This window comes from Xanthomonas sp. DAR33341 (assembly GCF_003992815.1).
In the GTDB taxonomy this organism is placed as follows: Bacteria; Pseudomonadota; Gammaproteobacteria; order Xanthomonadales; family Xanthomonadaceae; genus Xanthomonas; species Xanthomonas cissicola.
This window is the reverse complement of sequence record NZ_QEYV01000034.1, coordinates 230,685-346,027: the sequence shown is the minus strand read 5'-3', so window position 1 is coordinate 346,027 and position 115,343 is coordinate 230,685. Positions and strand designations below refer to the sequence as shown.

Here is a 115,343-nt window from a genome sequence, read left to right as displayed (position 1 = left end):
GTCGCCAAGCAGCTCACGCGCGCTTTGCAGTTCTTCGCTGGCAAGCTCGGCCACATCGAAGTTTTCGCTCTGCGGGTCGATCTCGGCTTCGCGTGCCAGGATCAGGAACGCATCGATCACCGCCTCCATATCGTGGCCGGCGCGCTGGATACGGCGCAGGCTGCGCTGCGTGCGCGCGGACAATTCGTCGTCGGCCAAGGCCATGTCGCTGGCCACGCGGATCACCGTGAGCGGAGTGCGCAATTCATGGCTGGCATCGCGGGTGAAGTTGCGTTCGCGCGCGACATGCTCGCTGACGCGCAACCCCAGCGCATGCAGCGCGGCGGCCAGCTGGCGCGTTTCGCCCTGCAGTTCGGCAGGCAGCCGCTCCGGAGCCAGTTCGTCCACATCCGGGTTGCGCGGGTCCCAATGCGACACGCGCCGGGCCAGCCAGCTGATCGGCGAGACCAGCCGCTTGGAAACCCGGTAGGTGAACCACGACACGCCGTAGATTGCCACCAACACCACAATCGCCGGCACCACACCGAACCACCAGGTCAGATGCGCCGCGCGCGAGCGCGGAAACACCAGATACAGCCGCCCCTCCGGACGTTGATCGACATACACCAGCGCATCGGCGGCAGCCACTTCGCTGAAACCCGGAGACAGGTGGCGCAGCGCGGCCGGAGCCGCCTCGGCGGCGGTACCGGCGGGCGAAAAATAGCCCTGGATGTTGCGCGTATTCGGCGGCCGGTTGTCCGGCACGCTCTTTTGCATCTGCCAGAAATGCACGGCCTCGTCGGCGAGCACGGTGCGCACCAGGCTGTATTTGATGACGAACGACACCAGATACCCGGCCAGCACAAGCGCCAAGCTCGCCAGCGCGACCTGCAGCAGGAAGGCCAGACGTATTTTTCTCGGGAGCCCGTGTGGCATTGCTGCATCCAGGAAAGAGCGCCCGAGTATAGGCAGCACTTCCGTGAGTCCTTCGTGCAACCAGCCGGCAGCACAGGAGATCGATCGGCGCGTGAGCGCCTGCACAGCGGCCGGCCGCCAGAACGGCGGCCGGCGCGCAGGACATCACGCCATCGGTTGGGCGATGTCGGCGATGCGATAGCCGGCGCTCTGCACGGTGTGCAGCAGCGGACGGTCGAACGGCTTGTCGATGATCTTGCGCAGGTTGTACAGATGGCTGCGCAGGGTGTCCGAATCGGGCAAGCCGTTGCCCCAGATTTCGCGCTCGATTTCCTGGCGGGTGACCACACGCGGCGATTCGCGCATCAGGATGGTCAAAAGGCGCAGGCCGATCGGCGAAAGCTGCAGCTCGGTGCCGGCACGGGTGGCGCGCATGCTCACCGGGTCAAGCACCAGGTCGGCGACCTTGAGCACTTCCGAGCCCACCTGGCGACGCTCGCGACGGATCAGGGCACGCAGGCGCGCTTCCAGTTCCTGGATCGCGAACGGCTTGGTCAGGTAATCGTCGGCGCCAAAGCCCAGGCCGGTGAGCTTGTCGTCCAGCGTGTCGCGGGCCGTCAGCATCAACACCGGGGTGGACTTGCGTGCGTCGTTGCGCAGGCGGCGACACACTTCGATGCCGTCCAGGCGTGGCAGCATGAGATCCAGCACGACCACGTCGTAGCTGTTCTCCGCGGCAAGACGATAGCCGTCCAGGCCGTCCTGCGCGTAGTCGACCTCGAAGCCACGGCCTTCCAGGTACTCGCCGATCATTTCGGAGATATTGCGGTTGTCTTCGACGACCAGCACGAGGCCGGACGTTTCCTTGGTCTGACGCATGGACTTTCCTCGGTCTTCAGCTTTGTGAAACATGCCGGATCGACGGTGGAAAGGGCGTGAAGACTGGATACCGTGTTGCGTTGTCCGGCATTTAGCGGCCGAGCAGCGGGCGCAACGCCGGCCACACCGTCTCCAGCACCTTCGGTTGCGCAGCGGCGGTGGGGTGCAGACCGTCCGCCTGCATCAGGCCGGGCTGCAGCGCGACCTTTTCCAGAAAGAACGGCACCAGCGCGGTCTTGTACTGTTTGGAAAGGTCCGCATAGGTCGCCTTGAGCCGCTCGCGGTAGGCTGGGCCGTAATTGGGCGGCACGTCGATCCCGAGCAGCAGTACCTTCGCGCCGGCTTGCTGGCTGAGCTGAATCATCTTTTCCAGATTGCCCTTGAGCTGGGCCGGAGTCAGCCCTCGCAGCGCGTCGTTGCCGCCGAGTTCGATGACCACCACGCCGGGGCGGTGCTTTTCCAGCAGGCCCGGCAGCCGGGTCAGCGCGCCGGATGTGGTTTCGCCGCTGATGCTGGCATTGACGACTGCCGGTGGCGTCGCCATGTCACGCTTCAGGCGTTGGTCCAATAAAGTCACCCAACCGGACTGCACCGGGATGTTGTGCGCAGCGCTCAGGCTGTCGCCGACGACCAGGATCGGCGCGGTGGCGACCGGACTTTTGGCAGAGGCGATCCCCGGCGCAAGCAGGGAGAGTGTCAGCAGCCACAGGACCAGCACGCCATATCGCAGTGTTCTTTCACGCATTCGGAGATTCCTCATCGACAGTCTGGCCCCCCGCTCCAGCACCCGCACCGCCATCGACGTTCGCGAGGTCGGCAAGTCCGTCAGTGGCCCGGAGGGAACGCTCCACATCCTCGACAACGTGAGCTTGACGGTCAGTGAAGGCGACAGCATCGCCATCGTCGGTGCGTCCGGTTCGGGCAAGACCACCCTGCTCGGCTTGCTGGCCGGGCTGGACCTGCCCAGCCGCGGCAGCATCGTGCTGGCGGGCCAGGACCTGGGCCAGCTCGACGAAGAGGCGCGCGCCGCGCTGCGCGCCCGCGACGTCGGCTTCGTGTTCCAGAGCTTTCACCTGCTGCCGGCGCTGACTGCCGAAGAAAACATCGCACTGCCGCTGGAACTGGCCGGGCGCGAGGATCCGGCACGGGTGCGCGAAGTGCTGGAGGCCGTGGGCCTGAGCGCACGTGCGCGGCATTATCCGCGCCAGCTGTCCGGCGGCGAGCAGCAGCGCGTGGCGTTGGCGCGCGCATTCGTGGCGCGCCCGCGCATCCTGTTCGCCGATGAGCCCACCGGCAGCCTCGACCAGGCCACAGGCGCGCAGATCAGCGACCTGTTGTTCGCGCTCAATGCCACCAGCGACACCACGCTGGTCCTGGTCACGCATGACATGACGCTGGCGCAGCGTTGTCGCCACATCTACCGCATCGACAGCGGCCGCCTGCACGCACAGACCGGTCCGGCCGCATGAACGTCGTGCGACAAGCCGCGCGCGCAGTACGCCGCGAATTCCTGGCCGGGGACCTGCTGACCGTGTTCGCCGCGCTGGTGCTGGGCGTGGCGGTGATGACCGCGGTGGGCACCCTGGTCGACCGGGTGACGCTCGCGCTGACCTCCAGCGCGGCCGAAGTGCTCGGCGGCGATCTGGGCGTGACCGGGCGGCAGGAAATCCCGGCCGACTTCGCCGAAGAAGCCAGACGACGCGGCCTGCAGAGTACGCGCATGGTCAGCTTCCCCAGCGTGTTGTTCCATGGCGATGCCAGCCAGATGGCCAATATCCGCGGCGTCGGCGCCGGCTACCCGCTGCGTGGGCAGTTGCTGGTGTCCAAGAACGGCACCGGGACGGAAGGCAGCGTCGCCAGCGCACCGCCGCCGGGCCAGGCCTATGCCGATCCGCGCCTGCTCGAAGCGCTGAGCCTGCACATAGGCGAGCAACTGGAATTCGGCGCCGGCCATCTGACCATCACCGGCGTGTTGCGCGCCGAACCCGATGCCTCCGGTGAGCTGATGCAACTCTCGCCGCCGCTGCTGGTCAATCGCGCCGATATCGAAGGCGCCGGCCTGCTCGGCCCCGGCAGCCGCGCCTCCTATCGGTTGATGTTCGCCGGCGCACCGGATGCCATCGCCGATTTGCGCGCTTGGTTGAAACCACGCGCCAGCGAGTATCGCCTGGTCGGCATCGAAGACACCCAGCGCGGCATGCGTGCAGCGTTTGATCGCGCCGGCCGCTTCCTGGCCTTGTCGGCGTTGCTGGCGGTGCTGTTGTCCGGTGTGGCCACGGCCCTGGCAGCGAACCGGTTTGCGATGCGACGCATCGACACCGTGGCGGTCCTGCGCTGCCTGGGTGCCCGCCAGCGCGACATCCTGGCGATGCTGTCGCTGCAATTGTTGCTGACGGCGATACCGGCCTGCCTGGTCGGTATCGGGCTTGGCATGCTCGCGCAGGAAGGCCTGGTGCAGGCGCTGGGCAGTCTGATCCCGAACCGGTTGCCGCTGCCACAGGCCACCCCTGCTCTGGCCGGTGCAGGCATCGGCCTGGTGCTGTTGCTGGGCTTCGGCCTGCCGCCGCTGCTGCGGCTGCGCAACGTGCCGCCGATGCGCGTGCTCAACCGCAGCTTTGCTGCAGTGCCGCCCAGCTCGCTGCTGGTGTATGGCGCAGCCCTGGCCGCCACGCTGGCGCTCACCGTCTATGCCACCGGCAATCTGGTGTTGGCCGGCTGGGTGCTGGGCGGCCTGGCCGCGCTGGCACTGGTGGCGATGTTGCTGGGGCTGGGCCTGCTCGCGTTGCTGCGACCGATCCAGCACCGCCTGCGCGGTGCCTGGAAACTTGGCCTGGCCTCGCTGACCCGGCGCCGCGGCTTGAGCGTGGTGCAGCTGGTCGGGCTGTCGCTGTCGTTGTGCGCGCTGTTGCTGCTGGCGGTGGTCGGCCCGGGCCTGCTCGGTCAATGGCGCGACCGCCTGCCGGCGGACACGCCCAACTACTTCCTGATGAACATCCAGCCCGAACAAACCCAGCCGGTGCTGCAGACGCTGCGCGGTCTGGGGGTGAACGATGCGGCCGTGGAGCCGTTTTCCACCGGGCGCCTGGTCGCCATCAACGACAAACCGCCGGTGCGCGGCGAGCGTGACCCGGCCGACGATGGCGACGGCGACAACCGGCCAGTGAATTTTTCCTGGCGCCATGCGTTCCCGCCCGCAAATACGCTGCTGCAGGGCAAGTTCTGGGCGGCCGACAGCACCGCGGCGGAAGCCTCGGTGGAAGAAGGCTGGGCGCAACGCTACCAGCTCAAACTGGGCGATCGCATCACCTTGCTGCTGGGCGAACAGCAACGCACGTTCACCGTGACCAGCATCCGCAAGGCCGATTGGGATTCGTTCCGGGTCAACTTCTTCCTGCTGCTCAATCAAGGGTCGGTCGGCGATGCGCCGTACAACCTGATTTCCGCCTTCCACCTGCCGCCGGGCAATGCGTCCAAGCTGGCGGCGCTGAGCCGCGCCTATCCGAACATTTCGTTGCTAGATATCGACGCAATCCTTGGGCGCGTGCGCGAGGTCATCGACCAGGTGGCACAGGCGGTGCAATTGGTGATGGGCTTCAGCCTGCTGGCCGGCGTGCTGGTGTTGCTGGCCGCGTTGCAGGCCACCGCGGGCGAACGCCGTTACGACAGCGCGGTATTGCGCACCCTGGGCGCACGCCGTGGCCAGCTACGCGGTGCGGTGCTGGTGGAATTCGGCGCGCTTGGCTTGCTGGCGGCGACGCTGGCAGTGTCCGCTGCGGCCGTGATCGGCGCGGTCGTGGGGAAGCAGGCGTTCGAGATTGCGTTGACGCCGGATTGGCCGCGCCTGCTGCTCGGCGGCGCATTCGGGCTGGCGTTGAGTCTGTTGGCGGGTTGGTCGGGCACCCGGCGCATCTTGTCCACGCCGCCGGCGTTGGCATTGCGGAGCGAGTAAGCGCGGGTAACACGCGTCGCATGCGGGCAACGGCGTGCGACACGCGGCCTGGTGGCTGTGCTGCATGCCAGGCGACGGACGCCGTGGCGCGCCGCGTGAGACGCCTCGCCGTCGGTGAGTGCTGCATATGTCTGCAGCGCATAAGCACCTTGCAAATCGTACGTTCGCAGCGGTGGCACGACGGCCTAGAGTGGTGTGTCCGGCCGCCGGCCCAGGCGGCCTTTCGTTGCCGTCGAGGTGCCACGCCATGGCCAGCATCACTTCCGCAGCGCGTGTGCACACGCCGCGCGATGCGTCTCCCCCCGTGCAGACCTCCAGCGTCCGGATCGTGCCCTTCGACGCTCCGCTGGGTGCCGAGGTGATCGGCCTGGACCTTGCGCAACCGCTGGATGCCGCCACCTTCGCGCGTATCCATCGCGCGCATCTGGATCATCACGTGCTGGTGTTTCGCGATCAACGCATCACACCGGCGCAGCAGGTGGAATTCAGCCGTCGCTTCGGGCCGCTGCAGATCCATGTGCTGCGCAACTTTCAACTGCGCGGGCAGCCGGAAGTGCTGGTGGTATCCAACATCAAGGAGAACGGCGAGCCGATCGGCCTGGGCGACGCCGGGCATTACTGGCACTCGGATCTGTCGTACAAGCAAACCCCGAGCCTGGGGTCGCTGCTGCATGCGCAGGAGCTGCCCAGCGAAGGCGGCGACACGCTGTTCGCCAACCAGCACCTGGCATGGCAGACGCTGCCCGAATCGCTCAAGCGCACGGTGCAGGATCTGCGTGCCGAACACAGTTATCTGGCCAAGTACGAAGAGCTGCGCGCCCGCAATCCGTGGCGCCCGGCACTGACGCCGGAGCAGATTGCCGAAGTGACACCGGTGCAGCACCCGGTGGTGCGCACGCATCCGGAAACCGGCCGCAAGGCGCTGTTCGTCAGCGAGCATTTCACTACTCGCATCGTCGGCCTGCCCGAGGACGAAAGCCGCGCGCTGTTGCAGACGCTGTTCGAACACTCCACGCAGGCTGCGCTGGTGTATCGGCATCGCTGGCAGCCGCACGACATGGTGTTCTGGGACAACCGCTCGGTGATGCATCTGGCCGCCGGCACGCCGGATCATCTGCGCCGTCGGCTCAACCGCACCACCATCGAAGGCGATGCGCCGTTCTGAGCATCACCTGTTCCCTTCCCCTTCTCGACTGGAGCGCCGCATGCGTTTGACCGTCTCTTCCCACGCTCCTTTGCCGCACCGGCGTTTTTCGCGGCGCATCGCGCTGCTGGTGTTGGCCGCGTTGCCGCTGTTGCATAGCGCGCATGCGCAAGCCGAAGGCAAGCTGCGGATCGCCAAGCAATTCGGCATCGTTTACCTGCTGCTGGACGTGGCGCAGGACCAGAAGTTGATCGAACAGCGGGGCAAGGCCGCCGGCGTGGACATCGACGTGCAGTTCCTGCAGCTCTCCGGCGGGGCGGCGGTCAACGACGCGTTGTTGACCGGTTCGATCGATATCGCCGGTGCCGGCGTCGGTCCGCTGTTCACCATCTGGGACCGCACGCGCGGCCGCCAGAATGTCCGCGGCGTCGCCTCGCTGGGCAATTTCCCGTACTACCTGATCAGCAACAATCCGCGCATCAAATCCATCGGCGATTTCACGCCAAAGGACCGCATTGCGGTACCGGCGACAGGTGTCTCGGTGCAGTCGCGGTTTCTGCAGCATGCCTCGCAACAACGCTGGGGCGACAAGGGCACCCATCAGCTCGATGCGCTGCAGGTCGCGTTGCCGCATCCGGATGCCGCCGCGGCGATCATCCGTGGGCGCAGCGAAATCACCGCGCATTTTGCCAGCCCGCCGTTTCAGGAGCAGGAACTGGCGCGTAACCCGGCCGCGCATATCGTCACCAGTTCGTACGAGATCGAAGGCGGCCCGTCGTCGGCAACGGTGTTGTACGCCACGGAAAAATTCCGCCAGGACAACCCCAAGACCTATCGCGCATTTGTCGCCGCCCTGGACCAGGCAGCAAAGTTCGTCACTGCCCATCCGGAGCAGGCGGCCGATATCTTCCTGCGCCGTAATGGCTCGGGCATCGATCGCGCGTTGGTGCTGCAGATCCTCAAGGACCCCAAGGTGCAGTTCACCGTGGCACCGCAGAACACGCTGGGGCTGGGCAAGTTCATGCAGCACAGCGGGGCGATCAAGCAGGCGCCGGGCAAGGTGGGCGATTACTTTTTCGACGACCCGCTGATTGCGGGCGGGAGCTGAGCGATGTCGACGCCCCTGCTGCAGGTCGATCATGTCAGCCTGGAATATGCCTCCGCCCAGCGCGTGGTGCGCGCGACCCATCGCGTGCGCTTCGATGTGCACGAAGCCGACCGTTTCGTGCTGCTCGGGCCATCGGGCTGCGGTAAATCCACATTGCTCAAGGCGGTTGCCGGTTTCGTTGCGCCGCGCGAAGGGCAGATCCGTCTGGAGGGGCATGCGGTCACCGGCCCCGGGCCGGACCGGGTGGTGGTATTCCAGGAATTCGACCAGTTGGCGCCTTGGAAAAGCGTACGCGAGAACGTGGTGTTCGGGCTGCGCGCGGCGCGCAAGCTCGGCCGCGCCGAAGCGCGCGAGCGGGCAGACGAAAGTCTGGCCCAGGTCGGGCTGAGCGGATTTGCAGATGCCTACCCGCACACCTTGTCCGGCGGCATGAAGCAGCGCGTGGCCATCGCACGCGCCCTGGCGATGCGCCCGCGTGTCCTGCTGATGGACGAACCGTTCGCGGCACTGGATGCGCTGACGCGTTCGCGCATGCAGGAGCAGGTGCTGGAATTGTGGGAACAATTGCGCTTCACGCTGCTGTTCGTCACCCATTCCATCGAAGAAGCGTTGGTGGTCGGCAACCGGGTCTTGCTGTTGTCGCCGCACCCGGGCCAAGTGCGCGCCGAACTCAACGCGCATGCCTTCGGCCCGCACAGTGCCGGCAGCGTGGCGTTCCAGCAGACCGCGCAACGCATTCACCGGTTGCTGTTCGATCTGCCCGATGAAACTTTGGATGACGACAAGGTGGCACCGCTGCGTCGCCCGTCCCTGCGCCAACGCGAGGCGCTGACATGAGCCGCAGCACTGCAAGCGCATTGCCGCCGATTCCACCGGTGCGGCCCGAGTACGAAGTGGCGCTGACGCCGCTGGACCCCGCCCTGGTTGCCGCGACCACGCCCACGCGTTGGCGGGCACCGCCGTGGCTGCGCAAGGCACTGGTGCTGGCGGTCTTGGTCGCGGCATGGGAAATCGCCGCGCGGCTGGTCGGCGACGATCTGATGCTGCCCGGCGCAGGGCAGACCGCGCGCGCGTTCTACGACGGGCTGCTGTCCGGCGAACTGCTGCGCCGGGTCGGTGCCTCATTGCGGGTGCTGGCGCAGGGCTATGCGCTGGGCGTGCTGCTGGCGTTCGTGCTGACCGCACTGGCCGCTTCCACACGCTGGGGCCGAGATGTGCTCGGCACGCTGACCGCCATGTTCAACCCGCTGCCGGCCATTGCGCTGTTGCCGCTGGCCTTGCTGTGGTTCGGGCTGGGCACCGGCAGCCTGGTGTTCGTGCTGGTGCACTCGGTGCTGTGGCCGCTGGCGCTGACCACCTACGCCGGCTTCCAGGCAGTGCCGGACACGCTGCGCATGGCCGGGCGCAACTATGGCCTGCGCGGCCCGCGCTACGTGGCGCAACTGCTGATTCCGGCGGCGCTGCCGGCGATCCTGTCTGGGCTGAAGATCGGCTGGGCGTTCGCCTGGCGCACCCTGATCGCCGCCGAACTGGTCTTCGGCGCCACCTCCGGCCAGGGCGGCCTGGGCTGGTACATCTTCCAGAACCGCAACGAGCTTTATACCGACAAGGTGTTCGCGGGGCTGGCGATGGTGATCGTGCTGGGGCTGCTGGTGGAGGGCGTGGTGTTCCAGGCGGTCGAGCGGCTGACGGTGCGCCGCTGGGGCATGCAGCGCTAGAGCGGCCTCGGCGGTGCGGTCGCGTGCGCTTAACGAGGTTGGCTTATGCTTCGGCCCCCATTCTCTGCCGCTCGCCGCCATGCCCACCGCCCCCTTCACCGCCTACCTGTACCCGGTCCTGCTGCTGATCGCCAGCAACGTGTTCATGACCTTCGCTTGGTACGGACACCTGAAGTACAAGACCACGCCGCTGATGATCGCCATCCTGGTCAGCTGGGGCATCGCGTTCTTCGAATACTGCCTGCAGGTGCCTGGCAACCGTCTGGGCAGCGCGGTGTATTCGGCGCCGCAGCTCAAGGGCATGCAGGAAGTGATCACGCTGCTGGTCTTTGCCGGTTTCTCCACCTTCTACCTGGGGCAGTCGCTGAAGTGGAACCATTGGGCTGCGTTCGGCCTGATCCTGGTGGCAGCGTTTTTGATGTTCAAGGAATAAAGGCAAAGCGCCGTCTCGCTCGTAGGAGCGCAGCCGGGCGCGACCTCGCAAAGCCTCCCGCGGCGCGATGGGCCTTATCGGGAATGCCATGTCGCGACCGGGCGCGCTCCTACGGCATCCGGGTGCCTAGTTCGCCGGTTCGACCCACTGCGCGAACACCGCATCGATTTGCGCGTCCTTGACCCGCTTGCCCTTCTGCACTGACTCGGCCTGCTCGAACATCGGCACGATCATCGCCATGCCATCCGGCTTGGTTTTCAGATGCAGGCCCGGTGGTGCATGCAGGAATGAGGCCCAGCGCGTGCGCACCCGGGCCCAATAGGCTTGGGTGCCCTTCCAGTACGCATAGGCCGGGGCGAAATCCACCTCGGTGGTCTTGCGGTAATCGTTGAAGCCGAACTCGCGCGCAATCGCTTCCTGGGTGCCGTCGGGCTTGCGCAACACCTTGGTATTGAATTGTTCGTGGGTCCAGCCGTTCGGCGTCAGCGTATGCCGGTTGATCACCGATAGCGCGTTGTAGTCGCTGCGCTTGGTGTACTCGCGCCGCGGCAACGGGCGCCAGCTTGGATCGCTGGTCCAGGTGGGGTGGCCATCGGCGTAGTCCCAGCGGCCGGTCCCGCAATAACGTGGCGCGTCGCTGACTTCATATACGCATTGGGTCCAGGCACCGGCGCTGACGGCCGGCGGCAGCGCGTGCACCGTCCAGGTCTGCTCGGCGGTGAATTCAAACCGTTGCGGTGCCTCGAAGGTCCAGTCCTGCCGCCAGTGCTTGGTCACATGCCCGGTCTTCTCGTCGACCAGCAGATGCTGCAGCACCAGCTTGCGCGGCGAATCCTCCACCACGATCACCACTTCGCTGGCACCGCTGCGCATCGCCGAGGCGCGCTCGTAGCCGGGCTTGAGCAACACCGTCTCGTCGAAGGCAAAGTCCACCGCGTATTCGCCCTGCATCGCCAGGATGCTTTGCCGATCGCGCTGGGCGTCGGCGGCGGCAATCAACGGCAACAGGCTCAGCGTCAGTGCGATACAACGGGGAAACGTTCGGCTCATCGGAACTCTCGGGAGTGGTTGGAGACGTCAGCGGCGCAGGCGCACCAGCGACGTCGTCATGTCGGATGGGTTGTTGTTGCTGGATGTGGTGGAGGCCGTGCGCAAGGCGGCAGCGCGCGCGCAGCAGCAATCGTCCACCGCCACGCGGCCGTCGATGCCCTCTTCGCGCGCCAGGCGTGCGGCAACCTCCGCACCCAGCGCCGACACGGTCGCCAGGCTGGCGACAAACGGTTGCTCGCGGGCGGCGGCCGCCTGCAGGCGCAGCGCGCTCAATCGCCATGCCTCCCCACGCATGCGCCCGGCCAGACGACGCCACAGCCGCTCGCCGACGCCCAGCTCATGGGTTTCCATCGGCAATGGCGGCAGCCGCGCGACCAGGCGATCCCAGATCAAGAAATCGCTGTCAGGCAGCAGGCAGATGCGCCAGCAGCACTGCCCCTCGGCATCGAAGAACCAGATGCTCTCACGCACGCCATCGCTGTCGACCTGCCGGCACGCCGCCGCATCCACCGCGTGCTGCCAGCCATCCAGTTCGTTGCCCAATGCGGGCCGGTACAGGCACAGCACCGTGCCCAACGCCGCCAACTGCTGCGGACGCGGCAGCGCAGCGCGGGTGGCACGTGCATGCGACAACGACGGCAGCGGGCGGGCGATGGGCATGGCCGCTACCAGCTCACCGCCAGGCTGACCGAGGCGGTGCGCCCGGCGCCGGTGAAGCGATCGAGCACCGTGCTGCTGGCCAGCGTGCCATTGGGCAGCGCATTCCAGTCCACGTAGCGGCGGTCGGCCAGATTGAAGATGCCGGCAGTGACCTTGGCGCCAGGCGCGAATTCCCAGTGGCCCATCAGATCCAGCGTGGCGTAGCCGGCCGGGGTGTAATAGCTGTCCAGCTGCGGGCGACGCTTGCGCGCGACGAAGGTGCCGATCAGCTCCGCGCCCCAGGCATCGCTGTCGAAGGCCACGCCGAGCGTTCCGCGCAGCGGGTCGACCGAGTTGAGCGGGGTGTCGTCGGTGAGATTGTCGCCTTCCGCATACGCCAGGGCGCTGTTGAGCGACCAACCCTGCCAGCCGGCCAGGGCGCCCAGATCGATTCCGCCGCGCGCTTCGGCCCCCTTGATCACCACATCGTCCACGTTGCGCGACTGGAACAGCATCAGCCCTTCGGCATTGAAGCCGGCCGGCGCATACGATTCGATGAAGTTGCGGTAGTCGGTGTAGTACACGCTGACGCCCAGATAGCCGACTGCATCGTTGAAACGCAGGCCCAGTTCGCCACCGCGGCTGGTCTCCGATTTCAGATCCGGATTGGCGATGGCGGTATAGCGCGCCTGCAGATTGGTGAAGCCGATATTGACGTCGTTGTACGGCGGCGCGCGGAAGCCATGCACATAGTTGGCGTACGCCGACCATGCATCGGAGAACCGCCACACCACGCCGAACTTGGGCGAGACCTGGGTTTGATCGATGGTCTCGGCAGCCACGCCCGGATTGTCTTCGCGGAAGATGGCGTCCACCTGCGGCGACAGCCGGAAGTAATCCACGCGCACCCCGGGCGTCAGCGACAGCTGGCCATCGAACAGGCGGATCTCGTCCTGCGCATACAGCCCGAGCTTGGTGGTCTCGCTCTTGGGAAAATCGCGCACCGGGAACACGTCCTGACCGACGCGATTGGTGATCGCGCCATTGGCCAGATTGACCGAGTAACCATCGCGCTTGGCGCGGGTGTCGGTCCAGGTGCCGTCCAGGCCATAGGTGATGTCGTGGCTGAGCGTGCCGGTGTCGATGGCCCTGTGCGCGTTGACCAGCACGCCGTACACGCGCTGATCGAAGGTGTGTTCGTTATGACGGCCGGTGTTGTTGCCGCGCAGCTCGTCGGTACGCTGTAGGCTTTCGCTGTCCTGGCGATACAGCTGCCACTGCAGATCGTCGGCAAGCGCCCAATCCAGCGCATCCAGTTCGTGGCGTAGCGAAACGCGCGCGCGGGTCTGATGGTCGCGTCCGTCCTGCGACAGGATGCGCAGCGATGGCGTGGTCACACGCGGGTCGATGCCGGTCAACGCCTCGATGCTGCCATAGTCTTCGTTGCCTTCCACGGTGAGCTTGAAGCGCTGCTGCGCGCTCGGCGCGTACACCAGTTTGGCGAGCACACTGCGGCCATCGATGCGCTGCGGATTGGCGGCGGTGCGGGCGAAATCGCGGCTGCGGTGATCACCTTGGTTTTGCGTTTCCTGGCCCTGGCGATGACTCACCGCCACCATGCCGCTCCAGCGTTCGCCACCGAACGCGCCGGTGGCACCGGCGAACAGACCGTTCCAGTCGCCTTCGTAGCCGAACTTCAGGCCGACGTAGCTGTGCTTGTCGGCGCTCAGATAATCCGAAGGATCCTTGGTGACGAAGGCGACCACGCCGCCCAATGCATCCGAGCCATACAACGAGCTGGCCGGCCCGCGTACCACTTCCACGCGCTTGAGCGTTTCCAGATCGACGAAGTTACGGTTGGCATTGAGATAGCTGCCGAAACTGAAGGTGTCCGACACCGGCACGTTATCCACCAGGATCGCCACGCGGTTGCCATCCAGCCCGCGGATGCGGATGCCGTTGGCACCGGTGAAGCGGCCGCTGGTGCTGGTGACCGACACGCCCGGCGTGTAGCGGAACAGATCCTTGAGCTCGCGCACCAGTTGGTTGTCGAGCTGTTCGCGATCGATCACATCCACCGTGCTGGGCACATCCACCAGTGCGCGTTGGGTGCGTGTGGCGGTGACCTGTAGCCGGTCGAAGTCGTGCACCTCACGCGCACCCTCCGCTCCGGCATCGCGTTCGGCAGCATGGGCACACAAGGAAATAGCAGGCAGCGCCAGCGACAGCGCGACCACCAGCGGATGCAGGCGGATCATCAGGAACCCTTGAGCGTCCCCCGGCAGCGCGCATTGCGGCATAAGCCGCGCGCGGCAGGGAAGATAGAGTTGAGTGACGGGCGGCGGCGGCAGCGCCCGCTGCGATCTTTCCGCACACGCGTTGAGCGAGTGCGGCGAATGGATGTGATGGCGATCGAGCGTTGCGCGGAGAAAGATCGCGTCATCGGCACTGATGGCGCACGGCGATCGTTGCGGCAGCGGCTGCGCACAGTGGCTGTGCGCAGCCGCAGCTCGTGGCTGGAATTACTTGGTCAGGATCAGCTTGTCGTTGCTGGTGTGGCGCAGGCGATAGACGCGGTCGCCGTGCTGGATCAGCACTTCACGCCGGCCCTTGAGCAGCGCCTCGCTGCTGATGAGGTCTTCGGCGGGCACGGCGCGCGGCGTGGCGCGGTCGCGCAGATTGACCGGTTCGGAGCGAAGCAGCACGGGGTGAGCGGTCATGATCTGGTTCTCCAGTCGGTTGGCCAGACAAATAATAACCATTCTCATTTAATGATCAAGAGCCATTCTCATTTGAATGACCTGATGTTTAAATCGAACTCTGAATTTCGATTCATCACGCCAATCGAATCGATACGGTGTCGCTGTTCTCGGCTGCGGTGACCGCACAAGACGTCCACCGCAGCACCCGTCCGACTCAATGACTCAGCGCGTGCTCGACTCCACCCGCGCCCAGCCGGCGTCATCGACCTGATCCAGGGTGTTCAAGGCACCAAGGTTTTCTCCCAACTGTGTGACCCGGCTCGCGCCCAGGATCACGCTGGACACATGTGGATTGCGCAGGCACCAGGCGATGGCCAACTGCGCGGGCGACTGGCCAAGCTCGGCCGCTACCGCGCAGAACGCGCGGGCGCGCTCCAGCCGGCGCGCTTCCGGCGCGCCCAGCACTTCGTCCTGCAACCATTGGTTGCCCGGCTGGCCCAGACGGCTGTCGGCCTCCACGCCCGCGTTGTACTTGCCGGTCAGCAGGCCCGAGGCCAGCGGCGACCAGATCGTGGTGCCCAGCCCGTCCTCGCACAGCGACGCGTACTCGCGCTCCAGCCGCTCGCGGTGCAGCAGGTTGTATTGCGGCTGTTCCATCGCCGGCGCATGCAGATGTTCGCGTTCGGCAATGGCGATGGCTTCGCGCAACTGCGCGGCGCTCCATTCGGACGTGCCCCAGTACAGCACCTTGCCCTGGCGGATCAGCGCATCCATGGCGCGTACGGTTTCCTGGATCGGAGTGTCCGGATCGGGCCGATGGCAGTAATAGAGATCCAGGTACTCCACGCGCAGGCGCTTGAGCGCGGCGTGGCAGGCATCGGTGACATGCTTGCGCGAGAGTCCGCGCTGGGTCGGCCGCGGGCTGTCCACCGCACCGAAGAACACCTTGCTCGACACGCAAAAACCATCGCGCGGCAAACGCAGATCGGCGATCACATCGCCCATCACTTGCTCGGCGCGGCCGCGCGCGTAGACCTCGGCGTTATCGAAAAAGTTGATGCCGTTGTCCCAGGCGGCGGCGATCAGATTGCGGGCTTCGCTGCGCCCGATCTGCTTGCCGAAGGTGACCCAGGCCCCGAACGACAAGGCCGACAGCTGCAGCCCGGTGGAACCCAGACGACGGTAAAGCATGGCGAACTCCCGCAACCTCCAGGACACCTGCCCCGGACCGGCGTGCGCAGTGTAGGCCGTGGCGTCGGGCGCCGCACAGCGCGTGGCATGTGCGGCGCCTTGCATCGACCTCTCCTCGGCGCGACTGTCTGTTCGCAGCACCGCCTGCACTGCGCATGCATCGTGATCGGCGCTTTCGTCGGTATCGGTCTGCGGTTGGTTGTGATCTGCGTGGAATGCTTCGGCTTGCATGGGCGTTTGCATGCATACCGGCGCGGGACACGCCACACGTGCATCCACGAAGTTTCTGACGCGCCTCCATGCCCCCTCAGATCCCACGCTGATGCGCGTGTCATCACCACCGTTCGTTGTCGGCGGCCAGGGGAAAGCGGCATCCAGGTGGATCATCGTCGTTCTGGATCTGCTTCCCGGTGGCCGTCGCTGGTGAGCATGCGCGATGCGTCACCACCAATCCACAAGCAACAGACGCGCCGCCTTGCTGCAGCGACCGCTTGCCGATCAGCTAGCAAAATCGCTGGCGTGCGGAGCCGCATCCGGGATGAGGCCATTGGTGGCATGAAGGCCTCCAGCGAGCTTGCCTGGATGGATTCACGCCGTGCCCGGACGCCGGATGCGGCACCGTGCCTCGATAGACCAGCGGATGGCGTCGGCGGACGCATGCGTCAATCACCAGCACTCGAAGACACAAACGACAACCGTCCAAGCCATCTGCGCCGGAAACCCACATCCCAATGAAGCTGATGCAGCAACGACAGCCGTAGCAGTCGCAGCCGCAGATCGGCGCCACGCGCTCCAGCCACGCCTGGCTGCCCGGCACGTCCCCTCAACGCTGACGCATGACGTGAACACGTCATCCGGGGGCGGCACGACCGCCACCCGCCGCGCCGCCACGATGCGAAACGCCGTCCACCTCGCCCATGCGAACTCCCGACTTTGCGCAAGCGCGGTCCCACAGCGCGCCGGCGCGGGCCTGCCCGTGCCCGCCACCTCTCGCCTGTGGGCCAACCGGGAGCATCTGAATGCCGCTCGCCTTGCCCCCTGTCACCCCCTGCTCTAGGCTTCCCGTTTTGCCGTCAGCAGCCCGGGGATTGGAATGGTCGAAGGTTTGGGAAGGATCGGTTTCGGCCTGTTCGGTCTGGCGGTGCTCATCGGCATCACCTGGCTGTTTTCGAGCAACCGCCGCGCGATCGACTGGAAGCTGGTCGCCACCGGTCTGGCCCTGCAGATCTCGTTCGCCGCACTGGTGTTGCTGGTGCCGGGCGGGCGCGACGTCTTCGACGCGCTGGGCAAGGGCTTTGTCAAGGTGCTGAGTTTCGTCAATGAAGGGTCCACCTTCATCTTCGGCAACCTGATGAACATCGACAGCTACGGCTTCATCTTTGCGTTTCAGGTGCTGCCCACCATCATCTTCTTCTCGGCGCTGATGGGCGTGCTTTACCACCTGGGCGTGATGCAGATGGTGGTGCGTGCGATGGCGTGGGCGATCACCAAGGTGATGCGCGTTTCCGGTGCGGAAACCACCAGCGTGTGCGCCAGCGTCTTCATCGGCCAGACCGAAGCGCCGCTGACGGTGCGCCCGTACATCCCCAAGATGACCCAGTCCGAGCTGCTGACGATGATGATCGGCGGCATGGCGCATATCGCCGGCGGCGTGCTGGCTGCATACGTCGGCATGCTCGGCGGCAGCGATCCGGCGCAACAGGCGTTTTATGCCAAGCATCTGTTGGCCGCCAGCATCATGGCCGCGCCCGCCACGCTGGTGGTCGCCAAGCTGCTGGTGCCGGAAACCGGCACCCCGCTGACCCGCGGCACGGTCAAGATGGAAGTGGAAAAAACCACCAGCAATGTCATCGATGCGGCTGCGGCCGGTGCCGGCGACGGCTTGCGCCTGGCACTGAACATCGGCGCGATGCTGCTGGCCTTCATCGCGCTGATTGCGCTGATCAACGCACCGCTGACCTGGCTGGGCGAGGTCACCGGCGCCACCGCGCTGCTGGGCCGCCCGACCAACCTGTCGACGATCTTCGGCTACGTGCTGGCGCCGATCGCCTGGGTGATCGGCACCCCGTGGGTGGATGCGACAACGGTCGGTTCGTTGATCGGCCAGAAGGTGGTGATCAACGAGTTCGTCGCCTACAGCGAGTTGTCGCGCATCGTCAAGGGCGAAGTGCCGGGCGTGGGCCTGAGCGCAGAAGGCCGCCTGATCGCCACCTACGCGCTGTGCGGCTTCGCCAATTTCAGCTCGATCGCGATCCAGATCGGCGGGATCGGCGGGCTGGCGCCGGAACGTCGTCACGATCTGGCCAAGTTCGGCCTGCGTGCGGTGCTCGGCGGTTCGATCGCCACCTTCATGACCGCTACCATTGCCGGCGTGCTGTCGCATTTCGGTTGAGGTGGTGCGGGTTCATCGGCGTGACGGTCTAATCACTGCACGCCGCGTTTCATCCAGTCTTTCAAGTCAGTCATTCAAGGCAAGGTATTTATGAGTTCGGTCGTCGTTGTCGGGTCCTTCAATGTCGATCACGTGTGGCGCTGCGATGCCTTGCCGGTGCCGGGTGCGACCATCGCCGGGCGCTACAGCACCGGCCCGGGCGGCAAGGGCTTCAATCAGGCGATTGCGGCCGCACGTGCTGGCGCCAGGACGCATTTCTTGTGCGCGCTGGGCGACGATGCCGGTGGTGCGTTGGCCCGTTCGCTGGCCGCGCACGACGGCTTTGCGCTGATCGCCGAGCCCAGCAATGAACCGACCGGCACTGGCGGCATCTACGTCGACGGGCACGGCCGCAACACCATCGTGATCGGCGCCGGCGCCAACGCCGTGTTGAGCCCGGCCTTCATCGAGAACCAGCGCCCGCTGGTGGCTGCAGCAAAAGTGCTGCTGGCGCAGCTGGAATCTCCGGCCGAGACGGTCGAGTCTGCACTGGCGCTGGCGCACGAATGCGGCGTGCTGACGGTACTCAATGCCGCCCCGGCCAATGCGCCGACATCGATCGGCCTGCTCAAGCTCTCGGATGTGCTGACGCCCAACGAAACCGAATTCGCCGCGCTGCTCGGTCGCCATGTCGGCGAGCGCATCAATGCCGACGACGTCGCCGCGCTGGACGGCAATACGCTGCATTCGCTGTGCCGCAAGCTGCTGCCGGGCGGTACCGTGGTGGTGACGCTGGGCGCGGTGGGCGCCTTCATTTCGCACGCCGAAGAACAACTGCGCGGCGATACCCAGGCGCATTACCGCGTGGGCGCGGAAAGCGCGCAGACCATCGATACCACCGGTGCCGGCGACGCCTTCAACGGTGCGCTGGTTGCCTCGCTGGCGCAGCTGCCGGCTGCCAGCTTCGCAACCCACGTGCGCTTCGCCACCCGTTACGCGGCGCGCTCCACCGAGGTGGAAGGTGCGGCGGTGTCGATGCCGCGGCTGCGCGCGGACGACTGAGACCACGGTTCACTGCGATCGGCGTGCGCCACACGCGCATGCCCTGGATGCCGCACCCTGATTGGCGTGCCCAGGTTTTTGCAGGAATGCGCGCGCATGTCTCGCGCTCCATGACGCTTGCGACAAGCGCTAGTCGCGTCGCACCGCGCCGGGCGATGTGGCGCTGCAACGAGCGCATGTGTGTGCTCGCCGCGCTGCGCACACTCTGCTGCTAACGTCACGCCACCGGCTGCGCCATCGCGACGCCATGTGACCCAGCGCTGCTTTGGGTGCTCGAAAAACGAAAGCGCATCGCATAAAGCGTGCTGATCGGCTGCACGCGCTAGCGCGTTATCTGCGCTTGCCTACTGCGGCTTGCCGACATGCGCCTGCATCGTCGACTGGCGCACTGCCGCGTCACGCAATGGCAGTCACGCGTGTGCCTGGCCTTGCCTCCCCAAGCTCAACGGAACAACCGATGATCCTGCGTCGATCGCGCACGCCTCTCCTGCTGCCCTGCGTCTTACTTTCCTGCCTGCTCAGCTCCTGTGGCGGCGAGGATGCCGCCGATGCCGGCACCGCTGCGACCCTATCGCAGGCGGCGACGGTCGCCGTGAGTGCCCCCCGCGCCATGGCGCCAACCGCTACGCAGGCGTCCACGGCAACGGCGAGCGCCAGTACCGATCCAGCGTTTCGGCGCAGCCTCGCGCCCGATAAGCCGATGTTCGTGATCCATGCCGACACCTGGAACGCCGCCGATCCGCAGAAGATCATCGACCTGATTCCTGCAGACCTGCGCCCCTATACGGTACTGCTGATCTCGCTCTCGATCAGCCACAAAGGCGCCACCAACAATCAGTGCAACTGGAACCAGGTGGCGAACGGGATCGAGACGGCACGCTCGTGGATCAAGACAGCAGCGGCCAACGGTGTCTGGGCGATGGTCCAACCGTCCAGCGGCGGCTTCAGCCACTTCCCGGACTATCCCAACGGCACCGATCTGGAATCGACGGTCTACGGTGAGTTCTTCCGCGACTACCCGAACTTCCTCGGTTTCAACTATGCCGAGCAGTTCTGGGGATTCGACAAAGCCTGCTCGGTCTCGGCAGCGCAGCGCTGGGACCATTGGGCCAACCTGCTCAAGCTGACCAACAAGTACGGCGGCTATCTGGCGGTGAGCTTCACCGGCGGCTTCTGGGGCGCGAACATCAACCCGCTGGCGATGGTCAAGCGCAATGAGGCCTTGCGCACCGCCCTCGGCAGCTATGCCAAGAATTTCATCATCCAAGAAAAGTTCACGATGAACTACGGCTACCACGACATCGAAAGCGTCAGCCTGGGCATGTTCCTGTCGGGATTTGCGGGCCATTACGGCATCCGTCCTGACAGCAGCGGCTGGTACGCCGCCGATGGCAGCGCCTATCCTCTGGCGGCGGGCGCGCCGCATCTGATCGAACACCTGACGCTGACCGGCGAAACCTACTTCGACGGCCCGGAACTGATCTGGACCGATACCGTCCAAAGCCTGCCAAACGCGACCACCGCCGACGGCTACACCACGCGGCGCTGGCAGTTCTTCCCACAGTTCAAGAACATCCACATGGATGTCTACCGCAAGATCCTCGACGGCACCTTGCACATCCTCGATCGCCAGCAGGTGATCGACCGGACCAAGCTGGTGGTGGTCGACGACACCACCAGCGGCAACGATCAAAGCCTGTATTCATCCCCGGAAACGCTGTTTTCCGGCCTGTATCTGATGGACGACGACGGCATCTATCTGAACCAGCACAGCTGGTACAAGAAGACCGGGCGCTACCCCGCCAACCCGACCGTGTGGCAGTTGACCGACGACCTTGCCAAGTCCTTCCCCGTACAAGTCAAGCGCAGCGAGTACGCCACCCGCTGGCCGTCCATCGCCGCCAAGACCCAGGAACTGAATGCCTTGTTCCCGCAGGAATCCACCGGCGATCTCTATGTGGCACGTCAGGACAACACCTGGGTCACCTACAACCCCTACAAGACCAACAAGACCGCCAGCGGCGCGTTCAACCTCAAGTACAACAGTTGCGCCGCGCTCAACATGACCTACGGCCCCTACACGACGGGCGTGGTCAAGGAGTTCGCCGACGCGCTGTCGATCTACCTGACCAATTTCGATTCCGAAACCGGCCCGCTCAAGACCGACACCATCACCATCAGCGGCGCCAGCACGACGCCGACGTACACCTTCGCCGATCGCGGCGAGCACCAGGCCAGTACCGTGACCGCCACGCCCAACGGCGACGGCCTGACCTTGAACGTCGCCCACAACGGGCCGCTGGACATCACCATCCAGTGCTCCGGCTCGGCCACCGGACGCGCAAGCGCCGCGGCGGTCACGGCACTGCAGGCACCGGCCGCGCCGCCCGCCTATACCGGTGTGCGGCAATACGAAGCGGAGAACTTCGATTTCCAGCGCATCGGCAGTCTTGTCGCCAATGGCGTCTCCGGCGCGGTGCACAACTACCAGGGGCTGGGCTATGTCGACTTCGGCGGCAACCCCGGCGCGCGTCTGCGGACCACCATCAACGTGCCGCAGGCAGGAACCTACACGCTGGCCACGCGCTATTCCGCACCGGGCGCAAGCGTCGGTACCGTAGACTTGTACGTCAACGGCGTGCGTGCAGGCACCCCGGCCTTCGCCCAGACCAGCTCGGCCAGCGACTGGGCCAGCAGTCTGCTGACGGCGACCTTGAGTGCCGGCGATAACGTGGTCGAGTACCGCGCCAGTGCAGGCACCCAGGCCAAGCTGTACCTGGATAACCTGGCCGTTTCGCAGTAAGCGATACCACAGCGGCGGTGCCGGCCCGGCCGCCGCAGGGTTGGCAGCACCAAGTGCTGTCACCGCTGAAGTTACACTAGCGGCATGCAGATCGGCCCCTACTCCATCGCTCCCAAGGTGATCCTCGCGCCCATGGCGGGCGTCACCGACAAGCCGTTCCGGCTGCTGTGCAAGCGGCTGGGCGCGGGCCTGGCGGTGTCGGAAATGACCATTTCCGACCCGCGCTTCTGGGGCACGCGCAAATCGCTGCACCGCATGGACCATGCCGGCGAGCCGGACCCGATCAGCGTGCAGATCGCCGGCACCGAGCCGCAGCAACTGGCCGAGGCGGCGCGCTACAACGTCGACCACGGTGCGCAGTTGATCGACATCAACATGGGCTGCCCGGCCAAGAAAGTGTGCAATGCCTGGGCCGGCTCGGCACTGATGCGCGATGAAGAGCTGGTGGCACGCATCCTGACCGCGGTGGTGCAGGCAGTGAACGTGCCGGTGACGTTGAAGATCCGCACCGGTTGGGATTGCGACCACCGCAACGGCCCGACGATCGCGCGGATCGCGCAGGACTGCGGTATCGCCGCGCTCGCCGTACACGGGCGCACACGCGACCAGCACTACACCGGCAGCGCCGAGTACGCGACGATTGCGCAGATCAAGGCCGCGCTGCAGATCCCGGTGGTTGCCAATGGCGATATCGACTCGCCGCAGAAAGCCGCCCAGGTGCTGCGCGAAACCGGCGCCGATGCCGTGATGATCGGCCGCGCCGCGCAAGGCCGCCCGTGGATCTTCGGCGAGGTGGCGCATTTTTTGACCACAGGCGAGGTATTGCCGCCGCCGTCGCTGGCGTTCGTGCGCGACACCTTGCTCGGCCACCTGGAGGCGCTGCACGCGTTTTATGGCCAACCGCAAGGCGTGCGCATCGCACGCAAGCATCTGGGTTGGTACGCCAAGGACCACCCGCAAAGCACCGACTTCCGGGCGGTGGTCAATCGCGCCGAAACCGCCGACGCGCAGTTGGCCCTGACGCGCGATTACTTCGATGCATTGATCGCCGGCGTGCCGCCCGCACTATCGGACGCTGCCTGAGGTTTTCTGTCCTGCTGGAGCTGATGCATGAGCGCACCGAGCGACACCCCGACCTATCTGCACGGCTTTTCCGCCACCGAACAGGCGCGTCTGCTCAAACAGGCGCGCTTGCTGGAAACCACACTGTTCAATCAGATCGACTACAGCGGCGCGCGGCGCCTGCTGGAAGTGGGCAGCGGCGTCGGCGCGCAGACTGAAATCCTGCTGCGCCGTTTTCCCGAGCTGCATGTCACCGGCGTGGACTTGAGCGAGACGCAACTGGATGCGGCGCGCGCAAATCTTGAACGGCTGGCATGGTGCCGCGCGCGTTACACCCTGCAACAGGCCGATGCGAGCGACCTGCCGTTCGAGGCGCGCCAGTTCGACGCGGCATTCCTGTGCTGGGTGCTCGAACACGTGCCCTCGCCTGCGCGTGTGCTCAACGAAGTGCGGCGCGTGCTGCTGCCCGGCTCGCCGGTCTACGTGACCGAGGTGATGAATGCCTCGTTCCTGCTGCATCCGTATTCGCCCAGCCTGTGGCGCTACTGGATGGCATTCAACGATTTCCAGCACGACCAGGGCGGCGACCCGTTCGTCGGTGCCAAGCTGGGCAACCTGTTGCTGGCTGGGGGCTTTCGCGATGTGCACACGCAGATCAAGACGCTGCATCTGGACAACCGCGAACCGGGCCGGCGCAAGACCATGATCGGGTTCTGGGAAGAAGTGCTGCTATCGGCGGCCGACCAATTGCTGCAGGCCGGCGCGGTCGAGGCCGCCACCGTGGATGGCATGCGCCGTGAGCTGGCGCAGGTCCAAAGCGACCCGGACGCAGTGTTTTTCTACTCGTTCGTGCAGGCGCGCGCCACGGTCTATTGAGTTGCCGATGGGGGCGCGACGACCGGAGCGCCGACAGGCTCCAGGTCGCCGGTCAGCACGGTGCTGCGGGGCTCGTGCCAGATGCGATGCCACATCTGGCCCAGCACCGCGCCGATCTGATCGCGGGCCACCGGCGCACGGTACGCCGCCTGCACCTGCCGCGGCACGATCGGCTGCCACGTCCCGTTGTCGCGATGGGCCACCACGAAGTTGAAGTTGTAGTCCGGCTCCAGGCCCATGCGCAGGTCGCTGAGCATCAGGTCATCGTCGACCAGACGCGCGCGCATGAAGCCGCGATTGAACCAGGTCAGCCGACGCACCGAATCGAACCTGGCCACTTCGCCCAATGCCTGGGTGTTGCTGGAAAACCCGCGGAAGTGCATCGGGCCGGTGTCGGCCACCAGCGAACGCTCGCCGATGACATAGCCGTTGGGCGTCATCGCCACCACGCGCCATAACAAGGTGTTGAGCGGCATCGGTACCGAGAACCGCGGCGCATCGGCCAGGCCCATCGCCGCCAGCGCACGATCGGCCTGGCGGTCGACCAGTTGCTTGGCAATCAACGACCAGCCCAGATACGCGGTGCTCGCCACCAACCCGATCACCAGCGCGTGCTGCGCAAACGGGCGCGCGCGCGCAAACCAGGCCACCGCGCAGGCCAGCAACAGCCACAGCGTGTACGCCGGGTCGATGATGAACACGCTCGACCACATCGTCGGATGCGGCTGCAACGGCCACCACAGCTGGGTGCCGTAGACGGTGAACGCGTCCAGCAGCGGGTGGGTGATCAAGGCCAGCTGGATCGCCCAGAACCAGCGCGTGGGTGCGCTGGCCACGCGTCCATTGCCGTAGCGGCGGAACAGCCACCAGATCAACCAGCCCACCAGCGGCAGCACGAACAACGAATGGCTGACGCTGCGGTGCACGGTCATCAGGGTGACCGGGTCGTCGGTCAGCGGCAGCAATGCCAGCGAGTCGAGGTCGGGCAAGGTGCCCAGTGCCGCGCCGGCCAACAAGGCGGCACGCCGCTGTCCGGGCGGCGCGATGGCGGCAGCGATGGCGCCGCCAAGAACGATCTGGGTCAATGAATCCATCGGCCGATGCTAGCAGGCCGGACATGCACGGATCGGCATGTTCGACGCGGCGTACGGCCGGCCGGTACCGCTGCGTCACCGGGCAGTTAATCGTCACCGCAACGCACAGGCCCGTGCTTCCGGCCGGGGGACCGACGTCGGCTTAACCCCAAAGCGATCCATTCAGGCGCACAATGCAACCGACACACGGGGCGTGTATCATCCGCACCCATCTTTTCATCCGAATTAAGGGATATAAGCCTGATGTCCAGCTACCTGTTCACCTCCGAATCGGTCTCCGAAGGCCATCCGGACAAGATCGCCGACCAGATCTCCGACGCAGTGCTGGACGCCATCCTGGCCCAGGACAAGCGCGCCCGCGTGGCCTGCGAGACGATGGTCAAGACCGGCGTTGCGATCGTGGCCGGCGAAGTGACCACCAGTGCCTGGATCGATCTGGAAGCGCTGACCCGCAAGGTCATTCTGGACATCGGCTACAACAGCTCCGACGTCGGCTTCGACGGCGAGACCTGTGGCGTGCTCAACCTGATCGGCAAGCAGTCGCCGGACATCAACCAGGGCGTGGATCGCAAGAACCCCGAGCAGCAGGGTGCGGGCGACCAGGGCCTGATGTTCGGCTATGCCACCAACGAAACCGACAGCTTCATGCCGGCGGCGATCCACCTCTCGCACCGCCTGGTCGAGCAGCAGGCCAAGATCCGCAAGAAGAAGAACTCGGCGCTGTCCTGGCTGCGTCCGGACGCCAAGTCGCAGGTCACCCTGCGCTATGAAGACGGCGTGGCGACGGCGATCGATGCGGTGGTGCTGTCGACCCAGCACGACCCGGGCGTGAAGCAGAAGGACCTGATCGAAGCGGTGCGCGAGGAAATCCTCAAGCCGGTGCTGCCGGCCAAGTGGCTGCACAAGGGCACCAAGTTCCACATCAACCCGACCGGCAAGTTCGTGATCGGCGGCCCGGTGGGCGATTGCGGCCTGACCGGTCGCAAGATCATCGTCGACACCTACGGCGGCTGGGCGCGTCACGGTGGTGGCGCGTTCTCCGGTAAGGATCCGTCCAAGGTCGACCGTTCGGCTGCCTATGCCGCGCGCTACGTGGCCAAGAACGTGGTGGCCGCCGGCCTGGCCGACCGTTGCGAAGTGCAGGTCTCCTACGCCATCGGCGTGGCCGAGCCGACCTCGATTTCGGTCACCACCTTCGGCACCGGCAAGATCGCCGACGAGCAGATCGAAAAGCTGATCCGCAAGCACTTCGACCTGCGTCCGTTCGGCATCATCCAGATGCTCGACCTGATCCACCCGATGTATCAGCAGACCGCGTCTTACGGCCACTTCGGCCGCAAGCCGAAGGACTTCACCTACACCGACGGCACCGGCGCGCAGCACAGCGCGACCTCGTTCTCGTGGGAAAAGACCGACCGCGCCGACGCACTGCGTGCCGCCGCCAAGCTGAAGTAAGCCAACTGCTCCTGCGGGAGTGAAACTGGCAAGAAGTGAGATGGGCCGCACATGCGGCCCATCTGCGTTTTGGCGGAATGCGTACAGTCATCGAGGCTAGCGTGGGAAGTATCGCCTGCCGATCAGCAGTGGCAATGTTGGAAGCGCGGCGCCGCGTCCGGGGGCGGGACCGTGTGGCGGCATGGACGCCGCCACCGAGCCGCCAGGGACGGATTCACGGCGTGTCCCGACACCGGATGCGGCGCCGCGCCGCCGACCAACTCCGTACTCCGATCGATCTTGCGCACGACATCCGGCATTTTCATGCGATTGCTTTGGTTTGCTGCGGGCGCTTGCACGCGTACCAGCGTGGGACACGCCGCAAGTACGTCCGTCTAGGCTCTGGCGCGGCATCCATGCCGCTCAAGGTCCCACACCGGTACGCGCGCAAGCACCACCGATCATTGTCGACAACTGGAAGAAAAGCGGCCTTCGGTTAACTGGTCATGGCCTGCATCTTGTTCAATCGGTTCCATGCGGATGCTTCGATGAGCTGAAGGCGCCTGCACATCGCAGCCCCAGCGTTGCGTTCAAGGCTCGCGTTGCAACTGTTCCTCCAACGCCTGGGCGAACGCCTTCAACGGGCACGCCATGCGTTGCTCTGCTGTGCAAACGCCAAGCGCCAACTTCTGCCGCAACGGAGGATGCTCCAAATTTAGCGGCGCCAGCGTCCGCAGTTGATCCAGCGATTGCGCAAGATACTGCGCACGCACCACTTGCTGCCCATTCGGTTGGCGCCATAGCTCCAGCAGCAAGGCGCCGCCCGGCGGTGGATCGTCGGCGCCGTAGCCGGGGAGATGAAAGTGCACGCCCAGCAAACTGCTCAACGCGGCGATATGGGTGTCACTGCCAACGAACACCGAGACCTTCGGCGCCTGCGCGTCGCCGAAACGTTGCAAGACCTCGCGTGCCAGCGGTGCGCCCGAACGCGAGGCCATGTAGTGCGGCCGTGCGTAAATGTCGAACAGCAATGCGTGCAAGCGTGAGACCTGGGCCAGGCGCTCGGGCGTCGCACGTCCCCAACCGACCTGCGCAAGCGGCAGGCCCTCTGCGTATTGCAGCAGCAACACCTCGCCGGTGCCGGAGGTCAGGTCGATTGGCCCGCCTAACTTAAGCCCACGCCCGTTGGCCGACGGCGCCAGCGTGGAAGGCATCTGCGCGAAATCGCAGGGCGTCCGCGTGCAGCCCAGAATCTGCTGCAGTGCCTGCAGCTCGGCGGCGTGGCCTTGCAGCAGGGCGGCAGGGCCTCCGGTCTGTTGCTGGATCGATGCGACCGCTGCCGCCGCATCGAACGGCAACGTGCCGGCTTCGATCGGTCGAAACAGCGGGTCGTTGCTGCCAGCCTCCCGATGCCCGGCGACGATGCCGCAGCCAGGTGCGAGCGCGTCGGCCAGCAGGGCGCCACTCTCGATGGTGCGTTGATCGGTATTGGCCCACACCGACATGCTGCCGGTTGCCGGACACCCACTGCGCGGCAACAGCGCCTGCTGCACCAACCACTGGCGCAGGTACTCGCCACTCAAGCGCACGCCTTGGCGACCATGCGGAGTGAGCAGGCTGGCAGGCGTGGACCACTGCGGCCAGGGTTGGTCGGCATAGTGCGCGGCGGCGGCCTCGCCTTGCAGCGGTGCGCGCACGCCATGCCGGAACACCACCACGACGCGCTCCAGTTGCGCGCTCTGCGCGGATGCTGGCGCTCCGGTGCCCACCTGTTTGCCGGCGGTGACGGTCGATTGATCGCCACTGTGTGTGGTGGATGCGCGCGCTGTGGACACGCTCTGGACCGATGCGGTGCAGCCGCCCAACGCCAACGCAGCCGCCAATACCAGGCACAGCACGCTGCCGGTTGCCACCGGCGTGGCACGGGGCGCGCCAGACCTCGGTGCGATGCCGACGCACTGCCTGCGTCTTGCCTGCCGCGTAGGTGCCGCGATCCCCATCGCGGCACCTACGCTCGCGACAACGCGGGCGGCCCATCGCGGCTCCCCACCGCTGGCCAGCAACGCGCGTTGCAATGCCCACTGCCCCGTTCCACCGCAGGCGCGTGCACGGCCTGCGCTATGCCGCGCGTCCGTCATGACATCTGCATCTTGCTGCGCGCCTGGCAGGTCGTCGCATGCGAATCGTGCGGGATCAGAACGCATACTTGGCGGTCAACAGGCTGGTCATGCCGGAATCGACGATGTCGGAAATCGCATCGGTCTCGTGGCCGACGTGCGCCCAGTAGCTGTGCTGCTTGGTGAGGTTGGCCACCGACAGATCCACGCGCAGGTGATCGTTCGGTGCATAGCCCAGATGCAGGTCCACGCGGGTGATCGGCTTGATCCACAGGTTGTCCCAGTTTGCGCCCTGGTTGAGATAGTCGTACACCGACACGTATTCGCCGGAGTAGTGATAGCTCAGGTTGACCGACCACGGTCCCTTTTCGTAGAACAGCTCCGCATTGGCGAGCAGGTTCGGCGCGTTCTGGATACGTTCGTGTGCGAAGCCTTCTTCTCCCAGGTCCACGCGCGTGGTCTGGCGGGTGATGTTGGCACCGATGCCGAAGCCATCCAGCGGTGCGGGCAGGCCCTGGAAGGTTTGCCGCACGGCCGCTTCGATACCCAGCACGCGGCCGTCGCCGCCGTTTTGCGGACGCACGAAACGGATATTGCCGCTTTCGCTTTCGCCGGCATTGGCGGCGTTGGAACCGCTTTCGTAGATGTAATCGGTGAGGCGCTTGTAATAGCCTGCCAGCATGGCATGGCCGCCGCTGTCGTTCTGCCATTCGCCGGACAGGTCCACGTTGAGCGACTTGATCGGTTTCAGATCCGGGTTGCCTTCGGTGATGGTGGTCTGGCCATCGCTGGAGATGTCGGTGGAGCGGCCGCCGCCCAGCTGCACGAAGGCCGGGCGCGTGTAGCTGGTCCACACCGAGCCGCGATACACCGCGCCATCGCCATCGGGCCGGTAATTGACGAACACGCTGGGCAAGGCGACGTTGTAGCGCGTGTGGTTGTTGGCGAATGCGCCGACCTGCTCGGCACCGTGGATGGCGGCCGGCTGCGCCCAGAACGTGTTGGTGATGGCGGTATGTTCGAAGCGCACGCCGGGCAGGATTTCCCAGTTGCCGCTGCGCAAGGTGGCCATCGCATAGGCAGCGCTCACCGCTTCGGTTGCGCGCATGGTGTTGCAGTTGAGATTGTTGATCGCCAACTGGCCGCAACTGTCGAAGCTGGCGGGGGTGAGCGTGCGTGCGATCAGGTCGTTGAGCGCTGCATTGCTCAGGCGTACGGTGGGAAACGCGTATTGGCCTGGATAGACCGCATCGTAGCGCTGCGCGGTCAGGCCGGTATCGCGCAACAAGGTACCGTCGGTGTACTTGGCATTGGTCCAATCGCGATCGGTAAAGCTGCGCGAGCTGTCGACATACTTCACGCCAAAGGCAATGCGGTTGAGCAGCCCCGCATCGAGGTCATATGCCACGTCGAACTTGCCGCCGCCCTTGTCCTGGCCGCTGTATTGCTTGGAAATCTGCCCGGTGCGTCGCGCATACAGGCTACCCACGTCCGAGGCCTGCGCCTGCATGGCCGGGGTGAGCAATGGAATCGGGAAACCGTCGCCGTTGTAGCTGATGAAACGGTTGGCGCCGTAGGCGAAGTTGGTCGAACTGTATTGGTCGTTGCGCGCGGAGATTTCCACGTGATCCGGGCGGTCGTTATTACCGGTGCCGTAGAAGATGTTGGGCGCGAATGTCCAATGGCCGAGCTGCTTTTCTGCGCCGAACTGCACGGTGGCGAGGTCGGCCTCTTCGGGGTTGGTTTCGTACCAATAACGCACTGCGACGCGATTGATCTGCGGCTGATACGCGCCGCTGCTGCCGATTTGCGTGAAACTGACATTGGCCGGCACGAACTGCGTGTAGCCGGTGTTCTGCTCGGTCTTGGCGAAGGCGTAGGTCATGCGTGCGTACAGATGCAAGCTGGGATCCACGCGCCAATCGAAGGCCGCGTTGCCGCCATAGCGGCGTGTATCGCCCTGCGAGTAACCGATATTGACGCCGGTGCTCTGCAGGACCTCTTGCGGGTCGGCGCCAGCGGCCAGATTGCCGCTGGCATCGGCACGTGCGAATTTCCATGCGCCATCGTTGCGTGCAGCCGAGGCAGAGGCCACTTCGCTGTTCACGAAATGGCGCTCGTCGTAATACGCACTGACCGACACGCCGAACTGCCCGGCATCGCCAAAACGCGCATGCCAATCGCCGGCTGCGCCACTGCCCAGCCCGGAATCGCCGTAGTCGCGTGCACGGCTTTCCAGGCGTCCACTCAAGGTCACGCTGCCGCCCTGGCGATCGGGCGAATCGAATGCGCTGGGCGTGCGGTAATCGATGGTGCCGCCGATCGCATCGCCGTCCATGTCGGCGGTGGAGGTCTTGTTCAACACGATGGTCTGCAGGCCCGAGGGCGGCAGCAGGCTCAATTGCACGCCGCGGCTGTACGGCATGCCTTGCGCGACGTTGATGCCGTTGATCAGGTTGACGTTGTATTCGGCATTGAGGCCGCGCACCGATGAGAACATGCCCTCGCCGCGCGCGGCGCCATCGATGCCGCCGAAATACGACTGCCCGGTATTGATCACGTTGACGCCCGGCATCAGGCCCAGCGCTTCGGCGACGTTGTGCACGGCGGTGGTCTTGAGATCGTCGGCCGACAGCACGTTGACGGTATTGGTGGCGGCCATCTGCATGTCGGTCGCGTTGTAGCGCGTGGCAGCGACCGTGACCTTGTCCAGGGTTGCCATCTCGCCCTGTGCGGGCGTGGTGGCCTGCGTCTCTTGGGCCGCAGCATGGCCGCACAGGGCGCACAACGACAAACACAGCGCCTGCGACAACCGCGAAGGACGCAACAGCGAACAACGAACGATCATGATCCAATCCGATGAATGCAGCAGCGCGCCATGGACATGCACCAAGGCTGCGCCGCCGCGAATGTGAGGAAGCGAAGCAGCCAGCGGAGGCGGAACTGCATCACGCCTGTAAGCAGGCGCCGCGCATGGTGGTGATGCGGCATGTCAGTTTGGTGACCGTAATTGCGAACATGACAAATGCGCGCAACGCATGCGCAAGTCGGCACAGTCGTTGCCGTATGGAGGCGAAAATTGTCGACGGGGTGCGCTGCCTGCCTAGCGCAAACATCCACCGACAGCAGGGCATGCGCGCCGGTGACGCGATGCACGGGCTCTGGTTGTGGCGCAGACGCATCTCAATCATGTGATGGTTGCGCACGCGGACGGCGGGTGTAGCCGGCAGCCTTCGGCCACCAGCCAGCCTGCGACCGACGCGCGTCACGGTGCACGCAAGGCAATCGGCACCAACGCGGTCAAGCGCTCTCCCCCGCCCGCCACGCCTGCGTCAGGTACGCAGGAAGATCTCCACCCGTCGATTGAGCTGCCGCCCACCCGGATTGTCCTGGCCGTTGACGGTATTTGGGCGCCACCGGCTGCGATTCGCCATGGCCTTTTGCGTTGGCCGACTGCGCGGCACCACGGGCGCGCAACGCCGCCAGCACGGCATTGGCGCCGCGCCTGGACAGCGCCCGGTTGTCATCATCGCTGCCCTTGGCATTGGAGCACGCGGAATCGGAACCGCCCGACCTGCAGCCTAGCGGCCCGGCGCGTGCGAGGCCTGTTGCTCCGCCTGCAACTGCACATGCAGGATGCGACGAATCTCCAGAATGGCCTGCGGCGTTTCCTGCACGCTGTGCCAGGAGGTCACCACCAGTTCCGAAGCAGCGCCATCCAGATGCGCGCTGCGATACGGCACCAGGCCGTCGTCGGAATCGGCCAACGGTACCTGCGGCTTCTCGCGCCCGATGATGGTGTGGTACTGCACGTTTGGAGAGATCGGCAGGTCCATCGTGGCGCGCACGAACGGATCGGTGTCGCGCAGGTTGTCGATGCTGGTGGGCACCAACGCGCGGCCTTTGCGGCGGGGAGCGCCGCCCGGATCGTCGCGTTCGCTGTTGGCCAGGTCCTGCATCACATCGCCGAAGCGATCCAGCAACGCGCCCGGCAGGCGTATCAATTTACCGACAAACCGCCCCAGCCCGCCCTCGGCCAATGGCGTACCGCGATGCGGCGCGGCGATGAAGATGGCGCGGTCCACTTGCGGCATCGGCGAGAAGTGCAGCAATGGCCACAACTTGGCGCGGATCCGCGCGCCGCGTTCGCCGTCCAGCCGGTAGTTCTGCAGCAGGGAATCCCACAATTGCTCACCAGAGGGCGACACCAGCAGCCGCCCGATCACCCCGCCCATGCTGTGCCCGACCAACACCATGTCGTGCGACGCGATCGCACGGCCGGACGGATCGAAGTGCTGCAGGCTACGTTCCACCAGCGACTGGATTTCCGCACGATTGATCGCCATCGGCGCGTTGGTCGGGTAATACACCTGCCAGATCTGGTAACGCTGGCGCAGCGTTTCATCGCCCATCACTTCGTTGGCCACATTGACCCAGGCCTCCGGGCTGCTGGCCAGACCGTGCAGCATCAGCAGCACGCGTCGGTCGGGATCGTAGGGCTGCATCAGATACAGGTGCGGACGATCGATACCGCGTGCGCTGCCCAGCATCGACCGCAGCGACTGCTCCGCAAATCCGGACTTGGCCAGCCACAATCCATACGCGGCAGTGAAGTTGCCCGCCAGCGGCACACGTTGGCCATGCAGCACCACGTCGTTCTGGCGATACGGGTCGTACGGCACCACGGTGACCAGGTGGCTGCGCAACACCTCAGCGAGCGTCTCGCCCTCGAAACGCAGCAATATCGTTGCCGGCGCGTACGGCATTTCGCTGAACGTCGGTAGCGGCCGATCGGGCGCCGCGGCCGCCGCGACGGCTTGCTGCAACGCCAGCCCAGCGGGATCGCCAACCACTTGCGGGTCCACTTCCGCGACCAGCTCGGCGCCGAATCCATCGCGCCGGTAGGTGCTGCGCAGGCCATTGAAGCGCAGCGCCGAGGCGGCGAAGATCGCACGTGGTGTATTGCCGTCACCCGGCAGCCGGTAGGCGGACAGATCGACGTCGAGCTGCCAGCGCCCGACCGTGGTGGATGCCGGAGTGGTTTCGCCGGTTTGCTGCGACCGTGCGAACAGGCGCTCCACCACCTGCTGCACGGCGTAATTGTAGTAATCGCGCACCTGCGACTGACGGTTCTCGAACGCCCGCGCGCTGGGCGCACGCGCGGTGAAAAACAGGTACGCATACGCATGCCGCGCTGCTTCCAACCAGGCCTCCACTGCGGCATCGCTCATCGTGGTGGGGTTGCGCCCGCTCAGCGCGATGGCACGCGCGGTCCATAATTCTGCCTGCGTGGCCAAACGCCGCTCATCGCCGATACCGGCCTCACTGGTGAGCTGCTGCAGGCACGGCAGCGGTGCGGTGCGGCAGGCCTTGGGCTGCAGGCCGGCAACCTGCAGGGTCTCGCTGCCGGACTGACTCAATTCACCGGTGCTCAGCACATCGCCACGCGTTTGCGCGATGTAGTCGCCGCTGTTGCGCGACTGCACCGTCACCATGGCGCAGCCGCTCAACCACACACTTGCCAGCACGCCCGCCAGGAATGCGGCGGCACGGGATCGGGGCATGCGCGGCCTCATCGCGGCGTGGTCGCGGTTGCGCCTGGCGCCGGCGCCAGCGGCATGCCGGCACGGATGCGTGCAGAAAAATCCGCAGCCTTGTCGGCGGCGATCGCACGCGCGGTGAAGTGCCCGCGCTGCTTCAAGGTGGCGAAGGGATAACCGGGCATCAGGCCGTGATGGTCGTAGGCGTATTGGTCGACATAGCCGGACAGCAGCAGGCGGTGATCCAGCGGCAATGTGGGCTGCAATTGCCGGACCAGCGCAAACACGATCGTGGTGCAGTTGCTGGTGAGCGTGTTGTAGAACGCCGGCTTGCGATCGAGTTCGTTGGCCAGCTCCACGTACCCCATGAACATGCGGCGCAATCCGGCCTTGGGAATCGCCAGGCGATACAGGTACATGTCTTCGCCACGCACGTTGGTGCGGACGCGCAGGATGTCGCGTTCGTCGGCGGCGACCAGGGTTTCTTCGAAACTGCGGAAGAATCCGCCCAACGCGGAAAACGATTCGTCACGTTCCTTGCGGATTTCCAGCGAAAACACCACGTGCGAACCGTCATCGAAGCCGAACGACACCAGCGTGTGCGCAATCGCCGGTCCCATCCAGTACGAGAGCGCAAGATCTGCGCTGACCAGGCGGTTCAGATCGTATCGCCGCGTCTCCCAATGCGGCACATAGTCGGTCTCGCTGCGCCAATCGAAATTGCGCACGTTGTGCAGGGTGACGATGCTTCCCTGCACCTGCGGCTGCAGACGCTGGGCGACATCGTCGGCCCAGTCGCGGTCCTGGCTGGGCTGCATCATCCACCACGACACCGCCAGCACCACGAATGCGGCACTGAAGATGCCCACCAGGGCCCAATTCTCGCGGCCACGACGCAGCCCCCATAACGCTGCCACCGCCATCGCGCACCACGAGGCCACCCACCCGGCGCGTACGAAGGCGTTGCCGGTCAGTGCGTAATAAATCGCCAGGCCACCCCATCCGGCGGCCAGCACCAGCGCAACGCGCAGTGCCCAGCGACCGATGCGGGCACGGGTGGCCGGTGTCATCGCGTGCCGCCTGCGGGCACCTGCATGCCCAGCGCATGCATCAGCAGATCGGCCGAGCGATGCGCGAGCCGTTTGCGTTCTGCCTCATCGTTGCCGCGCAGACAGCTCCCCAGCATGTCGATCACCAACAGCACTTGCTCCTCGTCGACATCGGCCCGGCACAGCCCGGCGTCGCGGGCGCGATGGACGAATGGCAGAAAGATGCCGACCGCACGCCGATCTGCTGCCTCCACCGCCGGGTGCGCGCGTTCGATCGAGCGCCAGAAATCCACCAGCGGCGACGACTGGGCGATGTGCTCGGCGACATCGTGCAGCAGCACCGCCAGGCCATCCGGACGGTCGGCGAGGTCGGCGGCAAGGCGCTCCAGCCCATCCAGGCCACGCGCCATCAATGCCGTCATCAGCGCCAGCCGATCGGGGAAATTGCGATAGAGGGTGGCGCGCCCCAATCCGGCGCGCTCCACCACCAGCTCCAGCGGGGCATTGACGCCATGTTCGCTGAACACTTCGTCGGCGGCATCGAGAATCTGCCGGCGGCGCAGCGCGGCATCGGGGCGGGAAGTCATCATGCCGGCATTATCGGACAGATTTGTCCGTTTACACCAGAGTCCGCTTGCCGCTTGCGCGCGCGCTCCGACCAACGGCGTGGTTGCCGTTGGCTTGCGGTGGAGCTGTCCCCTGCCCGTCCCTGCAGCCGGCCATGCGATCAGCCGGTGTTCTGCACGCCTTGCGAGACGCCATTGACGCAGGCCACCAGCGCACGCAGCAGCGCTTCGTCTTCGCCATCGGTGGCGCGCCAGCGTTGCAGCAGATCCACCTGCAGCACGCTGATCGGGTCGATGTAGGGATTGCGCAGGCGGATCGACAACGCCAGCCGCGGGTCGTGCTGCAACAGCGACTGTTGTTGCAGCAGCGCCTTCACCCAGCCCTTGGTCAATGCCAGTTCGTCGCGAATCAGCGGGAAAAACCGCGTGTGCAGGTCGCCGGACAAGCGCGAGAACAACTCGGCGATGTTCAGATCGCCCTTGGACAACACCATGGCGATGTCGTCCAGAAAGGTGCGGAAGAACGGCCAGTCCTGCGCCATTTCGCGCAAGGTCTCTTCATGCCCGGCATCCACCGCCGCCTGCAGGCCGCTGCCCACGCCGTACCAGCCGGGAATCACCGCACGCGCCTGGCTCCACGCAAACACCCACGGAATCGCACGCAGGTTGGACAGCGCCGCGTCCTGGCCCAGCCGCCGCGACGGGCGCGAACCCAGCGTCATGCGTTCGATCACATCGATCGGCGTGGCCAGGCGGAAGTACTGCATGAACTCCGGCGCGCCGACGAAGGCGCGATACGCGACCGTGCTGCGTTCGGCCACCAGATCCATCACCGGGCGCCAACGCGCCTCGCGCGGCTCGGGCGCACGCGGGCGCAGGCTCGAGAGCAGCACCGCGCCGGTCATCTGCTCCAGCGAGCGCAACGCCAATGCGCGGATGCCATATTTGCGGTGGATCACCTCGCCCTGCTCGGTCACGCGCAGGCGCCCATCCACGCTGCCGCGCGGTGCGGCATCCAGCGCGCGGCTGGTCTTGCCGCCGCCGCGCGCGATCGAGCCGCCTCGGCCGTGGAAGAAGGTCAGCCGCACGCCCAACTCGGCGGCCGCTTCCAGCAGCTCGACCTGCGCGCGTTGCAGGCCCCAGCGCGAGGCGGCGATGCCGCCGTCCTTGCCGCTGTCCGAATAGCCCAGCATCACCATCTGGGTATCGCCGCGTGCGGCCAGATGCTGGCGATAGACCGGGTCGGCCAGCAGGTCCTGCACGGTGCCGGTACCGCCGCGCAGATCGTCCACGGTTTCGAACAGCGGCACGATATCCAGCGGCACAGCGCCGGCGTCGTCGACCAGACCGCCACGCCGCGCCAGTGCCAGCACGGTCAACACGTCGGCGCGGTTATGCGCCATCGAGATGATGTAGCTGCCCAATGCATCGGCGCCGTGGCGGGTACGTGCATCGGCAAGCGCGGCGAATACCGCATCCAACCGTGCATTGCCTTCATCGTCCACGCGCGGCAAGGGGTCTTGCCCTGCGGCATACGGGCCGAGCACGGCGGCGCGCTGGGTGGCGTCCTGTGCGTCCCAGTCGGTCTGGCCCAGGGCATCGGCCACTGCCCGCGCATGCACGCTCGATTCCTGGCGCACGTCCAGCCGCGCCAGATGGAAACCGAAGCTGCGCACGCGCCACAACAGGCGCCGTACCGCGAACCAACCGGCATGCAGGCCCTTGTTGGCCTGCAGGCTGTCCAGGATCAGCTGCAGATCGTGTTCGAGCTCCGATGGAGCGGCATAGGCGCCATCGGCATCGTCCAGGGTGGCCTGCAGGCGCGCGCGCATCAGGTCGTTGAGCAGGCGGTACGGCATGTCGCCATGGCGCGGGCGCGAACGCGCGGCGGCGTCGGGGAGCAGCGCGCGGTAGCGTTCCAGCTGCGCGGTGAGTTCGCCGCTCACCTGTACCAGCGTGGTCGATTGGCTGAGCAGGCTGGCCAACTGCCAGAGTTCTTTTTGATAACGGTCCAGCACCGCGCGCCGCTGCGCGTCCAGCGTCCCGGCGATGGTCTTGGCATCCACGTTGGGATTGCCGTCCATGTCGCCGCCCACCCAGGTGCCGAAGCGCAGCAGGCGCGGCAATGCCGGCACGCTGCCGTAGGTTTCTTCGATGGCATGTTCGAGCGTTTCGTACATCACCGGGATGACGCGGTAGAGCACCTGGGTGAGGTAGAAGCCCACATGCTCGCGCTCGTCGTCCACGGTGGGGCGCACCGGCGAGGAATCGGCGGTCTGCCACGACGCGGTCAAGGCCATGCGGAAGCGCGCGGCATCGCTGGCACGCTCGTTGGGCGTGCGCATGCCGTCCAGGTTGTCGACCAGGCTGGCGACCATCAGCTGCTCTTTTTCCAGCAGCGCGCGCCGTACCGCCTCGGTGGGATGCGCGGTGAACACCGGCTCCACGTCGATGCGCGGCAACCATTGGCTGAGTTCGTCCAGGGTCACGCCCTGCGCCTTGAGCCGGCGCAATGCGTCATGCAGGCCATCGGGCTGCGGCGTGTCGGTGCCGCTGCGCTGATATTCGCGACGGCGGCGGATGCGGTGCACGCGCTCGGCGATATTGACCACCTGGAAATAGGTACTGAATGCCCGGACCAGCGCTTCGGCGTCACGCGGCTGCCGACCGGCGAGTTGTTCGCTCAGCGTGGACGGTGGGGCATCGCTTTCGCGCCGCGAGATGGCGGTGGTGCGCACGCGTTCGATTTCATCGAGGAATTCCGCAGAGACCTGCTCGGCGAGCAGATCACCCACCAGCGCGCCGAGCCGACGCACATCGTCGCGCAAGGGAAGATCGGGGGTCGCGAACACAAGACTGCTGCGGTACTCGTTCATCGGAAACGCACACCCTCTTCAAGCGCAAAGTCGTCGAAGACTAACCCAAAAGGATTAGATGATCGCGACGCGCAGGACGGTTTCAGAGCGAACCATCCTGCACCAAGCGCCGCCCACGTTCGTGCGCGCCACTGGAATCCGTCACCCGGCACCGGCAAGCAATGCGTAGGAGCGCACCCGGGCGCGACCAGGCTTTACCGGTAAAGCCACATCGCGCCCGGGTGCGCTCCTACGTGCGGTGCGACGATCCGCGTTGCGTTCGCACCGCTTTGCGTGCGACGACGATCAACGCTTGGACGGCACTTCCGCCTGCGCGGGATCGCCGACATTGGTCTTCAACCACTGCTCGCTTTCGGCCAGCATCTGCATGATCGATTGCCGCGCGCGGTACGCATGCGATTCGTTGGGCAACAGTACCAGGCGCGCAGTCCCGCCCAGTCCCTTGATCGCAGCGAACATGCGCTCGCTCTGGATCGGGAAGGTGCCGGTATTGTTGTCGTCCTGGCCGTGGATCAGCAGCAGCGGGTCCTTGATCTTGTCGGCGTAATTGAATGGCGACATCGCCTGGTACACCGATTGCGCCTGCCAGTAATTGCGCTCTTCGGCCTGGAAACCGAACGGGGTGAGCGTGCGGTTGTAGGCGCCGCTGCGTGCGATGCCGGCCTTGAACAGGCGCGTGTGCGCGAGCAGGTTGGCGGTCATGAAGGCACCGTAGGAATGCCCGCCGATGGCGATGTGCTCGCGGTCGGTGACGCCGCGCCGCACCACTTCGTCCACGGCCGCCTGCGCATCGGCGATCAGCTGCGGCACATAGGTGTCGTTGGGTTCTGCATCGCCTTCGCCCACGATCGGCATGCTCGGGTTGTTGAGCACCACATAGCCGATCGCCAGAAACGCCTGCGGCCCCCAGTAACTGATCGCGTTGAAACGGTACGGCGAGTCGGTGACCTGGCTGGCGCTGTCGGCGCTTTTGAATTCGCCCGGGTAAGCCCACATCAACAGCGGCCGCGGGCCATCGCGCTTGGGGTCGTAACCAGGCGGCAGCAACAGCGTGGCGGTGAGCTCTACACCATCGGCACGCTTGTAGCGGATCTGCTCCTTCTGCACGCCGCGCAACTGCGGGAGTGGGTGTTCGAAGTGGGTGAGTGCGCGTGGCTCAGGCGCTGCGTCGCCCAGCGTCTGCACGACATAGTTGGCCGGTTCCTCCGGCGATTCGCGGCTGAGCAGCAGTTGCGTGGCCTGCGCGTCCAACAAGGCCAGCGGTGCCGAATAGGTCGGCGCCTGCGAGTGGAACAGCCGCGTGGCCTGCTTGCTGCGCAGATCGAATCGATCCACGAACGGGCGGTCGCCTTCCGGCGAAGCGCCCTTGCCGAACAGGAACAGGCTGTTGCCATCGCTGCTGGTCTGCAGCAGCGGGCGGCCGTTGCCGTCGGCCACCGTCGCCGGCGTGCCCGGGTCCTTGTAGCGGTCCTGCGAGGAGCGGTCCCACAGCAGTTCGGGCGCGCGTTGCGGTTGATCCGGTGCGATGCGCCATTGCTTGGTGCGGCGGGTCTTCCACCAGCTTTCGCTCAAGATCGCCAGATCGCCGCGGCCCCATTGGATGGCTTCGAACCGGCTGCCCAACTGCGCCAGCGTCACCGGTGCGCGGTTGAACGGCGCGGCCTGCATCCGCACCGCATCGCGGACCTTGCTCTCGCGTGCCGGGTCGCCACCGTCCTGCGCTTCGGCCCACACCAGCGTGGCCGGCGCATCGTGCCGCCAGGCGATGTCGCGCACCCCGGTCGGCACCGCGTCGTTACCGGTCGGCAAGCCTTCCACCAACGGCAGCTGCGCGATCTGGCGCACCAGTTTGCCCTGCAGGTCCAGCACCTCGATGCGGCGCGCGAAGTTGTCTAACGGCACCAGATACGAGAACGGCCGCTCGCTGCGTTCGCTCAGGATGTAACGGCCATCCGGCGACACCGACAGGTTGAGATAGATGCCCGGCGTGGCGATCGGACGTACCTGCCCGGCCACGGTGACGATGATCGGCTGGCCGGTGGCGTAGTACTCGAACACGCGCGCATCGGCCTCGTTGCGCAGCAGGTCCTGGTAGGTGGGCAGCGAGCGCACCCCGGCGGCCGCACTGGTCTGCTGGGTAGCCGGGCCGGTCGGCGTCGCATCGCGGGTCGGTGGCGCGCCCTGCCCGGCGACTTGCTGCTGCAGCAGCAAACCGCTGCCATCGGGCAGCCACCGCAGCTCGTCGCTGACGCTGGTGTTCAGGCCAGTCGCCAGGCGCTTCGCCTGCCCGGCCGCCACGTCCACCAGCCACAGTTCGTTGGCGCCGCTGGCAGCATCTTCGCGGCGGAACGCCAGATAGCGTTGATCCGGCGACCAGCTCAGATCGGCCAGCGACAGCGGCGACGGCAGCCCGGCGATCTGCCGCTCGCTGCCATCGGCCACTGACAGCAGCCACAGCTTGCTGGCGAACGAAAACCGACTGGCGGCAAAGGTCTTCGGATGGATACGCAGGCCGGCCAGCTTCAGCTCCGGCTGGGCCACTTCGGCAATGTCCGGCAGTGCCGGCAGTTGCAGCATCGCAGCCTGATCGCGCTTGGGCGACAGCTGCAGCAGCGGCGCGCGCGGTGCATCCACTACCGCCTGCAGCGCCTTGGACGGCAGCTGATACCCGCTGCCTGCCGCCGTCGCTGCTTGCACGGCCGCCGGGCCTGCCGCCACGGCCAGCACGGGTGCGCTCAATGCCAGTGCCCCTGCCAACGCCCATGTGTGCTGCCGCCAGCCTTGCGCATGCCGTTTCGCCTGCATTGTCCGTCCCCGGTGATCATCGACCTGCGACCATAGCAGCCGCCCGTCGGCCGCTCCCCTGCCGTTGGTGGGGGGTGGGCACCAATTCATGCCGGACGGGGGTGCTGCCGATATAATCGACGCTCTCGTCGAGGGGCGCTGCGACCGGTAGGGCGGACTGATCCGCTCACTGCACCACAGGTGCGGTACATACGGCCAGGCTCGACCAGCAGTTACCGTTCAACGGCGCCCGGAATTGCAGACATTCGTTTGCCTACCGGAGCCATTGCATGAACGCTGTCACAAAGATTACCCCGCACACCGATTACAAGATTGCCGACATCTCCCTGGCCGATTGGGGCCGCAAGGAGCTGGACATCGCCGAGCACGAGATGCCGGGCCTGATGTCGATCCGCCGCAAGCATGCGCAGACCAAGCCGCTGAAGGATGTGCGCATCACCGGCTCGCTGCACATGACCATCCAGACCGCCGTGCTGATCGAAACGCTCAAGGACATCGGCGCCGATGTGCGCTGGGCCTCGTGCAACATCTTCTCCACCCAGGACCACGCCGCCGCGGCGATCGCCGCGACCGGCACCCCCGTGTTCGCCTGGAAGGGCGAGACGCTGGAAGAGTATTGGGACTGCACCCTGGACGCGCTGACCTTCACCCTGCCCGACGGCACCCTCACCGGCCCGGAGCTGGTGGTGGACGACGGCGGCGACGTCACCCTGCTGATCCACAAGGGCTACGAGCTCGAAAACGGCAGCACCTGGGTGGACGAACCAGCCTCCTCGCACGAAGAGGGCGTCATCAAGGCGTTGCTCAAGCGTGTCGCCGTCGAGCGCCCGGGCTACTGGGCGCGCGTGGTCAAGGACTGGAAGGGCGTCTCCGAAGAGACCACCACCGGCGTGCACCGCCTGTATCAGATCGCCGAAGCCGGCAAGCTGCTGATCCCGGCCATCAACGTCAACGACTCGGTCACCAAGAGCAAGTTCGACAACCTCTACGGCTGCCGCGAGTCGCTGGCCGATGGCCTCAAGCGCGCAATGGACGTGATGCTGGCCGGCAAGGTCGCCGTGGTCTGCGGCTACGGCGATGTCGGCAAGGGCAGCGCTGCCTCGCTGCGCGCCTATGGCGCCCGCGTGATCGTCACTGAAATCGACCCGATCTGCGCATTGCAGGCGTCGATGGAAGGTTTCGAAGTCAACACCATCGAATCCACCCTGGGCCGTGCCGACATCTACGTCACCACCACCGGCAACAAGGACATCATCACCGTCGAGCACCTGCAGGCGATGAAGGACCAGGCCATCGTCTGCAACATCGGCCACTTCGACAACGAGATCCAGGTCGATGCGCTCAAGGCGCTGAAGGACGTGCAGAAGATCAACATCAAGCCGCAGGTGGACAAGTACGTGTTCCCCAACGGCAACGCGATCTTCCTGCTGGCCGACGGCCGCCTGGTGAACCTGGGCTGCGCCACCGGCCACCCGAGCTTCGTGATGTCCAACTCGTTCGCCAACCAGACCCTGGCGCAGATCGACCTGTGGGAAAAGCGCGACACCTACGAGAAGAAGGTCTACATCCTGCCCAAGCACCTGGATGAAGAAGTTGCGCGTCTGCACCTGGAAAAGATCGGCGTGAAGCTGACCACCCTCACCAAGGACCAGGCCGACTACCTCGGCGTGGACGTGGCTGGCCCGTACAAGCCGGATCATTACCGCTACTGAGACCTGGGCGCGCGCCCTCGACAATGCGAATCAACGGGCGCCGCAAGGCGCCCGTTATGCATCAAGGCCAGGATCGGCACGACGTCGAAGCTGGATCTGCGCACGCATCGCGCTACGCGTCGTCGCCTGCGCTGTGGTCGGCTGAAAGTGGCAGACCGCCCGGCGGCCAAGGCCACCAACACGGTGGCACTTGCAGCCGCCGCCGTTGGCCGATCTTCGCCGATGGCACCGTCAGCCGCGTGCGCTCGCCTCGTCTGCATCCATCACGGCGGGCTCATACACGGAAATCTGGCTACGGCTGCGCGCGGTAAAGGGCTGCCCGCTCCAGTCGCCCCATCTGGCCCGCAAGCGCAAGCCGGCGATCCGTGCCATCAGATCCAGCTCGGAAGGCCAGAGGTAGCGATAGCGATCGTTGAAGACGCGGGTCGCCGACTCCCCGATCATCACGATGCGCTGCTGGATCAGTTGCCGGGCCGGATCGGCGCTGGAGCACATCAGCATCACCGGCACGTCGCCTTCGCCCAGGGCCGGCGCCTCCAACGACTTCACCTTGCCGTCCGCCAGCAACGTCTCCGCCTGCGGCACCATCGTCTGCAGGACGAACACGCCGGAGGTTGCCAGGCGCTCGCGCACGGCGCGCAGGCAACGCAACTGCTCATCCTGCGTCAACAGATAGCCGAGCGAGTACACCGAATAGATCAGGTCGAACGGCCCGGCGACCGGGACATCGACGAAATCGGCGCAGACCAGGGTCAGTCGCTCCGCACCGGGCTTTGCACGCAGCATGTCCAACATGCCAGGCGAGTTGTCGATGCCGCAGACTGTCGCGCCGCCAGCTGCCAGCGGCAGCGCAATGCGGCCGGTGCCGACCCCCAACTCCAGCGCCGTGCCGCTGCCGACCATCGCCGCCAATGCCTGCGCACACTGCGCTGCACTGGCAACGGCCCAGTGGTCCCTCAGGCGATCGTAGTACTGCGACACCTGATCGTAGGCGTGCGCCGACGATCCACCCATACCGTTCTCCGCGAAAGACTCGCTAGCCACCCCTAAGCAACCATCCCGGTCGTCGCGTGCGCCGACGACGCAACATCGCCCGTGGCCAGCCAACGCGCGCACTCGGCGCCAAGCTCGGCGACAACATGCTGCCGATAGGCCGTATCGACTGCCGGCGCCAGTCGGTCGCGCCACCGCCCATTGAGACCCTGATTGAAGAAGGCTCGACCGCCGTTGCGCCAGAAACCGGCGCCCTGTGGAACGTAGCGCGCCGCATGCGCGCGCATGTAGTCCAGACTGCAGTGCGCCAGCACGCGCTCGCAGCACGGGGCATCCAGCGGGATATCCAGGAATGCGGCAATGCGCCGCACTTGTGCAGGCAGGTCGTGCAGCAACGCGGCGTAATGCACCAGCAGCACGTTGTCGTAATCGCGCAGCGCCCACCAGGAACGCATGCCCTCCCAGAACGGCCACAGCGGCGCACCGTCCGCACGCATCCAGGTCTGGAAATAGTCCTCGACCGAGCACGTGGGCGGCGGCATCACCCTCAATTTACCGTTGCTGGACGGCTCCGCATCCAGACGCGCCTGCGCATCCGCGCTAACTGCCCGCTGGTGGTCGTACAGGCTCCAGACGATGTCGCGCGCATCGCGGCCAACGTAGAGATAGCGGGCACGTTCGGACAGCACCAGCGCATCGGCGGGCAGATGCGTTTTCACGAAGCGGCGATGGCGTTGCTCGGCGAGCAGGCGCTGCTTGGTGGCCTTGTCCGGATACACCGAGTCGAACCAGGGCGACAGCCGCGAGACCTCGATCTCCTCGGCGCCGCCGAAGATCAGTTGCGCGACGATCTGCTGCACCCAGGTCGTCCCTGCCTTGGCATAGCTGGCGATGACGACATCGTCGTCACGAAAGGCGAAGTCGTTCCAGACTGTCGAGTCGAAAAAGCGATTGGAATATTCGCGCTGCTTGGAGGGCATGCCCACATCGGCGTCCTGTCGGTTGTCATCGCATCGGACTCATCGGCTGTGCACGCGCCAACACCTCGCAGCCGCATGATCCACATCCGCGCCCGGCTCGAAGGCCCGGCAATACCGCGTAACGCGCCGCTGCACATCCGCACACTGCACTTGCAGGCCACCGTTGACCTGCGGCAACGCGCATCGCCGTCGCCGACGATGCGCGTGCATGCGGGCCATCCGACCAAGCCCGCCCTGGCATTGCAGTTACTGCGTATAGATATACGCCACCTTGCGCGGACCAAACATTTTTAGAATCTTCGAAAACACGAGTGACAGCATGGTTTTTGCAATTTTCATCACGCACCTCTTTTGGAAGTTTCAGAAATGGCGGAACCTAACATTCGCCTTATTCAGGCTAGCAATAGTCATATGCCCAATCAACATTATGGTTGGTACTTTATTTTTAAAATCAAATTACCAGGCATGTGTCGCAGAATAAGACACACAATGTGCGTTTATCCGAACAGATCTTCGCGCAGGTACTGCAGATATTCGCGTACATGCCGCTCGCGTGCGGCAACGTCATCCGGCAGACGCAAGCCGCGCGTAAACCAACGCAGCCGCGGCCGTGCATGCAAGTGTGGGTAAGGCTTGTGCGGCACCGGCACGCTGAGGAAGCCGCACAATGGCGCCCAGCCTTGCCGAGACGAGAACACCAGCAGCCGATCGGATGGCACCGTGTCGATCACTGCCTGATTCCAGCGGTTGAAGTAGTCCACCATGAAGGCGCGGTCCTGACTGCGCCCACCCATCTGCTGTTTCAAAAACGTACTGAATGTTTCGCCTTCGGGGCCGACGAAGGTGCTCTTTCTGCCTGGCATCAGGATGGTCTGGGTTACCGATTCGAACCAGCTGTCCGGATCGCGCACCGTCAGGACGACCTTGGCCTGCGGATAGACCTCAATCAATTGCCGCCAGTAATAGCAACCAGGATGGTCGGTGCTCGAACGGTAGCCGGCGAAGATGGCCGACCAGTCTGCAGCACCGCGCTCGGCGGCATTCCACAGCGGCAGTGCCGTACGCATGTTCGCGGCGACCTCCGTGGCGTGATAACAGGGTCCAAATCCCAAATGTTCCAGCGCGAACTTCAGCGACAGCGTCCCGGTTCTGCCTAGGCCAGCACCAAGCACTTGTAACGACATGGCGATTCTCCGATCCATTACACGCAGGGCGGCAACCTAGCACGCACCCATGGCGTACGTCCCGGTACTGGCAGTCAGGATGGATGTGGCAACTACACGCACCGCGCGCAATTCAATTGGCGGACGAGAACGCGGACCAGAGCGACACGCTCACCCACGCCAATTGGCATTGCGCTCCCAGAACGCCACGCTACGCCGATACGCATCGCGGTCCAGCGGCGTGCCCGAGCCACCCTCTTCCACACCCAAGGCATTGCGCAACATGGTGATCGGTGCCATCGGAATTTCGTCCGGCTCTGCGGTGTAGAGACAACCGACCACACCCCAGTCAGCCTCGATGGGCGTGCCTTCCCTGGCCAACTGCTCGCGGCTGTAGAGGATGGGCAGCAGATAGGCGGCCACCGTTGGCTCGACACCTTCGAACCAACGCACCAGCACGGCCAATTCCTGCGTGCTGCGCGCCTCGTAGCCGGAACGCAGCAGGTGCCGGTTGTCATCGGTGATGGGAATAGTGAGGCAGCGGGTCGAAGTCCAGTTGCGGTGTACATGCAATTGGCAAAACGGCGCATAGCCCTCGATCACGCGTAGCGGCGCGGCGTCGTTGAGCCGCTGGATGAACTGCTCCGGCGTGCAGTCCTGGATGGCATTGCGACGCCTATCGCGCGGAAACAGGCGGGTGCGGGCGAACGGGGTCAAGACGATCGACATGAGCAGACTGTGCGGCGACAAAGAGCGCCAGGGTAGCGCGCAGGCGTCCGCACGACTACGTTGAATCACCATCAGCCGACCGCGCGGCGATCGGACTGGTGCGCGCACCTACTCAGCCTGGTTTCGGGCAGTCACCAAACACCCACCGACACCATGCAGGTACGCATCACGCAGCGGTGTGGCGCACGCGGTGGAGCTGGATCCGTCTGGCAACCACCCAATGCGGGGGTTCGCCAGCGCTACCAGATCAAATCGTCCGGCACCTTGAACTGGCTGTAGTAGTCGTCATCGCTATCGGGCGCGGCCGGCGCGCTGTTGCGTCCGTGGTCCAGCACCACGGCATCGGCATCGCGGCTGTAAACCTTGTCGGCGGCCGCGCGCGGAATCAGCTCAAAACCATCACCGTAGCGCACGATCACCAGCGCGCCGTTGGCCAACTGGCTGCGCAGCACCGTGTTCACCAGCACGCTGCGGATCACGCTGCCGTCGTTGAAGCGGTAGTCGATCTCGCCTTCGCGCTTGACCTTGTTGGTCTCCACGATCTGCCGCACCTGCGCGAGCACTTCCAGCCGGCGCACCTGCACGTTGCGCTCTTCGGCCAGCGCACGATCGCGCTCGGCACGCTCGGCCTGCAGGCGCGCCGCATCGACCTTGTCCGACGCCGCCGGCTGCACCGCCGCGCCCTTGGCATGGCGCTGTTTGACCTGTTCGCGCGCAACCTTGTCCACCTGGGCTTTTTTCACCAGGCCGGCCTTGAGCAGCTGTTCTTGCAATGGATTGCGCATCGGGAGGCTGGGCAGTGGACTGGCGCCTAGTTTAACGCGGCCAGCGCCACCCCATCGTCGTAGCCGGGCCGAGCCGTTGGCAATGCCGGTGGTCCGGATTGCGGCCGTGCCGCTGCCAGACGCAGCCATCCGCGCGTTCGGGCATATCGCCGCTGCGGCGAGCTATTGCTGCTCGGCGCGATGCGGATGCAGCGTGCAAGCCGCGCATCGGCACCTTGGCTTTGCCGCACGAGGGCAGCGCGGCATGCAAAGGTGACGTGCAAGGTGCCGGCAGTAAACAACGCGAAGCAGCTGATCTATGTCAACAGAGACGTTCTGGCCAGATGCGCCGGCCACGTTGCATGCGCCGCATGCTAACGATGAGCTTTGCCTATCGCCAAGCCTCGATTTGACAAGGCAGGTGCAGGCGAGATTGCAACGGCCGCCTGGCTCACTGATTTTTGCGACCAATCGCGCCGTTGGCGCCGAACCCCCCGCCCAGTTTGCCGGCCATCTGCAGTGAATACGTATGCACAACACCCATGTTGCGCCGCGATGCACGCTTAGCATCACTGCGCGCTGCACACCGTGCGCGCGCTTTCCGGAACAGGGGCCGGAAGCCTTGATGCGGGCATCGTGCACTGCGCGTCGGCCTGCGCTTACCACTGGAGATCGATCCGATGCGCAACACGCCTGCTCATGCTCCACCCTCACTGATACAACGCGGTCTCCGTCTCTTGCTGACTGCATTGGTCCTGCTGGTGACCACCGCCAACGCGCAGGCCGATGTCATCCTGCACGCCTTCAACTGGCCGTATGCCACCGTGGAAGCGCGCGCCAAGCAGATTGCCGATGCCGGCTATCGCAAGGTATTGGTCGCCCCCGCGTACCGCTCCGAAGGAAGTGCCTGGTGGGCGCGCTATCAACCCCAGGACATCCGCCTGATCGACAATCCGCTCGGCGACACCTTTGCATTCAAGAAGATGGTCCAGGCGCTGGCCAGCAACGGCGTGGAAACCTATGCCGACATCGTGTTCAACCACATGGCCAACGAAGCGGCCACACGCTCGGACCTCAATTACCCAGGCGGCGCGGTCCTGTCGCAGTACGCGGCAAACCCCGGCCGTTACGATTCGCTGCGCTTGTTCGGCACGCTGCAGTCAAACTTCCTCAGCGCCAGCGATTTCGGCCCGGCGCAGTGCATCAGCAACTACAACGACGCTTACCAGGTGCGCAATTACCGTATCTGCGGCGGCGGCAGCGATCCAGGCCTGCCGGATTTGCTGGGCAACGACTGGGTGGTACAGCAGCAGCGCGCCTATCTGCAGGCGCTCAAGAGCATGGGCGTGACCGGCTTCCGGGTGGATGCGGCCAAGCACATGACGTTCGACCATCTCAATCGCGTCTTCGATGCCGGCATCCGATCGGGTGTGTATGTCTTCGGCGAAGTGATCACCGGCGGCGGTACGGGCAATGGCGATTACGACCAGTTCCTGGCGCCGTACCTGCAATCCACGCCGCATGCGGCCTACGACTTTCCGCTGTTCAATGCGGTGCGCAACGCGTTCGCCATTGGCGCCAGCATGCAGCAGCTGGTGGATCCTGCCGCGTCCGGGCAGGCATTGCCGGGCAATCGCGCCGTGACCTTTGCAGTGACCCACGACATTCCCAACAACGCCGGATTCCGCTATGCGATTCTCGACCCGGTGGATGAAACGCTGGCCTACGCGTACCTGATCGGTCGCAACGGCGGCATGCCGATGCTTTATACCGACAACAACGAAAGCGGCGACAATCGCTGGGTCAACGCTTATCTACGCGACGATCTGCGCCGCATGATCGGCTTCCATAATGGCGTGCAGGGCACCGACATGCAGGTCTTGTCGTCCAGCTCCTGCCACATCCTGTTCCGTCGCGGCAGCCTGGGCATCGTGGGCATCAACAAGTGCGGCAACCCGGTCACCACCACGGTGGGAATGAACAACAGCGTGTTGTACTGGAATGCCGATTACGTGGATGCCTTGGGCTCGGGCAACGTAGTGCGCATTTCCAGTAGTTCCTACACCTTTACGCTGCCGGCGCGCGGGGCGCGCATGTGGCGCCGCTGAGCGGCCACCACAATAGGGCGATGACACTACGTTGCAGTGTACTCTCCGCTTGAAACGGCGACTGCGGCGTGCCTTGCGACTTCGCACGACGACGCTGCACCACGATCAAGGCCAGGCCCCGACGCGAACCGGCGTCGGGGCTTGGTTGTTTCTACGGGCTCGCGCCGATCGACTGCGCCAGGATGCCGTTGGGTGCAGCGCACATGCGCATTCGCATCGATGGACCGCTCCACGCGTTGCAGCCGGCGCGTTTTGTGCGGCACCGCGCACTGCGGTGGGCGAACGATGCTGGCAGCGGCGCACGACTGGTGCGCGCCGAACCCAACTTCTGCAGATAGCGTACGGCCGCAGGACTGCCGGCGTTGACCAGCGGCGTTCACCGTTGGCCAAGCGGATTGACCGACCTACCAGGCGAACGCTGCGGTGACCTGGCGTGCGCCGAGCATGAACGCATCTGCCACGTGCACGAACGGTGCAATATCCACTTCCGATTGGCTTGCGCGCACCAGCTGCACGAAGCGCCCGTACAAGCCGTCGTATTCGCTGGACGCTGGCAGCGCCTGCAGTTGCCCCTCGATGCGCAACTTGGCTCCGCCTTCGCTGAGCATCAGCATGCCCGCGGTGGTTTCCACTTCGATATCCCAGCGCTGGTGCCCGGTCTGCAGGAAATCGAATTCGGCCGTTACCGGGAGTCCTGCGGTGTCGACGAACGCGAGCCTGGCATACAGCGGCGCCTGACGGTTCTCCGGAGTGTGAAGTTCGGCATCGCGCAGCGCCAAGCTGCGCGGCAGCAGATGGGTCGCGATGGAGAGCGCATTGATGCCGGGGTCGAACACACCCATGCCGCCGGGTTCCAGAATCCAGTCCTGGCCCGGATGCCAATGGCGAATGTCTTCCTTCCAGGTGATGTGCGCACGCACGAGTTGCTTGTCGGCCAGCCATGCACGGGCAGGCTCGACGCCGGCGGCGCAGCGCGAATGCCAGCTGGTGAACAGGGTGCGTTGTGCACGCTGCGCCACGTCTTGCAGGTCATGAATTTCGGCGAGCGTGGCGGCCGGCGGCTTTTCCAGAAACACGTGGCGGCCAGCTGCCAACGCGGCCTGCGCCAATGCGTGCCGTCCGACCGGTGGCGTGCACAGGGCCACCGCCTCGATCTGCGGCTGCGCGGCAAAGGCGTCTTCCAGGGTGTGATAGGCGGGCACGCCGTCGACCGTGCCATGCCGGCTTACGGTGGCCACCAGCTGCACATCGTCGCGCGCCGCGATGGTCGGCACGTGCTGGTCGCGGGCGATCTTGCCGATCCCGACAAGGGCAATACGCAATGCGTCTGGATGCTTCATCGAAACCTGCGTGCTGATAGTGGTAACGGGTACGAACGCCTGCTCACGCACACTGCATGGTCACCGCTATGGCGGTACGATGCCGGTCGTGCTCGCGACGGCGCAGTGTACGGTCAGGGTGCAGTCCACTGCGAGACATCGCTCCTGCTTGTTTTGCTATACCTACGCGCTGGCCACCGTGCACGGGGACGGCTCACTTGCACACCATGGGCCCGCTGTGCGGCCCACGATTGACGCCAGCACGCATGCAGACCAGCATCGCCACGGCACGCCGATGTGCCGTCGCCCTTGCAGGCTGCACCGATGTTGCATCACGTTTCGCTGGGCGTTCGTGCGATCGACGCCTCCGCCACCTTTTACGACGCGGCACTGGGCGCTTGGCGATGTGCGGGTGTGGTCGGATCTGGAGCCGGGCACGCGCGACCAGGCGGTCGGCTACGGCAGGCCCGGCGGCGAAGACTGCCTGGCGTTAGAGCGTGTCATGTCCGTTGAGGTGAGTGCGAAGCGTCCTGTGGCGCGTCGAGACAAGGCGTGCGCTGCGGCCCAGGCTGGGGCCGCCTGGGCAAGGCGCGCAACGCGGTCTCGGCGCGCCACAGGGCACTTCCCGGAGGGTTGGCCGTCAGCGGCACGGAGCACGCGCCACGCGGCTTGCCTTGGCGCCAGCCACGCCGGCGCCACGCAGCACCCGCTCCGCACCGCTGACGGCCAACGCATCTCATCTCAACGGACATAACACGCTCTACAGCAACGTCAGGCCGCACGCTGCGCTCCGGGGGCCGGCTGTCACCTGGCATTTGCAGCCACCGATGCGTCAGCGGTGGACGCCTTCCATCGCGCTGCGCTACAGCACGGCGGCTGTTGCAATGGCGAACCAGGCTTTCGACCGGACGATGGCGACGATTATTACGCCGCGTTCGTCATCGACCCCGACGGGCACCACATCGAAGCGGTGGTCGCCCGCAAGCCGCCACGCTCAGCGTCAGCATCGTGACCCAAGACCGGCATGGCGGTGGTTGGAGGCCCGCACGCGCGGCACGCTCACCGCGCAATGACGGTCATGGCGATGCCTGCGTCAGGAAACGGTCGAAGTCGCCGATGTTCATGCTGCCCCAGCCCGACGCGAAGTCCCAACCGTAGCTCGCGTTGTATCCATCGCGATACAGGCCATTGCTGCCGACCACGACGTCATGGGCGCGCTGCGCATCGTGGCGCTGGCTCGCGTACTGATAGATCTGCGGCGCGACGAAGCCCAGATTGGGATGCGACTGCAACAGCCGGGCGATATAGCCGGCGAAGGTCGGGGTGGCGGCACTGGTCCCCCACACATACCAGGCAGCCTCGTTACCCTGCGCATCGGTGCCGCGGATCTGCGCACTGCTGTAGAACGAGCCATTGAAGCTGACATCGGGTACAGCGCGGTAGCCGGAGGCCGTCTGCCCCGGCAGCAGGGTGCGCTGCCACTGCGGCGCATAGGCAATCTTGCTCACGCCGCCCTGGCTGAGTTGGCGGCCGACACCGGCATTCCAGACGCGCTCGGAGGCGTAGCTGCCGGGGTTGCCGCCCTGGGTCAGCAACTCGGTGGCGCCCACCGCGATCGCGTAGCGGTGCGAGGCCGGCCAACCGACCTGGCGCAGGTCCGAGCGCCCCGCCAGCGTGTCGTAATAAGGCGCGTTGGCGCGTGCGCTCAGCGGCAGGTAGACGCCATCGTCGCCGCTGCAGATCACGAAGTTCTGCCCCTGGCGCACCGCCTTGGTCAGGCTGGCGTCCATGGCCTGGAAGACCGCGTCGTCGACCTGGATTTCCTGCCCATAGATCGACATGCTGACCACGCGGGCCAGGTTGTCGTCGGCCGCGCGCGCCATGCCATCGATCATGCTGTTCCAGGAAAAATCCGGGATGTTGTAGATGATCAGGCGCTTCAACCCGCCGGCGCTGCCGACCAGCAACTGGGTATCCATGTCCCACTCGACTTCGGAATCCTTGCTGGCAGCGTTGGACTGATAGCCCGGTGCACCGGGTTCGCCCACCGTCACCACCGTGACCGGGGTGTGCAGGCCGTGCAGGGCCTGGAAGCTCTGCAGACGCACGAGGGTCTGTTCCAGATTGCCGGCGGCAATGACCGCGCCGACGATATCGCTGGCCGGTGCCAGCGTATCGGCGCCGTAGGCGCTATTGAGCTCTTCGATGCTGTGGCGCACGACTTCTGCGCCGCCGCTATTGGCGGCCACCGCGGCGCTACTGTTCGATAACGATGCGCGCGCGGCGCTCAGCGGCGCCCCGTGCGGCGCGACTTTTGCGCCGGCGGTACCGTCCAGGCCAACCACGCCTTGCACCACTGCCTGCAAGCCTGCCGGCACTGCGACCGCGCCCTGCGCGACGGCAATGCCGACGCGGCCATCGGCGCTCACTACACGCAGCGGGGTGCCAAGGGCGGCCTGCAATGCCGCCGCTGTCGCACGGACTTGCAGCAAGCGTCCATCGGTGGCCGGGCGCACATCGGTGATGCCATACCGGCTCAGATAGGCCTTGACCTGTGCGATCTGGCTGGTGGAAGCAGCCGATGCGCGGGCCAGTTGACCGCGCAACAGCGGATCGCCGCCATCGCGCATCAACCACTGCTCCACCGCCGCATGTTGCTGGCGCATGGCCACCTGTGGCTTGAGCACCAATCCCACCTGCAGGATGCGTTGCGGCGCCAGCGCGCCACCGACGGCCAGTTGCGCAGGTGCCTGTTCGGCTGCCGGCGCGATACCGATCATACCCAGCGCAACGGCGCAAGCCAGGACGGCGTGAGAGAAAGAGCGCGTCACCATTCGTTTGCCGCCATTGATCGTGAGTTAACGGGCTGCGGATTCTCACGAGGCGGCAGTGATTTCAGACGCGACAGTGCGAACTCTGTGTGCGTAAAACGATGCGGCCGCGAACTGACAGGCGAACCTCGTGCCGAGGTAGCTATGCGGTTGGGCGGTGGTGCGCCCGGCACTTGTCGATCGCCGGGCGCACGGCGCCTGCAGCCGCTGGCGCCGATCTTGGTGATGCGGCGAGTGGCTCGTTCTACATCTCCAGCACCACCTTGCCCAGGTGACTGCCCTGCTCCAGGTAACGATGTGCCGCAGCCGCTTCGCGCAGCGGGAAGCGCTTGTCGAGCAGCACGCGCAGCTTGCCCTGCTCGATCCAGGGCCACACCACGCGTTCCACTTCCGCGGCCAGCCGGGCTTTTTCGTCTGCACTGCGTGGGCGTAGCGTCGAGCCGGTGATGACCGCCTGCTTGCGCATCAGCACCGGGATCGGCACCTCGATGGTGGCGCCGGCCTGCGAGGCGATGTAGACGATGCGTCCGTGCGGGTTGAGCGCTTCCAGGGTGTCGGCGAATACCGCAGCGCCCACCATGTCGAGCGCAACGTCCACACCGCCATGCGCCTTGGCCACCTCGACAAACGACTCAGTGGTGGAATCGATCGCCACATCGGCGCCCAACTCGCGTGCCTGTGCCGCCTTGCTGGCCGAGCGCGCGGTGGCCAGCACGTGCGCGCCCGCTGCCTTGGCCATCTGGATCGCCGTGACGCCGATGCCCGAGGTCGCACCATGCAACAGCAGCCATTGGCCCGCCGCGAGCCGACCGTGTTCGAACAGATTGGCGTAGGCAGTGAAGATGGTTTCCGGCAACGCCGCCGCGCGCACCAGATCCATGCCGGCGGGGATCGGCAGGACGTGACGCGCATCGACGGCGGCGTATTGCGCGTAACCGCCGCCACCCAGCAGTGCGCACACGCGGTCGCCGACCTTCCAGCGACCGGCCGGCTCGACGATTTCGCCGGCGATTTCCAGCCCCAGTGTTTCCGGCGCGCCAGGCGGCGGCGGATAGTGCCCGGCGCGTTGCAGCAGATCGGGGCGATTGATGCCGGCAGCATGCACGCGGATCAGCACCTGCCCCGGCGCAGGACGCGGGCGCGGTTGCTCGGTGGCGTACAGCGCGTCGGCGTCGCCCTTGCCGTCGCGGATGGCGATGGCGGTCATCGTGGTATCGCTCATGAAAGCGCTCCATGGAAAGTGCGCCCAGTGTAGGCGTGCAGACGTCAACGCCTGGCGCAGATGCACCCCACGGTTGCCAGCAGGCATTGCCGCAGCAGCGGCAAGCCAGCGATGGTGGGTCGTCGACAACGTCGTGGTGCTCCGTCGTGTTCAGAGACCGTGCGCACTGGACAAGCGGTCATCGTCGACAGCATCGCAAGGATCAACGCGCACAATCGGGCGGCTGCAGTCAGGCCATGCGTTCGCAATGCAGATGCCGTCCACCCTGTCTTCGTCGAATCGACAGCCGCCAACACCACATCGCACGCAGTGGTTGGCCGGGTTCGACGACAGGCCTGAGACGGGGTAACCGCCATGCGGCAACATCGCTCAGCAGCGTGGCGCCATCCACCCTGGATTGCTCGGCCAATGCAGGCACACGGTCGTCGACGCTGTGCGCCAACGCGCCCCCGAGCCGGCGCCAAACCCACCGCCTCTTGTTGCATGTCGCATTGCGACTAAATGAAGCGAAATGCTTGCGCTCGCCGAATGCGCCGCAGGTTCAAGCACGCAAGCGCGCGATGGCAGCACAGAAACCCCCAGAACCGGATGCGATTGCCCGCAAGCAACCCCAACCAGGCAGATGCTGCGCGGCCGCCCGCACCTCGGTGTCCAAGCCTATGCTGGTGTCTTGTTAACCACCAGGAGTCGCCATGCAACTGCCATGGAACGCGCGCGTCATCGCCCTTTGCGTGCTTGCACTGTCCGCGAGCACGCAGGTAAGCGCGGCGCAGGTGCGCATTGCGCAGGAAGCAGACGGCTACCGCTTGTTGGTGGATGGCGCTCCCTTCGTGATCAAGGGTGCCGGCCTGGGCAATGGCAGCATGGAAACGCTGGCCGCACGCGGCGGCAACGCATTGCGCACCTGGCGCGTGGATCCAGACCCGCAACGCCAGCGCGCCCTGCTCGATCGCGCACAACGCAACGGCCTGAAAGTGGCGGTCGGTATCGAGCTCGGCAACCAGCGACATGGCTTCGATTACGACGATGCAGCGGCCGTAAAACAGCAACTGCAGCGCGTCCTTGCGCAGGTACGGCAATCGGCGACGCATCCGGCGGTGCTGATGTGGGTGGTCGGTAACGAACTCAATCTGGATTACACCAATCCCAAGGTCTGGAACGCGGTCGGCGAGATCGCCGAGGCGATCCATGCCATCGACCCGGATCATCCGGTCACCACCACGCTGGCCGGTTTCGACAAGCAGCTGATCGACCAACTCAAGACGCGCGCGCCGGCACTGGACCTGATCGCCGTGCAGCTTTACGGCGATATCGCAGCGCTGCCGCAGAAGCTGCACGAGAGCGGGTGGCGCGGTCCTTACGTGGTCACCGAGTGGGGCCCCACCGGGCATTGGGAATCGCCGACCACTCGCTGGGGCGCACCGATCGAAGACGACAGCTTGCGCAAGGCGCTCTTGCTGGAACAGCGCTACCGCAGCTACATCGCCAGCGATACCCCACAGGGGCTGGGCTCGTTCGTGTTCCTGTGGGGCGACAAGCAGGAGCGCACGCCCACCTGGTATGGCTTGTTCCTGCCTTCGGGTGAAGCCACGCCCAGCGTGGACACATTGCAACTGCTGTGGACCGGCCAGTGGCCGGCCAGCCGTGCGCCGGCGGTGTCGGCACTCACGCTGGCTGGCCAACACGCCGCCGACAGCGTATGCCTTCGCCCGGGCCAGACCGTGACCGCACGCATTCGTGCCAGCGGCGCATCCGTACTGCGCTACGACTGGCATGTGCGCACCGAAAGCACCGCGCGCAGCATCGGTGGCGATCCCGAGACGCTGCCACCGCTGGTCGATGCCGCCATTGCGCCGAACCGCGTGGCCGGCGACCGCAGCGGCGCACGCGGTTCGGGCGAGGAGGTGCGTTTGATCGCGCCACCGCCGGGCAACTACCGTTTGTTTGTGGAAGTCCGCGATAACGCCGGCCGCGCCGGCTATGCCAACCTGCCTTTCCGCGTGCTGCCGCCCTCGCCGCCACGCGACAAGGCGCGTCGGAACCGTCGCAGCAAGATATGCATTCATCGCGATGAAGCGATATTATCTCCAGACGATCCGCCGGAACCGCCGCGATGACGCATCTCAGTTTCGAGTTCTATCCGCCCAAGACCGATGATCAGCGCGCGCAACTGGACCGCACTGCAGCCAGGTTGAAGGGCTACGCGCCGGAGTACGTGTCGTGCACCTTCGGCGCCGGCGGCTCCACGCTCAGCTACACCTCCGAAACGGTGCGCCACCTCAAGCAGAAGCATGGCTTCGAAGCGGCGCCGCATCTGTCCTGCGTCGGCGGCAGCCGGCAGGAGATCCGCGAGCTGCTCAAGCTGTATCGCGCCATCGGCTGCACCCGCATCGTCGCGCTGCGTGGCGACCTGCCCTCGGGCATGGGCCATCCGGGCGACCTGCGTTACGCCTCGGACCTGATCGCCTTCATCCGCGCCGAACACGGCGACGCATTCCGGATCGAGGTCGGCGCCTATCCGGAAACCCATCCGCAGGCGGCCGACGCGCTCAGCGACCTGCGCTATTTCAAGGCCAAGGTCGATGCCGGCGCCGATGCGGCCATCACCCAGTATTTCTACAACGCCGATGCCTACTTTCATTTCCGCGACGCAGTGCAGCGGATGGGCGTGGAGATACCGATCATTCCCGGCATCATGCCGATCTCCAATTTCTCGCAGCTGCGGCGGTTTTCCGAGCAGTGCGGCGCAGAGATTCCACGCTGGATCGGCAAGAAGATGCAGTCCTACGGCGACGACGCCGACGCGGTTCGCGCCTTCGGCGCAGAGGTCGTGGCGGCCTTGTGCGAGCGCCTGATCGCAGGCGGCGCGCCGGCATTGCATTTCTACACCCTCAATCTGGCCAAGCCGACCACGCAGGTGTTGCAGCTGCTCGGACGCTGAGCACCTGCTTCGCATTCCAGTCCTCGCTCTCGCACACCCGCGCGCATGTATGTCGCCAGCTCACACGCGCCCGGCTACGCTGCGCCGATGCATCGCCTTCTGCCCCTGTTGTTCTTGCTCTGCGCCTGTCCCGCCGCGCGCGTGCAGGCGCAGGAAATCCATCGCTGCGTCGCGCCGGACGGGCAAACCCTGTTCACCGACCGGCGCTGCGAAGACGTCGGCGCCGCCAGCCGCGCACCGCCTGCCATCCGCCCGCAGGGCAATACCGGCCTGTATCGCTACGGTTGCCCGCGGCGGCTGAGCGAACTGGTGTCGTTGCTGCAACTGGCGGTCGACAGCCGCGACGTCAACCGCCTGTCCAGCCTGTATCTGTGGAGCGGGCAATCCGATGCAGCCGCCAATCAGGTGCTGAGCCGCCTGGAAGCCATCGTGCAGCGCCCGTTGCTGGACATCGTGCCGATGTATCCGCAAAGCGACACCCCGACCTGGGACGCCGACACCACCACGCCCACACCGTCGCTGGATGGCAGCGCCATCGATGCGCCGCTCCCTACTCCGCCCAGCCGCCCGCGCCCCTGGGGACTGCGGCTGGAACAGAACCTCGCCAGTGGCACGCCGGCGCGCAGCGTGCTGCGGCTACGCCGGCAATACAACTGCTTCTGGGTGACGTTCTAGCGGCGTATGCGTGGCATCGGGGCTGCGTGGGATCACCGCTGGATCGCTGTACGCCGCGGCAGGTATCGCGGGCATTGTGCGGGCGGTTCGGCCGTCAGACGCTGCGGTGCGCTCATTGCGGCCAGAGCGCGCGGATCGCCGCGATGCCCTGCGCGCCATGCGAGCGCGCCTGACGCACATCTTCGACCTGCATGCCGCCGAGCGCGTAGATCGGCAGCGAGACCTGTTCGCGCAAGGTCTCGAAACCGTCCCAGCCGATGGGTGTGGCGCCCGGATGCGAAGCGGTCGCCTGCACCGGGCCTAGCACCGCGAAGTCGCAGCCGATCCGTTGGGCGTGGCGCAAGTCGTCCAGGCCATGGCACGACGCGGCCACGAGTTGCTCTGCGGGCAGCGGGCGTTCCTGCAAACCGGCCAGCTGCTCCGATCCCAGATGCACGCCGATACCAAGGTCCGCAGCCAGTGCGATATCGCGATTGAGCAACAGTTGCGCACGCGCGCGGCCACGCAGGCGCATCACCTGCTGCAACAGCGCCTGCCAACGCGCAGGCGCCAGCTGCCGCGCACGCAGCTGGATCCGCGTGATCCCGTTCTGCAATGCAAGCTCCAGGCTCTCCAGCCAGCGCGCGTCGTCCTCCGGGTCGGGCGTGATCAGGTAACGGTCGGGCTGCCGTAGCGCACCCACCACCGGCACGTCGGCCGGCGGCATCGAATAACGCGCCAGCTTGTCTGCCGCCACCCAGGTCATGGCCTGTCCTTCGCGGCCGCGCGGGCTGCCTTTCCAGCTCGTGATATGACGCACCTCCAGGCGCAGCCGCTTGTCCGGATAGAGCTGTGGCACATCCATCACCCAATCGCCCACCTGCGCCTCGATGCCGAGTTCTTCGTTGAGCTCGCGCACCAGCGCTTGTTCGGAGGTCTCGCCAGGCTCGCGCTTGCCGCCCGGAAATTCCCACAGGCCAGGCATGTCGCGGGTTTCGGTGCGGCGGGTCAGCAGGATGCGCCCGCGGGGGTCGGTGATCACGCCGGCAACGACGTGAATGGATCGAAGAGAATCAGGCATGGCTGCAAGAGTGCCGCGAGTGAGCGGTGCAGCGCAATCAGGCCGGGATGCGGGATTCGGGATTTGCTAACGCAGGGGTTGCTCCGGTATCGCCAATGCCAATGCCAAATCCCAAATTCCTAATCTCCGCCTCAACGGCAAACAAGCACCGCACTTATACCCCCCCCCCACTTCGCAGCTAGCAAAAAACTATCGCCGTATTTCCGAATGCAAAGCCCCCCTTGGTAAGGGGGGCGCGCCGAAGGCGCGGGGGATCGGAAGCAAGGACCCGTGCACCCAGCGTCCGCTGCGCGGACGCTGGGTGGGCCGCCCGCCTTGCGGGCGGCCCCACGGTCAACTCAGCTCAGCTGAGTTGACCGTGGCAATGCTTGTACTTCTTGCCGCTGCCGCACGGGCATGGGTCGTTGCGACCCACCTTGGGTTCATCGCGAGTGACCTGCGACACCGGCACAGGCGCGTTGCCGCCCTGCATCTGCTCCACTTCCTCGTCGGCGCCGTAGCCACCTACATCCTGGTGCTGGAATTGCGAGGCCATCAAGCGCGCCTGCGCCTGGAGACGTTCCTGCTCTTCCAGTTCGGCCACCTCTTCTTCGCTGCGAATACGCACGCGCGCCAGCAAATTGATCACCTCGCGCTTGACGTTCTCCAGCATCTCGGAGAACAACTCGAAAGCTTCCTTCTTGTATTCCTGCTTGGGCTGCTTCTGGGCATAGCCGCGCAGATAGATGCCCTGGCGCAGGTAATCCATCTTGGCCAGGTGTTCCTTCCAGCCCTGGTCGAGTACGGTCAGCATCACGTGCTTTTCGAGCGCGCGCATGGTGTCCGCGCCGATGGCGGCCTCCTTTTCGGCGAAGTGCGCATCCACCGCTGTCTGCACCTTGGCAGCGATCTGCTCGGCATCGATTTCTTCCTGCGCGCGCACCATGTCCGTCAGCGACAAGCTCATGCCCAGCTCCGACTCCAGCGTGGCTTCCAGGCCCTTCAGGTCCCACTGTTCGTCGACCGAATTGGGCGGTACGAAGCGTGCGACCAGGTCGTAGATCACGTCGCCGCGAATACCGTCGACATTGTCCTTGACTGACTCGGCATCCAGCAATTCATCGCGCTGGGCGTAGATCACCTTGCGCTGATCGTTGTTGACGTCGTCGAAATCCAGCAGGTTCTTGCGAATGTCGAAGTTATGCGCTTCCACCTTGCGCTGCGCCTTTTCGATCTGCCGGCTGACCAGGCGATCTTCAATGACGTCGTCTTCCTTCATGCCCATCATGCGCATCGCCTTCTGGACCCAGTCCGAAGCAAAGATGCGCATCAGATTGTCTTCCAGCGACAGGTAGAAGCGCGACGAACCCGGGTCGCCCTGACGACCGGCACGGCCGCGCAGCTGGTTGTCGATACGCCGCGATTCGTGGCGTTCGGTACCGATGATGTGCAGGCCGCCGGCCGCCTTGACCGCGTCATGACGACGCTGCCAGTCGGTCTTGATCTTGAAGCGCGCGTCTTCGGTGGCGTCTTCGCCGAGAGCGTGATACTCCGATTCCAACGAACCGCCCAGCACGATATCGGTACCGCGACCGGCCATATTGGTGGCGATGGTCACCGCGCCCGGCTGGCCGGCGTTGGCCACGATGGTAGCTTCGCGTTCGTGCTGCTTGGCGTTGAGCACTTCGTGCTTCACCCCGGCCTTGCGCAGATGCTCGGACAGCATCTCCGAGGTCTCGATCGAGGTGGTTCCCACCAGCACCGGCTGGCCGCGCTTGGCGCAGTCTTCGATGTCGGCCAGCACCGCATTGAACTTGCCCTTGCGGTTGAGGAACACCTGGTCCGGATGATCCTTGCGCACGGTCGGGCGGTTGGTCGGAATCACCACCACTTCCAGGCCGTAGATGCTCTGGAATTCGTAGGCTTCGGTATCGGCCGTACCGGTCATGCCGGACAGCTTCTTGTACATGCGGAACAGGTTCTGGAAGGTGATGCTGGCCAGGGTCTGGTTCTCGCGCTGGACCGGCACGCCTTCCTTCGCTTCGACCGCCTGGTGCAGGCCGTCCGACCAGCGACGCCCGGACAGCGTGCGGCCGGTGAATTCGTCCACGATCACCACTTCGCCATCGCGCACGATGTAATCCACATCGCGCTGATAGATGGCATGCGCGCGCAGCGCCGCATTGAGGTGATGCACCACGCTCAGGTTCTGCGCGGCATACAGCCCGTCTTCGGCGTTTTCCAGGATGCCGGCCTGCAACAGCAACTCTTCGGCGTGGCCCATGCCCGCCTCGGACAGATGCACCTGCTTGCCCTTTTCGTCGATCCAGAAATCGCCTTCGCCTTCTTCGCTTTCCTGCCGGGTCAGCTGCGGCACGATGCGATTGACGCGGATGTACAGCTCCGGCGATTCGTCGGCCGGGCCGGAGATGATCAGCGGGGTGCGTGCTTCGTCGATCAGGATCGAGTCGACCTCGTCGACGATCGCGTAATGCAGATTGCGCTGGTAACGGTCGGCGCGCGACAGCGCCATGTTGTCGCGCAGGTAATCGAAGCCGAATTCGTTATTGGTGCCGTAGGTGATGTCCGCGCCGTAGGCCTCGCGCTTGTCGCTGTGCGGCATGCCCGGATACACCACGCCCACGCTCAGGCCCAGCCAGTTGTACAGCTTGCCCATCTGCGCAGCGTCGCGGCGCGCCAGGTAGTCGTTGACCGTCACCACGTGCACGCCCTCGCCCTGCAGCGCGTTGAGGTACACCGGCAACGTGGCCACCAGGGTCTTGCCTTCGCCGGTGCGCATCTCGGCGATCTTGCCAAGGTGCAACACCATGCCGCCGATCAGCTGCACATCGTAATGGCGCATGCCCAGCACGCGCCGGCTGGCCTCGCGGCATACCGCGAAGGCTTCGGGAAGAATCTTGTCCAGGGACTCGCCGGCGGCAAGCCGCTGCTTGAACTCCGGGGTCTTGGCTTGCAGCTCGGCGTCGGAGAGCTTCTCGATCGTCGGCTCCAGCGCATTGATCTGGGTGACGAGGCGGTTGAGCTGGCGCAGCTGGCGTTCGTTACGACTGCCAAAGACACGGGTAAGCAGACTGTTGATCATTGAAGAAACCGGTTGAAAAGGAACGGTTTGACCGACGCCGGTCCCCACAGACCCGACCGCCGTAAACGAAACAGGGCGCACTGCGCCCTGTCGATGGCAACACCCTATTGTAGCTTGGGGCGGGCCTTCACGAATCAAGCGCGGCCCGCGCCCTCGTCAACCGCGCCCCTGACGTCCCACTGGCGTGGTTTCACCCAGGAATTTGCGCGGATTGACCACGCGCCCGTCCGCCCACACCTCGAAATGCACGTGTGCACCGGTGGAGCGGCCGCTGGAACCGGCACGCGCGACCTGCTGGCCGGCGCGCACCAGATCGCCCACCTTCACCACCAGGCGCGAGTTGTGCGCGTAGCGGGTCACATAACCGTTGCCGTGATCCACTTCGACCACGTTGCCGTAACCGCCGCGTACACCGGCGTAGCTGACCACGCCATCGGCGACCGACAGCACCGGGTCGCCCACGTTGGCATGGAAGTCCACGCCCTTGTGGAAGGCCGAACCGCCGTCGAACGGGTCGGCGCGGCCGCCGAAACCGGAGGTGATGTAGGTGTTGCGGATCGGCATCCGCGAGGGCACCGAATTCTGCTCCAGCTGATGATCGAACATCAGCGAGGCCAGCACGTTCAATTGCTGGCCGGAGGCGGAGAACTGCTGCTCCACTTGCCCCAACGTCTCCTTGAAGTCTTGCACCGGCATGTCGCTGACCGGCTCATCGCCGCCACCGACGCCGACCGGCTCGTCGAAGTCGAACTCGCCGTCCTTCAACTTGCCCATTTCGGTCAGGCGCTCGCCCAACGCATTGAGGCGGGTGGCCTGCGCTTGCAGCTCGCCCAGACGGGCGGCCAGCGCATTGACCTGCGCCTGCGAGGCGCGCTGCGCCTGGGCCAGCTCGGCCTGCTGCTGCGCAACCTTGGCCTGCAGCGCCGAATTGGTCACCATGCCGGTGGCGGTGCTTGCACCGACGCCGATCAACATGCCCAGGCCCAATACCGCGCCAAGCACCACCATCGGTCGATCCGCTGCAAAGTCCTGGAACTGTCGGGCCACACGCTGCGCCCGGGTCTGCCGAGATTTGATTACAACTTTGTTCAACGCCATATGAGTGTCATGTCCAAGCCCAAGTCCAACGCACGCAACCCTTCCACTCCACAACCGGCCATCGAGGCCGCGCTGGGGGAAAAGGCTGGCGACCCCTTGCGCCGAGCCTTGTGGCTCGATGCGCTGGACCGGCAGTTGCGCCCCCTGTTACCACCTCATTTGTCCACCCGTTGCCGGTTGGCCAATGTCCGAGGCGAACAGCTCGTTTTTCTGGTGGATTCGCCGGTCTGGCATGCCAAGGTGCGGCTTGCCGAAACCCAAATCCTGGATGCCGCCCGATCCGTCGGACTGAAGGCCACCGCGGTGACCGTCAAGACCGCAACCGTGCCGCTGCATTCCCCAACGCAGCAGAACCGCGACCGTCCCAAACCTGTATCCGAGGCGACGCACAAAGGCTTGCGCGACGCGTTGGCTTCTCTGCAGGACGTGTTACCGACCAAACGGTGAAGCCGTGCCGCCCATCCGGAGCGGCCGCCAGTGCGTGAAAGAGTTGCGAAGACCGCACATGACCCGACGCATCCTAGCGGGCATGTGGCCCGCAGGAGTTAGAGAAGCCTTAAATAAATGTTAAGAACGGGCCTAAAATACGACCGGATTCACACTTCGAACGTCGACCAGGGCATTCCCTGACATCAAGCGTAGACAGGGCTGGCGTAGGTAACCGGCGGCTGCTCGGTGCCTTCCGGGAAGCTGACCCATTCCCAGGCGGCCTGGTCGGCCAACAGCGCACGCACCAGTTTGTTGTTGAGGGCGTGGCCGGATTTGAAGCCTTCGTAGGCGCCGAGGATGGCGCCGCCAGCCAGATACAGGTCGCCGATGGCGTCCAGAATCTTGTGCCGCACGAATTCGTTGGTGTAACGCAGGCCGTCCTCGTTGAGCACGCGGAACTCGTCCAGCACGATGGCATTGTCCATCGAGCCGCCCAGGCCCAGATTGCGCTCGCGCATGTACTCGAGGTCGTGCATGAACCCGAAGGTGCGCGCGCGCGAGATTTCCTTGACGTACGCCGAGGTGGAAAACTCGATTTCCTGGCGCGACTGCTTGGCCGGAATCATCGGGTGATTGAATTCGATGGTGAAGCCGAGCTTGTAGCCTTCGTACGGCTCAAAGCGCGCCACCTTGTCGCCGTCGCGCACTTCCACCGTCTGCGTGATCCGGATGAAGCGCTTGGGCTTGCTCTGTTCGACGATGCCTGCCGACTGCAGCAGGAATACGAACGGGCCGGACGAGCCATCCATGATCGGCAACTCGGCCGAGGACAGTTCGACGATGACGTTGTCCACACCCAGGCCCGCCAACGCGGACATCAGATGTTCGACGGTCTGGATCTTGGCGCCGTTGCAGGTCAGCCCAGTGCACAGCGTGGTCTCGGTGACCAACTCGGCATCTGCGGGGACTTCGACGACCGGTTCCAGGTCCACCCGTCGGAACACCACGCCATGATCGACCGGAGCCGGCCGTAACGTCATGTACACCTTGTCGCCGCTGTGCAGGCCGACACCGGTGGCGCGAATGGTGTTCTTGAGAGTGCGTTGCTGGGTCATATGCGAAGTCTGGATGAACAATGCAGACAGACGCTGAACCGACTGTCTATTCCGCTGAGATTATCCGAATTTTAACAAGTCGCGCGTGACGGCAACCGTAATCAGTCAGTCACGCGATGGCAAAAGCTGCCGGATCGGCACCGATCCGGCAGAAATGACATGACATGGTGGTGCAACCCGACGCGGGCTTCGGGGTAGGACGGGCTACGTCACCGTGGCGACGCAGCCGACGCTCCTCAGTCGGCCTGGCGGCGCAGGAACGCCGGGATATCCAGGTAATCGTTGGGCAGGTCTGCCGCCGGCGTCGAGGAGCCACCGCTGTTGTGGCTGCCGCTGCCGACCGAGTCGCTGCTCGGACGGCGCAGGCCCAGCCCCATGCTGCCGCCGACGGCCTTGGACACCGCATCGCCGCTGGTGGTGTCGAAATCGCCGAATTCCGGCTGGCCGGTGGTGGCATTGCGCACCAACTTGATCGGTGCGCGCTGGTCTGGACGCTGGGTCTGACGGGCAACCGCACGGTTCAGGCCGGTGGCCACCACCGTCACGCGCACTTCGTCCTGCATGTCCGGGTCGAGCACGGTACCGACGACCACGGTGGCGTCTTCCGACGCGAAGGCCTCGATGGTGCGGCCGATCTCGTCGAACTCGGACATGGTGAAGTCCGGGCCGGCGGTGATGTTGACCAGGATGCCATTGGCACCGGCCAAGTTCACATCGTCCAGCAGCGGGTTCTGGATGGCGGCTTCGGCAGCGGCCTGCGCGCGATCGTCGCCGCGGGCCGAACCGGTGCCCATCATGGCCAGACCCATTTCCGACATCACGGTGCGCACGTCGGCGAAGTCGACGTTGATCAGGCCGGGGCGCACGATCAGGTCGGCGATGCCCTGCACGGCGCCCTGCAGCACGTCGTTGGCAGCGCGGAACGCCTGGATCATGGTGGCGTTACGGCCCAGCACGGTGATCAGCTTTTCATTGGGGATGGTGATCAGCGAGTCGCAATGCTGGCTCAGTTCCTCGATGCCCTTCAGCGCCACCTGCATGCGACGACGGCCTTCGAACGGGAATGGCTTGGTGACCACGGCCACGGTCAGGATGCCCATTTCCTTGGCCAGCTGCGCCACCACCGGCGCGGCGCCGGTGCCGGTGCCGCCGCCCATGCCGGCGGTGATGAAGACCATGTCCGCACCCTGCAGCGCGTCCATGATGCGCTCGCGATCTTCCAGCGCGGCCTGACGGCCGACTTCCGGATTCGCGCCTGCGCCCAGGCCCTTGGTGACATTGGTGCCGAGCTGCAGCTGCAGCTTGGCGCCGCAGTTCTTGATCGCCTGCGAGTCGGTGTTGGCGGTGATGAATTCCACGCCATCGACGTTGGTGTTGACCATGTGCGCGACGGCATTGCCACCGCCGCCGCCGACGCCCACCACCTTGATGACCGCGTTGGGAGCCATTTTTTCAATCAGTTCGAAATGTGCCATGTCAGTGTCCTCTTTAGATGCCGTGAATGGGGAATCGGGAATGGGGAATCGGATTGCTCCGTCGCCAGCCCAACACCCGCATGTCGGCGAATGTTGTTGTTTGAATGCCGGGAATGGGAAGTTGGAAATGGGGAATCGCAACAGCGAATCACCTCCACGCCAACCACTGCTTCCTCGACGGAACCGCAAAAAAAACTACGCCCTGCCCGCTCTCACCGCTCTCCACTCAAATCTGCCGCAACCGCTTTGCCTTTGCTTCAACCAATTCTCGAATCCCGATTCCCGGTTCTTCAGAATTCCCCGCGATACCAATTCTTCAATTTCTTGAACAAGCTGCCTGCGCGCCCGGTCGGAATCGATGGCCGGCGCGGGTGTTCGATCTGGCTGCCCATCAGCAACAGGCCAACGCCGGAGGCGTGCATCGGGTTGCCGACGACTTCGCCCAGGCCGGTGACGTGCTGCGGGATGCCCACGCGCACCGGCATCTGCAGCATTTCTTCGGCCAGTTCCACCACACCTTCCATCTTCGAGGCGCCACCGGTGAGCACCATGCCGGCGCGCACCATTTCCTCGAAACCGGAGCGGCGCAGTTCGGCCTGCACCATCTCGAAGATTTCTTCGTAACGGCCCTGCACTGCCTGCGCGAGCGCATGCCGCGGCATGCGACGCGGCGGGCGGTCGCCCACCGACGGCACCTGGATGCTTTCTTCGGCGGTGGCCAGCTGCGCCAGCGCGCAGGCGTAGCGCACCTTGATCTGCTCGGCTTCCGGGGTGGGCGTGCGCAGCATGTGCGCGATGTCGTTGGTGACGTGGTCGCCGGCGATCGGCAGCGAGGCGGTGTGGCAGATCGCGCCCTGCACGTAGACCGCAAGGTCGGTGGTGCCGGCGCCGATATCCACCAGCACCACGCCCAGCTCGCGTTCGTCGGCGGTCAACACCGCCACCGACGATGCCAGCGACGACAGCACCAGATCGTCGACCTGCAGGCCGCACTTCTGCACGCACTTGGTGATGTTGGCCGCCGCCGACTGCGCGCACACCACCAGGTGCGCATGCACCTCCAGGCGCACGCCGGTCATGCCGACCGGGTTGCGGATGCCTTCCTGCGAATCGTCCAGCACGTACTCGCGCGGAATCGCATGCAGGATGCGCTGATCGGCCGGAATGGCCACGGCCTTGGCGGCATCGAGCACGCGCTCCAGATCGCTCCAGGTCACTTCGCCGTCGCGGATCGGCACGATGCCGGGGGAGTTCTTGCACTGCACGTGGTTGCCGGAAATCGAGGCGTACACCGAGCGGATCTCGCAACCGGCCATCAGCTCGGCCTCTTCCACCGCACGCTGGATCGACTGCACGGTGGATTCGATGTCCACCACCACGCCGCGCTTAAGACCGCGCGATTCATGCGAACCGATGCCGATCACTTCGATCGGATTGCCGGGCGAGTACTCGCCGACCAGCGCAACGACCTTGGAGGTGCCGATGTCCAGTCCAACGATGAGGGATTTGTCGCCTTTGCGATTCATGTCTTAAAGCCGGGAATAGCGAATGGGGAATGGGGAGTGGTCAACAGCGGTGCACGAATGCGGGGAGTTTCGAGGACAAGTGGGTGAGGCGCGGCGGGTGACGCCGGCTTGGGTTTCTTCTCCATTCCCGATTCCCCACTCTCCATTCGCCGTTCGACCGTGAATCCGTTGGTGTAGCGCAGGTCGGCGCGGGCGATCGGGCGCTGTGGGTCGGACAGCTGCGGCAGCACGCGTGCGAAGCGCTGCAGACGTGCGCGTGCATCGTCGCGGCCGACCACGATCTGCACGCCATTGCTCAGCCCCAGCGACCAGCTGCCGCGCGCGTCCATCTCAAGACGCTCCACATCCAGCCCGGTCGGTGCGAACAGGGCGCGTGATTCGTTGTACAGCGCCACCACATCCTGGGTCTTGCTGTCTGGACCACCCAGCTGCGGCAACTTGAAATCCTTCAACAGCGGCGGGGTGCGAAACAGCCGGCCCTGCTCGGACAGCATGCGGTCGGTGCCCCAGCGCGCGAACGGCTTGTGCTCGGTCACATGCACTTCCAGTACATCCGGCCAGCGCTTGCGCACCTGCGCACTTTCCACCCACGGCAAACGCGCGATGGCATCCTGCGCCTGCTGCAATTTCACCGCGAAGAAGCCGGCACGCGCATACGGCAACACCACTGCACGCAACTCTTCGGCCGGCACCCGCTTGAAGTCGCCGGACACACGCAACTTCGCCAACGGCCAGCGCTCGGCACCGACCCAGCCATTGAGCACGGCCACCACCGGCAGCGCGACCAACGCCAGCGCGAGCAACCAGGCCAGGATGCGCAGGGTGGCGTTCATGGGCGCGCTCCGCACACGGGAATTGGGAGTCGGGAATAGGGAATCGCAACGGCAACAGCGCATCCGCTGTTACCCGTTCCCGATTCACGATTCACGATTCCCGGCTTCATAGCGTCTGCTCCAGCACGCGCCAGACCAGCGTTTCGAAATCGATGCCGAGCTGGCGGGCGGCCTTGGGCACCAGCGAGTGGCTGGTCATGCCGGGAGCGGTGTTGACTTCGAGCAGATACAGCTGGCCACTGCTGCCATCACGCATCACGTCCACGCGGCCCCAGCCACGGCAGCCGGCAGCGCGGAAGGCGTCCAGCGCGAGTTGGCGGATCTGCGCTTCGGCCTCGCCTTCCAGCCCCGGGCACAGGTATTGCGTGTCGTCGGCGATGTACTTGGCGTTGTAGTCGTACCACTGGCCCTTGGGCACGATGCGGATCGACGGCAACGCGGTGTCGCCGAGCACGGCCACGGTGAGTTCGTCGCCTTCGATCAGTTGCTCCATCAGCAGCGCGCCGTCGTAGCGCGCCGCCAGGGTCACCGCTTCTTCGAGCTGGGCCTGGTCGAACACGCGGCTGACGCCGACGCTGGAACCTTCATTGGCCGGCTTGACGATGATCGGCAACCCGATCTGGCGTGCAGCGGCATGAATGTCCTCGGCGCTCGCGCCAGCGGCCAGCCGCGCATAGCGCGGCGTCGACAGGCCCAGCGACAACCACACCTGCTTGGTGCGGATCTTGTCCATGCTCAGCGCCGAACCCAGCACATCCGAGCCGGTATATGGCACGCCGAAGGCTTCCATCAGGCCCTGCACGATGCCGTCTTCGCCGCCGCCGTTATGTCCGTGCAGCACGTTGAACACGCGATCGAACTGCTGCGCGACCAATGCCTTGGCCAAGGCCGGAATGCCATCCACCGGCTGCGCATCCACGCCGCGTGCGCGCAGCGCGTCCAGCACGTTGCTGCCGGAATTCAACGACACCTCGCGCTCGGACGAGGTGCCGCCGAGCAGTACGGCGACGCGGCCAAAGGCAGCCGGATCGCTGGTGCGGGCGTTGCCGACCAACGCGCTCATGCCTGTTCTCCGACAAACCCGTTGTTGATGATGTGCTGGGCCACATAACCGATATCGCCGGCGCCCATCATCAACAGCAGATCGCCGTCTTGCAGGACGTCCGGCAACACTTCGGCAAGACCGGCGATCTGGCCGACCACCACCGGTTCGCTGCGGCCGCGCGCACGGATGGCGCGCGCCAGTGCGCGCGAGTCGGCGCCCGGAATCGGCGCTTCGCCGGCGGGGTAGACCTCGCTCAGCACCAACGCGTCGACCGTGCTGAGCACCGCGGCAAAGGCGTCGAACTGATCGCGGGTGCGGCTATAGCGGTGCGGCTGGAAGGCGACGACCAGACGCTTGTCCGGCCAGCCGCCACGTGCTGCAGCGAACACGGCTTCGAGTTCGCGCGGGTGATGGCCGTAATCGTCGACCACGCGCACGCGCGCACCGGTGCTGGTGGTGACTTCGCCCAGATCGTTGAACCGACGGCCGATGCCGGCAAAATTTTCCAGCGCGCGCGCAATGGTGTCCGGCGCCACGCCGAGCTGCCAGCCGATTGCGGCAGCCGCCAGCGCATTGAGCACGTTGTGGCGGCCCGGCAGTGCAAGCGTCACCGGGGTGGTGGTGCCTTCGGGCAGGCGCAGCGTAAAACGCATGCGCGGGCCGTCCTGCACCACATCTTCGGCGCGCACGTCGGCGTTTTCGCTCATGCCGTAGCTCATCACGTGGCGCGGCGTCTTGCCGGCCAGTGCAGCCACTTCCGGGTCGTCGATGCACAGCAACGCCAGGCCGTAGAACGGCAGGCGCTGCAGGAATTCGGCGAATGCGGCCTGCACGCGGGCGAAATCGTTGCCGTAGTTTTCCAGGTGATCCGCATCGATGTTGGTGATGACCGCCATCAATGGATTCAGGCGCAGGAAGCTGCCATCGCTTTCGTCGGCTTCGGCGACCAACCATTGGCCGCCACCGAGCTTGGCGTTGGCGCCTGCGGCCAGCAGCTGCCCGCCGATCACGAACGTCGGGTCCAACCCGCCTTCGCTCAGCACCGCAGCCGCCAGGCTGGTGGTGGTGGTCTTGCCATGCGTGCCGGCGACCGCAATGCCGCGACGGAAACGCATCAGCTCGGCCAGCATCGCCGCGCGCGGCATGATCGGAATGCGCTGGCTGCGCGCTTCCATCAGCTCGGGATTGTCTTCGCGGATGGCGCTGGACACCACCACGCAATCGGTGCCCAGCACGTTGGCCGCCGAATGGCCGCGCATCACGCGCGCACCCAGCTTGGCCAGCCGGCGCGTGGCCGCGTTGTCGGCGTTGTCCGAGCCGGACACTTCGTAGCCCAGCGTCAACATCACCTCGGCAATGCCGCTCATGCCGGTACCGCCGATGCCGACGAAATGCACGCGCGGGAACGCCCGCACCAGATCGCCACTGTCTTGCAGACGGCGGATCACCGGGCACCTCCAGTGGAGGTGCGAATCGGGAATCGGGAATCGGGAATGGTGTGGAGCTGAGCGCCAGCGGCGACGGAAACTTGGTCGGGGCGCTTGTCTGCGTGCATCAATGTGCGTTCCTGCGGTTGTTCTGAGCTGTGTCCATTCCCCATTCCCGATGGACCATTCCCTGCCTCTTGAAGAATGATGTCGGCGATGCGCTCGGCGGCGTCCGGTTTGGCCAGGGTGCGGGCAGCGTTGGCCATTGAGAGGCGACGTGCCGGGTCGGCGAGCAGGGTCTGCAGTACCTGCTGCAAGCGCACTGGCAGGCTGTCGTCCTGCTTGAGCAGCACGGCGGCGTTGGCGCCGACCAGGTATTCGGCATTGCGGGTTTGATGATCGTCGACGGCGGCGGCAAACGGCACCAGCACGCTGCCGACACCGGCGGCGCACAGTTCGGCCAGGGTGGACGCGCCGGCGCGGCATACCACCAGATCTGCCCAGGCATAGGCAGCGGCCATGTCGGCGATGAAGGGTTCGACGCTGGCGTTGACGCCTGCCTGTGCATAGGCCGCTTCGGCTTCGGCGCGCAGCTTTTCGCCGCACTGATGGCGCACCTCGACCTCAGAATGGCCGAGTACGACCAGCGCAGCCGGCAGCGCCTGATTCAACACGCGCGCGCCCTGGCTGCCGCCTAGTACCAGCACGCGTACCGGGCCAGTGCGACCGAACAAACGATCGGCCGGCGCAGGCAATGCCGCGATTTCCGCGCGCACCGGGTTGCCCACCGCTTCTTCGCCAGCGAAGCTGCCCGGAAAACCGGTCAGCACGCGGCGCGCGAAACGCGACAACACCTTGTTGGTCATGCCGGGTGCGCGATTCTGTTCGTGCACCAGCAATGGCGCACCGAGCAGGCGCGCGGCCAGGCCGCCCGGGCCGGCCGCAAAGCCGCCAAAGCTGATCACCGCACGCGGCTGGCGCTTGCGCAGCACGAAGCCGGCAGCGCGCACCGCGCGCATCACCCGCACCGGCGCACCGAGCAACTTCACCACGCCCTTGCCGCGCAAGCCGCTGATGGCCAGCGTATCGATGGGAATATCGTGCTGCGGCACCAGGCGGGTTTCCATGGCGCCATCGGCGCCCAACCAGGTCACCGGCACGCCGCGCGCGCGCAGCACCTTGGCCACGGCCAAGCCCGGGAAGATGTGCCCGCCGGTGCCGCCGGCCAGAATCATGACCGGCCGCAGCACCGCAGATGGCTGTGCGTGCGCTTGCGCGGCATTGGCAGAAACGCTCACGCAATCCTCCCGAACGTCGGTTCCACACGCGGTTGCATGCGGCTGGTGCCGCGCAGGATGGCCGACGCAGGCGCTACGTAGGCGGCGGCAACCGGGGCGGCGGCCGGTGCGGGCGCGGCGGCAGTGTCGCGCTGCGGCTTGTGCGCAGGCGCGTACGCCGGCGGCACCGAATCGACCACCGGCTCGGCCGGCTCAGCTGGCGAGCTGGCCGCGCCCTGCGGAGACAACTTGCTGCGCAGGCGCTCGGCGCGATCGGCCTCGTAGGACACCCGCAGCAGCACGCCCATCGCAAGGCAGGTCATCAGCACCGACGAGCCACCTGACGAAATCAGTGGCAGGGTCAGCCCCTTGGTCGGCAGGATGCCCAGGTTGACGCCGATCGACACGAAGCTCTGCATCGCGATCCACAGGCCGATGCCGAAAGCGATGTAGCCGGAGAAATGCCGCTTCATTTCCACGCAGCGCATGCCCAGCCAGAAGGCGCGACCGACCAGCAGCGCGTATAGCCCGATCACGCCGCACACGCCCACAAAGCCCAGTTCCTCGGCGATCACCGAGAAGATGAAGTCGGTATGCGATTCGGGCAGGTAGTTGAGCTTCTGTACCGAAGCGCCCAGGCCCACGCCGGTCCACTGGCCGCGGCCGATGGCCATCAGCGCGTTGGACAGCTGGTAACCGGAGCCCAGCTGATCTACCCACGGGTCCATGAAGGAGGTCACGCGCCGCATGCGGTACGGCTCGAAGATCACCAATGCCACCAGGGCCGGCAGCAACAGCAGGATCGGCAGGATGATGCGCCCGATCGGCGCACCGCCCAGCACGAGCATGCAGGCGGTCACGCTCAGCAGCAGCATCGAGGAGCCGAAGTCCGGCTGCAGCAGCAACAGGCCGACCAGGAAGCCGACCACGAATACCGGTTTGAGCATCGCCTGCCAGGTCGCGTTGACCTCGTCGCGGAAACGCACCAGATAGCTCGCCAGCCAGATGATGTAGAACACCTTCACCGATTCGACCACCTGGAACCGCGATACGCCCAGGTTGATCCAGCGCTTGGCGCCATTGACGGTGCTGCCCAGGCCAGGCACGAACACCACCACGAGCAGCACAAAGCAGGCCAGCAACAGCATCTGGTTGTGCTGTTCGATGGTCTTGAGCTCGGTGCGCATCGCCCAGAACGCCAGCGCGATGCCGCCCCCCAGGAACAGCAGGTGGCGGGTCAGGTAGTAGAACGGGCTGGCTTCCAGCTCGATCGAGCTGGACGCCACCATCACCACACCCAGCGACGCGAGCGTGACTGCGGCCCCGAGCAGCCACGGGTCGTAGCGGCCGCCGATGGCGTCCAGTCGTGTTGCCTGGCGGGACATGTCGTTCATCAGCGCACCTTCAACGTGGCAAGGCCGATCAGCACCAGCACCACCGAAATGATCCAGAAGCGCACGATCACGCGCGGCTCCGGCCAACCCTTGAGCTCGAAATGGTGGTGGATCGGCGCCATGCGGAATACGCGCTTGCCGGTCAGCTTGAAGCTGGCCACCTGGATCATCACCGACAGCGTTTCGATCACGAACACGCCGCCCATGATCACCAGCACCATCTCCTGACGCACGATCACCGCGATGGTGCCGAGCACTGCGCCCAGCGACAACGCGCCGATGTCGCCCATGAACACCATCGCCGGGTAGGTGTTGAACCACAGAAAGCCCAAGCCTGCCCCCGCAATCGCCGAGCAGATGATGATCAGCTCGCCGGCACCGGGAATCAGCGGAATTTTCAGGTATTCGGCGAACACCACGTTGCCGGACGCATACGCGAACACGCCCAGCGCGCAGGCCACCAGCACGGTCGGCATGATGGCCAAGCCATCCAGGCCATCGGTGAGGTTCACCGCGTTGGAGAAGCCCACGATCCAGAAGTAGGCGATCACCACGAAGCTCACGCCGGCCAGCGGCAGCGCGATCGACTTGAACATCGGGATGTAGAACGTGATCGCCGCCGGCACGTCGGCGGTGTAGTACAGGAACAAGCCAGCGGCCAGTCCGAAGATCGACTGCAGCAGATACTTCCAGCGCGACTTCAAACCATTGGGATCGCGTTTGACGATCTTGATCCAGTCGTCGTACCAGCCGATCGCACCGAAGCAGATCATCACCGCCAGCACCAACCACACGTAGCGGTTGCGCAGGTCGCCCCACAGCAGCACCGACAAGGTGACGGTGAGCAGGATCAGCGAACCGCCCATGGTCGGCGTGCCGGCCTTGGAAAAATGCGTTTGCGGACCGTCCTGGCGGATCGGCTGGCCGCCCTTGAACTGGGCGAGCTTGCGGATCACCGCAGGTCCCATCCACAACGACAGGAACAGCGCCGTCAGCGCAGCCAAGATGCCGCGGAAGGTCAGATAGTTGAACAGCCCGAACAGGCTCTCCAGTTGCTGCAGCCAACGGGCCAACTCAAGCAGCATGGGATGCGCCCTCCGCCGATGCGAGCAGCGCGGTGACGACGCGGTCCATCGCGCTACCGCGCGAGCCCTTCACCAGGATCGTGATGGAGGCGGCACCCGAAAGAGCGGCCACAGACGGCGATTGCTGTTCTTGATTCACTGCATGTTCCTGCGTATTTCCTGATGCGTGTTGCTGCATTTGCTGTAGCTGGCTGGCGGCTCCGACCAGATCCGCCTGCAAGGCGTCGATCAACTCGGCATGCGTGGCGAACACGCGGCCACCTTCGCCGAATGCCTGCGCCGCGGCGGCGCTGAGTTCGCCCAGCGCATACAGCCGCTGCAGCTTGGCCGCACGCGCGCGACGTCCCGCCGCGGCATGCAATGCGACGCCTTCGGCACCGAGTTCGCGCATGTCGCCCAGCACCAGCCAGCCTTCGCCCTGTGCCGCGGCCAAGGCGTCGATGGCCGCATCCAGCGAGCCCGGGTTGGCGTTGTAGCTGTCGTCGATCAGTACCGCGCCATTGGGCAAGGTCTGTGCGATCTGCCGGCCGGCCACCGCGCGCGCCTGCGCCAGACCGGCCGCGATCACCGGCAAGGCGATGCCGGCACCGAGTGCAAGGCCGGTTGCCGCCAGTGCGTTGAGCACGTTGTGGCGGCCCGGCAACGGCAGCGCAATCTGCGCCTCGCCCTGCGGCGTCACCAGGGTGAACTGCGCACCGCCAGGGTGCAGACGCAGTTGCCGCGCAGTGATCTCGGCACTGGCCTGCACGCCAAAGCGCAACACGCGACGTCCCTGCACCGGTTGGCTCTGCAACTGCTGCTCGAACCACATGCCGAAAGCGTCGTCGGCGTTGATCACCGCCACACCCCCGGCGGGCAATGCGGCGTAGATGGCGCCCTTGGTCTGTGCGACGCCGAGCAAGCTGCCCAGGCGTTCCAGATGCGCGGGCGCGATGTTGTTGACCAGTGCCACATGCGGCTGCGCAATCTCGGTGAGATAGGCGATATCGCCCGGCTTGCCCGCGCCCATTTCGTAGATCGCAACGTCCGCATCGTCGGGCGCGGCAAGCACCGCCAGCGGCAGGCCGATCTCGTTGTTGCGGTTGCCCGGCGTGGCGTACACGGTGGTGCCATCCACGCGCCCGGCTTCGGTCAGGATCGACAGCAGCAGCGCCTTGACGCTGGTCTTGCCGTTGGAGCCGGTCAGCGCAAGCACACGCGTGGCGCGGTCGCGCTGCATGCCGGCGGCGATGCGCGCCAACGCCAGCTCGGTGTTGTCCACCACCACCTGCGGCACGCTCAGCGCCGGCAGCAGGCGTTCGACCAGCACACCGCTGGCACCACGCGCCACCGCCTCGGCGGCGAAGTCGTGCCCATCGAAGCGCTCGCCGCGCAGCGCCACATACAGGCTGCCGTCGGCGAGCGTGCGGGTGTCGTTGCCGACCGCATCGATCATGGCGTCGTCGCCGTGCAGCTCGCCGCCGGCCCAATGGGCAATCAACGACAGGGGCGTGAGCTTCATGGGCGCACTCCCAATACGGTCCGTGGCAGCAGCGCCTGCGCCGCCACGAGGGCGTCGTCGAAGGCATGCCGCACGCCGGCAACTTCCTGATACGGCTCGTGGCCCTTGCCGGCGATCAACACGATGTCCGATGGGCTGGCCATGCCGATGGCCTGATGGATCGCAGCAGCGCGGTCGCGCTGCACGATGGCCGCATCCGGTCGCGCGAAGCCGCGCAGGATATCGGCCACGATCGCATCGCCGTCCTCGCCCCGCGGGTTGTCGTCGGTCACGATCGCCACGTCGGCCTTGAGCTCGGCGATCGCTGCCATCTGCGGGCGCTTGCCGGTGTCGCGCTCGCCACCGCAGCCGAACACGCAGATCAGGCGGTCCTGCGCATGCGAGCGCAGGCTGCTCAATGCCTGCTCCAGCGCATCGGGCGTGTGTGCGTAATCGACCACCACCAACGGTGCGCCATGTGCGCCACCAAGGCGGTTCATGCGGCCACGGATGGGCTGCAACTGGCCGAGCACGCTGGCGATCTGCGCAGGCGCAAACTCCATCGCCCACAACGCGCCGGCCACGGCCAGCAGGTTGTCCACGTTGAAACGGCCCAGCAGCGGCGAATGCACCGGATGCACCTGGCCCCGGATATTGAGCGCGAAATTGATGCCGTTGTGGTCCAGCTGCAGTGCCTGCGCGCTCACGCTGGCGTCGGCATGCGCGCGCGAGCTCACACCGATCGCGCGCAGCGCGGGATCGAGCGCAGCGAACAGTGTGTGGCCGAACGCATCGTCCAGGTTCACCACGGCCGCTTTCAACCCCGCGCGGGCGAACAGCTTGGCCTTCGCCGCGCCGTACTGCGCCATGTCGCCGTGGTAATCGAGATGGTCGCGGGTGAGATTGGTGAACACCGCCACGTCGAAATGCACCGCATCCACGCGGCCCTGATCGAGCGCGTGCGAGCTGACTTCCATTGCCACGGCCTGCGCACCGTCATCGCGCAACTGCGCCAGCAAGGCATGCGTGGGCAGCACCAGCGGCGTGGTGAAACCGGTCGGCACGGCCGCGCCATACAGACCGACGCCCAAGGTGCCAAGCGTGCCGGTGGGCGTACCGAGCAGCGTCAATGCCTGCGCCAGCAACTGCACGGTGGAGGTCTTGCCGTTGGTACCGGTGACGCCGACCATACGCATCGCCTGCGACGGCCGGCCATGGAATTGATCGGCCATCACGCCGAGGCGCGCACGCAAACCGGGCACGGCAATCGCATCGGCCGGGACCGGCAGTCCATCGGGAGCCGGTGGCTCGAACAACACCGCCGCTGCGCCATTGGCGCGCGCCTGTTCGACAAAGCCCAGACCATGCGCGCCGAAACCGGCGATCGCCACGAAGGCATCGCCCGGACGCACGGCACGGCTATCCATCACCAGCCCGGACACCTGCAGGTCGTGCGTCAACGCCACGTCCGGCAGCAACTGCGAGAGCGCCATGGAGCGGCTCACTGGCGGCTCTCCTGCAACGGCGCGGGCTGCGCTGGTGCGGCAGCCGGCGCAGGCGCCAGTGCGGTCGGGATGCCGGCAGAGACTTCATCCACCGGGTCCGGCACCAGCGCCGGGTCCGGATCGACCGACTGCGGCTTGACCACCGGCTGGCCGGTCTTGCCGGCGGCCTGTGCGGCCAGCCACGACTGGATATCGTCCGGCGGCACGTCCATCAAGCGCAGCGCGCCTTCCATCACGCGATGGAACACCGGCGCCGACACCAGGCCGCCGTAATACACCTTGCCTTGCGGATCGTTGATGACGATCACCGTGGCAAAGCGCGGGCGCGTGGCCGGCACCAGCCCGGCGAACAGGGCGTTGTAATGCCCGCGCTCGTAGCCGTTGGCGCCATTCTTGCGCGCCGTGCCGGTCTTGCCGGCCACGTGGTACCCCAGAATTGCCGCGCCCTTGGCGCCGCCCTGGGTGACCACGGTCTCCATCATGTCGATGACCTGGCGCGCCACTTCCGGCGTGATCACCTGACGGGTTTCGTTGTGCTGGCCACGCACGAAGGTCGGCGGGGTGAGCTTGCCGCCGTTGCCCAGCGTGGCGTACGCCTGCGCAATCTGCAGCGGCGTCACCGACAGGCCGTAGCCGTAGGACATCGTGGTCTTGGACGGGCCGCTCCAGCGCGCCGGCTGCAGCACCACGCCGGCCGATTCGCCGGGGAACCCGCTGTGCGGCGCACTGCCGTAACCGAAGTTGCGGATCGACTGGTAGAAGGTCTGGTCCGGCACCTTGGCCGCGATCTTGGCCGCACCGATGTTCGAGCTGCGGGTGATCACGCCGGTGACGTTGAGCACGCCGTTGTTGCGCGGCACATCGCGAATGGTGAAGCGCCCCACCGACATGTAGCCGGGGTTGGTATCGATGACGGTGTCCTTGGTCACCACGCCGGCGGTCAGCGCGGTGGCCACGGTCAGCGGCTTCATCGTCGAACCCGGCTCGACCAGATCGGTGACCGCACGGTTGCGGCGGGCCGACGGATTGATGCCGGTGACCGAATTGGGGTTGTAGGTAGGCAGGTTGACCATCGCCAGCACTTCGCCGGTGGCCACGTCCATCACCACCATCGAACCGCCGGCCGCGTTGTTCTCGACCAAGGCATTGCGCAGTTCCTTGTAGGCAAGGAACTGGATGCGGCGGTCGATGCTCAGCGTCAGGTCCTTGCCCGGTTGCGCCGGACGCACCAGGTCCACGCTTTCCACGATGGCGCCGCGCGCATCGCGCACCACCTTCTTGGAACCGGGCTTGCCGCGCAGCCATTCGTCGAATGCCAGCTCCAGGCCTTCCTGGCCGCGGTCGTCGATATTGGTGAAGCCCAGCACGTGGGCCATCGCCTCGCCTTGCGGATAGAAGCGACGGAACTCGCGCTGCGAGAACACGCCCGGAATCTTCAGATCGACGATCGCATGCGCCTTGTCCGGATTGATCCGGCGCTGCAGGTACATGAATTCCTTGCCGGCCTTCTGTGCCAGCTTGGCGTTCAAATCGTCCAGCGGCTGCCCCAGCGCTTTTGCCAGCTCGGGAATGCGGTCCGGGTTACGCAGCAGTTCTTGCGGATTGACCCAGATCGACTCCACCGGCGTGGACACCGCCAGCGGCTCGCCGTTGCGGTCGGTGATCATGCCGCGCGAGGTGGCGATGGGCAGTTCGCGCAGGTAACGCGCTTCGCCCTGACGCTGGTAAAAATCGCGGTTGACCAGCTGCACGTAGGCCGCGCGCCCGATCAGCGTCACCGAGCACAGGCCCAGCGCGATGCCGACCAGGGTCAGGCGACCACGGAGATTGAAATTGCTGCGGGGGCGGTTGCGGCCAGCCTTCATCGCACACCTCCCGGTGCGCAGCTGCGCCGTGCAAAGCGGCTGTGCTGCTTTGTCATGGGCGCACCACCACGATGTCGTTGGTCTCCGGGAACTTCATCCCGATGCGCGCACGCGCGACCTGGTCGACCCGGTTGCTTTCCGCCCACGTGGCCTGCTCCAGCTGCAGCCGGCCGAATTCGATATTCAATTCGTCGCGTGTGTGTTCGAGCTTGGACAACTGCACGAACAGCTTGCGATGCATATGGCGCATATACACCACACCGATCGCCGAGGCGATGCTGCAGGCAAGCAGCACGACGAGCAGCAAGCGGCTCATGCGGCGTCACCGTTCGCTGACGCCGGGAATGGGGAATCGGCAGTCGGGAATCGGGAAGCAGCGGCGCTGTTGCCTTTGCCCATTCCCGATTCCCCATTCCCCAATCCCAGCTTCTCGGCCACCCGCAACACCGCGCTGCGTGCGCGCGGGTTGACGTGCAATTCGGCGTCGTCGGCCTTGATCGCGCCGCTCACCAGTTGCAGCGTGGCCACGAACGGCTGTGCTTCGGGCAAGCGGCGGTTGCTCGGCGGCGCCTTGGCGTAGCGGGCCATGAATTGTTTGACGATGCGATCTTCCAGCGAATGGAAGCTGATCACCGCCAGCCGGCCGCCCGGCTTGAGCGCGCCAAGGGCGGCATCCAGCCCGGCTTCCAGATCGGCCAGCTCGCGGTTGATGTGGATGCGGATGGCCTGGAAGCTGCGTGTGGCCGGGTGGGTCTTGCTGTCGCCGCGCGGCATCACCGACGCGATCAGGTCGGCCAGTTGCGCGGTGCGCAGCAGCGGCTGTTCGGCGCGCCGCGCCACGATGGCGCGCGCGATACGGCGGCTCTGGCGTTCTTCGCCATAGGTCCACAGCACATCGGCGATCTCGCGGTCGCTGGCCTGCGCCAGCCACTCGGCTGCGCTCTGGCCGCTGTCCGGATCCATGCGCATGTCCAGCGGGCCGTCCTTGCCGAAACTGAAACCGCGCCCGGCCACGTCCAGCTGCGGCGAAGACACGCCCAGATCCAGCAGGATGCCGTCGACGGTGGCGGCGGCAACCACCTGGCCGAGCCCGGCAAAACTGCCGCGATGGATGGACACGCGCGCATCGCCACCGAAGCTGTGTTCGGCCACCGCGATCGCTTCGGGGTCCTTGTCCATCACCAGCAGTCGACCTCCCGGGCCAAGGTGTTCCAGCACGCCGCGCGCGTGCCCGCCACGCCCGAACGTGCCATCCAGATACGTTCCGTTTTCGGTCACTTGCAGGCCATCCAGCACCTGCGTGTACAGCACCGGCACATGGGCCGCCGGGGACTGCGACACCGGGTGACCGGGCTGCGCTTCACCGCGCATCCGGGCACCCCGGCTCACAACCTGAGATCGAGCAATTCATCGCCCAGATCCCCGTCAGACAATGTCTGCTGGATCAGTGCGCGATGTGCCTGCTCGCTCCAGAGTTCGAACTTGTCGCCCATGCCCAGCAGCACGGCTTTTTTCTCGATGCCCACTGCATTGCGATGGCTGGCCGGAATGCTCAGACGGCCGTTGGCGTCCAGCTCGAGCACCGCCGAAGAACCCACCAGTTTCTGCTGCAGCGTGCGGACCACGCGCTGGGTATTGGGCTTGGACATCACGTCGTCGCGCACCCGCTCCCACTCCTTTTCCGCGTATAGCCACAGGCATCCGGCTTCGAACGGGTTGTAGGTGAGGACCAGACGGTTGCCGCTGACACGCGCAACGAGGTCGCGGTATGCGGTTGGCACCGCCATACGCCCCTTGTCGTCCACCGTGATGGCAGTCTCGCCCTGAAACACCGAATGCAACCTCGAATACCCGCTGGGGGATCATTGAACCACGAAAAACCACAAAACACCTGGTTTTCCCTCCGTTGCCCACCTTAGCAGCGCGTCAAAGGTTGTCAACAACTTTGAGGACCACAAATCGCCAGTCGCATCAATGAGTTGCGGCACTCTTTAGAGACTTGTTCAAAGGTTATCCACAAGTTGCTGTTTCATCTCATATTTTGAGATTGAACGGAAATTCAGGGCGGTGAAGGCCATGTAAACCCGACTGCCATCTCACTTCACATTGCGTCAGCGACGTATCTCAACTGCGCAAACAAGGTGACAATCGGCGACATGTGTCTGGTCGCTCTTGCCTGGAAAGTCCACCCGCGCTGGCGTTTGCTGCTGGCGGGCAACCGCGACGAATTCCACGAACGTCCCACTGCGGCACTGGCACGCTGGGCGGCGCCGGCCGACAACCTGCTGGCTGGCCGCGACCTGCGCTCCGGTGGCAGTTGGGTTGGCCTGGATCGGGACGGACGCGCTGCGGTGGTCACCAATGTGCGTGACCCGCTCGCCACTTCTTCGGGGCGCTCGCGCGGGCATTTGATTGCCGACTACCTGTCCGGCAGCCTGGGCGCTACCGTGTACGCCGACGCACTGGCCGGCGCCGCCCACGCGTTCCCACCTTTCAACCTGTTGCTGTGCGACGCCGACCGGTGTGAGCACCTGAGCAACCACCCGCCACTGGCGCGGCAACTGGCGGTGGGCATCCATGGCATGTCCAACGGGCCGCTGGATGCGCCGTGGCCCAAGACCGCTGCGCTGACCAAGGTGCTGCACCGCTGGTGCGCCGACGGCGACGAAGACCTGCAGCCGCTGTGGGCCGCCCTGGGCAACCCGGCCATCGCCCCCGACGCTGCGCTACCGCAGACCGGCGTGGACCTGGCGACCGAACGCCTGCTCTCGGCCGCCTTCATCAGCGGCCCCAGCTATGGCACCCGCGCCAGCACCATCGTTGCGGTGGACCATCACGGCCATGGATTCATCCACGAACGACGCTTCGGGCCGAATGGGATTTTCCAGGGCGAGGCACGCCTGGAGATCCCTGGCTCGCGTTGACAAGCCACGCTCGTGCGCATAGCCGAGGAGTCGACGCATGAACCGCCATTACGATGTTTCTGTGCAAAAAACCATCGAATCTGACCGCCATGCCGACCTGGCGGCGCAAGCCCGCGCGATGACCGGCAAGCTCTCGGCAAAGGTGGAAGAGTTGCTGGCCGAGTACATCGCCAAGGAACGCCACAGCCACAGCCACAGCGCAGGAGCGCTTGAACTGCAACGCGCGACAAGCGAATGGAAAGCCTTCACCGAGGCGCACGGCTCCTTCGCCGACGAGTTTCCACGCTGTGACCGACCAGTTCGATGTTCACGCCAATGTCGTCCAGAACACGAACATCCCGTACGTGCTCGTCGTTCAGTCGAACATTTTCGACACCTCGCCACGCCGCGGCGGCGGCCCCTGATCCGAAAGTCCAAGCTCTTCGCCGACCCCATCCCGCTTCACCCCGGAACTCACCATCGCCGGCCACCGCGTGATCCTGCCACCCCTGGAAATGACCTCGATACCGCTGTCCGTGCTCAACACACCTACCGGCACACTGAAGGACCAGGGCCAGATCCTCATCGACGCCCTGGACGAGCTGTTCACCCGCTCGTTCGGCTAGCGCCAAACACGGCTGCAGGCGTGGCGAATTGCGTACCCCCATCCGCCCTTCGGGCACCTTCCCCCGCAGGCGGGGGAAGGGAGTCGATCGCATAGCGAGAGCCTCGATCCACTGGCTACCTGCGAGCCCCCTTGAGTCAAGGGGGCGCGGCGACAGCCGCGGGGATGTGGCATGCCTGGAGCGGGACCCGCGTTTTGTACCGCCCGCGGCGGTATGAAGCGTGGGCGCCTTCGAAGGGCAAACGCCCAAAGAAGGCGGCGGAGCGTAGCGAGAGCCTCGACCCACTGGCTACCTGCAAGCCCCCTTGAGTCAAGGGGGCGCGGCGACAGCCGCGGGGATGTGGCATGCCCGGAGCGGGACCCGCGTTTTGTACCGCCTGCGGCGGTACGAAGCGTGGGCGCCTTCGAAGGGCGTACGCCCAAAGAAGGCGGCGGAGCCGGCCGATAAGCCGGGTTCTGTCGTGGACAGTCATTCGTCTAGGCGCTACGTCACCGCAGCGCTCAAGCAACCTACCCGGATCCAGCGCGGGCCACGCCAATGGATCCCTATTTGGTCTTGCTCCAGGTGGGGTTTGCCGTGCCGGTCCGTTACCGGACTCGCGGTGCGCTCTTACCGCACCATTTCACCCTTACCGGCCCCTCGCCACCCCTTTGCGGCCTCCGAGCGCGCTTGGCGATGCGAGGCATCGCTGGCACGTTTCAGTGGCGGCAAAGGGGTGACGAGGGACGTAGGCGGTATCTTTCTGTTGCACTTTCCGTCGGCTTGCGCCGCCCAGGCGTTACCTGGCACCTTGCCCTATGGAGCCCGGACTTTCCTCGGCACTCTTGCGAGTGACGCGACTGTCTGGCCGACTCCGCCGGGGCGCATTCTACGCTATCGCTGCCGTGCAGAACGGCGCGGCGATTTCAAGCTTGCCATTGCCCTGTAGGAGCGCACCCAGGCGCGAGAGGCGGTACCGATCAACCACCGTCGCTTCCAGCCGCGTTCCTGCGATGACCGCATTAGCCGCCATACAAGGCCTTGCGCGGCGCGCCAGTGAGCTCGGCAGCAAGCTTGGCGGCGGTGGAAGGGGGCAAATGCTCGGCGAGCTTGGCGTAGACGCGGCGGCCTTCGGCGAGCTGGCCTTCGGCGGCGTCGGCGGCGCCCTGCACCATCAACACGAATTCGCCCTTACGCTGGTTGTCGTCGGCTTCGACCTGGGCCTGCAGCTGCGCCAGGCTGCCGTCGAGCACGGTTTCGAAGAGTTTGGTCAATTCGCGGGCGATCACTGCCGGGCGCTCGTCACCGAAGGCAAAGCGCAGGTCGGCCAGCGATTCGACGATGCGGTGCGCCGATTCGTAGAACACCAGGGTGCGGGTCTCCCCTGCCAACCGCGCCAGGCGCTCGCGGCGGGCGGCGCTCTTGGCCGGCAGAAACCCCTCGAAGCCGAAGCGGTCGCTGGGCAGGCCAGCCACGCTGAGCGCAGCGATTGCCGCGCAGGCGCCCGGGACCGGGCTGACCTTGATGCCGGCGGCACGCGCGGCGCGCACCAGTTTGAACCCCGGGTCGCTCACCAGCGGGGTGCCGGCGTCGCTGACGATGGCCAGCGACTCGCCGTCGCGCAGGCGCGCCACGATGCGTTCGGACATGGCGTCTTCGTTGTGGTCGTGCAGCGCCAGCAGCGGGCGGTCGATGCCGAAATGGCCGAGCAACTGGCGGGTATGGCGCGTGTCTTCGGCGCAGATCGCCGCCACGCCACGCAACACCTCCTGCGCGCGTGGCGACAGGTCGGCCAGGTTGCCGATCGGCGTGGCGACCACGTGCAGGGTTCCAGGGGACGTCATCAGCGGTTTTCCGGGGGCAAAGGGTAGAATCGTAGCGTTTTTAACGGCCCGCCCCGGCGGCCCCTGTCCAATGGATCTGAAATGAACAAGCGTGTTGCAAGGATCTCTGCCCTTTCGCTGATGGTGATGCTGGCCGCCGGTTGCGCCACCAGCAGCGTCACGCCGACCGCCTCGCCGACGCAGAGCGCAGCGCTGGCACTGCTGGATCAGGGCAAACCGCGCGACGCCGCGCAGCAGCTGGAAGCCGAAGCTGCCAGTGCCAGCGGCGCGCAACGCAGCCGGCTGCTGGCTGCCGCGGCATTCGGCTGGCACGACGCTGGCGACGATGCGCGCGCCCGCACGCTGCTGGCGCAGGTCAACCCACGCCACCTGAGCGGCGAGGAGCGGGCTCGCTTCGGGCTGCTCACCGGCGAGCTGGCGGTGCTCGACAAGCAGGGCGCACAGGCGTTGCAGGCCCTGGGCGACAGCCCGCAGGGGCTGACCCAGCCGCTGCAGACGCGCTGGCTGGTGGCCCGCGCTGCGGCGCTGGAAGCCACCGGCGACCTGTTCGGCGCCGCCGCCGACCGCGCGCGCGCCGATGCCAGCCTGACCGGCACCGCGCGCAGCGACAACCAGCGCGCCATCGTGCGCCTGCTTGCCGCGCTCGACGACGCCACCCTCAAGGGCCGCACCGCTGCGCTGCCGGCCGGCGACCCGTTGTACAACTTCGCCGGGCGCGCGTTGATCAGCCGCGGCCTGGCGCTGCCGCGCGCCTTCGAGCGCGATGCACAATGGGGTTTCGATACGAGCAAGCGCCCGCCCGCCGAGCGCGATGGCTACCGCCCACCGGTCAAGCTGGGCGTGCTGCTGCCGATCACCGGCAACCTGGCGACCGCCGCCGCGCCGGTACGCGATGGCCTGCTGGCCGGCTACTACGCGGAAACCCGCCGCCGCCCGGAGGTGCAATTCTTCGACACCGCCGGCACCGCCGCCGGTGCCAATGCCGCCTACGACAAGGCTGTGAGCGCGGGGGTGGATTACGTGGTCGGCCCGCTGGGGCGCGACGAAGTCAGCGCGTTGTTCGCGCGCGGCCAGCTCGCGGTGCCGGTGCTGGCACTGAACCGTCCCAGCGACAACAAGGCCCCGCCCACCGGCAGCGCAGGCTTCTCGCTGGCGCCGGAAGACGACGGCATCATGGCCGCCGAATACCTGCTCTCGCGCGAACGGCGCAATGTGCTGATCGTCGGCACCAGCGACGACAACGGCAAGCGCACCATCAAGGCCTTCCGCGACCGCTTCAGCGAACGCGGCGGCACGGTGGCCGGCAGCATCAGCGTGGCCGACGCGCCGGGCGACATCGGCGCGCAGCTGCGCAATTACGGCACCGCCGACGCGGTGTTCCTGGCGGTGCGCGGCAACACCGCGCGTGCTTTGGCGCCGCAGCTGGCGCTGGCCGGATTCGCCGGCAAGTCGCGCGTGGGCACCTCGCAACTGGTGGCCGGCACCGGCAAGGTCGAAGACGATCTGGCGCTGGATGGCATCGTCTACCCGAGCGAAACCTGGACCGCCCTGGGCGTGTCCGGCCTGCCGGCGGTCAGCCAGGTGGCCAGCACCCTGCCCAGCGCACGCGGCCCGGCCGCCCGGCTGTTCGCGTTCGGCTACGACGCCTGGAAGATCACTGCGTACCTGGAAAAACTCGCCACCGGCACCGATGGCGGCCTGCGCGGCGCCACCGGCACCCTGCACCTGGACGGCTTCGGCAATGTGCTGCGCACGCCGGCCTGGTCCACCTTCAGCGGTGGCCGCCCGACGCCGATCGCCGACGGCCGCTGAGCCATGCCGGCGGCGCGTCAGCAGCGTGGTGCGGCGGTCGAGGCTGCCGCACGCGCGTTGCTGGAGCAGGCCGGGCTACGGCTGGTGGTCGGCAACGCCAACTACCGCGGCGGCGAACTGGATCTGGTGATGCACGATGGGCCATCACTGGTGTTTGTGGAAGTGCGCTATCGGCGCGACGACCGCTTCGGCGGCGGTGCGGCATCGGTGGACTGGCGCAAGCGTCGCAAGTTGGTGCTGGCCGCGCAGTTGTTTCTTGGCGCTCACCCGGCCCTGGCGGCGCTGCCGTGCCGCTTCGATGTAGTCGATGCCAGCGGCGAACCGCCGGTATTGCACTGGATCCGCGACGCATTCCGCGCCGACGATTGCTGACCACCACCGAACGCTCACGCCAACGTTTTTCATGCCAACCATCATGACCCACGCTGCCGTGCCATTGGCGCTGTGGTGCGCCAGCGAACGCGGCCGCATCTCGCCACGCCTGCTCGCGGCCGGCGTGGTGGCGGCGATGCTGCCCGATGCCGATGTGCTGGCGTTCGCGCTGCACATTCCCTACGCCGATGCGTTCGGCCATCGCGGCGCCAGCCACTCGCTGTTGTTCGCCAGCGTCATCGCACTGCTCGGCATCGCAGCCTGCGTGCGGATGCCGTGCAGGCGTCTGTATTTTTGTTCGTCTGCGCCGCATCGCACCCGCTGCTGGATGCGATGACCTCCGGCGGCCTGGGCGTTGCGCTGGGCTGGCCGTGGAGCCAAACGCGTTGGTTCGCACCATGGCGGCCGATTCGGGTGTCGCCATTCGCGACCGGCTTCTTCAACGCGCGCGGCCTGAGCACGTTGCTCTCCGAGCTGCGCTGGGTCTGGTTGCCGCTCACCGTCGCCGTGCTGGGGTGGAAATGCATCCAGCGCGCGGCACCACAGGATCGCATGTCATGACCGATGTACTTCCCACCGCACTTGCCGAATTGTTGGCCGCGCGCCTGGGTACCGATGGATGGTTGACCGGCGACGATGCGCGCCGCCGCTATGGCGAAGACGATTCGCGCCGCTGGGCATTGCCGGCCGCGGTGGCGTTGCCGCGCGACACCGATGAGGTAGTGGCGATCGTGCAGGCGTGCCGTGCGCACGGCGTGCCGATCGTGGCGCGCGGCGCCGGTACCGGCACCACCGGCGCGGCGGTGCCGTTTTCCGGCGGGGTGGTGGTGTCGATGGCGCGCATGAACCAGATCCTGGCACTACGTCCGGAAGACCGCTGCGCGGTGGTGCAACCGGGCCTGCTCAATGGCGACCTGCAACAGGCGCTGCAGCCGCATGGCTTGTTCTGGCCGCCGGATCCGTCCAGCGCGGACATCTGCAGCGTCGGCGGCAATCTATCCACCAACGCCGGCGGCCCGCGCGCGGTGAAATACGGCGCCACCCGCGACAACGTGCTCGGCCTGGTGGCGGTGACCGGCACCGGCGAGGTGATCCGCTGCGGCGGCGCGTACACCAAGAATTCCACCGGTTACGACCTCACCCACTTGCTGGTCGGCAGCGAGGGCACCCTGGCGATCATCGTCGAGGCGACCTTGAAGCTGACCCCGCGCGCCATTGCGCAAGCCGGCCTGCGCGCGCTGTACCGCGATGCGTCCAGCGCCGCAGCCGCGGTGTCGCGGCTGATGGCGCAACCGACCACGCCGACCATGCTGGAATTCATGGATGCCAATGCGATTGCGCTGCTACGCCGCAATGGCAGCGATGTGCCCGACGCTGGCGCCATGCTGTTGATCGAAGCCGACGGCGATCACGACACCTTGCCCTACGCGCTGCAAGCCCTGCACGACGCGGCCGATGGCGAAGGCGTACTGAGCCTGGACGTGGCCGCCGATGGCAGCGCGCGCGACAAGTTGTGGGCCGCACGCCGCGCCCTGTCGCCGGCCTTGCGCACCATCAAGCCGGGCAAGATCAATGAGGACGTGGTGGTGCCGGTGTCGCGCATTCCCGAACTCGTCGCCGGCGTGGAAGCGCTCGCTGCGGAATTCGCACTGCCCATCGTCGCCTTCGGCCATGCCGGCAACGGCAACCTGCACGTCAACATCATGTACGACCCGGCCGATGCCGACGAAAACGCCCGCGCGCATGCCGCCTTGCCACGACTGTTTACGCTGGTGCTGGCGCTGGAAGGCACGCTCTCCGGCGAGCACGGCATCGGCGTGGCCAAGCGCGATTTCATGAGCCAGGCCTTCAGCGCAGCAACGCTGGCCACCATGCGCGCAATCAAGGCCGCACTGGATCCGGACGGGATTCTCAACCCGGGCAAGGTATTACCGCCTGCATGAGTAAATGATGAGCACTCTTCGTTGCATAACGTCAACGTCATACCACAGCAACCACTTGATGAAATCAGACTTACATGGATAGCCTGATCATCCGAGTAAGGCGCTTAGGGCGGATCTCGAATGATCAGGGCAACAAAGGAACCAGAGAGATTTTCCGCGACCTATAGAAAAATCACACCCCTATGGGTGGCAATATTATTGCTATCGGCACTCACTGGCTGCTCATCGCCAGATGTCAACGCCGCCGCCCAAGACAAGTCAGTGAAGCCATCAAAGGTCAAGACGGATTGCTCACGCGTTGCTGCAGCCAAAGATAGAGAAGCCTGTTTTTTGGCATTACGAGCAAAGGAGTGCGAAGCGTTAGGCTCCGCCTGCCTTGCACTGCAGCAGGCACGTACCATCGAAAACGAAATGGCTGCAGCCGAAAAAAATATCATCAGCAAGGCACGGGCAAGCTATGCCAGCTACACCGCCGACGACCCAGCGTATCTCGACGACCTTGAAAAGGACTTCGCGGCATCCGCCAATGCTTGGCGAACGTATCGCGACACCTATTGCCAAGCCGAGCCGTTGGTGCAGGGAATGTCTCGTAACGAGCAAGATGCGCTATCGACAGCATGCAAGATGAGCATCACACGCTCACGTATCGAGCAACTGGAGCAACTCGCAAAATCCATCCCATAAGGTCCAGTGATGGCACAGATTTATAGATACGATGCGCTCAGCCGTCAGAGCTTCGAAGTTCTTGCTTACAACGCTGTCGGACGCTCCAGCGAGGTAAATCTCGGTGCTGCATACGCATTACAACACAGCACTGGTAACTCGGGCTGGTCGGTAGGCATCATGCAATGGGACTTCGGCCAACCTGGGCGCGGTGAAGCTGCTGCGGAGATGCTTCGTCATTATTCGGATTGGGCGCTAACCGACCAAGGCTTCACCCAAACAGAGCAGACAGGCCTGTTACGTCGACTACAGACACGCGGCCAAGTGGGTAACGACCTTTCCGCTAAAGAACAGGATCGTCTCAACGAATTTCTCAGATCTGATGACGGGCGCATGTTTGTGCAAGATCTGAATGCTCAGCAGGTAGAGCGCAAATGGCAGGCTGTGGGACAGCCTTTGTCAGAAATAGGATGGCTGCGGGATCTCAACAGGACATACCCGGACGAAGCCGCTGAGATCGTTGCTGTCACCAGCAAACTTTACAACCAGAACCAAGCCCGTGGTGAGCTGCTTGTCAGCACCCTCCAGCAGTCCACGGGCATGACGCCCGAAAGCGTCCGTGAGTGGATCGGAAACCAGGGAATCAACGGACTGAACCCTGCCGCTCGCGCCGCGATCACGTCCGGGCGCGACGCGACAGTTAGGGGCGTCAGCCTCGTCAATGCATTGGAACTTGGAAGTGGACCAGGTAGCGAAGAGTGGAGGACCCAGGTCAGGGATGCCAACAACCCGGCCTTGGCCAGAGGATTCAACAGCGAACCCAGCTTGCAGCTTTTCGATGCCATGTTGCGCGATCCAGTAATTGGAGCGCGCATTCTTGGAAGGATGGATACCGAAGCAGCTGGACCGCCGCTAGTGATTGCCGGTGCGAACGAACTTGCCAGAGCTGAGATCTCTCAGGTCAGAGTTGATCGTCAAGGCCACTTATCGGTGACTGATCCTTCCGGGGAAATGCATATTTGGAATGGCAGATCTTGGGCTTCAGCACTAGAACGAACCGACCCGATCTACCACCGCGGAGCCCACCCTTTTGGGCCACCTGCACCCCTGACCCTCGATTCGCCAGCCTTGCCGCCAATATTCGCGCAGTGCGTAGAACGCGTTCATGCGTTGGACCCATCATTGGGGAGATCACCAGATGAACGCAGTGATCGGGCGGCCGCATGTCTGGCGACCGAGGCAATGGCAAACGGCCTCACGCGTGTAGACCACGTAATGCTCAGCACGGCCACGCCATCGCTGCAGGCCGGCCATCATCTTTTCGCCGTGCAAGGCAGTCCTCGTAACCCTGCGCATATGCGAGCTCATGTAGAAACCGAGGTGGCGATCAATACCCCGATCGAAGTGTCGGTCCAGCGTGGGCTGGACCTCCAACAAGAACAGTTAACTCAGCAGCAGAGAATGCAACCAAACACAGGAACCGCAACGCCAGGGACCGGGGATCGGATAGATGGTGACACGGGTCTGGTGTTCCCAAGTTGCTCGCCAATCCGTTCTCAACCACTTGCCAGGCGGGTGCACTCCTACCGAATGAAGGTGACCCAACCTGCAGGCGATCGAGCTCAACGCATTACCCCGATAAACCGCAACCCCACGCCCGGTTCGGTGACGATGTAGTGCGGGTCGGCGGCATCGTCGTGCAGCTTCTGGCGCAGCTTGCCGACCAGGATGCGCAGATAATGGGTGTCTTCCTCGTGGGTGGGGCCCCACACCTCACGCAGCAGTTGCGGCTGGGTGACCACACGGCCGGCGTGCTTGAGCAACAGCGCGAGCAAGGCGTATTCCTTGCGGCTCAAGGGCACCGCTTCGCCATCGAGGGTGACCTCGCGCAGGCCCAGATGGATATGCAGGCGGCCGTCGTCGAACACGCTTTCTTCCACCGTGCTGCCGGCGCCGGCCTGGCGCAGCAGCGAGCGGATGCGGGCCATCAATTCCTGCACGCCGAAGGGTTTGGTGACGTAGTCGTTGGCGCCGGCATCGAGCGCGGCGACCTTTTCGGTTTCGCCGGCGCGTACGGTGAGCATGATCACCGGCACGTTGGACCACTGGCGGATCTCGCGCAGCACTTCATGCCCATCGCGATCGGGCAGGCCGATGTCCAGCACCACCAGTTCGGCGCCCTGCCCGGCCAGCAAGGCCAGGCCTTCTTCGCCGGTGCCGGCCTGCAGCACACGATAGCCCTGCGCACGCAGGCTGATGTCGAGGAAACGGCGGATCTGCGGCTCGTCGTCGACGATCAGCACGCGGGCGGGCGGGATGGCAGTGAGGTCAGTCGGCATCGGGGCGAGGTGGCGCGGCGGGAACGAGCAACGGCAGCGTAATGCGGATGGTGGTGCCGTGACCATGCGCGCCCGCCAATGCCGCCACGCTGCCGCCGTGCGCGCCGATCATGCCCTGGCAGATGGCAAGACCCAAGCCGGTGCCGTTGCGCCCGCGGTCGCCGCGCTCCACGCTGTAGAACATGTCGAAGATCCGCGCGCGCTCGTCTTCGGGAATGCCCGGCCCCTGGTCGCCGATGTCGATCTGCAACGCGCCGGCACGCAGCTGCGCGTGCACGGTCACCGGCACGCCGGCTGGCGAAAATTTCGCCGCATTTTCCAGCACGTTGAAGATGGCCTGTTCCACCAGCGCCGGATGCACCCAGATCGCCGGCAGGTCGGCGGCCAGGTCCAGTTGCAGGCGCACCTCCGGCTGATAGCGCTGCAGGCGGCGGGCGGCCGAGCCGATCAATTCGTCGACGCCGATCCAGTCGCGATTCAAGGTCAGGCCGGTGTGGCCGAGCCGGGTCATGTCGAGCAGGTTCTGGATGTAGCGATCCAGCCGCTCGCCTTCGAGCTGGATGGTGTCGAGCAGACTGTGACGGTCGTGCGCGTCCATCGCATCGCCGTAGCTGGCAAGGCTGCTGGCCGAGCCGATCATCGAGGCCAGCGGCGAGCGTAGATCGTGCGAGACCGACGAGAGCAAGGCAGAACGCAGGCGCTCGGTTTCGCCACTGACGCGCGCGCCTTCCAGATCGGCGACCAGGCGCGTGCGCAGCGCAGCCTGGCCGATGTCTTCCACCATCGCTTCGGCCAGGCGGCGTTGTTCCAGGCCGGGCCGTTGCAGCGCCTGTCGAAAGCGCAGCGCGGCCACACCCAGGGTGCCGCGCTCGTGGCGCACCGGCAGGCACCACCACTGCGCCCCGGCCAAGGTATCGGTGAAACGGCCGGCCGGTTGGCCGTGGCGCTGGGTCCAATCGGCGGCGCTGCGATCGAGCGCACCGAAGCTACTGGGTGCGTCGCTTTCGCGCTGCTCCAGGCGTAGCCAGACCTCGGCATCCAGCGCAGTGGTCAGCGCCCGACGGCCGGCTTCCAGCACCTGCCCCAGATCGGCGGCGGTGCTGAGCTGGCGGGCCAGCGCCTGCAAGGCGTTGGCATGCGCATTGGCCGCGCGCAAGGCCAGGACCTGGCTGCGCAAACGCGAGGCCAGCCGGCCGGCGACCAGCGCGGCGATCAGGAACATGCACACCGTCACCACGCCCTGGCGCGCGCTGATCTGCAAGGTGAAACGCGGCTCGATGAAGAAGAAGTTGTAGGCGACAAAACTCAGCAATGCGGCAACCACCGCAGCGGCCATGCGCGTGCGCGAAGCCACCAGCACCACTGCGACGATGAACACCATCGACAGGTCATCGATATCGGTCCAGCGCTGCAGCAACCACGCCACCCCCACCGCACCAGCGGCCGCGATCGCAGCGAACGCCATGTCGTAGCGCTGCAGCCATTGGCGCGGGTTGCGCCAGCGTTGGCGCGCACGTGCGCGCGCATCGGCGGAGCTGACGATCACCAGTTCGTAATGCGCGCCACGTTGCAGCAATTGCTGGGTCAGCGTGCGGTTGAACATGCGCGCCAGCGGGCGCTCGCGGGTGCGCCCCAGCACCAGGGTGGAGATGCCGTTCTGCGAGGCGAAATCCAGCAAGGCATCGGCCACATTGGCGCCATGCAGCAGCGCGGTGTCGCCACCGAGGCGATGGGCGAGCGCGAATGCGCGATCGATTTCCAGCTGCCAGGCTGCATCGGTCACGGTGCGGGTCTGCACGGTGACCACCGTCCACGGTGCATCGCGCCGCTCCGACAGACGCCGCGCCACGCGCACCAGATAATCCGAGCTGCCGCGGCCATCGATGGCCACCACCACGCGGCGTCGCAACGCGGCGGTGCCAGGCAGGCCGCGCGCGGCCTGGGTATCGCGCAGATCGCTGTCGACGCGGTCGGCAGCGGTCTGCATCGCCAGCTCGCGCAAGGCGGTGAGGTTGGAAGGCGAGAAAAACGCCTGCAATGCCTGCGTGGCCTGCTCGGGCAAATACACCTTGCCCTGCTGCAGGCGCTCGATCAGTTCGCGTGGCGGCAGGTCCACCAGCACGATGTCGCGCAGGCGGTCGAACACGGCATCGGGCACGGTCTCGGACACGCGCACGCCGGTGATGCGCAGCACGATGTCGTTAAGGCTTTCCAGGTGCTGGATGTTGACCGTGGTGTAGACGTCGATCCCGGCATCGAGCAACTCCACGATGTCTTGCCAGCGCCGCTCATGGCGGCTGCCGGGCACGTTGCGGTGCGCCAGCTCGTCGATCAGGGCCAGCCGCGGCTTGCGTGCCAGCAATGCATCCAGGTCGAGTTCTTCCAGCATGCGGCCCTGGTAACTCACGCGGGCGCGCGGCAGCAGCGGCAAGCCTTCCAGCAACGCCGCGGTTTCGCTGCGCCCGTGCGTTTCCACCACGCCGGCCACCACATCCATGCCCTGGCGCAGGCGCTCGCGCGCCCGCGACAACATGGCGTAGGTCTTGCCGACCCCGGGCGCGGCGCCCAGGAACACCGTCAACCGACCACCGTGTTCGCGCTGTAATTCGCCGATCAGGGCATCGGCTTGCTGGGTGCGGGCGTCGTTCATCGGGAATCGGGAATCGGGAATCGGGAATCGCAGAGCGTACAGCTGAGTGTTCCTAGTGCGCTTGCTTCACACCATTTCCCCTTCCCGACTCCCCATTCCCAGCTTGATCAAGCGCCAGATTCAACGCCAACACATTCACCCGCGGCTGCCCAAGCAGTCCGAACTGGGGTGCTTCGGTGGTCGCCTGCACCAGGGCGGCAACGCGTTGCTCGGGCCAGCCGCGTGCGGCGGCCACGCGGCGGATCTGCACCTGTGCGCCGGCCGGGCTCAGGTGCGGGTCCAGGCCGCTGCCGGATTGGGTCAGCAGCTCGCCCGGTACGGCCTCAGGGGCGATGCCGTCGCGTGCGGCCACTTGCGCACGCGTGGTGGCGATGCGGACCAGCAAATCGGGATTGGAGCGGGCCTGGTTGCTGCCGGCCGCGGTGGTGAGATCGTACTTGGCGGCCGACGGACGCGGCTGGAAATAGCGCGCATCGGTAAACGGCTGGGCCACCAAGGCCGAACCAACCACGCGCGCATCGACGCGCATCAGCGACCCGGTGGCCTGCTCGGAGAACAGCGCACCGGTGATGCCGGTGGCGATCAGCGAGTAGGCCAGGCCCAACCCGAACAAGGTGAACACCGCGAGCACCAGCGAACCGCGCAGGACGCCGTCGTCGCGTAACGGCAAGGAAGAAGACATGGACATGTTCCAGGAAGAAGAAAGGGGCATCACGCGTGTCTCAGGCACCGAGGACGGCAACCAGCGCCAGATCGATCACTTTGATCGCAGCGAACGGCAGCAACACGCCACCCACGCCGTAGATCAGCATGTTCCGGCGCAACAGCGCGGTGGCGCTGGAGGGACGAAAACGCACCCCGCGCAACGCCAGCGGAATCAAGGCCGGAATGATCAACGCATTGAAGATCAGCGCCGCCAGCACCGCATGGCGCGGGCTGGAGAGCTGCATCACGTTGAGCGCTGCCATCGATGGGATGGCGGCAGCAAACAGCGCCGGCAGGATCGCGAAATACTTGGAAACGTCGTTGGCCAGCGAGAAGGTGGTCAACGCGCCACGCGTGATCAGCTGCTGCTTGCCCACTTCCACCACCGCCAGCAGCTTGGCCGGATCCGAATCCAGATCCACCATGTTGCCGGCTTCCTTGGCCGCCTGCGTGCCGGAGTTCATTGCCAGGCCCACGTCGGCCTGCGCGAGCGCCGGGGCATCGTTGGTGCCGTCGCCGACCATCGCCACCAGTCGCCCGCCCGTCTGTTCGGCACGGATGCGTGCCAGCTTGTCTTCCGGGCGAGCCTGGGCGATGTAGTCGTCCACGCCGGCTTCGGCAGCGATCGCGGCTGCGGTGAGCGGGTTGTCGCCGGTGATCATCACCGTTTTGATGCCCATCGCACGCAACTGCGCGAACTTTTCCTTGATGCCCTGCTTGACCACGTCGCTCAACTCGACCACACCGAGCACATGACGGCCTTCGGCCACCACCAACGGTGTGGCACCGCCACGTGCGACTTCTTCGATGCGGCCCTGCAATTCCGGCGAGACCGTCGCGCCCTGCGCCTGCACATACGCCACGATCGAATCGCCGGCGCCCTTGCGGATGCTGCGCCCGCCGATATCCACGCCGGACATACGCGTCTGCGCGGTGAACGCGATGAAATCCCCACCCTCCGCCTCCACTGCGATGGCACCTTGCTGACGCGCCAGCTTGACGATGGATTTCCCTTCCGGCGTCGGGTCGGCCAGCGAGGCGAGCATGGCCGCATCGCGCAATTGCACGCGGTCGACGCCGGCCAGCGGATGGAACGCGGTGGCCTGGCGGTCGCCGTAGGTAATGGTGCCGGTCTTGTCGAGCAGCAGCACATCCACGTCGCCGGCCACTTCCACGGCCTTGCCGGATTTGGCCAACACATTGGCCGACAGCGCGCGGTTCATGCCAGCGATACCAATGGCCGGCAACAGCCCGCCGATGGTGGTCGGGATCAGGCACACCAGCAACGCGATCAGCAGCAGCGGATCCAGCGTGACGCCGACAAAGCCCGCGATCGCCGGCAACGATGCCACCACGATCAAAAACGTCAGCGTCATCGCTGCCAGCAACAAGGTCAGCGCAATTTCGTTCGGCGTCTTTTGCCGGTTGGCGCCTTCCACCAACGCGATCATGCGATCGAGAAAGCTGTGCCCCGGCTCGGCGGTGACCTTGAACACGATCTCGTCGGAGAGCACCCGGGTGCCACCGATGACGCCGCTGCGATCGGTGCCGGCCTCGCGCAGCACCGGCGCCGATTCGCCGGTCACCGCCGCTTCGTTGATGGTGGCAACACCCCGCACGATCTCGCCATCGGCCGGCACGAATTCGTCTTCGGACACCATGACGTAATCGCCCGGGCGCAACTCCGCTGCCGGCACGCGCGTTTCGCGCCCACCGAGTGCGGTTTCCACCCTGCGTGCCACCAGGTCCTTGCGTGCACGCCGCAACGAGGCGGCCTGACCACGCCCACGCGCTTCGGCAATGGCTTCGGCAAAATTGCCGAACAACACGGTGACGAACAGAATCGCCGTCACCGCCCAGCCGAAGCCGGCATGCGAGTGCCCGCTGGCGGTGATCACCGCTGCCAGCACCGTGCCGCCCATCACCACCGCCATCACCGGGCTGCGCAGCAGATGCCGCGGCGCCAACTTGGCGAACGCCGCACGCATCGCCGCAACCAGCACGGCGGCATCGAACAACGCTGCGTCACCGCGCTCGCGTTTTTCAGTCGTATCGATCGTAGACATTGCTCAAAACTCTCAGGACGCCGCCAGGGCGAGGTGTTCAGCGATAGGACCCAGCACCAGTGCCGGCATGAACTGCAGCACGGTCAGCACGATTACGATCGCCATCAGGGTCAGCGCAAAGGTGGGCGTTTCGACCTGCAGGCTGCCGGCCGACTCCGGTGCACGCCGCTTCACTGCCATGCGTGCGGCCACCATCAACGGCAGGATCAACGCCGGATACCGTCCCAGCGCCAGCACCACTGAGCAGCTCAGATTCCACCAGTACGTGGCATCGCCCAGGCCTTCGAAACCCGAGCCATTGTTGGCGAACGCAGAGGTGTACTCGTAGAACACCTGGCTGATGCCGTGGAAGCCGGGGTTGGAATTGGCAGTCAATGCCGGGACTGCCAGCGCCACTGCGGTAAAGCCCAGCACCACCAGCGGCTGCAGCAGGATCAACAGCGCCAGCAACTGCACTTCGCGCGATTCGATCTTGCGGCCGAACAACTCCGGCGTGCGTCCGGTCATCAAGCCGGCCAGAAACACGCTCAGCAACAGATACACCACGAACTGCTGCAGGCCGCAGCCGATGCCGCCCCAGATGGCGTTGATCAGCATGTCGACCAACGTGACCAGGCCACTCAACGGCGCCAACGAATCGTGCATCGCATTGACCGAGCCATTGGAGGTCTGCGTGGTCAACGCCGCCCACAATGCCGAGGCGTCCGCACCGATGCGCACTTCCTTGCCTTCCATCAGCGCCGGCGAGCTTGCGGTGGCCGAGTGCGCTTCGGACCACAGCAAGAGCGCGGTGGATGCGGCGGACATCGTCAACATCGTGCCGAACACCAACGCCGTAAGTCGCTTGCGCCCGGTCAGATAGCCGACCATGAACACCACGCTCATCGGCAGCAAGACCAAGGCGAGGGTTTCGAGCAGATTGCTCAACGGTGTGGGGTTTTCCAGCGCCACTGAACTGTTGGGGCCATACCAGCCACCGCCGTTGGTGCCGAGCTGTTTCACCGCCACCATCGCCGCAACCGGGCCCACCGCAATGGTCTGCTTGGGCATGCCCGCGCTGCTATCCAACGGCGTCGCGGTGGCCGCGCTCTGCAAGGTCGACGGCACGCCCTGCCAGCCGAGCAGCACGGTCCACAGCAGGCACAGCGGCAACAACACGCGTACGCTGGAGCGGATCACGTCGGCCCAATAGTTGCCGACGTCGGCTTCAGGCAGCGCTTCCAGGCCGGACCCCGTGTGTTGGCGTCCCTGACGCGACACTTCCGGCTCCGAAATCTCCGCCACAGCCGTCGTGTCCAGAATCGGTGCGGCAATCGACGCTTGTGTGGCTGCGCGCCCACCGAACAAGGCGCGCAGCGTCGCAACCGCCAATGCCAATCCCATCATCGGCGTCACCACCTGCAGGCCGACGATGCCGGTCATCTGCGCCAGATACGACAACTGCGCCTGGCCGGAATAATGCTGCTGATTGGTATTGGTGACGAACGACACCATGGTGTGCAGCGCGGTATCCCAACGCATGTTGGGGATGGCATCCGGGTTGAACGGCAGCCATGCCTGGGTCATGAACACCACCCAGGTCAACAAACCAACGACAAGGTTGCTGAGCAGAAAGGCCATGCTGTAGCCGCGCCACGACATGCCCTGCTGCGGGCGCGTGCCGAGCAGTGCGTACAACGGCCGTTCGATCCAGCCGAACAGCGCATCGCCACGCATCGGTGCGCCGCGCATCACCGCGGCCATGTAACGGCCCAGGGGCCACGCCAGCGCGATGGCCAGCGCGTACACAAGAAAAGTTTCAGTCATTGGAGCGCACTCGGATCAGAAGTCTTCGGGCCGCAGCACCACGTACAGCAGGTACGCAGCAGCAACGAGTACGGCCACGCCGCACAACAGGGACAACCAGCCAGGCATGTCGGTCACTCCCCCATCTGCGCGCACGGCGGCGCGATCAATGCGATGTGCAACAACGTAGGCAGCGTATGCGTGCCAACATGGCAAAGCGCTGCCGCACCGTGCGCGCAGCGCCGATGGAGCAGACAGGTCAAGGGATGCATCGGAATCGTCCACGGCGGAACCGCTCCGCCAACCTGCGCAGTCTCTGCCTGGGCCGCGTAAAGTCGCTATGGACCTGCCGCGGGCGCGACGTAAAGTCCGCATAAAATGCGCAGAGCAGCCGTGCGCCTCAACCAGATAACCCTCTGGGTGCTCCGACTGCTGGTTCCCCGACTGCGCGGGCCTGGCGGCGCGCAGATGGCAGCCATACGGTGAAGCCCCATCTGCTCTAGGGTCGCGCCGGACAGGGTGGCGCCAGGCGGATGCGCGTCCGCTGGTGTGACCACACCACACTCAATCAAACAGTGCTCACATGTCCAGATACCTGCGCGACACAGTCGCAAGCATCATGCTGGCCGTGGCGATCGCGTCATCGCATCTGGCGATGAGTTCAGCGGCCTGGTTCGGGATCGCAGCAGCCTGCGCACGGACGGCGGCGATGACCGGTATCTGCTCGCTCGGGAAGAGGCTCCCTGCCGCTGCAAGCACATCCAGGCTGCATAGATAACGCACCGCGGCAGGCTGGTGTGGCAACGCCCCAGCCAACCGCCTCAACACCGCGGCGCCACTCTCGGTGCTGTCCAATGCATGCACGGCCCGCGTCAATTCCCTGAAGGCGGCTTGGCGCACTCCCGGATTGGGCAGTCTGTTCAACAAGGCCACCAAGTGGGTCAAGGCTTCGGCTCCATCGCCCGAACGCGCGAGGTGCTCGGCAAGCTGCGCATACGCCTGCTGGAATCGATGGATCGGCTCCAATCCGACAAGATGCAGGCGCAGGGTCACCTCCGCCAGCAGGCGGGGGCCGGTCTGGAGCGCGGCAGCCTCGGTGATCGCCAGGTTGACTGCCTCCTCGGGCAGCTGCCTGATCGCCGATGCCAGCAAATGAAACGGAAGTGCTCCGCCAATGCCTCCGGCAGCGCCGCCCTGGACCGGGGCCACGGCGCCTTGCGCTCCTGGCGCAGCATCACCTTGCACGCCCCCTGCATCAGCCTCTGCTACTGCCGCCATATGGCCACCGTGCGCTGCTCCGGCAGCAGCCTGCAGCGCTTGCCTTCGCGTGGCAATCAAACTGGGCAAGATTGCATGCAAGGCGAGCGCGCGCAGGTCCGCGGGCAAGCATCCCAGGTCATCCGTCAAGCGCGCCACCACGCGAAATGCCATATTCCCGGAATAGCGGGTGGCGTGATTCAACACCGCGGTAAACGCCTCAAATCGCTGCGCCTGCGGCAATGATGGAATCCGCGCCGCAAGCCTTCCGTATCCGCGCAATATCTGCTCGCTGCGATCCTCATCGTCCGGGTAGGGGAAATGCGTCACCTCGTCCAGGGCGACGCGCATGCTTTCTGCACTATGGACGGCCCCGAACTCCAAGCTCGGGTCATAGCGCGGCCGCGCGGTCAGGGACGCTCGCATCCCGCTGGTGTCTTCCGCCATCTGCCGCGAGACGCTACCCAGGCGCACGAGGCTGCGTGGTCCGCACCGCTGCACAATCTCGCGGCGGAGATCATTCGGCAGCGCAGAAAGTCCGTCGAAGGTCTCGGCACGCTGGGTTGGCACTGCGCCTGGGGCGAGGACTCCTTGGCTCTCCGAAGCCTGTGACGTCAACGCCTCCTGCGTTTGGCTGGTCGACGCCACAGCATGCGGCAGGCCGGTTCGGTTGATCGGCATCTCGGGTCTCCTGCGGTGTGCCGCAGCAGCGGCATCGAGTTAGGCTTCGTGCTTACTTTCCCGAAAGCGGCATCGTGTGCGCGCGCACTGTCAGAAATCGCGTTCGCCTGAACGAACGCGACGTGACAGGTGCAGATGTGGGTTCTGCGGATGGCCTGCATCCGCCGCTGCTCGCTAGTACCGCGGCGGGCGACCTGGGATCGATGCAGATGCGGCGTGCCGCCCTACCGCAGCGGCACGTTCAACACGGACGGCGCTGCAACTGGCGAGGTGAATGTCACCGTGCCACCGCCCTCGCTGGCATCGGTATAGCGCGCGTCGCGGGTGTCGATCACCAAGACCAATCGCTGCCCTGCGGGAATCTCGGTTGCCGCCGCCTGCAGTGGCCAGTCCAGCGTGACTGCGCGCCCCGATGTGGCATTGCGCAACGAATACGGCGCATGCGTAATCAGTTTCGCCACGCCCAGCGCATCCATGCAGTAGAGATACGCGAAAAGGCTGACGTTGGACTGACTGGGCACCACTGTGACGCGTAGCGACGGGCGACCGGCCAGGCGCCGGGTGCCGTTCGATGGCGAGCCGACCCACACTGCGGCGGCGGCGCGGTTGACCAGCGGAATGGAGGTGCTCACCGGCAGGCCGATGCCTTGCAGCAAACCGCTGACCAGCACCACCCCGGAATCGGCCACGCTCGGCACGTCGGTGGCGATGCGCCATTGCCAACCGCTCGCCGTCCCTCCGGTCAATCCACCGGTGGGGCTCAGCAACCCTGCTGGTGCGGACAGACCAAGCTGTGTCGTGGCCTGTTGGACCGATGCCCAGTCCGGATAGTCCAGCCATTGGCCCGCACGTGGCGATAGCCGCACTGGCGCTTCTGCATCCACGCCGTTGCGAAGCTGCTTGAGATGGCGATCGAACCAGCGCGTGGTCGCGGTATAGATCTCATTCGGTAACCCCAATGCGCCGGGCAGCTCTGCGGTGGCGTGATCGCCCTGGCTGAGCAGCAGTTGTTTGGGGCCACGCAACTGGTTGAAGAACGCAATGGTCTGATTGGGCGGAAACAATCCGTCGTTGAAGGCGTTACCCAACAGGACCGCGGTACCACGCACATTGAGCGCTGCCACATCGGTCGCAGGGCTGCGCGAGGCGGCCTGCGGCAGGAAGCCCTGCACCGCGCCGTCGTAATCGCCTTGCGCCACGCGTGCGCCAATCTGCGCCAGATCCGGGCCGGCCCGGCCGGTCAGTGCGCCCGCACCCACCAGCAGTCCCACGCCCTGCTGGCTCACCGTGCGATTGGAATACAGCGAGGCTTCCAGATCGGCCCAACCGCTGAGCGCGGCCACCGCCTTGATACGCGGGTCGCGCTCGGCCGCCAGCAGGCTGATGCCTGCGCCGTACGAGATGCCCGACGCACCGATCGCATTGGGATTGGCCGGTGTATGCGCCAATGCCCAGTCGATCACCGCACTGACGTCTTCCACCGTGTCCGGCCCGGCGATATCGATCTGCCCAGCCGAATCCCAGAATCCACGCGAGGTATAGCTGACCACCACGTAGCCGTCGCTGGCCAGTTGGGTGGCGCGCCCCAGATATTCCAGATTGGGCAGCGACCAGCTGGCCGGCATCACGATCAGCGGAAACGGCCCGGCGCCCTGCCCTTGCGGCACCAGCACCAATGCGCCCATTTGGGCGCCGTCCCAGCCTGGAATGCGTTCATAGGTCTTGCTGAAGGCGCCCGCCACGGCCGACGCCGATGCCAACAGCAACGCCAGTGCGGCGATGCTCCCGATCCAACGCTTGCTCATGCTGCTGTCTCCCACGCAAAGCCGGGCCGGGATGGCCCAGCGGCAACTGCGATGCATCCGTGGTTGGGGGGGAGAACGTGGCGAACGTACCAGACGGTACGGTATGGCTCAAGGGCCGGGATGCGGGATTGGTCAAAGTGCGTGTGCGGGTCCGCCCGCTCATGAGCTGCCAGGCAGACCGGCTTGCGACCTTCGCGCGCTTGCGGAAGAAGGTGCCCGAAGGGCGGATGAGGGCGCTGGCAGCACCCGTCGTTCCCAATGCGCTCCACCCAACTTCGCAGAACGCGCCACCGCCGCGCCCATACGCACCCAGCGATCAGCGCAGCAGCATCGTCTCAGCGCAGCGCACCGACACCGCCCACATCCGCTGCACGCTCCAACCCCACGCCTCAGCCGACGAAATGCTGGTACCCGCGCTGCGGTGGGTGCCAGGGGTTGCCTTCGGCGTCGTGCACCACCACACCGGGCGCGGCGACAATCTGGCCGATGCGGGTTGCAGCCACCTTTGCAAATTCCATTGCCTGCGCCACGGCATCGCGATGCTGCGGCGCGGCGGTGAAACACAACTCGTAATCGTCGCCACCACCGAGTTGCCAGCCAAGGCATTGCACTACGTCGATTCCGGCACTGCGCGGCATCGCCGGCAAGGCCGCAAGCAACAGGCGCGCCCCCACGCCGCTGCGTTCGCATAGATGTCCCAGATCGGCCAGCAGACCGTCGGAAATGTCCACGCAGGCATGCGCAAGCCCGCGCAGGCGCAGCCCCGCCTGCACACGGGGCTGCGGACGCAGCAGGCGGCCGCGCCAGCGCTCGTGCAACGGGTCGGCAGCCGCGCAGGTCACATCCAGCTGGCCGGCCTGCCACAACGCCAACGCGGCGGCGGCTTCACCCGGCGCACCGGTTACCCACACGTCATCGCCAACGCGCGCACCATCGCGCCGCAATGCTGCGCCAGGCGGCAGGCTGCCGATCGCAGTCACCGCGCACGACAACGGCCCGCGCGTGGTGTCGCCACCGACCAGCACGATGTCGTGTGCATCAGCCAGCGCGAAGAAGCCATCAGCAAACCCATCCACCCATGCCGCATCGTCGTGCGGCAACGACAACGACAAGGTGCACCAACGCGGTTGCGCGCCCATCGCCGCCAGATCGGAGAGATTGACAGCCAGCGTCTTCCAGCCCAGATCGTCAGCGCGCGTCTCATGCGGAAAATGCACGCCGGCATTGAGCGTATCGGCGGTGATCGCCAACTGCTCGCCGGCCGGCGGCTGCAGCAATGCTGCATCGTCGCCGATGCCCAACGGCACATCGGCACGCGCTGCAATGCGCGCACCTAGACGGGCAATTAGATCGAATTCGGGCATGGCGACGGGAATCGGGAAAAGGGAATCGGGAATCGGGAATCGCAAAAGCGCCTCAGCAGGTATCGGAAACGGTGCTCTTACGATTCCCCATTCCCGACTCCCCATTTCCCGCGGCGCTCAGGCGCCGCTGGCGCCCGACTCCACCTTGCGCCACTCCACCGCGGCGCGGTCCAGTACCCCGTTGACGTAGGTGTGGCCGTGCTCGGAGCCGAAGCGCTTGGCGGTTTCGATCGCTTCGTTGATCACCACGCGGTATGGCACATCCTGGCGGTACAGCAATTCGTAGGCGGCCAGGCGCAGCACGGCGCGTTCGATCGCATCGACCTCTTCCACGCTGCGATCCAGGTACGGCGTCAGCGCGGTATCCAGCTCGGCGCGATTACTCAGCACGCCTTCCACCAGGTTCTCGAAGTACACCAGATCGGCCACTTCATGCGCCTGCTCGTGCGCGAACTGCGCGATCACCTGCTTGGCGAAACCGCCGGAGATCTGCCAGGCATAGACCGCCTGCAAGGCGCGCCGACGTGCGCGCGACCGCAGCACCGGGTCGATGCCGTCGCGACGGCCGTGGCGCGAATGCCCACCGGGCTTGCTCATGGCAGCAACTCCATCAAATTCACCAGTTCCAGCGCTGCAAGCGCGCATTCCTCGCCCTTATTGCCGTGGCTGCCGCCAGCACGGGCTTCGGCATCTTCCACGCGTTCGACCGCCAGCACGCCATTGAGCACCGGCACGCCGGTCTGCAACTGCACGCTCATCAGGCCTTCGGCACACAGGTCGGCCACGTGCTCGTAATGGCGGGTATCGCCACGAATCACGCAGCCTAGCGCGATGATCGCGCCGTGCTGACCGGACTGCGCCACGCGATTGGCGGCGATCGGGATCTCCCAGGCGCCCGGCACGCGGATCACGTCGATGGCGTCTTCGCCGATGCCGTTGCCGGCCAGGCTCTGGCGCGCGCCGGCAACCAGCACGTCGGTGATACGGGCATTCCAGCGGCTGGCGATGATCGCAAAGCGCGCGGTGGTGGGGCGAAGATCGCCTTCGTAGTGGGTCATGCGGGTCGGCAACTCGAGGGGGCGGGAAGTTTAACAGCTGCCGGGCCCAGGCCTGGCGACGCGTGTGGGCCGGGTCGGCCAAAGCAGACCCGGCCATGCGCGTCGACAACACAGGCCATGGCAATCGGCCGAAGTTATTGAGGACATCGCCCAGCGCTACCAGGCTCTTGCGCCTGCGCAGCCAGCCAGCGCACGCCATGGCTGGATTGGTAGCGACACCAGGCCACTGCGTTGCCGGCACACGCACCGCGTTGCTGACAGCTGCGCGCCGTCAGCAACGCAACAGTCGAGACCACCGCGACCGGCCAAGTGATTGCGGCAACCGCTCGCAGCCATCTCAGGGAACGGCAGACGGCGGCACCGAGCGCACGCCTTCACCGGCATGGCACTCCAGATACTCGACCACCTCCAGCCCGAATCCGGCCAACCCCACCTGGCGCCGGGGGGTGCCCAGCACGCGCAACTTGCCCAGGCCGAGGTCGGCCAGGATCTGCGCACCGGCGCCGTTGCGCCGCCACTGACTCACGTCCTTGGCATTGGCGGCGGCTTCGGGCTGCTGGCGCAGCCGTGCCAGCAGCGATTCGCTGTCGCGTGGCGCCGACAGCACCACCATCACGCCCTGCCCCTCGGCGGCGATCGCGCGCAAGGCATCGGTGGCTGCCACGCCGAAGTCATCGCGCTGCCAGTGCAGCAGGTCGGCCAATGGGTTTTCCACCTGGACGCGCACCAGCGTCGGCGTCTGCGGATCGGCGCGCCCGCGCAACAGCGCAAAGTGCAGGTCGTGCGCGATGCGGTCGCGGTAGGTCACAAGCTTGAACGCACCGAATTCGGTGGTGATCTCGCGCTCGTCCACGCGCTCGACGGTGTGCTCATTGGCAAGCCGATATGCGATCAGGTCGGCGATCGAGCCCATCTTCAGCCCATGCTCGCGCGCGAACACTTCCAGCTGCGGGCGACGCGCCATGCTGCCGTCCGGGTTGAGCACCTCCACCAGCACACCGGCCGGTTCCAGTCCGGCCAGCATCGGCAGATCGCTGGCCGCTTCGGTGTGGCCGGCGCGGGTCAGCACGCCACCGGGCTGGGAGATCAACGGGAAGATATGCCCGGGCTGGCTCAAATCCTGTGGCCGGGCATCCGGGCGGACTGCGGTGCGCACGGTGTGCGCGCGGTCGTAGGCCGAAATGCCGGTGGTCACCCCTTCGGCCGCTTCGATGCTGACAGTGAAGTTGGTCTGGAACTGCGCGGTGTTGTTGCGCACCATCGGCGCCAGACCCAGCTGCGCGCAGCGCGCGCGGGTCAGCGACAGGCACACCAGCCCGCGCGCGTGGGTGACCATGAAGTTGATGTCCGACGGCTTCACCAACTCGGCGGCCATGATCAGATCGCCTTCGTTTTCGCGGTCTTCGTCATCGACAATGACCACCATGCGTCCGGCGCGCAGTTCTTCGATCAGTTCCGGAACGGGCGCGAAATTCATGCTGCCCCCCGCGTGCCGAGCAGGCGTTCGACGTAGCGCGCCACCAGATCGATTTCCAGGTTCACCGCCGCACCGACCGCAGTCTGCGCAAACGCGGTGTGGGCTACGGTGTGCGGAATCAACGCGACCTCGAAGCCGTCTTCGTCTACGTCGTTGACGGTGAGGCTCACGCCGTCCACGCAAATCGAGCCCTTCTTGGCCACATAGCGCAACACCGACGCCGGCGCGGCAAACCGCCAGCGTTGCGCACGCGCATCGTCATGGACCGACTGCACCTGGCCCAGGCCATCCACATGTCCGCTGACCAGGTGCCCGCCAAGCCGATCGGTGGGTCGCATCGCGCGTTCCAGATTGAGCAATGCGCCCTCCGGCAACGCGCCCAAGGTGGTCAGCGACAGCGTCTCGGTCGAGGCATCGGCCTGAAAACTGGCCGCGTCGAACGCAATCACGGTCAGGCACACGCCATTGACCGCGATGCTCTCGCCCAACTGGACCGCTTCGAACGGCAGCGTGCCGGTGGCGAAGGTGAAACGCACATCGCCGCCCTGCGGCTGTCGCGCGGCCAGCTGGCCGACGCCTTCGATGATGCCGGTGAACATCAGCGTGCCCCCGCTTGCAGCAGCAAGGCTGCCGTGGTGGAGCGCTGGAAGGCCGCGGCGCAGCGCGGCAGGTGGTGCATGGACATTAGTCGTTTCTCGCAGGAGTTGAGCGAAAAACGCCGCAAGGCAAAGCAAACAGGCGCGCGCACAGCCGCAAGGCTGTGCGGTGGCCGTCTTCTTTCATCCGGACTATACCGTCGGCTCCGGCATCGGACCGGATCTGCTGACCTTGCGCAGCAGGGGTTTGGCGTTAGTCCGCTCAACCCTGGAGTGCAAGCGCTCGCGGGCTCGCATGCTTGCGCATGCCTACCGCCGGTGGGGAATCGCACCCCGCCCTGAAGACGTTCGTGAGTACCGGCGAACCGGCGCGCAAAGTTTAACAGGGCACATCGGCGCGAAGGCTGAGTGTGGAAGAAGTCTGGCAGGACACTGCGTCATGTCAGGAAATCCCCCATAGCCAGGATTGTGAAGGATCTGTTAATTTATGCGCCGCGACGGGAGACGTCGTTCTTTTCCACCTCGCAACGGGGTGGAGACACGGACATCAATTCGGAGAGAGACATCCAATGCGTAAGACCCTGATTCTGGCTGCCCTGCTGGCGGCCGCACCGTTTGCCGCGTCTGCGGAAGGCCTGAGCTACACCTATGTCGAAGGTGGCTGGAACCGTACCGAAATCAGCGTCAATGGCGATTCGGACGATATCGACGGCGGCTACATCCGCGGCTCCTGGCAGATTGCCCAGCCGGTCTACCTGTTGGCCAGCTATGAGCGCGCCAACAAGGATTACACCCTCGGTGGCGGCTTTGTGCTCGAGGGCACGCTGCAGCAGGCCACGTTGGGTATTGGGTACCGCCAGGAAATGACCGAGCGCGTCGAGTTCACCGCCGACATCAGCGTGTTGCGCGCCAAGGTCGAATCCGACCTGCGCCTGCGCGGCCGTTCGGTCGACGATGCGTCGGATTCGAGCAACCTGGGCTTCGCCAACCTGGGTCTGCGCGGCAAGCCTTCGCCGCGCACCGAAGCCTGGATCAAGGCCGGCTACATCGACGGTAGCGACGTGGACAAGGGTGAGTTCGTCGGCACCCTGGGTGGCCAGGTCAACTTCACCCGCACCTGGGGCCTGGTCGCCGAGGCGCAGTTCGTCGACGACGCCAACCAGTACAAGGTCGGCGTGCGCGCGAGCTTCTGATCGGCGTCGCGCATGAAAAAAAAGGCCCCGCATGCGGGGCCTTTTTTATGCGCGTAACGGCACGGCCGCGCAGCATCGCGCGCCCCATGCAGCGCTCACCCGGCAACAACCGGCGCATAGCGCAGACGCAGATTCTGGCCCAGCTGGCGCACATCCAGCAGCTGCAGCGCAGCGCGCTGCGCCATCGTTTCGATGCCAAGGCCAGCGAGCAAGGGCTTTGCGGTGTCGCCCAGCAGCACTGGGGCCATGTAGACCAGCAGTTCGTCGACCAGCCCGGCCTGCAGCAGCGCACCGCTCAGCGTGGCGCCGCCTTCCACGTGGACTTCGTTGATGCCGCGCTCGGCTAGCAGCGCCAGCACCGCGGTCAGATCGAAACGTCCAGCATGCAGCTGCATCGCAAGGAACTGCGCATCGGTCAGCAAAGGTGCGACCACATCTTCGCCATGCAGATACAGCGTCGGCGCATCGCCCTGACGAATGTTCCTGCACGCCAACGTCCGCAGCCCGGCATCGAGCACCACGCGCAACGGCGGCACGACCGGCGTGTCCTCGCCCAGCCGCACCGTCATGGATGGGTCGTCGGCCATCACCGTACCTGCACCGGTCAGGATCGCGCCCGCACGTGCGCGCCAGCGCTGCACATCTGCACGCGCATCGGCACTGGTGATCCATTTGGATTCGCCGCTGGCCAGCGCGGTACGGCCGTCCAGGCTGGCGCCGAGTTTGACCCGCAACCACGGCCGCCCACGCTCCACCCGCGACAGAAATCCCCGGTTAAGCGTGCGCGCCTGCGCCTGCATCACGCCGCTCAGCACTTGGATCCCTGCCTCGCGCAGCAACGCGAAACCGCCGCCATTGACCTGCGGAAACGGGTCGGCCATCGCCGCGACCACACGTCTGACGCCTGCCTCGATCAAGGCCAGCGCACACGGCGGCGTGCGTCCGTAATGCGCGCATGGCTCCAGCGTCACATACGCGGTGGCACCGCGCGCCAACTCACCCGCTGCACGCAGCGCGAAGACTTCGGCATGCGGGCCGCCGGCACGTTGATGAAAGCCCTCGCCCACGCATACGCCATCGCGCACGATCACGCAGCCCACCATCGGATTGGGGCGGGTGGTGTAGGCGCCGCGCTCGGCCAGACGCAACGCCTGCGCCATCCAGCGATGGTCGTCGGCACTGGCGGTCGTTGCGGCCTCACTCATTGCGTCACCACTCCCGGCGCAATGCGCATCACCACGATCTGCATCGGGCCCAGCAATAATTCGGTATGTGTCTGCCATCCCAGGCGCTGGTAGAACGGCACCAATCCCGGCTGGCAATACAGATAGAGCAGCGGCACGCCCAGCTGCGCGGCGGCCTGCACACAGTGCGCCACCAACGCCTCCCCGATGCCCTGCCCGCGCGCTTGCGGCTGCACATACAACGACGCCAACCAGGGCGACCATCGTCGGATGCGTGCGTCGTCGTTTTCGAGCAGGCTCACCGAGCCCAGCCACTGCGTTTGATCCAGCGCCACCCAGGTCGTCGGAATGACGCCATCGCGCGCATGGCTGCGCAACTCGCTCAGCGCCTCATCGATGTTCCACTCCGGCAACAGCGCGCCGAAGGCCTGTAGATGCGCTTGCGCAATCGCAGGCAGGTACTGCGGCGTTTGCGCAACGCAGGCGATGCGCATCGCGCTCATCGCTTGCCGGGTTTGCCGGCGCGTTCCAATGCCGCTTCCAGCAGCGGCAGTTGTTCGCTGCCGACCGGCAGTTCGCGTTCGAGCTTTTCGATTTCCTCGCGGAAGTCGGCCACGTCCTGAAAACTGCGATACACCGAGGCAAAGCGCACATAGCCGACATGATCGAGCTTGCGCAGCTCCACCATCACGTATTCGCCTACCCGCAGCGAACCCACTTCGCGCTCGCCGGACATGCGCAGCTGGTGCACCACCGCGCGCACCGCCGCTTCGATCTGCTCTTCGGCCACCGGCCGCTTTTGCAGCGCGCGGTCGAAGCTGGTGCGCAGCTTGCGTGCATCGAACGCCTCGCGTCCACCATCGCTCTTGACCACGGTGGGCAGCTTCAGCTCGATCGTTTCCAACGTACTGAACCGTTCGCCGCACGCCTCGCACTCGCGGCGCCGACGGATCGTCGTGCCGTCTTCGGACACCCGCGAATCGATCACGCGGGTGTCGTTGTGCTGGCAGAAGGGGCAATGCATCAGACGTCCGGGAATAGGGAGAGGGCAATAGGGAATCGGGCCAGCAGAGCTATCGCAGCGTCGCTTTTACCATTCTCGTCTCCCCATCCCCCATTCCGTATCAGCCATACACCGGATAGCGCTTGCACTGCGCAGTCACCGCGTCGCGCACCTTCGCCAGCACGGCTTCGTCGGTTGGCGCGTCGAGCACGTCGGCGATCCAGTTGGCCAGATCGATGCTGTCCCGTTCCTGGTAACCGCGCGTGGTGATCGCCGGGGTGCCCAGGCGCAGACCGGAGGTGACGAACGGCGAGCGCGGGTCGTTGGGGACCGAATTCTTGTTGACGGTGATGTGCGCCTTGCCAAGCGCGGCTTCGGCATCCTTGCCGGAGACGTCGCGACCGATCATGTCCACCAGCATCAGATGGTTCTCGGTGCCGCCGGAAACGATCTTGTAGCCGCGCGCGATCAGCGTATTGGCCATCGCCTGGGCGTTCTTGACCACTTGTTGCTGATAGGTCTTGAACGCCGGCTCCAGCGCCTCCTTGAACGCCACCGCCTTGGCCGCGATGACATGCATCAGCGGGCCGCCCTGGATGCCGGGGAACACGATCGACTGCAGCTTTTTCTGCAGCTCTTCGCTGGCGCCCTTGGCGACGATGATGCCGCCACGCGGGCCACGCAGTGTCTTGTGCGTGGTCGAGGTGACCACGTGCGCATGTTCCATCGGGCTGGGATACACCCCGGCGGCGACCAGGCCGGCGATGTGCGCCATGTCCACGAACAGGTAGGCACCGACGCTGTCGGCGATGGCGCGGAAGCGGGCCCAGTCGATCTTCTGCGAATACGCAGAGAAACCGGCCACCACCATCTTCGGCTTGTGCTCGGCCGCAAGACGCTGGACCTCGTCGTAATCGATCAGGCCCTGCTCGTTGACGCCGTACTGCACCGCGTTGAACAGCTTGCCGGAGACGTTGACCTTCGCGCCGTGGGTCAGGTGGCCGCCATGCGCCAGGCTCATCCCCAGGATGGTGTCGCCCGGCTGCAGCAGTGCCAGATACACCGCCTGATTGGCCTGCGAACCGCTGTGCGGCTGGACGTTCGCGTAATCGGCGCCAAATACCTGCTTGATGCGCTCGATCGCCAGTTGTTCGGCAATATCCACGAACTCGCAGCCGCCGTAGTAGCGCTTGCCCGGATAGCCTTCGGCGTACTTGTTGGTCAGCTGGCTGCCCTGCGCTTCCATCACCAACGGGCTGCAGTAGTTTTCGCTGGCGATCAGCTCGACGTGATCCTCCTGGCGGCCGGCTTCAGCAGCGATGGCCTTGGCCAGTTCGGGGTCGTAGGTTTCCAGTCGGACATCGCGCGAGAACATTCGAAGCTCCGGGGCAGCTATTGCCAGTAGGGTCGCCGATTGTAAGCCCCTGCCGCACGGGTGACCAACCGCGCAGCCGGCACGGCCGGTACCCCCGTACTGCGCACATGACAAAGGCGCACCCGGAGATGCGCCTTTGTGCGATGACTGGCCCGACAGCCGGTCGCGGCCGGAAATGACCCGGTGGCCGCGCCGAATTAGTTGTTGAGCACCAGGTCGGCAATGATACCGGTGGCGATAGCCACCAACAGCAGATTGCCGCGGTCGTCGCGCTGCCAGCGATAGCCGTACGGCGGGCGGCGCAGGTCGTAGCGGTCGTAATCGTTCACCACATAGACCGGGCCATGGTAGCGCTGGCCACGGGCCCAGTACGGACGCGGCGGCGGGCCGGCGCGGTAGTACGCGGGGCGGTCGTAGACGTAGACGCGATTGCGGTCGTAGCGGCGGTCCTGATAGCGGGCATCGCGGTAGCCCTCGCGATAGCCATTGCTGTAGTAGCGGCGGTCCTGGCGCCACTCGCGACGGTCGTCACGGCGGTCGTCGCGCCAGTCCCTTCGATGGTCGGGGCCATGGTGGCGATCATGGCCGCGGCGATCGTGGTCGCGGTCCCAATCCCCAGCGAACGCAGCAGGTGCGAAGGCACCCAGCGCCAGGATGGAGGAAAGCACAACGGTAACGATGCGTTTGCGGTTCATGACGGTTCCTGTTCGCGGTGTCGTAATTTCATTAAGGGACGGACCGCCTTAACGCATTCTTGCTGGAATCGATTACGAAAAAGCCTATTCAGGTCGAAAGTAAGGTGCCGTTTAACTGCCGGGGCGCTGCCGCGACCCAAGCCACTTGCCCGTATAATTGGCGCAATCCCTTTTCCGCTGCCTCCGGCCTCGGCCGGCGGGCTGCCTGCGTCCACGGAGCCCCCATGTCGCAATATATCTACACCATGAACCGCGTCAGCAAGGTGGTCCCGCCCAAGCGGCAGATCATCAAGGACATCTCGCTGAGCTTCTTCCCGGGCGCCAAGATCGGCCTGCTGGGCCTGAACGGCGCGGGCAAGTCCACGGTACTGAAGATCATGGCCGGGGTGGACACCGATTTCGAAGGCGAGGCACGCCCGCAACCGGGCATCAAGGTCGGCTACCTGGCGCAGGAACCGCAGCTCAATCCCGAGCACACCGTGCGCGAGGCGGTGGAAGAGGGCGTGGGCGACGTGCTGCAGGCCCAGGCCGCGCTGGACGCGGTGTATCTGGCCTATGCCGAAGAAGGCGCCGATTTCGACGCGCTGGCCAAGGAACAGGAACGCCTGGAAGCAATCCTGGCCGCCGGCGATGCGCACACCCTGGAAAACCAGCTGGATGTGGCCGCCGATGCGCTGCGCCTGCCGCCGTGGGACGCCATCGTCGGCAAGCTCTCCGGTGGCGAAAAGCGTCGCGTGGCGCTGTGCCGCCTACTGTTGCAAAAGCCGGACATGCTGCTGCTCGACGAACCCACCAACCACCTGGACGCCGAGTCGGTGGAATGGCTGGAGCAGTTCCTGGCGCGCTACACCGGCACCGTGGTGGCGGTGACGCATGATCGCTACTTCCTCGACAACGCCGCCGAGTGGATCCTGGAACTGGACCGCGGCCGCGGCATTCCGTGGAAGGGCAACTACACCGACTGGTTGACCCAGAAGGACGAGCGCCTCAAGCAGGAAGACAACCAGGAGAAGTCCCGCCAGAAGGCGATCCAGAAGGAACTGGAATGGTCGCGCCAGAACGCCAAGGGCGGCCGCACCAAGGGCAAGGCACGTCTTGCCCGCCTGGAAGAACTGCAATCGGTCGATTACCAGAAGCGCAACGAAACCAACGAGATCTTCATCCCGCCGGGCGAACGCCTGGGCAACGCGGTGATGGAGTTCAAGAACGTGTCCAAGAAGTTCGGCGACCGCCTGTTGATCGACAACCTGTCGATGATCGTGCCGCCGGGCGCCATCGTCGGCATCATCGGCCCCAACGGTGCCGGTAAGTCGACCCTGTTCAAGATGATTACCGGCCAGGAAAAGCCGGACTCCGGCGAGATCGTGGTCGGACCGACCGTGCAGCTGTCGTACGTGGACCAGAGCCGCGACGCGCTGGAAGGCAACCACAATGTGTTCCAGGAAATCGCTGGGGGCCTGGACATCCTCAACA

88 protein-coding genes, 1 other RNA gene, 8 pseudogenes and 2 riboswitches (2 of these 99 cut by a window edge) are annotated in these 115,343 nt (G+C 65.6%); of the genes and pseudogenes, 34 read left to right on the top strand and 63 right to left on the bottom strand.

All coding sequences use genetic code 11. The features are described 5' to 3' along the window. The 3 genes from EO156_RS17745 to EO156_RS17735 form a co-directional block, all read right to left on the bottom strand. Window positions 1-915, bottom strand: partial view of a HAMP domain-containing sensor histidine kinase gene (locus EO156_RS17745; protein WP_011050566.1) — the 5' portion only. The gene continues 357 nt to the left of window position 1, outside the view; only the first 915 of its 1,272 coding nucleotides appear in the window; it begins with the start codon at window positions 913-915; its stop codon lies beyond the left edge, outside the window. A gap of 144 nt (window positions 916-1,059) precedes the next feature. Further along, window positions 1,060-1,773 carry a response regulator transcription factor gene (locus EO156_RS17740; RefSeq protein WP_002811889.1) on the bottom strand — a complete coding sequence of 238 codons (714 nt, stop codon included), beginning with the start codon at window positions 1,771-1,773 and terminating at the stop codon, window positions 1,060-1,062. A gap of 91 nt (window positions 1,774-1,864) precedes the next feature. Continuing rightward, window positions 1,865-2,533, bottom strand: coding sequence for an arylesterase (locus EO156_RS17735; protein ID WP_005921070.1), 669 nt, complete (start codon window positions 2,531-2,533; stop codon window positions 1,865-1,867). 109 nt (window positions 2,534-2,642) lie between these two features. Between EO156_RS17735 and EO156_RS17730 the strand changes: the two genes are divergently transcribed. From EO156_RS17730 to EO156_RS17700, 7 genes are all read left to right on the top strand, one after another. Continuing rightward, entirely contained in the window at window positions 2,643-3,242 is a 600-nt protein-coding gene (locus EO156_RS17730; RefSeq protein ID WP_005921068.1) for an ATP-binding cassette domain-containing protein, read from the top strand. Then, on the top strand, window positions 3,239-5,722 hold the full coding sequence (locus tag EO156_RS17725) for an FtsX-like permease family protein (RefSeq protein ID WP_016850116.1): 2,484 nt from the start codon (window positions 3,239-3,241) through the stop codon (window positions 5,720-5,722). Before EO156_RS17730 ends, EO156_RS17725 begins: the two co-directional genes overlap by 4 nt. A 247-nt stretch (window positions 5,723-5,969) precedes the next feature. After that, on the top strand, window positions 5,970-6,887 hold the full coding sequence (locus EO156_RS17720; RefSeq protein WP_016850117.1) for a TauD/TfdA family dioxygenase: 918 nt from the start codon (window positions 5,970-5,972) through the stop codon (window positions 6,885-6,887). A gap of 40 nt (window positions 6,888-6,927) precedes the next feature. Then, window positions 6,928-7,974, top strand: a complete 1,047-nt coding sequence (locus EO156_RS17715) for an ABC transporter substrate-binding protein (RefSeq protein ID WP_016850118.1) — start codon at window positions 6,928-6,930, stop codon at window positions 7,972-7,974. Window positions 7,975-7,977: 3 nt separating this feature from the next. Continuing rightward, on the top strand, window positions 7,978-8,811 hold the full coding sequence (locus tag EO156_RS17710; protein ID WP_003485166.1) for an ABC transporter ATP-binding protein: 834 nt from the start codon (window positions 7,978-7,980) through the stop codon (window positions 8,809-8,811). Further along, complete coding sequence (locus EO156_RS17705) at window positions 8,808-9,692, top strand: ABC transporter permease (protein WP_016850119.1); 885 nt, start codon at window positions 8,808-8,810, stop codon at window positions 9,690-9,692. The genes EO156_RS17710 and EO156_RS17705 overlap by 4 nt, the downstream gene beginning before the upstream one ends. A gap of 79 nt (window positions 9,693-9,771) precedes the next feature. Further along, the gene (locus tag EO156_RS17700; RefSeq protein ID WP_005910790.1) at window positions 9,772-10,125 is read left to right on the top strand and encodes a DMT family protein; all 354 of its coding nucleotides are present in this window, start codon (window positions 9,772-9,774) and stop codon (window positions 10,123-10,125) included. 126 nt (window positions 10,126-10,251) lie between these two features. Here EO156_RS17700 and EO156_RS17695 read toward each other — a convergent pair whose 3' ends face one another. From EO156_RS17695 to EO156_RS17675, 5 genes are all read right to left on the bottom strand, one after another. Further along, entirely contained in the window at window positions 10,252-11,175 is a 924-nt protein-coding gene (locus EO156_RS17695; protein ID WP_003485173.1) for a DUF6607 family protein, read from the bottom strand. 27 nt (window positions 11,176-11,202) lie between these two features. Next, window positions 11,203-11,835, bottom strand: a complete 633-nt coding sequence (locus EO156_RS17690; protein ID WP_029828100.1) for a hypothetical protein — start codon at window positions 11,833-11,835, stop codon at window positions 11,203-11,205. A gap of 5 nt (window positions 11,836-11,840) precedes the next feature. Next, a complete protein-coding gene (locus EO156_RS17685) occupies window positions 11,841-14,072 on the bottom strand; it encodes a TonB-dependent hemoglobin/transferrin/lactoferrin family receptor (protein ID WP_016849651.1) in 2,232 nt (743 codons plus the stop codon). Window positions 14,073-14,336: 264 nt separating this feature from the next. Continuing rightward, complete coding sequence (locus EO156_RS17680) at window positions 14,337-14,576, bottom strand: hemin uptake protein HemP (protein WP_003485179.1); 240 nt, start codon at window positions 14,574-14,576, stop codon at window positions 14,337-14,339. Between the two features lie 162 nt (window positions 14,577-14,738). Continuing rightward, complete coding sequence (locus EO156_RS17675; protein ID WP_033482918.1) at window positions 14,739-15,707, bottom strand: aldo/keto reductase; 969 nt, start codon at window positions 15,705-15,707, stop codon at window positions 14,739-14,741. A 1,093-nt stretch (window positions 15,708-16,800) separates the two neighbouring features. On the opposite strand from EO156_RS17675, the gene EO156_RS17665 reads away from it, so the two are divergent. The 5 genes from EO156_RS17665 (at window position 16,801) to EO156_RS17645 (ending at window position 23,881) form a co-directional block, all read left to right on the top strand. Then, window positions 16,801-18,099: a nucleoside transporter C-terminal domain-containing protein gene (locus EO156_RS17665; protein ID WP_005910804.1), complete on the top strand. Its 1,299-nt coding sequence runs from the start codon at window positions 16,801-16,803 to the stop codon at window positions 18,097-18,099. Window positions 18,100-18,189: 90 nt separating this feature from the next. Then, window positions 18,190-19,140, top strand: coding sequence for a ribokinase (locus EO156_RS17660; protein ID WP_005910806.1), 951 nt, complete (start codon window positions 18,190-18,192; stop codon window positions 19,138-19,140). A gap of 457 nt (window positions 19,141-19,597) precedes the next feature. Further along, a complete protein-coding gene (locus EO156_RS17655) occupies window positions 19,598-21,943 on the top strand; it encodes a glycoside hydrolase family 98 domain-containing protein (protein ID WP_026006944.1) in 2,346 nt (781 codons plus the stop codon). A gap of 84 nt (window positions 21,944-22,027) precedes the next feature. After that, complete coding sequence (gene dusB, locus EO156_RS17650) at window positions 22,028-23,026, top strand: tRNA dihydrouridine synthase DusB (protein ID WP_016849654.1); 999 nt, start codon at window positions 22,028-22,030, stop codon at window positions 23,024-23,026. 27 nt (window positions 23,027-23,053) lie between these two features. Then, window positions 23,054-23,881 carry a class I SAM-dependent methyltransferase gene (locus tag EO156_RS17645; RefSeq protein WP_016849655.1) on the top strand — a complete coding sequence of 276 codons (828 nt, stop codon included), beginning with the start codon at window positions 23,054-23,056 and terminating at the stop codon, window positions 23,879-23,881. On the opposite strand, the gene EO156_RS17640 is transcribed toward EO156_RS17645, so the two are convergent. Next, complete coding sequence (locus tag EO156_RS17640; protein ID WP_011050553.1) at window positions 23,875-24,975, bottom strand: metal-dependent hydrolase; 1,101 nt, start codon at window positions 24,973-24,975, stop codon at window positions 23,875-23,877. The two genes, EO156_RS17645 and EO156_RS17640, sit on opposite strands and share 7 nt — an antisense overlap. Window positions 24,976-25,218: 243 nt before the next feature. On the opposite strand from EO156_RS17640, the gene metK reads away from it, so the two are divergent. Further along, entirely contained in the window at window positions 25,219-26,430 is a 1,212-nt protein-coding gene (metK, locus tag EO156_RS17635; RefSeq protein ID WP_005910819.1) for a methionine adenosyltransferase, read from the top strand. 569 nt (window positions 26,431-26,999) lie between these two features. Here the strand turns inward: metK and EO156_RS17630 are convergent. Next, window positions 27,000-28,613 carry a histidine-type phosphatase gene (locus EO156_RS17630; protein ID WP_016849656.1) on the bottom strand — a complete coding sequence of 538 codons (1,614 nt, stop codon included), beginning with the start codon at window positions 28,611-28,613 and terminating at the stop codon, window positions 27,000-27,002. Then, complete coding sequence (locus EO156_RS17625; RefSeq protein ID WP_026006945.1) at window positions 28,603-31,374, bottom strand: TonB-dependent receptor; 2,772 nt, start codon at window positions 31,372-31,374, stop codon at window positions 28,603-28,605. The genes EO156_RS17630 and EO156_RS17625 overlap by 11 nt, the downstream gene beginning before the upstream one ends. Between EO156_RS17625 and EO156_RS17620 the strand changes: the two are divergent. Continuing rightward, window positions 31,373-31,721: pseudogene (locus tag EO156_RS17620) on the top strand (hypothetical protein). The gene EO156_RS17625 and the pseudogene EO156_RS17620 overlap by 2 nt on opposite strands. 137 nt (window positions 31,722-31,858) lie before the next feature. On the opposite strand, the pseudogene EO156_RS17615 reads toward EO156_RS17620, so the two are convergent. The 6 genes and pseudogenes from EO156_RS17615 to EO156_RS17590 all read right to left on the bottom strand — a co-directional run. Beyond that, window positions 31,859-32,075, bottom strand: a pseudogene (locus EO156_RS17615) (OmpA family protein); the annotation flags it as partial. Between the two features lie 32 nt (window positions 32,076-32,107). Beyond that, on the bottom strand, window positions 32,108-34,102 hold the full coding sequence (locus EO156_RS17610) for a hypothetical protein (RefSeq protein WP_016849659.1): 1,995 nt from the start codon (window positions 34,100-34,102) through the stop codon (window positions 32,108-32,110). Beyond that, a complete protein-coding gene (locus tag EO156_RS17605) occupies window positions 34,099-35,136 on the bottom strand; it encodes a DUF4105 domain-containing protein (protein WP_016849660.1) in 1,038 nt (345 codons plus the stop codon). The genes EO156_RS17610 and EO156_RS17605 overlap by 4 nt, the downstream gene beginning before the upstream one ends. Then, a complete protein-coding gene (locus tag EO156_RS17600) occupies window positions 35,133-35,705 on the bottom strand; it encodes a TetR/AcrR family transcriptional regulator (RefSeq protein ID WP_003485218.1) in 573 nt (190 codons plus the stop codon). The genes EO156_RS17605 and EO156_RS17600 overlap by 4 nt, the downstream gene beginning before the upstream one ends. Before the next feature lie 137 nt (window positions 35,706-35,842). Next, window positions 35,843-38,557, bottom strand: a complete 2,715-nt coding sequence (gene ppc / locus EO156_RS17595) for a phosphoenolpyruvate carboxylase (RefSeq protein ID WP_029828095.1) — start codon at window positions 38,555-38,557, stop codon at window positions 35,843-35,845. Window positions 38,558-38,842: 285 nt separating this feature from the next. Then, a complete protein-coding gene (locus EO156_RS17590; protein WP_026007267.1) occupies window positions 38,843-41,314 on the bottom strand; it encodes a prolyl oligopeptidase family serine peptidase in 2,472 nt (823 codons plus the stop codon). A gap of 172 nt (window positions 41,315-41,486) precedes the next feature. Continuing rightward, window positions 41,487-41,600: riboswitch (S-adenosyl-L-homocysteine riboswitch) on the top strand. 31 nt (window positions 41,601-41,631) lie between these two features. Here EO156_RS17590 and ahcY point away from each other — a divergent pair. Further along, a complete protein-coding gene (gene ahcY, locus EO156_RS17585) occupies window positions 41,632-43,074 on the top strand; it encodes an adenosylhomocysteinase (protein ID WP_016851313.1) in 1,443 nt (480 codons plus the stop codon). Between the two features lie 231 nt (window positions 43,075-43,305). Here ahcY and EO156_RS17580 read toward each other — a convergent pair whose 3' ends face one another. Further along, window positions 43,306-44,088, bottom strand: a complete 783-nt coding sequence (locus EO156_RS17580; protein WP_016851314.1) for a class I SAM-dependent methyltransferase — start codon at window positions 44,086-44,088, stop codon at window positions 43,306-43,308. Window positions 44,089-44,120: 32 nt separating this feature from the next. Further along, entirely contained in the window at window positions 44,121-45,053 is a 933-nt protein-coding gene (locus EO156_RS17575) for a sulfotransferase domain-containing protein (protein ID WP_016851315.1), read from the bottom strand. Window positions 45,054-45,122: 69 nt separating this feature from the next. On the opposite strand from EO156_RS17575, the gene EO156_RS24045 reads away from it, so the two are divergent. Then, window positions 45,123-45,341 (top strand): hypothetical protein, encoded by a 219-nt coding sequence (locus EO156_RS24045; protein ID WP_162098680.1) that lies wholly within the window; start codon window positions 45,123-45,125, stop codon window positions 45,339-45,341. 203 nt (window positions 45,342-45,544) lie between these two features. Here EO156_RS24045 and EO156_RS17570 read toward each other — a convergent pair whose 3' ends face one another. The 3 genes from EO156_RS17570 to EO156_RS17560 all read right to left on the bottom strand — a co-directional run bounded on the left by EO156_RS17570 (window position 45,545) and on the right by EO156_RS17560 (window position 47,724). Beyond that, a complete protein-coding gene (locus EO156_RS17570; RefSeq protein ID WP_016851317.1) occupies window positions 45,545-46,231 on the bottom strand; it encodes a sulfotransferase family protein in 687 nt (228 codons plus the stop codon). 150 nt (window positions 46,232-46,381) lie between these two features. Continuing rightward, window positions 46,382-46,939, bottom strand: coding sequence for a DUF3228 family protein (locus EO156_RS17565; protein WP_026007268.1), 558 nt, complete (start codon window positions 46,937-46,939; stop codon window positions 46,382-46,384). 239 nt (window positions 46,940-47,178) lie between these two features. Beyond that, the gene (locus EO156_RS17560) at window positions 47,179-47,724 is read right to left on the bottom strand and encodes a DUF2058 domain-containing protein (RefSeq protein WP_026007269.1); all 546 of its coding nucleotides are present in this window, start codon (window positions 47,722-47,724) and stop codon (window positions 47,179-47,181) included. A gap of 716 nt (window positions 47,725-48,440) precedes the next feature. Between EO156_RS17560 and EO156_RS17555 the strand changes: the two genes are divergently transcribed. Further along, a complete protein-coding gene (locus EO156_RS17555) occupies window positions 48,441-49,811 on the top strand; it encodes an alpha-amylase family protein (RefSeq protein ID WP_026007270.1) in 1,371 nt (456 codons plus the stop codon). A gap of 404 nt (window positions 49,812-50,215) precedes the next feature. Here the strand turns inward: EO156_RS17555 and EO156_RS17550 are convergent, their stop codons facing one another. Then, the gene (locus EO156_RS17550; protein WP_016851323.1) at window positions 50,216-51,151 is read right to left on the bottom strand and encodes a Gfo/Idh/MocA family oxidoreductase; all 936 of its coding nucleotides are present in this window, start codon (window positions 51,149-51,151) and stop codon (window positions 50,216-50,218) included. Between the two features lie 303 nt (window positions 51,152-51,454). Here EO156_RS17550 and EO156_RS24445 point away from each other — a divergent pair. Together EO156_RS24445 and EO156_RS24635 are read left to right on the top strand one after the other, a co-directional pair. Further along, a pseudogene (locus EO156_RS24445) lies at window positions 51,455-51,884 on the top strand (lactoylglutathione lyase). A 3-nt stretch (window positions 51,885-51,887) separates the two neighbouring features. Further along, window positions 51,888-52,142, top strand: a pseudogene (locus EO156_RS24635) (VOC family protein); the annotation flags it as partial. Between the two features lie 64 nt (window positions 52,143-52,206). Here the strand turns inward: EO156_RS24635 and EO156_RS17530 are convergent. Together EO156_RS17530 and EO156_RS17525 are read right to left on the bottom strand one after the other, a co-directional pair. Continuing rightward, entirely contained in the window at window positions 52,207-53,964 is a 1,758-nt protein-coding gene (locus EO156_RS17530; protein ID WP_016851298.1) for a S53 family peptidase, read from the bottom strand. A gap of 241 nt (window positions 53,965-54,205) precedes the next feature. Continuing rightward, complete coding sequence (locus EO156_RS17525; RefSeq protein ID WP_016851297.1) at window positions 54,206-55,183, bottom strand: NAD(P)H-quinone oxidoreductase; 978 nt, start codon at window positions 55,181-55,183, stop codon at window positions 54,206-54,208. A 692-nt stretch (window positions 55,184-55,875) separates the two neighbouring features. On the opposite strand from EO156_RS17525, the pseudogene EO156_RS17515 reads away from it, so the two are divergent. The 3 genes and pseudogenes from EO156_RS17515 (at window position 55,876) to EO156_RS17505 (ending at window position 58,799) form a co-directional block, all read left to right on the top strand. After that, a pseudogene (locus tag EO156_RS17515) lies at window positions 55,876-57,257 on the top strand (glycoside hydrolase family 2 TIM barrel-domain containing protein). 39 nt (window positions 57,258-57,296) lie between these two features. Beyond that, window positions 57,297-58,124, top strand: coding sequence for a methylenetetrahydrofolate reductase [NAD(P)H] (gene metF / locus EO156_RS17510; protein WP_005910875.1), 828 nt, complete (start codon window positions 57,297-57,299; stop codon window positions 58,122-58,124). 45 nt (window positions 58,125-58,169) lie between these two features. Further along, window positions 58,170-58,799 carry a hypothetical protein gene (locus tag EO156_RS17505; protein WP_003485262.1) on the top strand — a complete coding sequence of 210 codons (630 nt, stop codon included), beginning with the start codon at window positions 58,170-58,172 and terminating at the stop codon, window positions 58,797-58,799. Between the two features lie 112 nt (window positions 58,800-58,911). Here EO156_RS17505 and EO156_RS17500 read toward each other — a convergent pair whose 3' ends face one another. The 3 genes from EO156_RS17500 to EO156_RS17490 all read right to left on the bottom strand — a co-directional run bounded on the left by EO156_RS17500 (window position 58,912) and on the right by EO156_RS17490 (window position 64,039). Continuing rightward, window positions 58,912-59,859 (bottom strand): Nudix family hydrolase, encoded by a 948-nt coding sequence (locus EO156_RS17500; protein WP_005910877.1) that lies wholly within the window; start codon window positions 59,857-59,859, stop codon window positions 58,912-58,914. A gap of 343 nt (window positions 59,860-60,202) precedes the next feature. Beyond that, a complete protein-coding gene (secA, locus tag EO156_RS17495; protein ID WP_005910880.1) occupies window positions 60,203-62,941 on the bottom strand; it encodes a preprotein translocase subunit SecA in 2,739 nt (912 codons plus the stop codon). Between the two features lie 156 nt (window positions 62,942-63,097). Next, complete coding sequence (locus EO156_RS17490; protein ID WP_003485267.1) at window positions 63,098-64,039, bottom strand: M23 family metallopeptidase; 942 nt, start codon at window positions 64,037-64,039, stop codon at window positions 63,098-63,100. Here EO156_RS17490 and EO156_RS17485 point away from each other — a divergent pair, their 5' ends adjacent. After that, entirely contained in the window at window positions 64,040-64,486 is a 447-nt protein-coding gene (locus EO156_RS17485) for a DUF721 domain-containing protein (RefSeq protein WP_005910885.1), read from the top strand. 185 nt (window positions 64,487-64,671) lie between these two features. Here EO156_RS17485 and lpxC read toward each other — a convergent pair whose 3' ends face one another. From lpxC to mraZ, 15 genes are all read right to left on the bottom strand, one after another. Continuing rightward, a complete protein-coding gene (gene lpxC, locus EO156_RS17480; protein ID WP_016851296.1) occupies window positions 64,672-65,583 on the bottom strand; it encodes a UDP-3-O-acyl-N-acetylglucosamine deacetylase in 912 nt (303 codons plus the stop codon). A 236-nt stretch (window positions 65,584-65,819) separates the two neighbouring features. After that, a complete protein-coding gene (ftsZ, locus tag EO156_RS17475) occupies window positions 65,820-67,058 on the bottom strand; it encodes a cell division protein FtsZ (protein WP_003485270.1) in 1,239 nt (412 codons plus the stop codon). Between the two features lie 290 nt (window positions 67,059-67,348). Next, entirely contained in the window at window positions 67,349-68,584 is a 1,236-nt protein-coding gene (gene ftsA, locus EO156_RS17470) for a cell division protein FtsA (protein ID WP_016851295.1), read from the bottom strand. Next, on the bottom strand, window positions 68,581-69,417 hold the full coding sequence (locus EO156_RS17465; protein ID WP_016851294.1) for a cell division protein FtsQ/DivIB: 837 nt from the start codon (window positions 69,415-69,417) through the stop codon (window positions 68,581-68,583). Before EO156_RS17465 ends, ftsA begins: the two co-directional genes overlap by 4 nt. 106 nt (window positions 69,418-69,523) lie before the next feature. Further along, window positions 69,524-70,480 carry a D-alanine--D-alanine ligase gene (locus EO156_RS17460; protein ID WP_005927610.1) on the bottom strand — a complete coding sequence of 319 codons (957 nt, stop codon included), beginning with the start codon at window positions 70,478-70,480 and terminating at the stop codon, window positions 69,524-69,526. After that, on the bottom strand, window positions 70,477-71,910 hold the full coding sequence (gene murC, locus EO156_RS17455; RefSeq protein WP_005927613.1) for a UDP-N-acetylmuramate--L-alanine ligase: 1,434 nt from the start codon (window positions 71,908-71,910) through the stop codon (window positions 70,477-70,479). Before murC ends, EO156_RS17460 begins: the two co-directional genes overlap by 4 nt. After that, window positions 71,907-73,187, bottom strand: coding sequence for an undecaprenyldiphospho-muramoylpentapeptide beta-N-acetylglucosaminyltransferase (murG, locus tag EO156_RS17450; RefSeq protein ID WP_016851293.1), 1,281 nt, complete (start codon window positions 73,185-73,187; stop codon window positions 71,907-71,909). The genes murC and murG overlap by 4 nt, the downstream gene beginning before the upstream one ends. After that, the gene (ftsW, locus tag EO156_RS17445) at window positions 73,184-74,560 is read right to left on the bottom strand and encodes a putative lipid II flippase FtsW (RefSeq protein WP_003485283.1); all 1,377 of its coding nucleotides are present in this window, start codon (window positions 74,558-74,560) and stop codon (window positions 73,184-73,186) included. Before ftsW ends, murG begins: the two co-directional genes overlap by 4 nt. After that, window positions 74,560-75,645: a phospho-N-acetylmuramoyl-pentapeptide-transferase gene (mraY, locus tag EO156_RS17440; RefSeq protein ID WP_003485285.1), complete on the bottom strand. Its 1,086-nt coding sequence runs from the start codon at window positions 75,643-75,645 to the stop codon at window positions 74,560-74,562. The genes ftsW and mraY overlap by 1 nt, the downstream gene beginning before the upstream one ends. Beyond that, window positions 75,635-77,146, bottom strand: coding sequence for a UDP-N-acetylmuramoyl-tripeptide--D-alanyl-D-alanine ligase (gene murF, locus EO156_RS17435; RefSeq protein WP_016849201.1), 1,512 nt, complete (start codon window positions 77,144-77,146; stop codon window positions 75,635-75,637). The genes mraY and murF overlap by 11 nt, the downstream gene beginning before the upstream one ends. Continuing rightward, window positions 77,143-78,618, bottom strand: a complete 1,476-nt coding sequence (locus EO156_RS17430; RefSeq protein WP_016849202.1) for a UDP-N-acetylmuramoyl-L-alanyl-D-glutamate--2,6-diaminopimelate ligase — start codon at window positions 78,616-78,618, stop codon at window positions 77,143-77,145. Before EO156_RS17430 ends, murF begins: the two co-directional genes overlap by 4 nt. An 8-nt stretch (window positions 78,619-78,626) precedes the next feature. Then, window positions 78,627-80,495, bottom strand: coding sequence for a penicillin-binding protein 2 (locus EO156_RS17425; RefSeq protein WP_003485291.1), 1,869 nt, complete (start codon window positions 80,493-80,495; stop codon window positions 78,627-78,629). 52 nt (window positions 80,496-80,547) lie between these two features. Continuing rightward, entirely contained in the window at window positions 80,548-80,811 is a 264-nt protein-coding gene (gene ftsL / locus EO156_RS17420; RefSeq protein ID WP_005910928.1) for a cell division protein FtsL, read from the bottom strand. After that, window positions 80,808-81,866 (bottom strand): 16S rRNA (cytosine(1402)-N(4))-methyltransferase RsmH, encoded by a 1,059-nt coding sequence (gene rsmH / locus EO156_RS17415; protein WP_003485294.1) that lies wholly within the window; start codon window positions 81,864-81,866, stop codon window positions 80,808-80,810. Before rsmH ends, ftsL begins: the two co-directional genes overlap by 4 nt. Window positions 81,867-81,880: 14 nt before the next feature. Next, window positions 81,881-82,336: a division/cell wall cluster transcriptional repressor MraZ gene (gene mraZ / locus EO156_RS17410; protein WP_005910933.1), complete on the bottom strand. Its 456-nt coding sequence runs from the start codon at window positions 82,334-82,336 to the stop codon at window positions 81,881-81,883. Window positions 82,337-82,651: 315 nt separating this feature from the next. Here mraZ and EO156_RS17405 point away from each other — a divergent pair, with 315 nt between their 5' ends. From EO156_RS17405 to EO156_RS24180, 3 genes and pseudogenes are all read left to right on the top strand, one after another. Next, a complete protein-coding gene (locus EO156_RS17405) occupies window positions 82,652-83,419 on the top strand; it encodes an NRDE family protein (RefSeq protein ID WP_029828083.1) in 768 nt (255 codons plus the stop codon). Window positions 83,420-83,456: 37 nt separating this feature from the next. Next, window positions 83,457-83,699: pseudogene (locus tag EO156_RS24630) on the top strand (type II toxin-antitoxin system CcdA family antitoxin); the annotation flags it as partial. 154 nt (window positions 83,700-83,853) lie between these two features. Further along, window positions 83,854-84,024 (top strand): annotated as a pseudogene (locus tag EO156_RS24180) (CcdB family protein); the annotation flags it as partial. 428 nt (window positions 84,025-84,452) lie between these two features. On the opposite strand, the gene rnpB reads toward EO156_RS24180, so the two are convergent. Both rnpB and rsmI read right to left on the bottom strand, forming a co-directional pair. Next, an RNA gene (rnpB, locus tag EO156_RS17390) (RNase P RNA component class A) lies at window positions 84,453-84,879 on the bottom strand. 146 nt (window positions 84,880-85,025) lie between these two features. Next, window positions 85,026-85,847 (bottom strand): 16S rRNA (cytidine(1402)-2'-O)-methyltransferase, encoded by an 822-nt coding sequence (gene rsmI / locus EO156_RS17385; RefSeq protein ID WP_029828081.1) that lies wholly within the window; start codon window positions 85,845-85,847, stop codon window positions 85,026-85,028. A gap of 120 nt (window positions 85,848-85,967) precedes the next feature. Here rsmI and EO156_RS17380 point away from each other — a divergent pair, with 120 nt between their 5' ends. From EO156_RS17380 to EO156_RS24040, 6 genes and pseudogenes are all read left to right on the top strand, one after another. Further along, window positions 85,968-87,659: a penicillin-binding protein activator gene (locus EO156_RS17380; protein WP_003485306.1), complete on the top strand. Its 1,692-nt coding sequence runs from the start codon at window positions 85,968-85,970 to the stop codon at window positions 87,657-87,659. Window positions 87,660-87,662: 3 nt separating this feature from the next. Then, a complete protein-coding gene (locus EO156_RS17375) occupies window positions 87,663-88,031 on the top strand; it encodes a YraN family protein (RefSeq protein WP_005910940.1) in 369 nt (122 codons plus the stop codon). 31 nt (window positions 88,032-88,062) lie between these two features. Beyond that, window positions 88,063-88,592: pseudogene (locus tag EO156_RS17370) on the top strand (metal-dependent hydrolase). Then, window positions 88,589-89,974 (top strand): FAD-linked oxidase C-terminal domain-containing protein, encoded by a 1,386-nt coding sequence (locus EO156_RS17365; protein ID WP_029828078.1) that lies wholly within the window; start codon window positions 88,589-88,591, stop codon window positions 89,972-89,974. The pseudogene EO156_RS17370 and the gene EO156_RS17365 overlap by 4 nt, the downstream one beginning before the upstream one ends. Before the next feature lie 120 nt (window positions 89,975-90,094). Beyond that, window positions 90,095-90,658, top strand: coding sequence for a lysozyme inhibitor LprI family protein (locus EO156_RS24430; protein ID WP_230577991.1), 564 nt, complete (start codon window positions 90,095-90,097; stop codon window positions 90,656-90,658). Between the two features lie 9 nt (window positions 90,659-90,667). Further along, the gene (locus EO156_RS24040) at window positions 90,668-92,314 is read left to right on the top strand and encodes an XVIPCD domain-containing protein (RefSeq protein ID WP_154666335.1); all 1,647 of its coding nucleotides are present in this window, start codon (window positions 90,668-90,670) and stop codon (window positions 92,312-92,314) included. Here EO156_RS24040 and EO156_RS17350 read toward each other — a convergent pair. The 13 genes from EO156_RS17350 to EO156_RS17285 form a co-directional block, all read right to left on the bottom strand. Continuing rightward, window positions 92,260-92,976, bottom strand: a complete 717-nt coding sequence (locus tag EO156_RS17350; protein WP_011050522.1) for a response regulator transcription factor — start codon at window positions 92,974-92,976, stop codon at window positions 92,260-92,262. The genes EO156_RS24040 and EO156_RS17350 overlap by 55 nt on opposite strands. Next, entirely contained in the window at window positions 92,966-95,626 is a 2,661-nt protein-coding gene (locus tag EO156_RS17345; RefSeq protein WP_016849531.1) for a sensor histidine kinase KdpD, read from the bottom strand. Before EO156_RS17345 ends, EO156_RS17350 begins: the two co-directional genes overlap by 11 nt. Window positions 95,627-95,678: 52 nt before the next feature. After that, window positions 95,679-96,308 (bottom strand): potassium-transporting ATPase subunit KdpC, encoded by a 630-nt coding sequence (kdpC, locus tag EO156_RS17340; RefSeq protein ID WP_029828074.1) that lies wholly within the window; start codon window positions 96,306-96,308, stop codon window positions 95,679-95,681. 40 nt (window positions 96,309-96,348) lie between these two features. Next, window positions 96,349-98,397, bottom strand: a complete 2,049-nt coding sequence (gene kdpB / locus EO156_RS17335; protein WP_033482880.1) for a potassium-transporting ATPase subunit KdpB — start codon at window positions 98,395-98,397, stop codon at window positions 96,349-96,351. A 12-nt stretch (window positions 98,398-98,409) separates the two neighbouring features. Then, the gene (kdpA, locus tag EO156_RS17330; RefSeq protein WP_016850153.1) at window positions 98,410-100,203 is read right to left on the bottom strand and encodes a potassium-transporting ATPase subunit KdpA; all 1,794 of its coding nucleotides are present in this window, start codon (window positions 100,201-100,203) and stop codon (window positions 98,410-98,412) included. A 15-nt stretch (window positions 100,204-100,218) separates the two neighbouring features. After that, window positions 100,219-100,311, bottom strand: coding sequence for a potassium-transporting ATPase subunit F (locus tag EO156_RS17325; protein ID WP_005910961.1), 93 nt, complete (start codon window positions 100,309-100,311; stop codon window positions 100,219-100,221). A gap of 450 nt (window positions 100,312-100,761) precedes the next feature. Next, entirely contained in the window at window positions 100,762-102,120 is a 1,359-nt protein-coding gene (gene xopI, locus EO156_RS17320) for a type III secretion system effector F-box protein XopI (RefSeq protein WP_016850154.1), read from the bottom strand. A 224-nt stretch (window positions 102,121-102,344) separates the two neighbouring features. After that, window positions 102,345-103,925 carry a CocE/NonD family hydrolase gene (locus EO156_RS17315; RefSeq protein ID WP_011050516.1) on the bottom strand — a complete coding sequence of 527 codons (1,581 nt, stop codon included), beginning with the start codon at window positions 103,923-103,925 and terminating at the stop codon, window positions 102,345-102,347. A gap of 389 nt (window positions 103,926-104,314) precedes the next feature. Then, window positions 104,315-105,289, bottom strand: coding sequence for a thiamine-phosphate kinase (gene thiL / locus EO156_RS17305; protein ID WP_029828073.1), 975 nt, complete (start codon window positions 105,287-105,289; stop codon window positions 104,315-104,317). A gap of 117 nt (window positions 105,290-105,406) precedes the next feature. Then, on the bottom strand, window positions 105,407-105,886 hold the full coding sequence (gene nusB / locus EO156_RS17300; protein ID WP_016848945.1) for a transcription antitermination factor NusB: 480 nt from the start codon (window positions 105,884-105,886) through the stop codon (window positions 105,407-105,409). After that, window positions 105,883-106,347 (bottom strand): 6,7-dimethyl-8-ribityllumazine synthase, encoded by a 465-nt coding sequence (ribH, locus tag EO156_RS17295; protein ID WP_003490334.1) that lies wholly within the window; start codon window positions 106,345-106,347, stop codon window positions 105,883-105,885. Before ribH ends, nusB begins: the two co-directional genes overlap by 4 nt. Window positions 106,348-106,684: 337 nt before the next feature. Then, on the bottom strand, window positions 106,685-107,824 hold the full coding sequence (gene ribB, locus EO156_RS17290) for a 3,4-dihydroxy-2-butanone-4-phosphate synthase (protein WP_005920961.1): 1,140 nt from the start codon (window positions 107,822-107,824) through the stop codon (window positions 106,685-106,687). After that, entirely contained in the window at window positions 107,821-108,423 is a 603-nt protein-coding gene (locus EO156_RS17285; RefSeq protein WP_005920959.1) for a riboflavin synthase, read from the bottom strand. The genes ribB and EO156_RS17285 overlap by 4 nt, the downstream gene beginning before the upstream one ends. A 168-nt stretch (window positions 108,424-108,591) precedes the next feature. Next, window positions 108,592-108,770: riboswitch (FMN riboswitch) on the bottom strand. A gap of 219 nt (window positions 108,771-108,989) precedes the next feature. Between EO156_RS17285 and EO156_RS17280 the strand changes: the two genes are divergently transcribed. Further along, complete coding sequence (locus EO156_RS17280; protein ID WP_005910986.1) at window positions 108,990-109,613, top strand: hypothetical protein; 624 nt, start codon at window positions 108,990-108,992, stop codon at window positions 109,611-109,613. A 95-nt stretch (window positions 109,614-109,708) separates the two neighbouring features. Here EO156_RS17280 and ribD read toward each other — a convergent pair whose 3' ends face one another. From ribD to EO156_RS17255, 5 genes are all read right to left on the bottom strand, one after another. Further along, on the bottom strand, window positions 109,709-110,818 hold the full coding sequence (gene ribD, locus EO156_RS17275) for a bifunctional diaminohydroxyphosphoribosylaminopyrimidine deaminase/5-amino-6-(5-phosphoribosylamino)uracil reductase RibD (RefSeq protein ID WP_016848946.1): 1,110 nt from the start codon (window positions 110,816-110,818) through the stop codon (window positions 109,709-109,711). Continuing rightward, window positions 110,815-111,300: a GNAT family N-acetyltransferase gene (locus EO156_RS17270; RefSeq protein WP_016848947.1), complete on the bottom strand. Its 486-nt coding sequence runs from the start codon at window positions 111,298-111,300 to the stop codon at window positions 110,815-110,817. Before EO156_RS17270 ends, ribD begins: the two co-directional genes overlap by 4 nt. Continuing rightward, the gene (gene nrdR, locus EO156_RS17265; protein WP_003490311.1) at window positions 111,297-111,821 is read right to left on the bottom strand and encodes a transcriptional regulator NrdR; all 525 of its coding nucleotides are present in this window, start codon (window positions 111,819-111,821) and stop codon (window positions 111,297-111,299) included. Before nrdR ends, EO156_RS17270 begins: the two co-directional genes overlap by 4 nt. A 100-nt stretch (window positions 111,822-111,921) precedes the next feature. After that, window positions 111,922-113,175 carry a serine hydroxymethyltransferase gene (gene glyA / locus EO156_RS17260; RefSeq protein WP_016848948.1) on the bottom strand — a complete coding sequence of 418 codons (1,254 nt, stop codon included), beginning with the start codon at window positions 113,173-113,175 and terminating at the stop codon, window positions 111,922-111,924. Window positions 113,176-113,372: 197 nt separating this feature from the next. Beyond that, window positions 113,373-113,870, bottom strand: coding sequence for an RcnB family protein (locus EO156_RS17255; protein WP_003490306.1), 498 nt, complete (start codon window positions 113,868-113,870; stop codon window positions 113,373-113,375). A 224-nt stretch (window positions 113,871-114,094) separates the two neighbouring features. Between EO156_RS17255 and ettA the strand changes: the two genes are divergently transcribed. Further along, window positions 114,095-115,343: the 5' portion of an energy-dependent translational throttle protein EttA gene (ettA, locus tag EO156_RS17250; protein WP_005910999.1), read on the top strand. Its footprint extends 413 nt past the window's final position; the window shows 1,249 of its 1,662 coding nt (coding positions 1-1,249); its start codon is at window positions 114,095-114,097; its stop codon lies beyond the right edge, outside the window.

What these genes read in the sequence shown, in the direction of transcription:
- EO156_RS17740 (WP_002811889.1), bottom strand. Translation starts at nt 1,773, where the DNA reads ATGCGTCAGACCAAGGAAACGTCCGGCCTCGTGCTGGTCGTCGAAGAC.
- EO156_RS17735 (WP_005921070.1), bottom strand. Translation starts at nt 2,533, where the DNA reads ATGAGGAATCTCCGAATGCGTGAAAGAACACTGCGATATGGCGTGCTG.
- EO156_RS17725 (WP_016850116.1), top strand. Translation starts at nt 3,239, where the DNA reads ATGAACGTCGTGCGACAAGCCGCGCGCGCAGTACGCCGCGAATTCCTG.
- EO156_RS17720 (WP_016850117.1), top strand. Translation starts at nt 5,970, where the DNA reads ATGGCCAGCATCACTTCCGCAGCGCGTGTGCACACGCCGCGCGATGCG.
- EO156_RS17715 (WP_016850118.1), top strand. Translation starts at nt 6,928, where the DNA reads ATGCGTTTGACCGTCTCTTCCCACGCTCCTTTGCCGCACCGGCGTTTT.
- EO156_RS17710 (WP_003485166.1), top strand. Translation starts at nt 7,978, where the DNA reads ATGTCGACGCCCCTGCTGCAGGTCGATCATGTCAGCCTGGAATATGCC.
- EO156_RS17705 (WP_016850119.1), top strand. Translation starts at nt 8,808, where the DNA reads ATGAGCCGCAGCACTGCAAGCGCATTGCCGCCGATTCCACCGGTGCGG.
- EO156_RS17700 (WP_005910790.1), top strand. Translation starts at nt 9,772, where the DNA reads ATGCCCACCGCCCCCTTCACCGCCTACCTGTACCCGGTCCTGCTGCTG.
- EO156_RS17695 (WP_003485173.1), bottom strand. Translation starts at nt 11,175, where the DNA reads ATGAGCCGAACGTTTCCCCGTTGTATCGCACTGACGCTGAGCCTGTTG.
- EO156_RS17690 (WP_029828100.1), bottom strand. Translation starts at nt 11,835, where the DNA reads ATGCCCATCGCCCGCCCGCTGCCGTCGTTGTCGCATGCACGTGCCACC.
- EO156_RS17685 (WP_016849651.1), bottom strand. Translation starts at nt 14,072, where the DNA reads ATGATCCGCCTGCATCCGCTGGTGGTCGCGCTGTCGCTGGCGCTGCCT.
- EO156_RS17680 (WP_003485179.1), bottom strand. Translation starts at nt 14,576, where the DNA reads ATGGTTATTATTTGTCTGGCCAACCGACTGGAGAACCAGATCATGACC.
- EO156_RS17675 (WP_033482918.1), bottom strand. Translation starts at nt 15,707, where the DNA reads ATGCTTTACCGTCGTCTGGGTTCCACCGGGCTGCAGCTGTCGGCCTTG.
- EO156_RS17665 (WP_005910804.1), top strand. Translation starts at nt 16,801, where the DNA reads ATGGTCGAAGGTTTGGGAAGGATCGGTTTCGGCCTGTTCGGTCTGGCG.
- EO156_RS17660 (WP_005910806.1), top strand. Translation starts at nt 18,190, where the DNA reads ATGAGTTCGGTCGTCGTTGTCGGGTCCTTCAATGTCGATCACGTGTGG.
- EO156_RS17655 (WP_026006944.1), top strand. Translation starts at nt 19,598, where the DNA reads ATGATCCTGCGTCGATCGCGCACGCCTCTCCTGCTGCCCTGCGTCTTA.
- dusB (WP_016849654.1), top strand. Translation starts at nt 22,028, where the DNA reads ATGCAGATCGGCCCCTACTCCATCGCTCCCAAGGTGATCCTCGCGCCC.
- EO156_RS17645 (WP_016849655.1), top strand. Translation starts at nt 23,054, where the DNA reads ATGAGCGCACCGAGCGACACCCCGACCTATCTGCACGGCTTTTCCGCC.
- EO156_RS17640 (WP_011050553.1), bottom strand. Translation starts at nt 24,975, where the DNA reads ATGGATTCATTGACCCAGATCGTTCTTGGCGGCGCCATCGCTGCCGCC.
- metK (WP_005910819.1), top strand. Translation starts at nt 25,219, where the DNA reads ATGTCCAGCTACCTGTTCACCTCCGAATCGGTCTCCGAAGGCCATCCG.
- EO156_RS17630 (WP_016849656.1), bottom strand. Translation starts at nt 28,613, where the DNA reads ATGCGTTCTGATCCCGCACGATTCGCATGCGACGACCTGCCAGGCGCG.
- EO156_RS17625 (WP_026006945.1), bottom strand. Translation starts at nt 31,374, where the DNA reads ATGATCGTTCGTTGTTCGCTGTTGCGTCCTTCGCGGTTGTCGCAGGCG.
- EO156_RS17610 (WP_016849659.1), bottom strand. Translation starts at nt 34,102, where the DNA reads ATGAGGCCGCGCATGCCCCGATCCCGTGCCGCCGCATTCCTGGCGGGC.
- EO156_RS17605 (WP_016849660.1), bottom strand. Translation starts at nt 35,136, where the DNA reads ATGACACCGGCCACCCGTGCCCGCATCGGTCGCTGGGCACTGCGCGTT.
- EO156_RS17600 (WP_003485218.1), bottom strand. Translation starts at nt 35,705, where the DNA reads ATGATGACTTCCCGCCCCGATGCCGCGCTGCGCCGCCGGCAGATTCTC.
- ppc (WP_029828095.1), bottom strand. Translation starts at nt 38,557, where the DNA reads ATGAACGAGTACCGCAGCAGTCTTGTGTTCGCGACCCCCGATCTTCCC.
- ahcY (WP_016851313.1), top strand. Translation starts at nt 41,632, where the DNA reads ATGAACGCTGTCACAAAGATTACCCCGCACACCGATTACAAGATTGCC.
- EO156_RS17580 (WP_016851314.1), bottom strand. Translation starts at nt 44,088, where the DNA reads ATGGGTGGATCGTCGGCGCACGCCTACGATCAGGTGTCGCAGTACTAC.
- EO156_RS24045 (WP_162098680.1), top strand. Translation starts at nt 45,123, where the DNA reads ATGATCCACATCCGCGCCCGGCTCGAAGGCCCGGCAATACCGCGTAAC.
- EO156_RS17570 (WP_016851317.1), bottom strand. Translation starts at nt 46,231, where the DNA reads ATGTCGTTACAAGTGCTTGGTGCTGGCCTAGGCAGAACCGGGACGCTG.
- EO156_RS17565 (WP_026007268.1), bottom strand. Translation starts at nt 46,939, where the DNA reads ATGTCGATCGTCTTGACCCCGTTCGCCCGCACCCGCCTGTTTCCGCGC.
- EO156_RS17560 (WP_026007269.1), bottom strand. Translation starts at nt 47,724, where the DNA reads ATGCGCAATCCATTGCAAGAACAGCTGCTCAAGGCCGGCCTGGTGAAA.
- EO156_RS17550 (WP_016851323.1), bottom strand. Translation starts at nt 51,151, where the DNA reads ATGAAGCATCCAGACGCATTGCGTATTGCCCTTGTCGGGATCGGCAAG.
- EO156_RS17530 (WP_016851298.1), bottom strand. Translation starts at nt 53,964, where the DNA reads ATGGTGACGCGCTCTTTCTCTCACGCCGTCCTGGCTTGCGCCGTTGCG.
- EO156_RS17525 (WP_016851297.1), bottom strand. Translation starts at nt 55,183, where the DNA reads ATGAGCGATACCACGATGACCGCCATCGCCATCCGCGACGGCAAGGGC.
- metF (WP_005910875.1), top strand. Translation starts at nt 57,297, where the DNA reads ATGACGCATCTCAGTTTCGAGTTCTATCCGCCCAAGACCGATGATCAG.
- EO156_RS17505 (WP_003485262.1), top strand. Translation starts at nt 58,170, where the DNA reads ATGTATGTCGCCAGCTCACACGCGCCCGGCTACGCTGCGCCGATGCAT.
- EO156_RS17500 (WP_005910877.1), bottom strand. Translation starts at nt 59,859, where the DNA reads ATGCCTGATTCTCTTCGATCCATTCACGTCGTTGCCGGCGTGATCACC.
- secA (WP_005910880.1), bottom strand. Translation starts at nt 62,941, where the DNA reads ATGATCAACAGTCTGCTTACCCGTGTCTTTGGCAGTCGTAACGAACGC.
- EO156_RS17490 (WP_003485267.1), bottom strand. Translation starts at nt 64,039, where the DNA reads ATGGCGTTGAACAAAGTTGTAATCAAATCTCGGCAGACCCGGGCGCAG.
- EO156_RS17485 (WP_005910885.1), top strand. Translation starts at nt 64,040, where the DNA reads ATGAGTGTCATGTCCAAGCCCAAGTCCAACGCACGCAACCCTTCCACT.
- lpxC (WP_016851296.1), bottom strand. Translation starts at nt 65,583, where the DNA reads ATGACCCAGCAACGCACTCTCAAGAACACCATTCGCGCCACCGGTGTC.
- ftsZ (WP_003485270.1), bottom strand. Translation starts at nt 67,058, where the DNA reads ATGGCACATTTCGAACTGATTGAAAAAATGGCTCCCAACGCGGTCATC.
- ftsA (WP_016851295.1), bottom strand. Translation starts at nt 68,584, where the DNA reads ATGAATCGCAAAGGCGACAAATCCCTCATCGTTGGACTGGACATCGGC.
- EO156_RS17465 (WP_016851294.1), bottom strand. Translation starts at nt 69,417, where the DNA reads ATGAACGCCACCCTGCGCATCCTGGCCTGGTTGCTCGCGCTGGCGTTG.
- EO156_RS17460 (WP_005927610.1), bottom strand. Translation starts at nt 70,480, where the DNA reads ATGAGCGCGTTGGTCGGCAACGCCCGCACCAGCGATCCGGCTGCCTTT.
- ftsW (WP_003485283.1), bottom strand. Translation starts at nt 74,560, where the DNA reads ATGAACGACATGTCCCGCCAGGCAACACGACTGGACGCCATCGGCGGC.
- mraY (WP_003485285.1), bottom strand. Translation starts at nt 75,645, where the DNA reads ATGCTGCTTGAGTTGGCCCGTTGGCTGCAGCAACTGGAGAGCCTGTTC.
- murF (WP_016849201.1), bottom strand. Translation starts at nt 77,146, where the DNA reads ATGAAGCTCACGCCCCTGTCGTTGATTGCCCATTGGGCCGGCGGCGAG.
- EO156_RS17430 (WP_016849202.1), bottom strand. Translation starts at nt 78,618, where the DNA reads ATGGCGCTCTCGCAGTTGCTGCCGGACGTGGCGTTGACGCACGACCTG.
- EO156_RS17425 (WP_003485291.1), bottom strand. Translation starts at nt 80,495, where the DNA reads ATGAAGGCTGGCCGCAACCGCCCCCGCAGCAATTTCAATCTCCGTGGT.
- ftsL (WP_005910928.1), bottom strand. Translation starts at nt 80,811, where the DNA reads ATGAGCCGCTTGCTGCTCGTCGTGCTGCTTGCCTGCAGCATCGCCTCG.
- rsmH (WP_003485294.1), bottom strand. Translation starts at nt 81,866, where the DNA reads ATGCGCGGTGAAGCGCAGCCCGGTCACCCGGTGTCGCAGTCCCCGGCG.
- EO156_RS17405 (WP_029828083.1), top strand. Translation starts at nt 82,652, where the DNA reads ATGTGTCTGGTCGCTCTTGCCTGGAAAGTCCACCCGCGCTGGCGTTTG.
- rsmI (WP_029828081.1), bottom strand. Translation starts at nt 85,847, where the DNA reads ATGACGTCCCCTGGAACCCTGCACGTGGTCGCCACGCCGATCGGCAAC.
- EO156_RS17380 (WP_003485306.1), top strand. Translation starts at nt 85,968, where the DNA reads ATGGTGATGCTGGCCGCCGGTTGCGCCACCAGCAGCGTCACGCCGACC.
- EO156_RS17375 (WP_005910940.1), top strand. Translation starts at nt 87,663, where the DNA reads ATGCCGGCGGCGCGTCAGCAGCGTGGTGCGGCGGTCGAGGCTGCCGCA.
- EO156_RS17365 (WP_029828078.1), top strand. Translation starts at nt 88,589, where the DNA reads ATGACCGATGTACTTCCCACCGCACTTGCCGAATTGTTGGCCGCGCGC.
- EO156_RS24430 (WP_230577991.1), top strand. Translation starts at nt 90,095, where the DNA reads ATGATCAGGGCAACAAAGGAACCAGAGAGATTTTCCGCGACCTATAGA.
- EO156_RS24040 (WP_154666335.1), top strand. Translation starts at nt 90,668, where the DNA reads ATGGCACAGATTTATAGATACGATGCGCTCAGCCGTCAGAGCTTCGAA.
- EO156_RS17350 (WP_011050522.1), bottom strand. Translation starts at nt 92,976, where the DNA reads ATGCCGACTGACCTCACTGCCATCCCGCCCGCCCGCGTGCTGATCGTC.
- EO156_RS17345 (WP_016849531.1), bottom strand. Translation starts at nt 95,626, where the DNA reads ATGAACGACGCCCGCACCCAGCAAGCCGATGCCCTGATCGGCGAATTA.
- kdpC (WP_029828074.1), bottom strand. Translation starts at nt 96,308, where the DNA reads ATGTCTTCTTCCTTGCCGTTACGCGACGACGGCGTCCTGCGCGGTTCG.
- kdpB (WP_033482880.1), bottom strand. Translation starts at nt 98,397, where the DNA reads ATGTCTACGATCGATACGACTGAAAAACGCGAGCGCGGTGACGCAGCG.
- kdpA (WP_016850153.1), bottom strand. Translation starts at nt 100,203, where the DNA reads ATGACTGAAACTTTTCTTGTGTACGCGCTGGCCATCGCGCTGGCGTGG.
- EO156_RS17325 (WP_005910961.1), bottom strand. Translation starts at nt 100,311, where the DNA reads ATGCCTGGCTGGTTGTCCCTGTTGTGCGGCGTGGCCGTACTCGTTGCT.
- xopI (WP_016850154.1), bottom strand. Translation starts at nt 102,120, where the DNA reads ATGCCGATCAACCGAACCGGCCTGCCGCATGCTGTGGCGTCGACCAGC.
- EO156_RS17315 (WP_011050516.1), bottom strand. Translation starts at nt 103,925, where the DNA reads ATGAGCAAGCGTTGGATCGGGAGCATCGCCGCACTGGCGTTGCTGTTG.
- thiL (WP_029828073.1), bottom strand. Translation starts at nt 105,289, where the DNA reads ATGCCCGAATTCGATCTAATTGCCCGTCTAGGTGCGCGCATTGCAGCG.
- nusB (WP_016848945.1), bottom strand. Translation starts at nt 105,886, where the DNA reads ATGAGCAAGCCCGGTGGGCATTCGCGCCACGGCCGTCGCGACGGCATC.
- ribH (WP_003490334.1), bottom strand. Translation starts at nt 106,347, where the DNA reads ATGACCCACTACGAAGGCGATCTTCGCCCCACCACCGCGCGCTTTGCG.
- ribB (WP_005920961.1), bottom strand. Translation starts at nt 107,824, where the DNA reads ATGAATTTCGCGCCCGTTCCGGAACTGATCGAAGAACTGCGCGCCGGA.
- EO156_RS17285 (WP_005920959.1), bottom strand. Translation starts at nt 108,423, where the DNA reads ATGTTCACCGGCATCATCGAAGGCGTCGGCCAGCTGGCCGCGCGACAG.
- EO156_RS17280 (WP_005910986.1), top strand. Translation starts at nt 108,990, where the DNA reads ATGCGTAAGACCCTGATTCTGGCTGCCCTGCTGGCGGCCGCACCGTTT.
- ribD (WP_016848946.1), bottom strand. Translation starts at nt 110,818, where the DNA reads ATGAGTGAGGCCGCAACGACCGCCAGTGCCGACGACCATCGCTGGATG.
- EO156_RS17270 (WP_016848947.1), bottom strand. Translation starts at nt 111,300, where the DNA reads ATGAGCGCGATGCGCATCGCCTGCGTTGCGCAAACGCCGCAGTACCTG.
- nrdR (WP_003490311.1), bottom strand. Translation starts at nt 111,821, where the DNA reads ATGCATTGCCCCTTCTGCCAGCACAACGACACCCGCGTGATCGATTCG.
- glyA (WP_016848948.1), bottom strand. Translation starts at nt 113,175, where the DNA reads ATGTTCTCGCGCGATGTCCGACTGGAAACCTACGACCCCGAACTGGCC.
- EO156_RS17255 (WP_003490306.1), bottom strand. Translation starts at nt 113,870, where the DNA reads ATGAACCGCAAACGCATCGTTACCGTTGTGCTTTCCTCCATCCTGGCG.